Source organism: Pseudomonas gingeri (assembly GCF_013385635.1).
Taxonomy (GTDB): Bacteria; Pseudomonadota; Gammaproteobacteria; order Pseudomonadales; family Pseudomonadaceae; genus Aquipseudomonas; species Aquipseudomonas gingeri_A.
In genome coordinates, this window is sequence record NZ_JACAPR010000010.1 from 569,394 (window position 1) to 682,039 (window position 112,646).

Genomic DNA, 112,646 nt, shown 5'->3' on the forward strand with positions numbered 1-112,646 from the left:
TCACCGCGACTCAGCAGGTTTTTCGCCATGGCCATGCGCCAGGCCACCAGGTATTCCATCGGTGGCATGCCGACGGTGCGGGTGAAACGCTCAAAGAACGCGGAGCGTGACAAGGCGGCCACCTTCGCCAGTTGCACCATGGTCCAGGCGCGTGCGGGATCGCCATGCATCTGCCGCATCGCCAGGGCGATATGGCTGTCCGCGAGCCCGCGCAGCAGGCCGGGTGGCGAGTCTTTGCCCGAGGTCGAGCGCAGGGCTTCGATCAGCAGCATCTCCACCAGATGCGTCAGCACCAGGTCGCGGCCTGCGCGCCATTGACTTGCCTCTTCGGCCACCAGCCCGGTCAGCAGCGACAGGCGTTCGACACCACGCACATGGATCTGCGCCGGCAGCAGCGAGACCAGCAGGGCCGCATCAGGCGAGTCGAACAGGAAGTAGCCACCGAGCAGGCGCACATCGGCGGCGCCGTCCTGCCGGCCGTGGCGAACCTCGCCCGTGGGGGTTGCGGCCGCGTTGGGGTCCAAGCATTCGGGGGTGACCGGTTCGAAACCCGACAGGGTAAAGCCGGGTGTCGCCGGCAGGAGCACGAAGTCGCCTGGCTGGAGGGTGAGGACCGGTTGCTGGTCGACCGCGAGCAGGCAACTGCCTTCGAGGACGACACAAAACCCTGGCTGGCCGAAGGCGCAATAGCGCACGCCCCAGACCCCGGCCCCGCTGATGCCTTTGGAGAAGACGGCGCGGGGGCGGAGCAGGGTGATGATCTCGGAGAGTGGATCGTTCATTTTTGGACGATTGCAAAACAAATAAGGACTTTCGATTGTAGAGCGTCCCGTCTCTCGTCGCTATCGTTGCCACTCTTGAAACTACCCCGGATCTCTTTTCATGAAAACCGTGCTTATCACCGGCTGCTCCTCCGGCTACGGCCTTGAAACCGCGCGCTATTTCCACGCCCAGGGCTGGAACGTGATCGCGACCATGCGCACGCCGCGCGAGGACCTGCTGCCCGTTTCGGAGCGCCTGCGGGTCCTGGCGCTCGACGTCACGCAGCCCGAGAGCATTGGCGCCGTGCTTGAGGCGAGCGGGCCCCTCGATGTCCTGGTCAACAATGCCGGCATCGGCCTGTTCGGTGCTTTCGAGGTGACGCCGATGGCGACGACGCGGGAAGTGTTCGAGACCAACACCTTTGGCGTGATGGCGATGACCCAGGCGGTGCTGCCGCACATGCGTGGCCGCCGTTGCGGAGTGATCGTCAATGTGACCTCCAGCGCGACGCTGGCGCCGATGCCGCTGGTGGCCGTGTATACCGCCAGCAAGATGGCGATCGAAGGGTTCACCGCGTCGCTGGCCCATGAACTGGAGGCATTCGATGTCGCGGTGAAGCTGGTCGAGCCGGGCTATGCGCCGACCACCCGTTTCACCAGCAATGGCAGCGCGCGCATGGACGGGCTGATCCCCCCGGCTTATGCGCCGTTCGCCCAGGCCGTCTTTGCCTCCCTCGCCCAGTCGTCGGCGCGGACCACCGAGCTGGACGTGGCCGAAGCGGTATGGCGCGCCGCGACGGATTCCACCGGCCAGCTGCGTTTTGCGGCGGGAGCGGATGCCGTGGCCCTGGCGGGTTGAGAGCCGCGCTGGCGATTGCGGTGGTCCCCCTGATGTGGAATCCTGCCGGGCATTACCTTCCCGAACGTTTCCCCATGTCCCGCTCCCAACGTCTCCTGGCCTTGCTGCAGATCCTGCGTCGTCACCGTTTTCCTGTCGCCGGGGCGGCGCTGGCCAGTGAGCTGGGCATCAACCTGCGCACGCTCTACAGGGATATCGGCACCTTGAAGGAGCAGGGCGCGACCATCGAGGGCGCCGCGGGGCTGGGCTATGTGCTTCGCCCCGGATTCATGCTGCCGCCGTTGATGTTCTCCGAAGATGAGATCGAGGCCCTGGTGCTGGGCGCGCGCTGGGTGGCGGGACGTGCCGACGAGCATCTGGGTCACGCGGCACGCAATGCCCTGGACAAGATTTCAGCGGTGCTGCCGGCGGGCCTGAGGGACGAGCTCGATGCGTCCGCCCTGCTGGTGGGGCCGAGTGCTTCGCTGTTGTCGACGGACATCGTCCAGCCCCTGATTCGCAAGGCGATCCGGGCCGAGCTGAAAACCCTGGTGGTCTACAAGGACCTGAAGGGCGAGGAATCTGCCCGGACGGTCTGGCCGTTTGCCCTGGGGTACTTCGATGAAGCCCGGGTGATGGTGGCCTGGTGTGAGCTGCGGGGCGGTTTTCGGCATTTTCGCACCGACCGGATTGTCGCTTTCACGGTTGCCGAGGAGCGGTATCCCCGCCGGCGCCAGGCACTGTTGAAGGCCTGGCGGCTCCAGGAGGGGATTGCTCCGCAGTAGCTGATCACTGCTGACAGAAATTGGTAGTGGCATACGTAGGATGGAGGCACTGGCAGACATCGCGCTGACAGTTTACTTCTTACTCCACCGTTCAGAGCCACTTCAATGATCAAGCCAAACTTCATTATCCTGTATGTCGATAGCCCGGAAACCAGCGCGCGTTTTTATGCCGAGTTGCTGGGGCGTGCACCGGTGGAGCAATCGCCGACCTTCGCCTTGTTCGCACTGGACTCGGGGTTTATGTTGGGGCTCTGGTCCCGGCATACGGTGGAACCTCGGGTGGCCGAGGTGGGTGTCGCGGGGGAAGTCGCGTTCTCCGTCGAGGACAACGCTATCGTCGATTCGACCTTTCAAACCTGGGTTGCTCGTGGGCTGGGTGTTCTGCAAACACCGACAGAGATGGACTTCGGTTATACCTTTGTCGCTCTCGATCCCGATGGCCATCGCCTGCGTGTGTTTGCGCCATCCGGCAACTGATCGAGCACTCCTGGCCCACGCTTGCCTTGGACCTGATGGTGTGGCGAGGCTCAGGCCCGCCGCGCCATCAGCAGCACCGAAGCCGCCCCCGACAACAGCACCGCGCAACCGCGATTGAACAGGCGCTTGCCCTTGGGCTCGGCGAACCAGCGGCGCATATGCACGCCCATATAGGCGTAGGCGCTGATGGCGATCCATTCCAGCGCCAGGAACAAGGCGCCCAGTACCGCGAATTGCGACGAGACACTCTGGGTCGGGTCGACGAACTGCGGCAGGAAGGCGGTGAAGATCAGGATGGCTTTCGGATTTCCCGCCGCGACCAGAAATTCCTGGCGGGCGAGGGCGGGCAGGCTGGCCGGTGCGCCAGCCGCCTTGGCTTCGGCCTCAGGGTTGGCGCGCCAGAGCTGGATGGCGAGGTAGATCAGGTAGGCCGCGCCGAGGATCTTGATGCCGTAGAACAGCAGCTCGGAAGTCTGCAGCACCACCGCCAGGCCCGCCGAGGCCAGGGCGATCATTCCCCCGAAGGCCAGCAAGCGCCCGAGGCCGGCCAGGCATGAAGTGCGAAAGCCATAACGGGTCGAGTTGCTGACCGACAACAGATTGTTCGGGCCGGGGGCCATGTTCAGGGCGAAGCACGCCGGGATAAACAGGATCAGGGTCGACAGGTCCATGGCAGGCTCCAGATCGAAAGTCGGAAAAACCGACAATAACGTCAAGTCCTGGCCGGATACCAGTGCGTCGCAGGCTTTCCCCATCTGTACCTGAAACTTGCTGCTCAGGTGTACGGTTCAGTGTCGATATTCCAGGGCGGCTGCTCGTTTGGTTGCAGTGCAAGGTCACAGGGCCATCGGCGGGGCGGGTGCTCAACGGTTTACCTCTGCCCCCTCAGCTTGATCGTTTCGATCGTTCCCACGCTCTGCGTGGTAATGCAGCCCGTGACGCTCTGCGTCACATCGCAGAGACATGAGGGGTATGTTCGCCTGTCTGTGTCATCCGGTCATGGCTTGGGATCGCTGTAGAACGCGCAGATCGCATAACCATTGGTGGTGTCGTAAAGCTCGGTCAGGAAGGTATTCAGGAACTCGCGGAAATTGTCCTTGCCGATGGCACAGGCGCCTTCATTCGGGTCGTACAGAGCCATGGCGCCAGTAGGGAAACGCCATACGCCGATGGCATGTGCCGCCCCCGACGGAAAATAGATCACAAAAATACTCATGCTCTCGCGCTTGTTCAGCGGATCGAATTGCAATTTCAGGTCGGCACCGTATTTTTTTGATGTGTACTCGTGCTTTGTTGTCGAGCGATACCAGAAATGCTGGCCGACAGTCACTTTCGCCTGTGTTTCGACGGTTGCCAGACCTGCCCAGCCGGCTTCCATCTTGTTCTGTAGGTTCAAGGCCTTGGCCTTGTTGACGATGCCTTTCGCAGGATCGGTCTTGGCCGTGTTCTGGGCAAACCACATCATCACCAGCGCCGCGCACACGCCTTCATAGTTCATCATGGGACCACCGAGAAACGTGGCAATGGTGTCCTGGGAAGACGTGAACAACAGCGCTCCTGCGCTGCTTTCGACCATTTGCGTAAAGCTCTTGGGCATGGCGCACGCTCCTGATGGCGGTCAAGTCAGTCCCAAGGTGTAGCAGCTACGGCTGCCTGGCGCCATTTCCTGCTGGGTGGTATCCGACAATTGCTTGTGTGTTCCTTGAGTTGTAGCGACGCGGACTGGGGCAGTTTGATCAGTTGTGAAGGGGGCATTGGGCTTGCTTTCGGGGGGCGGTGATAGGCTTGACGACTCAACTGCTGGATGGCTGTTATCGGCCAAAGGCGGACAACGGCAAGCGACCGCTAGCGGCCAGAACCAGTCATTCGGTCTCTGAGAATCTAGGAGCGATTCAAAGGGGAGCCGGGAAAAACGAATCCACCACATGATGCAAGTGTAATTCTATTAAAAATCATGTAGTTGCAGGTTATATGGCTATGCTTTTTCCCGCTCTGCTTTTCCCAGATTGCCACTTTGACGCTTGGTAGGATGGCCAATATGGCCATTTAATGCTACGTATGCTTCTGCCGGATCCGGACACTCGGCGCGCAGATTGCTCTGGGCGCTTGCACCCAAACGCATGACAGGAGTTGCTAGGCATGAGGGATACCTTTCCAGTAGAACACGGTCTGTCCGCATCTGTGGCAGATGGGTTGGTCTACCGATCCGAGGGGGCGATTTCCCTCACTGATGTTCAGTACCTCGCATTGGAGTCTGGCGTGGCGCATGGACAAAGCATGCTGGTGGTTTCCCCTACCTCCACGGGAAAGACTCAAATTGGGCTCTGGGCTATTGCTGAAGGACTGCTCGCAGGGAATAAAACAGTTTATTTGGTGACCCATCGCGCACTGGCCAAGCAGAAATTTGAAGACTTCAAAACGTTGTTGTTGGACAGATATTTGGAGAGCGATGGTGCTTCCATGGTTATTGCCACGGGGGACTACGTCGAAGATGCCACGGGGCAGTATTCTGCGGCACCTCTTAGTGCTCCCCTGGTAATTGCTACATATGAAAAATATTTAGCGCTACTGTCGGCATCTGGGGTGCCGAAAAGCATGCAAAATACGATTGTCGTATGCGATGAAATTCAGCTGATGGGAGACGAAAACCGCGGGCAAAATGTTGAAGTCCTTTTAACACTTATGCGGAACGCGGGTTGGAAGCAGTTTGTAGGATTGTCAGCAGTGCTAAAAAGCAAGGACGCCCAGGACTTAGCGAACTGGCTGCGGGTTCAGCTTATTTTCGAGCAAAAGCGCGAGAAACATTTACGGTATGAATGTTGGATTGGCGATCAGGTTTATTCAGTAAGCAGTGCGAAGCCTGATGTGATGGAATCGGACAAGCGACTGCCTGCTGGAGTTAAAGCGGAAACGATTTCAGCTTTAACCTATTTACTTAAGCAAGATAATCCACCGCTTCCAATAATAGTTTTTTGCATGAAAAAGCAAGATACTTATGATCTTGCTGAGGCTTTTGTAGCTTCGTACCACAAGGGTAAGCAAGGACAGTTGTCGTTAGAGTTTGATACCTTGCCCGAAACTTCAGCTAACACTATGCTGGCGAAAATACTGGATCTCCGAGTAGCGAGTCATAACGCGGACTTGACTGACGAGGAGCGAGGAGTAGTGGAGCGTTACTTGTCAGAAAATAAGCTGGATGTTGTATTTGCTACAAGTACTTTAGCAGCAGGTGTGAATTTCCCTCTAGGGGCAGCAGTATTTGCTAATTGGGAGCGTTGGGACGGCCAGCAAAGGCAGTATGTCGCAATAGATAGCGCAGAGTTCCACAACATGTCCGGGCGGGTCGGGCGCATGGGGTTTGAACATGCAGAAGGGCGTGTAATATATTTTAGTACCGGGCCGCAACGCGCATTAGCTACAAGTTATCTATCAATTGAGCAGCTTCCTGAAATCAAAGCACGAATTGTGCCTGCTAGGTTTGGTCAGCTTTCACTGCAACTGATATCTTCAGGGTTGTGCAACAACAGAACCGAACTTGAAGAGCTTGTTTGTACAACGTTCAGTGCGTTAAGAGAAGAAGATAACAACTTAACTGCATTTAAGACGTGGCCGAGTAAAGTCGGTGTTGCTCTGGCCGGGTTGATTGATGCTGGCTTCGTCGTTGAAACATCTGGTGGGGACCTGAGCCCCACGCCAGTGGGGCGAGCGGTCGGGTTCAGTGGTTTGCTACCTGAAACTGGGGTGTTTTTAATCAACTTTCTGTCTAGGAAGTCACTTTATTTGGCAGAACTCATTGGGCATCTTGAATCGGCGGATCTCAAATCCAGGCTAGAGATGCTTATCTTTTCCGCATGCTTATCCAGCCCTGAGTTTCGTCCGAGAAATGGAGTTAAACCTACTCGGTTCCTGCCTTATCAGTTGAAAGATCCCATTTATGATGCGGAGCACCTCGCAGATGACCTAATGGAATCAATTTGGCAAGTTGACCCAGTACCTACTAATGCGGCATGGTTGTGCCAGAAGTGGACTAGCGGTGTTGAGATTAGGGCAATTGAGCGTGAAGTTAAATCTCTGAGTGCTGGCGCTGTCAAAGAAATGAACAGAAACCTATCCTGGGTCCTACAGGGCTTAGCTGGAATAGCTATGTCCGCCGCCGATAAGCGTGTGCCGCCAGTTCTACGTCCGCCACAGTTAAGAGTGGATGATACTTTGCTGCGCTCGATATCCAAGCTAACGCGCTACATTCGAAGATTAGCATTCAGAGTCCAAGAGGGATTGCCGGACGACATTCTCTGGATGACAGGTGTATCTGCGGCGGGTAGTGCTTTAAAGCTGTATAGGCATGAAATTTTGCTCTTGAAGCAGCATGGAGTCACAACGCCGCAATTGCTTATGCTTGGCAGCCCTGAGGCGAACTCAGCAAGAATTTTAGCTTTTGTAAAATCTAAGCCTAATGCGCAAGCTAAAGCAAATTGGGTACGAGACGCTTGTCGAGATTGGAAAGTTGACCAGCGAAAGCGAATGTCTGTTAGGCATCTAAAACGAGCTAGCAGATGCGATAGTAAGGTTCTAATTGAGAACTATTATGAGGCAAAAGGTGATGCGTTTGAAGTGGCGTTTGAACAGGTGCTTGCTCAGCTAGGCGTAGCGTTTGAAAAATTAGATGACAAGACAAAAACTGGCGCGCCCGACTATCTAGTCAGATTCTTCGATTCGCCTACGTTTGTGGTCGAGCTAAAATCGAAAGAGGGAGATAAACTTGTCGACTACAATAAAGCGGTAGAGGTTTTAGCAGCTTCCGAAATTCATGGCTTTAGAGATTGTTTTTGCGTGACTCTTTGCCATCCCGGAGTAGATCCGAGTGTGCCACAACAAATTACATCCTGTGGCCGGTTAAGCGTAGTTGAAAGCGGGGATTTGGGTGAGGCTCTATTGCGATTGTGCGAGGGAAGCCTTACACAACAACAAGTGTGGCAGTGGCTCTGCACTCCTGGGCAAGCCGTCGCCGAAGACCTGCCATTTCGTTTATATAATTGATTAGTATCTAAGAGAAACTTGTGAGACCTATAGCCCTGCTATTTCTAGTAGGGCTGAAGGCTTTATATCTAGTGCTTCGGCGATCTTGATGACGCTCAAGATTTTTATGAATCGCCCATGGTTTCGTGGACATATCCGACTGACTGCTTATGGCCGATCGCTGCCTCTCGCGAGGGCCACAAACGACCCATTGCGGACATTCGAAAACGCCAAAGATTGTATCTCCTCAACTTCGATATGCTGTATATCCTTCCAAGCCTTGAGGGAGTCGAAGTCAATGACTTCCAAAAAACTTATATTGGCGCAGTAAGAGCATAGTGATACAGTCAAACAAATCTCTTGACGCTTTTGGTTCCGAATGGCACCTCTGAATGGCGACATTGGCCGGCGACGGCATTCGCTGCGTGTAGGCAATTTGGCTAGAGACTATTTACGCTGGAAGGGCGTGACCTGTATATTTCGAATTTTATAAAAGCACGAGGGAAATGTGAAAATATTTCGTCAGTTACTGAGGGAGTTCTGGATACCATTTTTGATTTCTTCGGCGTGGACCGCCTATTCTACGTGGGGCGGAGGTGCAGATGTTAAGAAAATAGTATCTATTTTTGGACCCACCTTTTTTTGATCAGTTGGATCGTGGGGCAAGTTTTTAGAGTTAGAAAGCAGGCTGGTGTAGAGAGTAGCTTTAACAATGTTGAACACCGTCTGGAAAAACTCACAGATAGCCTGGAGCGTAATGTCAGAACGATGGTCGGCCATATAAATGGAGGCGATAGCTTCTGTTACCTAATGCCGAATGGGAAACATGAACAAAAGGGTGCAAGTTTTGTTTTAAGGCATTGTGGAGAGTTTCCATTATTTAATTTGAAAGTTCGAATTGTTGACATTGATGCTCTGAGGCAGGGTGTGACCGCGGAACACTCTTTTGTTATTGATGAGTTTTCAGTGACGGGCTTTCAGCTACTTGATACTCCCCATTTTTCGAAGTCCAGAGCGCTTAACATATTCTATCATTCAAGAAGTGGGAGGGTTGTTCAAGAGGTTAGATTTGCGCAGGTCAATGATCAGAGTTCTTACGCCTATCATATTACACGTGACGGTGAGGTGTTGGCTCAATTTTTACCCGAAGGCTTTGAGTTAGACGAGGAGGATAAAAAGTCATGGCTTGAAACCACGGGAGTTAGCGGGCCTCAGGCACATTGGACATTAGAATATGCGTTCATTGATTTAATGAACGCGAAAGCAGCTTCTCGATGAAGATTGTAGCGTTCTAGCTCAACCCTGATCGCGTAGTGATCTGATGACCGCTTCTGGCCGAAAGCTGCCGCCCGGTCAATGCGTGTCACCGATCGAGCGGCAAGCCGGGTCGGAAGTCAGCCTCGCCTATTTCAACGGAACGTAAATATCCGTTTGCCATTGATCCTGCGGCGTTTCGGGAAAGACGCTCAGGTAATGGAAGAACAACGGATGATCCCGAAGCTCTTCTTTACTGGAGGGAAGCCAGTCGCGGTAAAGCGGGTAGATGGTTTCTCCGATGTAGTCAGGTGAACCCGTATGGCGAATCACGGCACAGCGCCCTGCGGGGATGATCCGTTCATGCACACCGAGTTCATTGGGCAGTACGGCCTCCTTTATCTCGCCGCAAATCGCGAACCGAAAGTCCTCCGCGGGCGTGGTATCGGGATTGTCGTAGGGGATGCCAAAGGAGCGGCTCAGGGCCACCGGCGACTGGCCGCTCCGCATGCGCCATTGACGGAAAAGATTGACGCTTTCACTGACGAGGCCGGGAGCCCCGTGATGTTCAAGCGCTGCCACGCGGGTTTCGGCGAACTCCACGATACGTATCTGCATGGTGATACTCCTGGAAAAGTGAGGGACAACGAATACCGCACTCCAGAGCTGCCAGTTCGGTGCCTTTGCGAACGCACTCGGCGCCATGCCGAAGGCTCGCTTGAACGCCCTTGAAAAGGCCTCGGGGCTTTCGAAGCCAGCACTGAGTGCTGTCTCCAGAACGGACTGATCAGGTGAGCCAACCAATTGGTGCGCGGCGCGCCGAAGCCTCATCAACTGCACATACTGTGCAACCGGAACGCCGACATACGCCGTGAACTGTCGATGAAAATGGAACGCCGAGAAGTTGGCGATCCGGCTCAATGCATTCACCGACAGATCGCCTTCGAGGTACGTATCGATGTAGGCGAGCACGGCGTCGAATCGTTTTGCATAGGCATGGCTGCTGCTTAAGTCAGTCACCGAACGAAAACTCCTGAAGATGCGGTGAGCAATAGCATCCGCCTTTGCGCCCTCGATGTTCCTAGCCGGGTTTGCTCTGATTGGGTTTGGCCTCGCAGTGGAGAGCTGCCGCTTCGCTCACTGGGCAGGGGCCAATCTGTTGCGTCGACCGGTTGAATCCACAACCCCAAGCAGACACTCACGGACGCTGTATCTAGAGCGACAGGTCTGAACGGGGAGTGCTATTAACGAACCGCGCTGATGCCTTCCAGCGTCGAGAAAGAAGTATCTTTCGCCGTCAGTAAAAAGTCTTGCATGTATGGCGTTGCCAGCATGTCTGAACGCACCGCAGCGAACAGAGTCGGAAACAATCCGCTGTCGCCCAGGCGCCGCGCTGTGACATAACCACGAGACGTGTATTCGTATAGCGCCCAGTTCGGCAAGCAGCAAACGCCCCTACCTGATGCCACTAATTGCATCATCATCACGGTCATCTCTGACGTTCGAACGTTGAGTGGCTCGACATCGGCTGGATCGAGGAAGCGTGTGAAGATATCCAGGCGGTCCCGTTCGATGGGGTAGGTGATCAGCGTGAAGGGTTTCAAGTCGATTGGCAGAATGACGTTTTTTCCAACCAGTGGATGGTGATTATCTACTGCCAGTAATGCTTCATAGGCAAACAGCGGCACGTAGGTAATGCCGTTCAGGTTGATTGGATCGGATGTTACGACCAGATCCAGATCCCCACGAGCCAGTGCAGGTAGTGGTGCGAAAGAAAACCCTGATGCCAGATCCATCTCTACCTCGGGCCATGAGGTCCTGAAGGCGTCGATGGCTGGCATTAACCACTGAAAGCAGCTGTGGCACTCAATAGCCATGTGCAAACGTCCAGCTGAGCCCCCCGCTAGCCGGCTGAAATCGCGTTCGGCTTCCCTCAGCAATGGCAGGACTTCGTCAGCCAGTCTCAGCAATCTCAGGCCCGCGCAGGTAAAGCGCATCGGCTTTGATTTGCGCGTGAACAATGTCATTCCCATCCGCTCTTCCAACTCCTTCATCTGATGGGAAATGGCTGACTGAGTAAGATTCAGGCGCTCAGCCGTTTCAACCAGGCTGCTGGTGTCACGCATGGCTTGAACGGTTTTAAGATGACGAATATCGATCATGATTATGAATAAAATTTGAGTTGAGAGGTATTAGGATTAGTTTGTCTCACCATAGATCAATTGACGACAATGGGTCCAGCGAAAGGCATGGAGCCTGAGTGCTGCGTGCGTTGCACCCTGTGCTTTGAGATGCGTTTCGAGCGTACGGCCCTGTACGCCCTCGAACATGGCTTCAGCGTCATCAGCAGTTCGCTGGGGATTTCTCGTTGGAAAGACATGAAACAGATCACCGATAGCGGTATCCGCAGCGCACGGAAATACCCCGGCGTCACTGATTGGGATTACAACTGGCGCAAGAGTGGTGGCGTCGCTCGTGATCGAAGCGGTCAAGCAGATCCGCCATCATGAGCGCGACTAATGTTTTTTTGAAATCAATTCGTTTTTGTTCATACAGCCTCCCTGCTTAAAATGCGCGCAGCTCTTCACAGTGGTCGATCTACAGGCTGCCGAGTGAAGGAACAGAAAGTTGATCAAAGCTGAAAGAAGCAAGACGCCAGTTCAGCTTTGTCGAAATACAGGTGCGGGTCACGATGAAAAACGAATTCACATTTGCTATCAAGAGCATTTGTTTCGATGAGAACTATTGTCCGTCGGACAAGACGCGGATTACCACCAACTTTGCCAATCTGGCGCGAGGAGAGAGTCGTCAGGAGAATTTGCGTAACACCCTGAAGATGATCGACAACCGCTTCAACACTCTGGCGCATTGGGACAATCCTGAAGGTGATCGTTACACGGTCGAGCTGGAAATCATTTCCGCTGAAATGACTATCGATGCGCATCTCAGTGGTAATGCCATCCCGTTGATCGAGGTGTTGAAAACCACCATCGTTGACAGGAAAACCAACGAGCGCATCGAGGGCATTGTTGGAAACAACTTCTCCTCCTATGTGCGGGATTACGATTTCAGTGTCGTGTTGCTGGAGCACAACAAGAATCAGACCGGGTTCAGTACGCCAGACGGTTTCGGCGACCTGCACGGCAAGCTGTTCAAATGCTTCGTCAACTCGGACGCCTACAGAGAGCACTTCAAAAAGCCACCTGTCATCTGCCTGAGCGTTTCGAGCAGCAGAACTTACCAGCGCACCGAGAACCAGCATCCTGTACTGGGTGTTGAATATCAGCAGGATGAATATTCCCTGACGGATGAATATTTCAAAAAGATGGGCTTGAAGGTCCGCTATTTCATGCCGCCGAACAGTGCAGCGCCGTTGGCTTTCTATTTCTCCGGCGATTTGCTCGATGATTACAGCAATCTTGAGCTGATCGGTACGATCAGCACGATGGACACTTTCCAGAAGATCTATCGCCCCGAGATTTACAACGCGAATTCCGCGGCAGGGAAAGTCTATCAGCCCAGCTTGAAACACCAGGACTACTCGTTGACTCGAATCGTGTACGACCGAGATGAGCGCAGTCGTCTGGCTGTTGAGCAAGGGAAGTTTGCTGGAGAGCACTTCATCAAGCCTTATCAGATCATTCTTGAGCAATGGTCTGCCAGTTACGCTCTTTGAGTCATTGAAAATACAAGGTTTTAATCGGCTATGAAAAAACTGTTACCGACTTCAACTGCTGGCAGCTTGCCTAAACCTTCCTGGCTAGCACAGCCTGAAACCCTCTGGTCGCCCTGGAAATTGCAGGATGAAGGGTTGATCGAGGGCAAACAGGATGCATTGCGCCTGGCGCTGCAAGAGCAGCAGCACGCTGGCATCGATATCGTCAGTGACGGCGAACAGACGCGTCAGCACTTTGTGACCACATTTATCGAGCACCTCGAAGGGGTCGATTTCGAAAAGCGCGAAACCGTCAGGATTCGTGATCGCTACGATGCCAGCGTACCCACGGTGGTGGGGGCTGTTGCCCGCAAGAAGCCAGTTTTTGTAGAAGACGCGAAGTTCCTGCGTCAACAAACCGGGCAACCGATCAAATGGGCTCTGCCAGGCCCCATGACCATGATCGACACGCTCTTTGATGCCCACTACAAGAGTCGTGAAAAGCTGGCTTGGGAGTTCGCCAAGATCCTCAACCAGGAGGCCAGGGAACTCGAAGCTGCTGGCGTCGACATCATTCAATTCGATGAACCTGCATTCAATGTGTTCTTCGATGAGGTGAACGAGTGGGGCGTTGCCACCCTGGAACGGGCCATCGAAGGACTCAAATGCGAAACGGCGGTGCATATCTGTTACGGCTACGGCATCAAGGCCAACACCGACTGGAAAAAGACCTTGGGTTCAGAATGGCGCCAGTATGAAGAGGCGTTCCCCAAGTTGCAGAAATCAAGCATCGATATCGTCTCGCTGGAGTGCCATAACTCCCACGTTCCAATGGATCTGATCGAACTCATTCGCGGCAAGAAAGTGATGGTCGGTGCCATCGACGTGGCAAACCATACCATTGAGACGCCTGAGGAAGTGGCCAATACCCTGCGCAAGGCACTTCAGTTCGTCGATGCCGACAAGCTCTATCCATGCACCAACTGCGGCATGGCGCCATTGCCTCGCCAGGTAGCAAGGGGCAAGTTGAATGCGTTGAGCGCCGGTGCAGAGATCATCCGCAAAGAGCTGTCGAACTAGGATTTAGCATGTCACTCCCTGCCACTGAGACAGTTACTGCCATTGAGCCCGTGAGCTTTCGTGAGGCGCTCGGACACTACGCTTCCGGTATTACGGTGATTACATCGCGCACTGGTGACGAACCGATTGGCTTTACGTGTCAGTCGTTCTATAGCGTGTCGATGAACCCGCCGCTGGTGTCGTTCAGCGTCATGTGCAGTTCGGCCAGCTATCCGAAAATTCGCGAGGCGGGTCGATTCGCAGTCAATATTCTATCCGGTGAACAGGTCAGGATTTCCAACCAGTTCGCTCGCCGGGGCACGGATAAATGGCAGGGAATCGAATGGCAGCAATCACCGCTGGGCAATCCGGTTATTGCCGACAGTCTGCATTGGCTGGATTGTGAAATTCACGCTGAATATGTTGCGGGTGATCATGTGATCGTGATTGGTGAAGTGAAAGCGTTAAACCTGCATAAAGCCGACGCGGCGCAGCCGTTGCTGTATTTCAAAGGGCAGTACCGCAATTTGGCGGCACACGGTGCCGTTTGAGCAAAGAGTCTCTGGCAGTGTGTAACGGAGTGTACAGAGGTTACTCCGTTGCTTTGTATTGACGCGACCACCCGGCTAATCACAACGCTCGCACCGGAATGCACAGCTCGCAGTCGAGCTTACCGGCCACCGCATACGTGACGTCCATGGTCATCTGCTCCTGGCGCGGTTTCCCAGGGCAAGCCCCAGTGCAACGACGATCAGTCCCAGGGCCACGGCAAAGGTAATGTGCATGCCGGCTGCCACCGCCTCGGGATCCGCCGTGATGATATCGCTGCTGGTCGTGGCGAATACAAATACCGCGCCCAAGGCTGCGGCGCCGGTGATCAGGCCGAGATTGCGCGACAGGTTGAGCAGGCCGGAAATCACGCCCCGCCGGTCCGCCGGGATTTCGCTCATGACGGCGGTATTGTTGGCCGTCTGGAACACGGCGTAGCCCAGGGTGAGGATCACCATGGGCACGATGTAGCCGGCGATACCCAGGGTTCGCGGCAGCAGCGATAACGCCAGGCAGCCGAGGGCGATGGCCAGCAAACCGACGAGGGTCATCGCGGGTGCGCCGAAGCGGTCGGCGATACGTCCGGCGGGGACGCCGGTCAGTGCCGCGACGGCGGGCCCGATCGCCAGCACCAGGCCGACCTTGGCTGGTTCCAGGGCGAGTGCGCGGGCCAGGTAGAACGGTCCGACCACCAGGGTCGCCATCAGTACCGTGGTGACCAGCGTGCTCATGACCAGGCTGGCGCTCAGCAAGCGGTCACGGAACATCGCCGGTCGGATCAGTGGCGAGGCGACCTTCGTTTCAACCCATCCGAACAGTCCGACACCCACGAGCGCCGCCACCAGCAGGGCGATATTGAGCGGACCGAAATGGCCGCGGCCCAGGGTCATGGCCATCGCGTAGGCACCGAGGGTCAGTGCGAGCAGCAGCGTGCCGAGCAGATCGAAGCGCGGGCGCCGGACCTGCTCTGCAGGCGGGTCGGTGGGCAGGTGGCGATAGGCAAGCAGCCAGGTCAGCAGCCCCAGCGGCAGGCAAATCAGGAAGATCGCCTGCCAACCAAACCCGGCGATCAGGACACCGCCCAGCGACGGACCCAGCGCGGTACCTATGGCCGAGGTGGTGCCGAGCAGGCCCATGGCGCTGCCGATCCGGGCCTTGGGCACGGTCTGGCCGACAAAGGCCAGGGTCAACGCCATCATGATCGCTGCGCCAAGCCCTTGCAGCGCCCGGGCGCCGATCAGCCAGCCGAGTGTCGGTGCCAGGCCGCACAACGCCGAGGCTGCCGTGAACAGGGCAATGCCGGATAGCAGCAGGCGGCGCCGGCCCAGCAGGTCGCCCAGGCCCCCGGCACTGACGATCAGCGTGGTGATGGCCAGCAGATAGGCGAGGACGACCCACTGGACCTGCTGGAAAGACGCATCGAACACCTGGGCCAGGGTCGGCAGGCCGACATTGGCGATGCTGGTGCCGAGGGACGACAGCAGCATGGACAGGGCCAGGCTGCCCAGGGCCCAGCGCACTGATGGCGCATATCCGCTACGGTCGATGGCGGCTTGATGTCGTGCGGTGGTGGTTTTCATCCTGTCCTCTTTTCCCGGCGCTGCCGATACGCAGCTACCGGAAATCTACACCGGCCCCTACTATGGCGGAAGGCGCATGGGTTGCAGGTTATTCATGCGTCTGACGCTATCCATGAATCACCTGAAGCCGGGGCTGCCGATGTCGACACCTGACCTGAATCTGTTGCTGACCCTCGATGTGCTGCTGGCCGAGGGTAGCGTGGCGCGAGCGGCCGAGCGTTTGCGCCTGAGTCCGTCGGCGATGAGCCGGGCGTTGGCGCGCCTGCGGGAAACCACCGGTGACCCGCTGCTGGTCCGGGCCGGACGTGGCCTGGTGCCGACACCCCGGGCTCTGGAGTTACGCGAGCGGGTCGGGCGCCTGGTGGAGGAGGCGCAGGCCATGTTACGGCCTGTCGAGCAGCTTGATCTCGGGCAGTTGGTCCGGACCTTTACCCTGCGCACCAGCGAAGGCTTCGTGGAAAATTTCGGCGCGGCGTTGATCGCCCGTGTCAGCCAGCAGGCGCCGGGTGTGCGCCTGCGCTTCGTGCAGAAACCGGACAAGGACAGCACACCACTGCGCGACGGCACGGTGGATCTGGAAACCGGTGTGGTGGGCAAGGCGGCGAGCCCGGAGCTGTTTACCCAGGCGCTGTTCCGCGACCGTTTTGTTGGTGTGGTGCGCGCCGGGCATCCGTTGAGCGAAGGTGAAATGACCCCGGCTCGCTATGCGGCGGGCCGGCATATCAGCGTGTCACGTCGCGGGCTCGACAAGGGACCGATCGACGATGGGCTCAAACGGCTAGGGCTGGAAAGGGAAGTGCTGGCGATTGTCGCGGGCTTCTCCACCGCGCTGGCGTTGGCCCGTTCCAGTGATCTGATTGCCAGTGTGCCGGAACGGCATACCGCGAAGCTGCGATTGGATATGCACAGCTTCGTCCTGCCGCTCGACGCGCCGGACTTCAGTGTATCGATGCTCTGGCATCCGAGGATGGATGCCGATCTGGCCCATCGCTGGTTGCGCGGCTGTCTGCGGGAAGTCTGCGCGCTTTAATCGCGCAGCATGCTCGCGCCGTATTCACTGAAGCTGCTGCCCAGGTTGCTGTTCATCGAACCGCTTTCCTGGCTGACACGGACGCTGCTGTTGTAGTGCTGCTGGCAACTCAGTGTCTCGCAGGCGCTGTTGTTCTGGGTGGTCACGCCGGAGCAGGCGCTCAACAGCAGACTGCCGACGACCAGTGCGGCTTTGATGAGGCTCGGTTTCATATTCGCTTTCCCTGGGCTGACACATTTTGTAATAGGTGCTCAGCCCATCTTACGCCTTCGCCGGCCGCTGCTACATGAAACTTTCGGGGCTCAGGTAGCGCTCGGCACTGAGGCTGTAGAGCAGGCTGTGGGGCTGGCCTGGAACATCGTCCAGCTCACCGTCGACGATCATCCGGGCACGCTCCAGGGTGCGGCGCGAGGGCAGGTTGTCCGGTCGCACCAGGCCGATCACCTCGTTGCGCTCCAGGGTCCTGAAGGCCAGGTGCAGGGCGGCTTCGACCATTTCGCTGGCGTAGCCCTTGCCCCAGGCGTCCGGCGCAAAACGGAAATACAGGTTCAACCCGGTGCGCGAACCGAAGAGGCCGTCCTGGAGTCCGCCGAAACCCAGGACTTTCTCCGGGTGTTCCTTGTCGCAGACGGCCCAGTAGCCGAAGCCCCGGGTTTTCCAGTGCTCGATCCAGTTGAACAGGTTGCTGCTGGTGGTTTCCAGGGACGCTGTGCCCTTGGGGTTGTAGCGATTGGTCTGCGGGTCTCCGTGGATGGCCTGGGCGACCTTGAGGTCGTCCGCCTGCACCGGACGCAGCAGCAGTCGATGCGTCTGAAGAGGGTGCTGAATGATGGGCACAGATGTGGAAGCCGACATGTGGGATGTTCCTCCAGAGCAACACGATGAAGCGGATAATGCGCCGCCAGGGGAGTTTTCTTCAATACGCTGTCGGGTTGGCTGAGTACTTTGCTTCTCACATTTTACTGAGAGGGAAGTAGTCGATGAGCGTTCTGATTTCCATGGCCGCCTTTGCACTGGCGTCGTCCATCACCCCCGGCCCGGTCAATGTCGTGTCCCTGAGTTCCGGCGCACAGTTCGGCCTGCGCGCCAGCCTGCGGCATGTCACCGGTGCCACCGTGGGCTTCACCCTGCTGCTGGTCTTGATCGGCCTGGGCTTGCACGAGCTGTTGCTGGCGCTGCCCGCGCTGACGCGGCTGATCCAGCTCGGCGGCGTGGCGTTCCTGCTGTACATGGCCTGGAAGCTGGCGCTGGACGACGGCTCGCTGAATGCCGGCCAGCCCGGCAAGCGACCGACCCTGGCGGTCGGCGCGGTGATGCAATGGCTCAACCCCAAGGCCTGGCTGGCCTGTGTGGCGGGCATGGGCGCGTTTGCCGCCAACGGCGACACGCGGGTGGTGCTGGAGTTTGCCTTGATCTACTTCGTGATCTGCTATGGCTCGATTGCCTGCTGGGCCTTTGCCGGGACCTTTTTGCGCCGATATCTGGAAAATCCCCGGGGCATGCGCCTGTTCAACCGGCTGATGGCCCTGTTGCTGGCGCTCAGTGCGATCTACCTGCTGCTGCCGTGAGTCTTCAGCCGCGATATTGTCCCGGTGTCGCGGCCAGGTGTTGCTTGAAGGTCCGCTGGAAGTGCGCCTGATCGGCAAAGCCGGCTTCCAGGGCGACATCGGCAATCAGTCGGCCGCGACGCAACTGGTTGCGCGCGTACTGGATGCGCCGGTTGACCAGGAAGGCGTGGGGCGTCATGCCATAGTGCTGCTTGAAGGCGCGGGTCAGGTAGGACGCCGACAGTTGCGCGGCCTGGCAGATGTCCTCCAGTTTCAGCGCTTCGGTGCAGTGCTTGTGGATATAGGCCGCGGCCCGCTCCAGTTTCTGGTTGATCTCGCGGGCGGGGACCGGCGCCGGGTTCAGCCGGTGTTGCAGCAGGGTGAAGAACTCGACGATGGCGCACTGTTTTTCCAGGTGGGCGAGGTCGTTGTCCACCAGTTGTTCGTAGAGCAGGTTCAAGCCGCGGAAGAGCAGCGGATCGGTGCTGTGGGTGGCGGAAAACGCCCGGAAATCCAGGTCCGGACTGAACCCCAGTTCATGTTGCAGGGACGTCAGCCAGGGTGTCTCGACATAAAACATCCGATAGGCCCAGGGCTGGTCGTCGATAGGGTTGCAAGCGTGCACCTCACCAGGATTCATCAGCACCACGGTGCCGGCTTCGACCTGCCATTGCTGCTGTTCATTGATATAGGTACTGCGCCCTTGAGTGATCGCGCCGATGGAGAAATGCTCGTGGGAATGACGCGCATAACAAACCTTGCGGCCGTCCTGGATCGAACGGGCCTCGATAAACGGCAGCGTGGCATCGCGCCAGAAATACGGGGCCTTGTCGTCGAGAGGGGCAGCGGCAGGTTTGTGCATGGTCGATTCCATTGATTCAGCCGGCGAGATCGAATTCTTTCATCAGAATGGCAGGAGAGACGTTGCTTGGGAACAGCGCTGTTGCAGTCTCGGCGTAGTAGAGGAGGCGACTATTGTCTTATGATGATGGCAATTAAATATTGCCCGGCTCAGCGCTTCGCCCGGTCGTCCTGCACGCGTCAATGAGACCGTTCCGAGGGCGCGCAAGTGCTGGCCCATTACGTGTTGACTAGGGATGGTGTGCATGCACAAGGCCCATTTTGGGGAAAATCGTCGTCAGGTACTGAGCTGGCTGACGGATCACTGGCTGGAAGACGGGCCGGTGGTGTGTTTCGTCGAAGGGTTCCCCGGCGTTGGGAAGAGTGAGCTCTCGGCGGAACTGGCGATGCATGTCGAGCAGTTGGAGGGCTGGCAGGTCATCATCGAAGAGGTGGTGGAACGTGCGGGTGCACTGCAGGGGACGCTGTCCGATATCGCCGAAAGGCTGACGACGCTGGGCGTCGAAACGATGTTGAACACCTTGCTTTCCGAGCAACCCAATCCCGCTTTTGCCCTGGAGCAGGCATTGCGCAAACCGGTGCTGATCGTTCTCGATGAGGCGCAGCGCCTGTTCAAGGCGGATACGGGGGAGCCGCAAGGCGACCTGGTCGGGATTCTGGCCTTCCTGAGAGCCCGACCCACCCTCCGGGGGCGATTGCTATTGGTCAGCGACCGCCTGGTCGAGCGTGCGCGTTGGTCGGAGAGCTTCCCGATCAAAACCTTGACGGCGCTGACAGAGGAGGACGCTATCGCGCTGCTGGACGACCGGTTGTTGGGCAGCGGCAATCTTGACGCGGTACCGCCGGAGCGCAAGCCGGAACTGATCCGTTCATTGGGCTGCAATCCGAGGGCTATCGAGAGTCTGGTGGCGACCCTGGCCTATGAGTCCCTGGATGAGGTGATAGGTGCCAATCCCAGTCTCTGGGCTTATCAGGATCGAGAAGTCTCCCGTGATTTCCTGCAAAGGCTCGAACGCGATCTGCTGGAACGCACCATGAGTCATCTGGAGCCGCTCCAACAGCGTCGGCTACGCATGCTCTCTGCCCATCGCAGAAGTTTCGAACGGGTGTGTTTTGAGGTGATCTGTGGCGGTGTCAGCAAAGACGCCAATGATTTTCGCAATCTGCTGATTACCCGCTTTCTGCTCAGCCAACGTCAGGGTTGGCATTCGTTGCACCCGATCATCCGGGAAATCGGACTGGCCCATCTGCGCGATTGCGGGCCTGATTTCAGGCAGGCTCACTCCAAAGCCGCCGATTATCATATTCGCCCCTACGAAGCACGAGCGATGGTGATGGACCAAAAGCGAGTCGCCAGTACCTTCGCGGAACTTCGCTATCACCTGCACCATGCCGGTCGTCACGAAGACCTCAATCGGGTCGTGTTGAGCACCGCCGACCATCTGATGAAAACCATCAAGTCGAACTCGAAGATTCCGGCAGGGGAAGAGCTGGATGAATTGATCTCGGTGCTGACCATTCTGCTGGAGGATTGCCTGGTCAGGCCGCTTGAGTATTACCTGGCTCGTTGTCTCAACCAGCGCAACAGGGTGGGCGATATCGAGCTCGCGCTGGGGCACGCCAAATTGGCTGTCGGCGCTGACGGTCCACGGGATGCCGCGGACTTTGTAGCTCGTCTTGAAGAGCGCCTGGGCCGTATCGACGATGCATTGCTGACCCTCAATGCTGCGATCGAAGCGTATTCGGAGGGTGGAAATCCAGTCTCTCTCTACTTGCACGGCGTCAAGCTACTCAGGAGCAAAGGACGGACGGAGGAGGCTCTGGATCTGCTAAGACGGGGTATGGCCGCTATCCCGGCAGAAAAGAATGTCGTCGCGCTTTATCATGCGCACGTGCAACTTCTGGTGGAGGAAAATCGTAGTCCTGAAGCCATCGAGTTTTTGCTCGAGGGGATCAATCTCATATCCGCCGAGTTCAATAGTGTGGTGCTGTATACGCAGTGCGCCGAACTGCTGAAGAAAAATGACCAGTGTGATCGAGCTATTTCCTTGTTGCTCGATGGTATTAAAAAGGTGCCTGCGGAATTCAATCTCGTGGCGCTGTATCAGCTGTGCGCAGAGTACTTGAAAGAGGATGGGCGGCAGTCACAGGCGATTGAGCTGGTCGAAGAGGGACTTGAAAAACTGCCGGTGGAGTGCAATCGCGCCGCCCTCTATCTTATCGGTGCCGAGTTCCTCAAGGACGATGGGCGGCGACCGGAAGCCATTGCGTTATTGGTTGAGAGCATGAGGATATTGCCCCATGAATTTCACCAGATTCCGATCTATACCCAGTGCGCTTATCTGATGAGGCTGGAAAACCGAATTGATGAGGCACGTCTGCTGCTTTCCAATCCGCAAATGCCACGGCACATTGCCGAGAGTGGGACTATCAGAGAAAAATCTGTTTTCAATTCTGCTATCGGACTTGATCTTGATTATTTGTGGGGTGTTATCGAGCTTGATAAGGGCGCGTCGGCGATCGCTTTTCTCGCCAAATGTCTTTTGGCTCAGATCGAGGGGCGCTGGGCTGACGGTGCGCAAATCGCCCGTGAAGGCCGAGCACAGTGGCCATCAAGTTACTACCTTGTTATTCAGGAGGTGTTTTGCCGGTTGTGCGCTGGCGAGGTGAACGATGCGCACGTCGTGTTGGAATCGCTCGAACGCTTGGGTGATGAGTCCGGGCATGTCGGCACCTGGTTGCGCTGTTTCATTGCCTTTCGCCAGGGCAATCTATCCCTGGCATCTCATCTTTATTCGGTCTATATCGGTGCAAGGCAGCTTAGGGACTTCTCTCCGACACGGGCAGACCTGTTGGAGTTGTGGAATGAGCCGGTGTCCTACTCGGCGGCTCATCCTGCCAACTGCCTGACGTTGTTGCCTCCCTCTTTGACCGGAATGGACCACGTGGTGAGACGGCCACTGAATATGGACGCCTGTCACGAACTCACGGATTGGATAACGCATATGAAAGAACATGGCAGCCACGCGACGACACAACCCTCGACGTCCCACGTACCGGCGCAGCAAGCGCTTTCCCGCGGCCCTTCGGTTCTGGTGATGGCCACGGAGTGGAAGTCCGCCCATGGCGGGTTGTCCACGTTCAACCGCGAGTTTTGCCGGGCCCTGGCAGCGGCAGGGTGCAGGGTCGTCTGTGCGGTGCCGGATGCCACCGAAGCGGAAATCGGTCATGCCCGGGAATATGACATCCATCTTCTGCGCGCGCCTGGAGGGCCCGGCTCCCAAGTCATGAGCGGATTGCTTCGCCGTCTGGATTTGCCGGAGGGATTCAATCCACAACTGGTGGTGGGGCATGGACGGATTACCGGTCCGGCGGCGGATGTCCAGGCAACGGATTTCTTCCGTGAGGCCAAGCGGATTCATTTTGTCCATATGGCTCCGGGCGAGATCGAGTGGTTCAAGGGCAAGGACGATGCCGCGGCCCAGAGCGAGGAGCGTGAAAGGATTGAGCTCGGGCTCTCAGAAACGGCTGCATTGGTCGTTGCAGTTGGCCCGCGCTTGTCCCGTGAGGCGCGTAATCTGGTGGCGGCGCTGGAGAGTCCTCCGGATGTCCATGAAATGATTCCGGGCTTTTCCTGCTCGGCGATGAGGAGTCCACCGAGTGGGCTGCATTGTCTGATTCTGGGGCGTGCCGAGGATCTGGAACTCAAGGGACTGGATATCGGAGCTCTGGGGCTGGCCAAGCTGCTGGACCGTAACGTGCGTTTCCAGTCGGACCCCGAGCTGATTGTACGGGGTGCGCCACAAGGAACAGGCGCCGCCTTGCGCATGCAACTGTTGAATATTCCCGGTGCGGAAAATCTGTCGATTCGGGTGCGCGAGTATGCCAGCGAGGGGAATACGATCGAGGGTGACCTGAGGCGCGCGACATTGTTATTGATGCCCTCCCGGCGTGAAGGGTTCGGCCTGGTCGCCCAGGAAGCCCTGGCTCTCGGCGTCCCCATTCTGGTCAGCCGCCAGAGTGGTATCGGTGAGTTCCTTCGGCACGTCTTGGGCGATGTCGAGTCCCAGCATTACATTGTGGAGGCCAGGGACGATTTGGCGTCAGCCTCCGATGAGTGGGCCAAGCGTATCGAAGGGGTACTGCGCGATCCGCAGGCGGCCTTCCAGCGAGCTCATGAGCTCGCCCGGAAATTGGCTTCGGAGTATTCATGGAAGCATGCTGTCGGCTTACTGTTGGATACGATCAAAAAATGATGTGACAAGGCCTCGGTGATCGCTACAGCAGCGCCGGTCTATCCAGCGCTTGCCAGGCCTGCGCATCGCGGGTATCGGCGCGGGTCAGCCAGAGGTCGCCATGGCGTTCCAGGGCTTCGGCGGGCCATTCCAGCACGTGCTGCAAGGCGATCTTCACTCGACGGCCAGGGTCCGAACCGTCGCGCAGGTCCCAGTCGGCCTCGAACTGGCGCAGGTGCAGGGTATCGTCGCTGAAGTCGATGAACTGCGGGCGGTTGCCCAACCAGTCCGGCGCGGTGCGCAAGGTGTGTGCTTCAAGATCGAGCAGCAGGAGTTTCCAGGCACGTCCTCCGTGTTCGAAATCGCGATGCTCCAGATAAAGCCGGGTCAGCGCCAGGTAACGCCCTCGGGGCGACCAGATCATCGAGGGCGCGAGATCGGAAAGGGCACAACCGGAAGCGGTCAGCAGGTGGCCGCCCAGGCGTGAGACCTGTCCGCGCAGCAAGTCATTGCCGTATTCGGTGCCGCCGCCGAACAGCCAGGCGGCGTCCAGCCCGGTAGGCGCCGGCTGGATGAAGTCGCCTTCGGCGGTGGCGATCTGCGGCTGGTTGACCACGCGCCAGGCGGGCAGCGCCTCAAGCGTCTCGGCGTCGAGCTTGAACCGGCGCAGTTGGTAATACAGCCGCGAGTCTTCCCGGTACTGACAGAACGCGCCGGCCTCTGCGGCTGGCGGGGCGGCTTCGGTAAAGCGTTGCAACGGCGTGCCGGTGAGGTCACGGGGTTGGCGGCCGCTGACCACGGCGACGCTGAGGATGCTGTCGCGAAAGTCCACCAGCTCGGTGAGGCGCGCCGCCGGGCCGTCGATCAGGCAGTGGGTACGGGGATCGGCCACGACGACCCGATCCGCCATCGCCGGCGTGTCGGTAAAGGGTATCAGTGCCAGGTGACAGGCGTCCTCGCTGAGCCGGTGCTCCAGTCGCCAGAGGCCGGGCAGGCTCCATTTTTCCAACCCGGGGCCGGCCACCTCGCAACGGTAGCCGCCGACAGCGTCCTGGTTGTCCCGTTCCCAGCTGAAACGGGCACGGCTGCCGTCCTTGAAGGCGGCGGACTCGATCTGCAGGTCGCAGGCCCGTCCATCGCTGTCCAGCGGCAGCACCAGGCGGATGCGCGCGCGGTTCCAGTCGGCGTCCAGTTCCCGGCCGAGGGGATCGTGGCCGACGAGAATTTCCGAGTCGCTGTGAATACTGTGCAACTGGTAGCCGAAGCCTCCGTTGTCGGGTTGGTGCAGCGGCAGGTAGCTCTCCAGCCAGACGAATTGTGCGTCCAGTGCCACCGGATCGCTCCAGTAGCCCGAGGGGCTGCGGTCGTTGGCGCTCCAGGGCGTGCGCAAGGCACGCCAGCCCTGACCCTGTTGCCAGAGCCACAGACCGTGGGATTGCCCGGGCGGTTCTGCGGCGGGCGTGGCGATACAGACCAGACGCTGGCTGTCGTCGCTCCAGATCATGGGCGTCTGGGCCTTGACCAGCAGCGCCACGGGTTCGCCGTCCAGGCTGAGGCGGTAGTCCGGGTGCAGCAGCGGTGCCAGGGGTTGCTCCAGTTCCAGCAGGCGGGTGGGCAGGCTGAGCTGGCCTTCCAACAGGTGGCGACCGTCCGGCGAGCGCTGTTCGATCTGCTGTCGGGCCAGCGCCTGCTGCCAGTGGCCGGGTTCGAGCCAGAGATCGCCGACGGACAGCAGGTCCACGGCCTCTGCATCCTTGAGCAGCGTCTCCAGGGCGACGAGCTGGACGCTATTGTCCACCAGCGGGCTGTAGCGTCCACCGAGGCCGTGTTCGTTGAAGATGTCCAGCTCCCAGAAACGCTCGTTGTGACAACGGTAGAGGCGGCGCAGGGGCCGGTCGAGAATCACCAGGCCCCAGTTCTGCCGCGACGGTACCGGTGCGGCGAAGTAACGGCCATCGCCGGAGAAGCGGGCTGACGCGCCCAGGCCTTCGAGCAGGATGCCGTCGGGAAACAGGTAGTCGCAGATGACCGGGCCGCCCATGGCGATTTCGCTGTAGTTGTAGACCCGGATCGGTTCGCCTTCCGGCGTATGGGTCGGTTCCTGGCCGCCCCAGGCACTGGGGCCGGGTTGGCCTGCGTGGGCCCCGGTGCCCGGTTCGGGTTCCGCAACCAGGCCCAGCTTGCGTTCCCAGGTGCTTACGCAGGCCAGTCCGGGGAAAATGGCGAGAAAGGCCGCGGCGATATTCCAGTATTCGGGCAGCGCACGCCCCAGGCTGAAGCCGAGACCGAACACCGCCGCGATCATCAGCCGGGCCGCGCCTCTCGCACCGGGCAGCCAGGCGAATCGTGCACATAGCCACATCGCGCCGGCAAAACCGAGCACCACGGCGAAGGCGAACAGTGGTGGCAGGATCGTCACGAAGAAAATCGGCACCACCAGGACCAGGATCTGCCAGGTCAGTTCCAGCAACAGACGGCCAATGCTCTTGGAATCGTTGGTCTCATTACGGGCGGCGCTCACGGGTGACATCCTGTGCGGTGATGGCGGAGAACGAGTATGACGTTTGTCGCTGCCGGCGAGCAGGTTTTGGCGTCGGGTTGTGGCGCCGGTCACAGGTCGCGTCCGTAGAACCCTGGTGGATATACAAGGTCCATATCGTTGTACAGGTTCATTTCTTGTCTACGCTTGCAGGACCGCAAGCCTGGGAAGTCTGTGATGTTAGCGCCGATAAAACCTGCCAATGAAACCGCCCGCGTGGAAACCCTGCGCTCGCTGAATATTCTCGATACCTCGCCTGAGGAGCGCTTTGATCGCCTGACCCGCCTGGCCAAGCGCCTGTTCAACGTGCCTATCGCCCTGGTCAGCCTGGTGGATGAGAACCGCCAGTGGTTCAAGTCCTGCATGGGGCTGACGGCCAGCGAGACGCCGCGGGATATTTCCTTCTGCGGTCATGCCATTCTCGGCGATCAGGTGCTGATGGTGCCGGATGCGGAAAACGACGAGCGCTTCCATGACAACCCGCTGGTGACCGGCGAGCCGGGTATCCGCTTTTATGCCGGTTGCCCGCTGACGGTGGGCAATGGCAACAAGCTGGGCACCTTGTGCCTGATCGATACGCGACCGCGCACCCTGGACGACGAAGAACGTGCGTTGTTGCGGGACCTGGCGCGCATGGCCGAGCAGGAACTGGTGGCGGTGCAGATGGCGACCATGGACGAGTTGACGCTGCTGTCCAACCGTCGTGGTTTCGAGGCCCTGGCCGATCATGGCCTGAGTGTCTGCAAGCGCATGGGCAAGCCGGCGTCGTTGCTGTTTTTCGACCTCAACGACTTCAAGCAGATCAACGACGTGTTCGGCCATGCCGAAGGCGACCTGGCACTGAAGACCTTCGCCGACGTGCTGCGTATAGCCTTTCGCGAAAGCGATGTGATCGGCCGCCTGGGTGGCGACGAGTTCGTGGTGTTGCTGACCGGCTCCGACCACGTCGAAACCGGCGCGATCATGGCACGCCTGCGCGAAACCCTGGATGAGCGCAACTCAGGGCAACAGCGGGGTTATGACATTAAGTTCAGCGTGGGGCAGATCGAATATGACGCCAAGCGCCATGAGACGGTCGCAAGTCTCCTGGCGGACGCCGACAAGGCGATGTATGCGCATAAACAGGCACTCAAACGCCGCTGAGCGCGGCCCGGGGAACCGGGCCGGTTGATCCGTGGTTACTTTGCGGCCTGGGTGCTCACCTGGCGGTTCTTCAGGTTTTTGTCGGCCTTGTAGCGCAGGGCCACATCCGGCACGCCGCCACTCTTGCCGGTTTCCACCCAGTTGCGGATGCGGCTGGCATCGGCGAAGTGGGTGTACTTGCCGAACGCGTCGAGAATCACCAGGGCCACCGGGCGGTTACCCATTTCGGTGACCAGCACCAGGCAATGACCGGCCTGGTTGGTGAAGCCGGTCTTGGTGATCTTGATATTCCAGCTGTCCTTGTTGATCAGGTGGTCGGTGTTGCGAAAGCCCAGGGTGTAGTTGGGTTTGCGGAACGCCACGGTCTTTTCCTTGGTGGTGCTCAGCTCGCTCAACATCGGGTAGTGACGCGCGGCCATCAGCAGTTTGCTGAGGTCGCGGGCGGTCGATACGTTGTGGATCGACAGGCCGGTGGGCTCGACATAGTGGGTGTTGATCATGCCCAGGGACTTGGCCTTGGCGTTCATTGCGGCGATAAACGCGGCGTAGCCACCCGGGTAGTGGTGGGCGAGGCTGGCGGCGGCGCGGTTTTCCGACGACATCAGGGCGATCAGCATCATCTCCTTGCGCGGCAGCTCGCTATTGAGCTTGACCCGGGAGAACACACCTTTCATTTCCGGGGTATCGCTGATGTTCACCGAGATGTACTGGTCCATCGGCAGCTTGGCGTCCAGCACGACCATGGCGGTCATCAGCTTGGTCACCGAGGCGATCGGCACGACCACGTCCGGGTTGCTGGAATACAGGGTCTTGTTGGTTTGCAGATCGATCAGCAGGGCGCTGCCGGAAGCGACTTGCAGGTGGGTGGTATCGCGAGGGGCCTGGGTGGTTTCACGCGCCTCGACGGTGGTTGCAGCGACGGTGCCGGCCAGGACAAAAAAAAGGCCGAGGATGGAATGACGAATGTTCACGCGGATGGACTCGCTAAAAAATGGATATGCCGTTGGCAACGGGCTTTTCTTGAAAAAGCTTTCTGTCAAAAGCTTTCTGGAAAAAGCGTTACATTTTATGAATATAGTTCAGAAAGTTGCCATACCTCTGGAGATATTGGGCGTAACTGACACAAAATTTACTTTTGTACCGATTTCGTCGCCATTTCTCTCTTCGAGCTTCCGATTTTCGTCCAGTCCGTGGGGGCGTTCAGCCAGTGTGAACCGTGGGGCAGCAAGCGCCGAAATCATACTGGCCATAAGACATATGGTAGCCCAGTCATGATCGCTGTTGTATGGGGAGCGGGCCTTTATTTCGAGGGTTTCAGCGAAGGGCGAGCCGCTGCTGGCGCTCGCCCGGGCACATCAGGGTTCCATCAGAGTTGAGCGCCGGCCATGAGCACGTATTTGACGTGAACGTACTCTTCGATGCCGTAGTAGCTGCCTTCCCGGCCATACCCGGATTGCTTGACGCCACCGAACGGAACGGAGGCGGTACCCACCGAGCCGGAGTTAAGGATCACCATCCCGGCTTCCAGGCCCCGCGCCAGGCGCAATGACCGCCCGAGGGCGCTGGTGTAGGCGTAGGCGACCAGGCCGAATTCGGTCTGGTTGGCGCGCTCGATGACCTCGGCCTCGTCCTTGAAGGAATAGATCGCGAACACGGGACCGAAGATTTCGTTGCGTGCCAGCGGTGAGTCATCCGCCAAACCGGTGATGACGGTCGGTTCGTAGAACAGGCCGCCCTTGGCATGTGGCTTGCCGCCCGAGAGGATTTTCGCGCCGGCAGCCCTGGCTTCCTCGACCAGGGCCACGACCTTGTCGAAGCCCATCTGGTTGACCATTGGCCCGACGACAAAATCTTCCCGCAGGCCCTGGTCGACCTCGATCCTGGCCACGCTGGCTTTGACCCGCTTGACGAAATCTTCAAGGATGGTGTTCTGCACGAATATCCGGTTGGGCGAGATGCATACCTGGCCGGAGTTACGCAGCTTTGCCCCCACCAGGCCTTTGACGGCTTCGTCGATATCGGCGTCCTGGAACACGATAAAGGGCGCGTTGCCGCCCAGCTCCATGGTCATCTTCTTGATGGTCGATGCACATTGCGCGGCAAGGAGGCGGCCGACCCCGGTCGAGCCCGTGAACGAGATCTTGCGGATGCGTGGGTCGCCGGTCAGGATCAGGCCGATTTCCTTGGGATCGCCGACGACCACTTCGAGTACACCTTCACCGATACCGGCCTTGCGTGCATGTTCCAGCAGCTTGAAGGCGGTGAGCGGGGTGTCCTCGGCCGGCTTGATGACCATGGTGCAGCCCGCCGCGAGGGCTGTCGCCACCTTGCGGGTGATCATCATGAACGGGAAGTTCCAGGGTGTGATCGCCGCGACGGGACCGATGGCCTCCTTGGTCACGACCACGGACGCATTTTTATCGTGGGTCGGGATAGTGTCGCCATAGACCCGCTTGGCCTCTTCGGCGTACCACTCGATAAAGCCGAGGCCATAATCGATCTCGCCACGGGCCTCGGTCAGGCACTTGCCGTTTTCCCGGCACAGGAGTTCGGCGAAGGCTTCCTTGTCTGCCTTGACGCTGTCGTGCCAGCGCCTCAGGGTATCGCTACGTTCCTTCGCCAGTTGCGACGACCATTGCGGGAATGCCGCGCAAGCGCGGTCAACCGCGTCCTTCACTTCGGCCGAGGTGTTCTTGGCGACACGACCGACTTCTTCACCGGTTGCCGGGTTATAGACGATTAACATGGAGACTCTCCGGAGCAGGAATTGAAAGTGCGACTGCAGTTTTCGTGGTCTGCAACCGTCCTTTTCAAAGCTACGGAGAACGCCCGGACAAGCGAATATCCGTTCATGTGCTTTGATTGCCCATTCCTATAAGTCTGGATAGATGTCGTCAGCATACAAAGCCTTGAAATTGATGCCGAGTCCTCTTGATTGTTTGCCTGATCCTATGAGCGATGTAGTCAGGGGCGCCACCATCGGAGTACATTCCGGGTTTGTGCTGGAGGCAGGCGACATGAGCCACGACAACCCACGTACCGACCGGATCATCGAGTTGATGGGGCAATTGGCGCCTGTCGAGGGATACAACCTGACCCCGCTCGACGATGTGCGTTTTCTGCGCTCCAATCGTCCGCTCGACCGCACGCCGGTGCTTTACGATCCGGGCATCGTGATCGTCTGCCAGGGACGCAAGCGCGGGTATCTGGGCGAAGATATCTATGTCTATGATGCGCAACACTACCTGGTGGTTTCGGTCCCCGTACCCTTCAGCATGGAAACCGAGGCCAGCGCAACCGAGCCGATGCTGGCGGTGTATCTGCGTCTTGATTTCAACCTGGCCGCCGAGCTGATGCTGGAGCTTGATGAAGTCACCGGGTTGGTCGAGGCCAGACCCAGGGGCATGTACTCCTCGCCGATGGGCGACAAGCTGAGCGAGTCGCTCCTGCGCTTTCTGGAAGTGATGAGTGTCCCGGTCGAAGCGAGGATTCTCGGGCCGACGCTGATGCGGGAAATCTACTACCGCATCATCACCGGCGAGCAGGGCGGTTCGATGCGCGCGGCGCTCAATCGACAGGGCCAGTTCGGCAAGGTCGCCAGGGCCATACGCAAGATTCACGCGTGCTACAGCCAGCACCTGGACGTCGAGGAGCTGGCAAGGGAAGCGATGATGAGCGTGCCAAGCTTTCATTCGCACTTTCGCACGGTCACCGATACTTCGCCGATGCAATACCTGAAGTCCACCCGCCTGCACCAGGCGCGCCTGCTCATGTTGCGAAACGATATTACCGCGGCGACGGCCTGCGCGATGGTGGGCTACGAAAGCGCGTCCCAGTTCAGTCGTGAGTTCAAGCGCTTCTTCGGCCGTACCCCGCAGGAAGAGATTCAATGGATGAAGCGCACTTATGCCTTGCCGGCACCTGCCGGCAGTTCCATCTATGTTTCGTCCCATTGAGAATTGAGCATCGAGTTTTGTGTATCCGCCCTGACATGTGATGGTGTCGGTCACGAACAGCGATTAGCATCGCCACTTGATCGCGATCGGCGCTTTTCAAGACGTGAGGAGTCGGGCAATGGCAAAAGGTTTTATCAGCCGGGATTACCTGCCCATGGTGGTTGGGGCGGGGGTCGTGGCCGTGGTGCTGCTGGGGTTTGCCTTCTTTCCGAAATCGGTCGACTGGTATGGCTGGATCCAGGCCGTGGGCTTGATCGTCGGGCTGATGGTGGCGATTGCCGTGCCGGCGATCCAGCGCAAACGGGAGTTCCAGGCTGAACGCCGGCAACTGCGCGAGCGTGAAGTGGGGTACGCGCGGCGCCTGCATTATTTCGGCCTGGAAGTGCTGGAGTTGCTGGCGCGGATCACCGCCAGCCTCGCTCACCTGCGCGCGACCGATCGCCATCGCTATCAGCGTATCCTCGAGGATTTCCTGCTACGGCTGTTCGAATCCCACAAGCATGACCTGAACGATGACCGGATTGTCATCATTCACGAGTTGCGCAAGGTCGCCTATGCCCTGAGTGACGAACTGGAAAGCGGGCGTTCGGACCGCGTGGTGATGATCGAGCTGGAGAAGCGCCTGCAGAAGCTGGTGCATCGCACCCAGGTCAATACCGCCCAGGCCGAGCGCGGTTGATCTGCGCCCATAAAAAAGCCCGCAACCAGTGCGGGCAAGGGGTTGTGCGGAGCAACGCACGATTCGGGAACAGGTAGGCGGTCAGGCACCGAAGATGTGCGGGTCCATGCGCTCGGACAGGGCCTTGGCCGCCGGCAGGGACGTGAAGGGACCGCTGATGGGGACGCCGTCGCGGACCAGGTACCAGCAGGCGAGCAATCCCAATTCCCTGAGCGAGGCGGGAACGGCGCTGCCGATAACGGACATGATCTGGACCTTGTGCATAAGTACCTCCATCAATCTATGGAGCTACATTACGGGGATGGCGGTTCGGGGGAAAATCACCGCGCTCGATAGTGGACATCGACGAAATCAAGACTTGCGCCATAACGGGGCGTCGACCGGATGAGCTCGAGCAGAAGCTGGATCAGTCGACAACCTGATCCAGCATGTTCACCACTTCCTGTTCGCTCAACAAGCCCTTGCGGACCAGGTTCTCGGCCAGCAGCGAGAGAAACTTGGCCGTGCGATGGCCCTCCAGTTGCTTGAGTTCGGTGAGTGCGCTGTAGACCTTGCTGGAAGTGCAGAGGCCGGCGGTGCGATGCGGATTTTGCGTAGGCATGGCTCGTCCTTGTTCTTATAGGTAGAAATTTTCAGGGCGTACGACCGATCTTGCCGATCGGTAATGGCACCCATATGACAGCCGTGTGAATACCTGCTCAGGGTAACGGCTGATGCTTATCATGCGCCATTGGCTCTGCGTTGCTGTCTCGCTTGCGACCTTTACCACCGAAATTCAGACCAGGACTGTGAAGCGCTCGTACTTTCAGCCGGCCCAGAACGAGTCAGGCCCCGTCTTGCGAGCGGGGCCTGGGGTTCTTGCCTTGACGATTACCAGCGTGGGCCGTAACCGTAATGCGGGTGACCGTAGTACGCCGGGCGGTAGTAGCCGCCACCGCCGTAGACCACCACCGGAGGCGGGGCCTGGACATAGACCGGGGCCGGCTGGTAGTAGACCGGAGCCGGTTGCTGGACATAGACCGGTGCTGGCTGCGCATAGACAGGCTGCTGGACGTAGACCGGGCGGCTGTTCGATACCACCGAGCCGACAATCGCTCCACCGATCACGCCACCCAACAAGGCAGGACCAACCCAGCCGCCACCGTGGGCAGAGGCCTGACCTGCGACAGCGAGTGCACCAACGAGCAAAGCTATCTTGGGAATTGTACGAATCATGATTATTCCTCGGTTCCAACCCCAGCGCTTGTTGTCTGCAATAGACTCAAGGACTGTCGCGGGGATACTTCTATGACAGCGGTTTCCTGAAATTCTTCACAGCCGCTGAGTAAATTTTGTGTAAGGTTCCTGGCGATGCTTCCTTACAGTCCTGCGACACCCGCGCCAGAGCCCTGCACCTGCGTCCTATGATCAACGAAAACCAGGGTCGATGGCTAATCCCGTCTATCCGAAAGTACCCTTCAGGAGATGAAACATGCAGATGAACCCCAACAAAGACACCCAACTGTGCATGTCGTTGTCTGGGCGCCCCGGAAATTTCGGCCTGCGTTTCCACAATCATCTTTATGAGCAACTGGGCCTGAACTTCTACTACAAGGCCTTCAGCAGCCAGGACCTGCCCGGTGCGGTCGGCGGGATCCGTGCCCTGGGGATTCGCGGTTGTGGTGTGTCGATGCCGTTCAAGGAGGCCTGCATCGCCCTGGTGGACGAGCTGGACGCCTCGGCCGCGGCGATCCAGTCGATCAACACCATCGTCAACACCGCCGGCTATCTCAAGGCCTACAACACCGACTACATCGCGATCGCCCAGTTGCTGGAGCGCCATGCGGTGCCCCGCGACACCAGCTTTGCCCTGCGTGGCAGCGGCGGCATGGCCAAGGCCGTGGCGTCGGCCCTGCGTGACGGCGGTTATGGCAATGGCGTGATCGTGGCACGCAATGAACAGGCCGGCAGGGCGCTGGCGGCGAGCTGTGGTTACGCGTGGCAGGCAGAACTGGGCGGGTTGCGCCCGCAGATGCTGGTCAATGTGACGCCGGTGGGCATGGATGGCGGTCCGGAGGCCGGTCAACTGGCATTCGAGGCGAGCGCGGTGGACGCGGCCGAGACGTTGTTCGATGTGGTGGCGATTCCTTCGGAAACCCCACTGATCGTGCGTGGCCGGGAGCAGGGCAAGCGGGTCATCACCGGCTTGGAAGTGATTGCGATCCAGGCCCTGGAGCAGTTTGTGCTGTACACCGGTGTGCGGCCGACGCAGGAGCAGTTCCAGAAGGCCGTGGCGTTTGCCCGGGCCTAGAGGCGCAGGCCGGGCGTTTTTGTGACGCGGAGCGTCACGGGCGGCATTCCCACGCTGAGCGTGGGAACGATCATGTGTCGGCGCCGGCCTATTCCAACCGAGCAAGGCGCTCTTCCAACGCGGCAATCCGTGCTTCGAGCTCTTCGATCCGCTCCACCGACACCGCGTTGGCAGTGCCGCGCTCCGGCCCTTGCTGGCGCGCCGCGATGATCGCTTCGATATCCGCCGGATCGCCCAGGGCGTGGGTGTAGCGGTCTTCGCGCTGTCCGGCCTGGCGTGGAATCAATAGCGCGAGTCCGCGGGCGATCAGGCGCTCCAACTGGTGCACCACCTGCTCGGTATCCTCGAAGTCGTGCATCCGGCCACTGCGGGTCAGCAGTTCATTGACCGTCTGCGGCCCGCGCAGGAACAGCAGGCCGATCAGCACCACCTGCGCCGGCACCAGTTCCAGGGCCTTGTCGACCCGCTGCTCCCAGCGGTCGGCCCGGCTGCCCATCACCAGCCGGGTGAAGCCCTGGCCTTCGAGAGCGCGCAGGCTTTGCCCGACCTGGCCCTGGCTGAGGTTCGTCACCGGTTCGCGGCTGGTTTTCTGGTTGCAGGCGAGGACCAGGGCATTGAGGGTCAGCGGATAGGTTTCCGGGTTGGTGGCCTGCTTTTCGATCAAGGAGCCCAGGATGCGGATTTCCGTGCTGTTCAACCGTGGCTGGTCGACGGAAGTCTCTTGCTCGGTGCTCATTGTGCTGTTCCCTATGCTGTGAAAGGCCACTAGCGTAGGGCCGGCCGGCGTAAAAAGACAAGCCGCAACGACAGGAACCCTGGCTATAATCGCCCGGCTTCATTCCTGCCATCTTCATTGCGAGATCCCCATGACCATTTCCCTGTACGCAGCTTCCATTCCGGTCTTCAAGCAAATGCTCAATGCCCTGAGCGACGTTCTGAACAAGGCCGAAGCCCACGCGACGGCGAAGAACATCGATCCGAGCGTATTCGTGCAAGCCCGCCTGGCTCCGGACATGTTCCCCCTGGTGCGCCAGGTGCAGATCGCGGTCGATTTCGCCAAGGGCGTGTCGTCGCGCCTGGCAGAAGTTGACGTACCGTCCTACCCGGACACTGAAACCAGCTTCGCCGACCTGCAGGCGTTGCTGAGCAAGACCCTGGCGCACCTGGACACCATCACTGCCGCCCAGGTCGACGGCAAGGAAGGCATCGAGATCGTCACCCGTCCGGGCACCCCGAAAGAGAAACGCTTCAGCGGCCAGTCGTACCTGCTGAGCTATGGCCTGCCACAGTTCTTCTTCCACGTGACCACCACCTACGCGATCCTGCGTCACAACGGCGTGGAAATCGGCAAGCGCGACTACATGGGCGCGTTCTGATTCATTCCGTTTGAAGCAGCAACCCCGGAGCGCTTCGTGTCGAAGTGCTCCGGGACGATTCACCCGTTCCAACGCAATTGGTCAGCGCCTAACCTTCCGCCCCCATGAACAGTTCGCGTCGGGCGCCCTCGGTAATCGCCAGGATGCCCGGATGCTTGACCTTGCGCTCCACCGAGATCGCATAGAACGACTCGCTCACGGCATCGGTCTGCCCCATCAGCCTGACACCGTACTGCTTGCACACTTCATCGGCGATCACGCTCGGGGCGATAAAGAAGCCGCTGCCGGATTGCCCGAAAGCCTGCATCAAGGCGCTGTCGTCGAACTCGCCGACAATCTTCGGCTGGATCTTCTGTTCGGCGAACCAGCGCAACAACCGGCTGCGCACCACGGTTTCCTGGCCGGGAATCAATAGTGGCGCCCCTTGCAGGCAGTTCGGGAAGACGTCGCCGAAACGTTCCGCCAGTGCCTCGGTGGCGAAAAAGCTGACCCCGCATTCCCCCAATTTCTGGCTGTAGCCCTTGATATCCAGGTGGCTCGGCATCGGGCTGTCGGAAATCACCAGGTCCAGGCGCTGGATCGCCAGGTCAGCCAGCAGGCGTTCGAGCTTGTCCTCGCGACAGGTAATGCGGATCGGTTCGTCCAGCTCCATGGTCGGGGCGATCAGCCGGTAGACGATGGATTTGGGCACCACATCGGCCACGCCGACCCGAAACAGCACCTGCTGCTCTTTCGGTTGTGCCCGCAGCATCGCCTCCAGTTCGTTGCCCAACTGGAACATCTGCTCGGCGTAGGGCAGCGTCTGGCGCCCGGCTTCGGTCAGTTCGAGTTGCCGCCCGGCCTTGCGGAGCAGCTCAACGCCAAAGGTCTGCTCCAGCAGGCTGATCTGGCCGCTGATGGTTTGTGGGGTCAGGTTCAGCTGTTCGCAGGCGCGCACGATACTGCCGGTCTTGGCCACGACCCAGAAATAGTGCAGCTGTCGGTAATTGAGCATGGCGACCATCACTTCGTAAAAGCCGAAGTATAGCGCTTGAAAATACGAATTTTCCTGAAGTATCACGCTCCCTAGAATGCAGCGCTATCGGCGGGCCAACTCAGAGGCTCGCCCGGAAACAGAAGGAACCCTGGATGAAACGCCATTCGATCATGACCACCTCGCTGCTGATTGCCACCTTGCTGGTGCTCGGCGGTTGCGACCAGGCCGAGAAAAGCGCCCAGCAACTGATGGGCAAGGCGGCCGAAACGGCCAAGCAAGCCATCGACGACACGCACAAGGCTGCCGAGCAGGCGCTCAGCGATGCGACCAGGGGATTGCCGCTCAACAAGTCGAAACCTGCGGACGCGACTGAAAAGTCCTCCCAGGAAATCTAACCGCTTCATCGGAATCAGGATTGAACCATGGAATACCTGTTGGAACTCGCTGTCAGCCCCACCGCCTGGATTGCCCTGGCGACGTTGATCGTCATGGAAATCGTGCTGGGCATCGATAACCTGATCTTCATTTCGATCCTGACCAACAAGCTGCCTGCGCAATTTCGGACCAAGGCGCGGCGGATCGGCATCGGCATGGCGTTGATCCTGCGCCTGGCCCTGCTCGGCACCATCGCCTATATCGTCAAGCTCACGGCACCGGTGATCGAAGTGTTCGGCCAGGCGTTTTCGTGGAAAGACATGATCCTGATCGCCGGTGGCCTGTTCCTGGTCTGGAAAGCTACCACCGAGATTCACCACAGCATGGACCCGCAGACCAAGGAGGACGATGACAAGAGTTCGCGCATCGCCCTGGGTTTCGCCGCGGCCATCGGCCAGATCCTGATGCTCGACCTGGTTTTTTCCATCGACAGCATCGTGACCGCGGTGGGCATGACCGAACACCTGCCGATCATGGTGATCGCGGTGGTCGTGGCGGTAGCCGTGATGCTGCTGGCTTCCGAGCCGTTGGCGAAGTTCATCAACGACAACCCGACGGTGGTGATGCTGGCCCTGGGTTTCCTGATCATGATCGGCATGACGCTGATCGCCGAAGGTTTCGGTGCCCATGTGCCCAAGGGCTATGTGTACGCCGCCATGACTTTCTCGGCGGTGATCGAGGGGCTGAACATGCTGGCCCGTCGCGCCCGGCAGAAGCGTGAGGCGGTAGAAGCCTGATCCACGCCGTGTAACGACAAAGGCCGCCTGATTCCAGGCGGCCTTTTTTGTGGGAAATCTCTTAGTGGACGCTGACGGTACGTCCCTCCGGCTTGTCGGCTTCCTTCGATGGCGAGGGCAGGGCATGTGGATGATGGCGCCGGGAGATCCTCAGGATTCCCCATAGCATGGCCGCCGCGACCGCCAGCCAACCCAGGATCAACAATGCAACTGTCAGGATAAGGCTCATCAGTGCCTCCTTCGCCTCGAGTGGGGCCCGCTCACTTCGTCTTGCGTGAGGATCAGTCTAGTCGCTGGCATGTTTCAGGCTATTGACCAATGGTCGTGTTCAGTCAGCCATTTCGCTCTATGGCGTCAGACAAACTGTGATGAAAGGCTATACCACCGCGTGACTGCGACCTATGATCAAGGCCCAAGCCGGGGCTGACCTTGCCTGGCACCTGATCAAGAGAGTGAAGATGTTCGAGGGATCAACCCATTTGCGCTCCATCCCATCCCGTCGGTTGTTGGTGATGGGCGCCTTGTTGCTGGCCCTGGGCGGCTGTGCCGGCAGCGTCCAGCCGCAAATCCAGCGTTTGCCGGAGCGTGTGGAACTCAACGGTGTGCCGTTCTTCCGCGGCGAGGCTTACCAGAGCGGTCCTGGAGCACTGGCCAGCATGCTTTCGCAGCAGGGCATGACCGTGACGCCGGGGCTGTTGGATAAACCTCTGAAGCTGCCGGGCGCCGAGGCGGATCTGCAGCGCAATATGCAGGTCCTGGCGCGTGAGTACGGCATGGTGGTGTATCCGCTGGATGCCGAATTGTCGGCGGTGCTGACCCAGGTCGCGGCCGGATTCCCGGTGATGGTGCGCTTCAATGAAGGGCGGGTATTTTCCGAGCCCCGTTATGCCGTGGTCGCCGGATACAACCGGACCAAGCAGACGGTGTTGCTGCGGGCGGGGATGAACCGTCGGATGCTGATGGATTTCGACAAGTTCACTTCAGCCTGGAAGAGCGCCGGTGGCTGGGCGGTGCTGATCCAGTCGCCGACGCAACTGCCGGCCCAGGTCGATCAACAGCGCTGGCTGAAAGCCGCCGATGAACTGTCCCGGGCGGGACAGGAGCAGGCGGCTGCCAAGGCGACCAAGGCTATCTCAGGGCACTGATCGAATCCGTGGGAGCGTGATCGTTCCCACGCTCCTGCGTGGGAATGCCTCGTTGGACGCTCCGCGTCCGCTCTTAAACCCCGAGCTTGTCGCGCATCGTGTAATACCACGCCCCCAGCGCGGTAAACGGTGTGCGCAACAGTTGCCCGCCGGGGAACGGATAGTGCGGCAGGTCGGCAAAGGCATCGAAGCGCTCGGCCTGTCCGCGCAAGGCTTCGGCCAGCACTTTGCCCGCCAGGTGCGTGTAGGTCACGCCATGGCCGCTGCAGCCCTGGGAATAATAGATGTTGTCGCCCAGGCGACCGACCTGGGGCAGGCGCGACAGGGTCAGCAGGAAGTTGCCGGTCCAGGCGTAGTCGATCTTCACGTCCTTGAGTTGCGGGAAGGCCTTGAGCATCTTCGGCCGGATGATCGCCTCGATATTCGCCGGGTCCCGTGCGCCATAGACCACGCCACCGCCGAAGATCAGGCGCTGGTCGCCGGAAAGACGGTAGTAGTCCAGCAGGTAGTTGCAGTCTTCCACGCAGTAATCCTGCGGCAGCAACGATTTCGCCAGTGCATCGCTCAACGGCTCGGTGGTGATCACCTGGGTGCCGCAGGGCATCGACTTGGCGGCCAGTTCCGGCACCAGGTTGCCCAGGTAGGCATTGCCCGCGACGATGATGAACTTGGCCCTGACCTTGCCCCGCGGGGTATGCACCACCGGGTTGGCGCCGCGCTCGATACGTACTGCGGGCGATTGCTCGTAGATCGTGCCGCCGAGTGATTCGACCGCCGCCGCTTCGCCCAGCGCGAGGTTGAGCGGATGGATATGACCGCCGCTCATGTCGAGCATGCCGCCGAGGTACTGGTCGCAGTCGACCACTTCGCGGATACGGCGCTGGTCCATCAATTCCAGCTGGGTATGGCCGTAACGCTCCCAGAGCTTCTTCTGGGATTCGAGATGGCCCATCTGTTTCCTGGTGATGGCCGCAAAGACGCCGCCGTCCTTCAGGTCGCACTGGATATTGTACCTGGCTACCCGTTCCCGAATGATCCGGCCGCCTTCAAAGGCCATCTGCCCCAGCAGTTGCGCCTGTTTGGCGCCGACGCTGCGCTCGATCACATCGATGTCGCGGCTATAGCTGTTGACGATCTGGCCGCCATTGCGGCCCGAAGCGCCAAAGCCGACCCTGGCGGCTTCCAGCACCGTGACCCGGAAACCGTTCTCCAGCAGGAACAGCGCACTGGAGAGGCCGGTGTAGCCGGCACCGATCACGCACACGTCGGTCTCGACGTCATCCTGCAAGGCCGGGCGCTCGGGAACCGGATTGGCCGATGCGGCGTAATAGGACTGGGGGTAGGGGGTGTTCGCCATCCTGGAACCTCTGTTTTATATTTTTTACGAGTAGCCTGATCCTACCTCAGATGAAATACCCCCGCCAGCCACCCGAAACTCCGGCGTAGTCGAGGGCCAAATAAAAAATTTGCCTATTCATAGACTTAGCGGCAAAAAAGGTATTGACACACTTAGCCAAATCCGTAGAATGCCGCCTCACAGCAGGCACGTAGCTCAGTTGGTTAGAGCACCACCTTGACATGGTGGGGGTCGTTGGTTCGAGTCCAATCGCGCCTACCAAACAAAATCCGCTCTGCTGGGCGGTGTAGAAAGGCCAACCGAAAGGTTGGCCTTTTTTTCGTCTTGAATTCGGCGATGTGGGAGGGCGGACAGCCTTTGCTGCCTGCGGGCTTTTCCGGGCTCGCGACAGGAGTGTTTGCCTGATTTCATTTGCGAAAGGTGCTTTCGGTAGAAATTTTTCAAGCCTATTCATAGGCTTAGAAGAAAAAACAGGTTGCCAGCCCGCGGAAAATCCGTAGAATGCAGCCCACAGCAGGCACGTAGCTCAGTTGGTTAGAGCACCACCTTGACATGGTGGGGGTCGTTGGTTCGAGTCCAATCGCGCCTACCAGATAAAATCCGCTCTGCTGGGCGGTCTAGAAGGGTCAACCGAAAGGTTGGCCCTTTTTTGTGTCTTGATTTTGAGGTTTTCTCCCTCCTGTATCGACGCTGCGGCGCTCCTGAAATACCGACAAACATTCGATTGGTTGACCACTCTTCTCGTATTCCTCAGCATTCTTTGCTATTGCCAGGTCGTCGTATGGAAATGCTTGGCCAGGTTTTGCGCAGGGATGCAGCATGGAAAGTAAAACGATTCGCTGGTTGGCTGACGCGATGGCGGGTCTGGGGGCAGGTGCTGCTATTACCGGTTTTTCGACTTTGTACCTCTTGGCGGGCGACGCCACACCCAAGATGGTGTTGTTGAGCGTCACGCTGTTTGTCGCCAGTGTTGTTTGTTTTGTCTTCTCTTACGTGTGCGCAATTCAGGAGGTGGGCTAGTGAAAGCCATAATCGTTCTGTCCTGGCTGGCCTGTATGGTTTTATTGATAGCTTTCGCCATCTACCGGGGACGCAAGAAAGCAGCTTCCGATGTTCGCTCCCGGTTATCGGATCGCGAGTTACTCAATCAGGCGACAACCGAACTCCAGGCCCTCCGGGCGGAGGTCCGTCATCTCGGCAGGCAAATCGAGGAAAAGTCCGGAGGTTGACTGGGGAGGTGCCCTGCTGCTCGCAATGAGCTTGAGGGCGCCAGGATTCTCCCGAATATCCGGCGCCCCGCACTGACTCCGTTACTCCGCCTGACGATTCTGTCGGGCATCGATAAACGGCACCGCGCCGTCTGGCAGTACCGTCGTCGGCAACACGCCGTTCCAGCGCTCGGCCTTGGTCAATTCCACCAGGTTCTGGTTGCTCGCCAGGGCCTGGGCGCGGGCCTTGATCGCTTCGGCTTCGGCGCGGCCGCGCAGTTCTGTGGCCTGGGCATCGGCCTTGGCCTGGGCCAGTTGCGCGTCGGCTTCGGCCTGGGCCTGGGTCACGCGGATCTGCGCCTGGACCTGTTCGGTCGCCAGTTGCTGTTCGCGGGTCTTGACCTGGACTTCGGCGGCCATGCGCGCCTCGATGGCTTTTTCATAGGCGTCGCTGAAGTCGATGTTCTCGACTTGCACGCTGTCGATCATCACTGGGCCCGCCACGGCCTTCTTGATGGCGGCGGAAATGTCGTTGACCAGCTGGACACGGTTCTGCACCGCGGCGACCGCGTTGAACTGGCCGAAGACATTCTCGACCTGGGTAGGCACCTGGCGGCTGATCAGTCGGTCGCGCACGCCGTCGATGTCCTTGAACTGGGTGTATACCTTGGCGACATCGGAGGGCGCGACGTGCCAGGAAACCGAGACCTTGAGCTGGGCCGATTGCTGGTCCTTGCTGTAGGCCTGGAGGTTCTCATAAGCCGACACCTGGCTCTGGGTGCTGATCAGCTTGACCGTCTCGATAAAGGGTGTCTTGAACGACAGGCCGGGGTCCACCACGCCGACCAGCGCGCCATTTCTCAGCAGTACGCCACGCTCTGTTTCATCCACGGTGTACCAGCTGCCGAAAAACACCACGACAAGGCCCAGTGCCGCTGCACCGCCAATCACGCTACCGATCATATTACGGGTCATAGTTCGTTCCTTTGAGCGGCGGGAAAACACATCCCTGGATACGCTGCCTGAATGCTCAGGGCGCGTCCCGCCAGCATGGCCAAGAGTTCTGGAGGCCGCCTTGCCGACTGCAACGGTTCCGGGTGCCCATCGAGGTGTCCGGATCGGCGGCTCGACATGATAGCTGCGCCGCCTGTTCCGTTCTGAGAAGCGACTCCCATCCCTGAGTCTAATCGAAACGTCTTCCTGCTTTCCCTGGGGGGTAAGGGTCACTGCCTGTAACAGTGATGGACATCGCCCGTTTCTTGTCTTTGCCTGTTTTCTGTCTTGAGGGCGGGTGCGCACCACGACAGTTCGTGGTGCGCCAAAAGTGCCCGGTCTGTCTGCTTTTTTCTCCCTGTCATGATGCTCGATCTGTCTATGTCGAGGTTTCCAAATAGGAAACTAATCGTTTGAATAGGTTGTTCAATTTGCATCTAGATACCTTGAAATGGCGAGCTTTAAGGATATTCGTCTTCATTTTTTCCATATTTTATTGGGCTTGTAATTAGTTGGATCGATTTTTGCTATGTTCAATTCAAGTTGTCTAATTGGAAACTCAAGGATCGTCCAATGCCTAGCAAGAAAATCGAAATGCCGGAGGCCGAAGCTGTCACTGGCTCATCGGGCAGCACCGACCCGTTCAACGTCGGCAGTCGTTTGCGGGCGCTGCGCCAGGCCAAGGGCATGCTGATCGATGAGGTGGCGCAGAAGGTCGGCGTCAGCAAATCCTTTATCAGTCGTTTCGAGCGCGACACGGTGCAGGCTTCGGTGGCGACCTTGTTGCGTATCTGCGAAGCCATCGGCATCAAGCCGGGCGAACTGTTCGAGCCGCCGTCCACCCGCTTTGTCGCGGCCGGGCAGGGCGCGCCGATCAGCCTGGGTGGCGAGGGCATGCGCGAGTACCTGATCTGTGGAGCCGGCAACGAACACATGATGGCGCTCTATTCGGTGATCGAGCCGGGCGGCGGTTCCGGTACCGAACCCTATTCGATCAAGGCTGCCGCCGACCTGGTGCATGTCCAGAGCGGCTGCCTGGAGATGCGTGTCGCCGAGGAAACCTACCTGCTGCGAGCCGGCGACACCCTGACCTTCGCCCCCAGCGATCCGCACACCTGGGTCAACCCGTCGAAGGATGAAGTGTGCACGGCGTTGTGGGTCATCGTGCCGCCGCCGGCCTGACCCCGCTGATCTTTCTTTCCCACAGGCATGAGGAGCGAATCGATGTACAAGCTGGCAGTGACCGATCTGCATAAAAGCTACGGCGACCACCAGGTGATCAAGGGCGTCAGTCTTTCCGCCCGTTCCGGCGACGTAGTGAGCATCATCGGCTCCAGTGGTTCGGGCAAGAGCACCTTCCTGCGTTGCATCAATCTGTTGGAGCAGCCCAGCGCCGGGACCATCCAGGTCAACGGCGAGTTGCTCGATACCCGTCGCGATCGGCGCAGCGGTGCGTTGCGGGCCCGGGACCCGGTGCAGTTGCAGCGCATGCGCGGGCGCCTGGCGATGGTGTTCCAGAATTTCTGCCTGTGGTCGCACATGACCGTGCTGGAAAATGTCATGGAGGCGCCGATGTACGTGCACGGCCTGAGCAAGGCCGAAGCCCGTGAGCGCGGTGAGGCCTATCTGCACAAGGTCGGCCTGACGCCCGCTTGTCATGGCCAGTACCCCGCGCACCTTTCCGGCGGCCAGCAGCAGCGCGTGGCGATTGCCCGGGCGCTGTGCATGGAGCCCGAAGTGATGCTGTTCGACGAGCCGACTTCGGCTCTCGATCCCGAGCGGGTTGGCGAGGTGCTCAAGGTCATGCAGACCCTGGCCGAGGAGGGCCGGACCATGGTGGTGGTGACCCACGAGATGGGGTTCGCACGGCATCTGTCGACCCAGGCGTTGTTCCTGCATCAGGGGCGCATCGAGGAGCAGGGCACGCCGGCGCAGTTGTTCGAGCAGCCGCGCAGCGAACGCCTGCGGCAATTTCTTTCCGGTCGCCTGAAATAGGAGGCTGCCATGTCCCGAGTGATGAACGAAGCCCCACCGGTCCTGGACCGTATCGATACCGCGATTCTCGACATCCTGCGCGACGAAGGCCGGATCACCTACCAGGAGCTCTCCGAGCGGGTGCACCTGACGCCGCGGCCGTGCCTTGAACGGGTACGCAAGCTGGAGAGGCTCGGGGTGATCCGCGGCTATGGCGCGATGATCGACCTGCCACGGCTGTCGTCCGGTGTTTCGCTGCTGGTCATGGTGGCGCTTTCCAACCAGAACGGCCGGACCGCACAGCGCGCTTTCGAGGCGAAGATGCGCGAAAGCCGTGAGGTGATCGAGTGCCAGTTGGTCAGTGGGGCCTTCGACTATTGCCTGCGCATGCATTGCCGGGATCTGGAGCATTACCGGGTGCTGACGGAGCAATGGTTCAACGATGTCGAGTTGCATATCGACCGTCTGGTCAGTCATCCGACCCTGGCCAGCGTAAAGCAATCCGTCGTCCCCGCCAGTGCTTTTCTGCCCTGATCCGGAGGTCGTGAAGCCCCAGCCGAAGCCGCTGCGGCCCGCTCGGGAAAACAGCCGTATCCCGTGCGACAGCCGGCGTTTACGACGGATAGAACCAGGGCTCCGACGTTAGCCTTTAACCCTGAAAAGACGCTGTTTCAACAGCGCTGCCATGCCGCTGTTCAACACTGCCGAACCTACGACCCACCCATAGGACGCACTCATGAACCGTTTATCCACGCTGTTGTTCGCTTCCCTCTCGATGGCAGTCGCCGGTGGCGCCCTGGCAGAGCCGATCACCATTGCCACCGACGCGACGTTCCCGCCCTTCGAATCGGTGGACGGTTCCGGCAAACTGGTCGGTTACGACGTCGAGCTGGCCCAGGCCGTCTGCGATGCCGCCAAGCTCGATTGCAAGATCATCAACGCGGCCTGGGATGGCATGATTCCCGGCCTGATCAGCAACAAGTACGACGCGCTGATCTCGCAACTCACCGTCACCCAGGCGCGGCGCAAGATCCTTGCCTTCAGTGATATCTACGACCACCCGGTGTTCCGTTTCGTCGCGCACAAGGGCGCCAACCTGACCATCTCGCCCGAAGGTCTCAAGGGCAAGGTGATCGCGGTCCAGACGGGCACACCGATGGACGCCTACGTCACCAAGAACTACCCCCAGAGCACCATCAAGCGCTATGACAGCGGCAGCGCGCCTTATCTCGAACTGAGCAGCGGGCGGGCCGACGTGCACATGAGTTATCAGGCCCAGATCACCCACAGCTTCCTCAAGGGCGACAACGGCAAGGACTTCGAACTGGTCGGTCCGCTGTTCACCGGCAAGGATGCACCCGAGTTCGGCGAAGGCGTGGCGATTGCCATCAACAAGAACAACGAGACCTTGCTCAAGCAGATCAACGAAGGTCTTGGCGAAGTGCGTGACAGCGGCAAGCTCGACGCCCTCAATCGCAAATACTTCGACGCGCAGTAACGCCCATGTTGACCGACTACATCGGCAGTGTCCTGAGCGCGGGTTGGATCACCTTCCAGCTGGCCCTGGTTTCGCTGGTCCTGGCAGTGGTCCTGGGCCTGGCCGGGGCGCTGTGCAAGCGTTCGGAGCATCGGCTGTTAAGGGTGCTGGCGGAGATCTACACCACCCTGGTGCGGGGGATTCCCGACCTGGTGCTCATGCTGTTGATGTTCTACAGCCTGCCGGCACTGCTCAACCAATGGATCGGTGCGGCGGGCGGCAGGTACTCCGTCGATCCGAGCCCGTTCCTGTCCGGTTCGCTGACACTGGGGGTGATTTTCGGCGCCTACATGACCGAGACCTTTCGCGGCGCGTTGGAGGGGATTCCCCAGGGGCAGCTGGAAGCGGCCCAGGCCTATGGCCTGGGGCGGGTGAAGACCTTGCGCAGTATCATCCTGCCGCAGATGGTGCGCCTGGCCTTGCCCGGTTTCACCAATAACTGGCTGGTGCTGGTCAAGGCCACCGCGCTGGTGTCGCTGATCGGCCTGCAGGACATCATGTTCCGCGCCAAGGGGGCTGCCGAAGCCACCGGCAAGCCCTTCACCTTCTATCTGTTGGCGGGCGGCTTCTATCTGCTGATCGCGGTGCTGTCGTTGATCCTCGTTGGCTGGCTGGGTAAACGTTACTCGCAGGGCGTTCGGGAGTTGGCGCGATGAATTGGGATGTGATCTACGACAACCTGGACCTCTACGCCCAGGGCCTGCAACTGACCTTGCTGCTGACCGTGGTCGCGCTGGGTGTCAGCTTCTTCCTCGCCCTGGCGCTGGCGGTGGCCCGCAATACGGCCAACCCGCTGCTGCGCAACGGCGTGGCGGCCTACACCCTGGTGTTTCGCGGGACGCCGCTGCTGATCCAGCTGTTCCTCATCTACTACGGTCTGGCCCAGTTCGATCTGCTGCGTGGCAGTGTGTTGTGGACCTGGCTGTCCAACCCGCTGTTCTGTGTGTTGCTGGCCTTTATCCTCAACACCACGGCCTACACCACGGAAATCTTCGCTGGCGGGCTGCGTCATCTGCCGCCCGGCGAGGTCGAGGCGGCGCGGGCCTATGGCATGACGCCCTGGACCCTGCTGCGGCGAATCCTGTTGCCGGCGATGCTGACCCGGACTCTGTCGCTGTACGGCAACGAGACCATCATGATGTTGCACGCGACTTCCCTGGCCAGCACGGTGACCCTGATGGAGATTACCGGTGTGGCGCGCAACATCACTCTCAATCACTACATCCAGTTCGAACCCTATGTCACCGCGGGAGGGCTGTACCTGGTCCTGACGATGGTGCTGGTCCTGGCTTTCCGTTTCGCGCAGCAGCGCTGGGCGAGCTATCTGCAGCCGCGTCGGGGCTGAGCCCGTCAACCCGCGCACTTTTGTCCAAATCATCAGGAGGCATCTGCCATGACTACTCGCGACAAGCGTCAATTCGATCTTCTGGGCGTTCCCTTCGACGGCGAGTCCACACTCGGCTGGCCGGGCTCGCGCTTCGCCCCGGCACGGGTGCGGGAAAGCGCCAAGTGGATCAACATGCGGATCCAGGACGGTAAGGTCTACTGCCTGGAGACTGACAGTTTCATGGAGGTCGGCGAACATCTGCTGGTGGATCGTGGCGACGTCGCGGTGGTGCCCCATGACACCCAGAAAACCTTTCTGGCCACGAGCGAGGCGGTCCGCCAATCGATCCAGGCCGGCCGGGTGCCGGTGGTCATCGGCGGTGACGACAGCCTGCTGTTTCCCGTGGCCCAGGGTGTCTGCCAGGCCTTGGAAGGACGTATCGGCGTGATTCATTTCGACGCCCACCTGGACCTGATGGACGACAGCGTCAAGCAGGGGCGCTTCAGCCAGTCGAGCGGTATGCGTCGGGCCCTGGAACTGGAGCAGATCCAGGCGACGGACTGCATCCAGGTCTGCGAACGACATTTCAACTTCCCGGCCTCGGGTCGCTTCAAGCATGACAACGACCTGATCCACCTCAGTGCGCGCGAAGTGCTACGGCTCGGCCCACAAGCCACGGTCGAGCGTATTCTCGAACGGGTCAAGGGCGCTGACCATCTGTTCCTGTCGTTCGATATCGATGCCATCGACCCGGCCTTTGCGCCCGGAGCCGGTGCCCACGAACCGGGCGGTATCAGTTCGGCCGAAGCGCTGGAGATGGTCGAATTGCTCGCGCCACACTGTGCGGCGATGGCTATTACCGAGGTCAACCCGACCACCGATGTGGGTGATATGACATCGACCCTGGCGGCATACCTGGCGTTCTCCTTTGCGGTATACGGCAGCCAGGCACAGCGCTGACTTTCATGAAGCTCCGGGGCAGTGACGGGGACCTTGCGTTTTCACGTCGTCTTTACAAGACCGCGGGTGTCGGGTGGAACTCGTTCCGGCGAAGCGAGTCATAGCTATGTGCCATCTTGGCACTTCACAAGGACGCCCAGTGATGCTCGCTCGCTTCAAACCCTCCTTTGCGATTCCCCCGGCAGGCCTGTTCCTGCTTCTGTTCAGCGGCCTGGCGCTTGCGGCCCAGGCGGCGGTAGAGGTCGATAGCCTGAGCGCCGGGGGCTCTGATCCTATCGCTGCAACTCATCGTGGTGCGGGTGAGTACACGTTGCGCAATGCCAGTTTCACGGTGGGTGACCTGCAGAAGATGCAGGACCAGCAGCAGCGCAATACCGCTGAACTGGAGAAGCTGAAGAGGACCATCAACGATCAAGCCCGAACCATCGAAGAGCTCAAGCGCGGTTCCGGATCAAGCTCCAGTTCGAGTTCCAGCGAGCTGTCGAGCCTCAAGCGTGATGTCGGTGATCAGGGGCGCGACCTGGACAACCTGAAACGCAAGGTTGAGGACTTGAGCCGGAAGGTGAAGTGACAACGGGTCCACCTGCGCCGATCAGGAGGCTGTTGCCGGCTTCTTCGGGCGGCGGTTTCTTGTGGTCTTGGTTCCCGTTGCCTTGCGCTTCTTCTTCCACGGTGCCGCGCCTTGCCCGGCCATTGCGGCGGGCATGCTGATCTGCAATTTCAGCTCGACACAGCGCCCCACCTGCTTGCTCATCCACGCCGCCTGCTTGGCGACAAACTCTTCCAGGCTCATCTCGCCGCTCTGCACCATGTCCAGCGCCTGTTCCCAGATCGCCGTGGTACCCGGGTCGGCAATCGCCCGTGGTACCGCGTCGATCAGGCTGAAAGCCGCCGGGGTCGCAGACAGGCTTTTGCCGTGCTTGACCAGGTACTGCCGATCCAGCAGGCCCTGGATGATGCCGGCACGGGTAGCTTCGGTGCCGATGCCGGTGGTGTCCTTGAGCTTCTGCTTGAGGCGCGGGTCTTCCACATACCGGGCGACGTTTTTCATCGCCTTGATCAGGTCGCCTTCGGTAAAGGGCTTCGGTGGCTGGGTCCACAGGTCCTTGAGCTCGACCCGGTTGACCATGCATTCGCTGCCTTCACGCAATGCCGGCAGGGCCTGTGGCTCCGGGGCCTCGCGTCCCTTGGCCGGCGCCAGGGCCTCGGGCAGCGCCCGTTTCCAGCCGGGCTCGACAATCTGTTTGCCCACCGCCCGCAGTGCCTGCGCCGCGCAATCGAAATCGGCCTGGGTACGGTCGTATTCGTGGTTGGGCAGGAACTGCGCCAGGTAACGCGCACGAATCAGGGTATAGACCGCCCGTGGCTTGCCTTGCAGTCGGTCGAGGCCGGCCCCGCTGCCTGTCGGGATGATGCCGTGGTGGGCGGTGACCTTGGCATCGTTCCAGGCCCGCGAGCGTCGCGTCGGATCGAGATACGGCGCCAGTTTTTCCAGGCCCGGATCGGCCCGTTCGAGTGCCGCCAGGACCCGTCCGGCATCAGCGTGCTGGCTCAGTGGTAGAAAACCGCAATCGCTGCGCGGGTAGGTAATGACCTTGTGGGTTTCGTACAGCGCCTGCGCGATATCCAGGGTTTCCTGGGCGCCCAGCCCGAGCCTTTTCGAACACACTTCCTGCAGGGTACCGAGATCGAAGGGCAGGGGCGCCGGCTCGCGAATCCGCTCGGTCTTGAGCTTGATCACCGTGGCGCCGGAGGCCGCGCCCATGGCGCTTGCCGCCTGTTGTGCCAGGGCCTGGTTCAGGCAGCGATCCTGGTCGTCGCAGGCATCCTGGGGCGCGCGCCATTGGGCGACAAAGGGCTGGCCGTCATGCAGCAGGTGCACGTCGATGGCCCAGTAGGCCACCGGTACGAAGTCGGCGATGCTGCGGTCACGGTCCACCACCAGGCGCAAGGTCGGTGTCTGCACCCGGCCGACCGGCAGCACGCCCTGATAGCCGGACTGGCGCCCGAGCAGGGTGAACAGGCGGCTCATGTTCATCCCGATCAGCCAGTCGGCCCGCGATCGGCCCAGGGCCGAGTGATAGAGCGTGAAGGTTTCGCCACCCGGCTTGAGGGCCGCCAGCGCCTTGCGGATCGAGGCATCGTCCAGCGCCGACAGCCACAGGCGCTGGATCGGCCCGCGATAGCGGCAATGTTCCACCAGCTCGCGGGCGATCATTTCTCCTTCGCGGTCGGCGTCGGTGGCGATCACCAGTTCCCGTGCCTCGCCCAGCAGGCGCTTGACCGCCTTGTACTGGCTGGCGGTCTTGGGCTTGACCTGCATCTTCCATTTTTCCGGGACGATGGGCAGGTCGGCCAGCACCCAGCGTTTATAGCGGGCATCGTAGGCATCCGGCGGGGCGGTTTCCAGCAGATGGCCGATGCACCAGGTAACGGTGGCATTCGGGCCCACCCAGCAGCCGTCACCACGGCGCGTGGCACCGAGCACGGCGGCAATGTCTTTGGCCTGGGAGGGCTTCTCGCAGAGGAACAACCGCATAACCACCTTGTTTCATTCAGGGCCTGGCAAGGCCTACAGAATGCTCAGAGTTGGCGCGTCGGGCAACCTTTATCTGTATGAATATACAGCTAAAGGTTGCCATGCAGGCAGCGAAGCGCCGGGTTGCCCGGCAGAGACCGCGATAATCATCGATCAGGGCGATAAATAAGCTGGAAAATAAATCGCTAATATTCAGGTTGTTTGCGCTCTAGATTAGAGTCGGTACACCGGATTCGATGGGCCGGCAGGCAATGGAACACTTTTCTTCACCCGAGGCGACGCCATGATTACCTTCAAGCAACTGGAAGCCATCTACTGGATCGTCGAGCTGGGCAGTTTCGAATCGGCCTCGCTGAAGCTGAACATGTCCCAGTCGGCGATTTCCAAGCGTGTCCAGGAGTTGGAAGATGCCTTTGACGTGCCGATTTTTGACCGTTCGAAACGCAGCGCGCGCCTGACGGAGAAGGGCACCGAACTCTTCGAACACGCGGCCGAGATGCTCCGCCAGCGCGATTACCTGCTGGAGCGCATCAGTTCGCGGGAGGTGCTGGTCCGGCGTTTTCGCCTCGGTGTGACCGAACTGACGGCCCTGACCTGGTTGCCGGCCCTGGTGGAGCAGATTCGCCAAGCCTACCCCAAGGTGCTGCTGGAGCCCTCGGTCGAGCTGAGTTCCGAGTTGTTCAAGAAACTGGAGAACGATCAGCTCGATCTGATCATCGTGCCCGATGTCTTCGACGATGCGCGTTTTATTGCCACGCCGCTGAAGACCGTGGAAAACGCCTGGATGTGCGCGCCGGCCCTGTATCGCGAATCGGCGCCGATGGAGCTGCAGTCGTTGTCCGACTACACCGTGCTGACCCAGGGCGGCAGTTCGGGGACCGGGCTGGTCTACGAGCGCTGGTTGGCCCAGCACGATGTGCGCCTCAATCGCACCCTGATCAGCAACTACCTGGTGGCCCAGATCGGCCTGACCATCTCCGGCGTGGGCATCAGCTATCTGCCCCGGCTGTGCCTGGCGCCTTTGATCGCCAAGGGTCGCCTGCGGATCATCGAGACCTATCCGGAGCTGCCGCAGATCCGTTATGCCGCGGTGCACCGGGCGGACCGCCTGCAGGGCCTGAGCGTCGAAGTGGCACGCCTGGCGCACCAGTGCTGTGATTTCGGCCACCTGCTGTTGCAGGCGTGAGCCGGCTGGACCCTTCCCGTCGCGTTTTCAGGCGGCGGATCCGGCGGCGTGCTCTTTCACTGCCAGCGCCTGTACCAGGAAATCGATGAACGCCCGGGTCTTCTGCGGCACCCGGCGCGCCGAGGCGTACACCGCATTGATGCTGATCGGCGGTGCCTGCCATTCACACAGCACTGGAACCAGGCGCCCCGCGGCCAGGGCATCCTCGACGATAAAGTCGGGTAGCAGGGCGATACCCATGCCGGCCTCGGCGGCCTGGGCCAGCAGGTCGCCGTTGTTCGCGTGCAGCGGGCCGGTGACCGTGACCCGCTGGGTTTCCTTGCCATTGCTCAGTTGCAGGCTGACGCCGCTTTGCAGATAGCCATAGTTCAGGCACTGGTGAGCACTCAGCTCACGGGGCGTGGCGGGAGTGCCGGCCCGTTCCAGGTAGCTGGGGGATGCGACCATGATGCGCGGGGCCGGGGCCAGCAGTTTGGCGACCATGGACGAGTCCGGCAGGCTGGCGATACGGATGGTCACGTCGAAGCCACCCTTGACCGGATCCACCTGCTGGTCGCTGAGCACCAGTTGCAGCTCCACGTTTGGATGTTGTTGGTGAAACACCGGGATCAGGGGGCCCAGTCGGCGCAGGCCGAAGGACATCGGCGCATTGACTCGCAACACCCCGCGCAGCTCGCCGATGCCGTCGCGGGCACGCTGCTCGGCTTCGTCCAGCGAGGCCAGTAGTTCGCGGGCCGCCTCGAAGTACTCCGCGCCAGCTTCGGTCAGGTGCAGGCTGCGGGTGGTGCGCAGCAGCAATTGCACGCCAATGGCTTCTTCCAGGGCCTGGATCTGCTTGCTGACTTTCGAGCGCGGCACCTCCATCGCCCGTGCCGCCGCCGCGAAGCCGTTTGCCCCAACCGTGGCGACAAACGCCCGCATGCACTCGATGCGATCCATGATTGTCCCTTAAATAGAATCAATGATTCTCGATTTTAGGGAATTGTCCCGATTTTATCCAGACCCTAAAGTTCGTTCCAAGCCGGCAGCACATACCTCCAAGCGGAGCACGCGCCGAGCTGACAGATTACCCGGACCCTCTCAGCCAAAAGGAACTCGCCATGTCCATTCGTGAATTGCTCAACCCGACCAACTCCGCCCTGATCCTGATCGACCACCAGCCGCAGATGTCCTTCGGCGTTCAATCGATCGACCGCCAGACCCTGAAGAACAACACCGTGGGCCTGGCCAAGTCGGCGAAGATCTTCAACGTGCCGACTATCTATACCTCGGTCGAGACCGAAAGCTTCAGCGGCTACATCTGGCCGGAACTGCTGGCGGTCAATCCGGGTGTTCAACCCATCGAACGCACTTCGATGAACTCCTGGGAAGACAATAAGTTCGTCGAGGCGGTCAAGGCCACCGGGCGCAAGAAACTGATCATGGCCGCGCTGTGGACCGAGGTCTGCCTGAACTTCCCCGCCCTGGAGGCGCTGGCCGAAGGCTACGAGGTATATATCGTCACCGACGCTTCCGGCGGCACCACCCAGGAAGCCCACGACATGTCCGTGCAACGGATGATCCAGGCCGGGGCGGTGCCGGTGACCTGGCAGCAGGTGTTGCTCGAGTTCCAGCGCGATTGGGCCCACAAGGAAACCTATGACGCGGTGATGGAACTGGTGCGCGAACACAGCGGCGCCTACGGCATGGGCGTGGACTACGCCTACACCATGGTGCACAAGGCACCGCAGCGTCAGGTCAAGTAATGGAGCGGGGCGGGTGTGCCGGTCACATCCGCCCCGTCGGCTTTGCACAGGCAGGTGGAATCACTCATGAATATCGAATTGGCCGACGGCGTGGTCACCTTGCTGGTGCGGCATCGGATCAGGCAGGGCGGGGACCAGGCGTACGAAGCCTGGCTGCGCCAGATCATCGCCAGGGCGCGCAGTTATCCCGGGCATCTGGGAATCGACGTGGTACGTGGGCACAGCGGTGGACTGGCACTGTTCACCAGCGTGCTGCGGTTTGCCAGCACCGAGCAGTTGCAGGTCTGGCTGGATTCCGACGACCGTCGCGAACTGGTCGACCAGGCCCGTTCTCTACTGGCTGATGGCGATCAGACGGAAATCAACGACGACCGTGAGTTCTGGTTCACGCCGGCGCAAGCGGATACGCCTGCACCGCCACCGCGCTGGAAACAGGCCTGCGTGACCTTCCTGGTGATTTTGCCGCTGACGTTCCTGGTGCCGCAGGTGTGGAAGCCGGTGTTCGGGCTGTTGCCCTGGCTGGGCGGGTACGTGCAGGCCAATGTGCTGATTACCCTGAGCATCGTCCTGCTGGTGGTCTATGTCTTCATGCCGCGGGTGACGCGTCTGTTCAGTCGTTGGCTGCAACCGCGGCGGGCGGGCTGATCCAGGGCCCGGACCGTGGAAAAAGCATAAAAAACCCGACAGCCTGTGTCGGGTTTTTTCATGGGGGCGAGGGTGTTACTTGCGACCACCCAGTGCGCCGCCGGCCGCGCCGCCCAGGCCCGCGCCAATCGCCGCGCCGGTGCTGCCGCCAAGCTTGTTGCCCAACAGCGAACCGCCTGCCGCACCCAGGCCGCCACCGAGGGCAGCCTTGGTCTTCTTGCCTTTCTTGGCTGCCACGGCACCGCCGGCCGCGCCGCCCAGGCCTGCACCAATGGCTGCGCCGGTGCTGCCGCCCATCTGCTGACCGACCACGTTGCCCAGGACGCCACCCAAGCCACCGCCGACCGCCGCCTGGGTACCGCCAGCAGCCATGGCGCCTTGGGCAAACAGGGCGCTGAGCGCCAGGACGGTAAGTGCTTTACGCATGTTGCGAACCTCGAAATAAATGGAGCGCCAATTGTCGCCGGGCGCGGGCAGCGACGCAAACGCTGTTGAGGGGCTGCGCGGGTTTATATTTTTTCTCGCCCGCGGAACTTTCCGGTTTCGAGAAAAGCTGCAGTATCACTGAATAAAAACCGTCGCCGGGTTGTTATCTGTATATGTGCCGCTCATCGGATCCTCTATTTCCAGAATTATTGTGTGCCTTTATCTCTGAATGCTCCTTGGCCGTTTCCCGCGGCCTTTTTTATTTATTTCGACCATCAAGGCGAACTGCTTTGGTGCAAACAGGTTGTCGATTCGGTTGGTTGAACCAAAACAGTGCTCTTCTTTGCCCGGACTTGATCGATAACCAGAAAAAACCTGTGGTTATTGAAGGGGTTAGGATGAATTTTATGTGAAATGATGCTCCAAATATCTTGTTACAAGTTTCGGCGTTCAGTTAATATAGCCCTGCGTTCACCTACCACGGTTTATGCATTTTTAAGCCCCAAGCGTCCATCAGCCGCTTGGGCTTTTTTTTGTCTGGAGTTTTTCCGGATTAGAGTGGCCACCCTGTTTGGGCCGTGCAGCAAGCCGAGATGGGTGGCGCATTTTGAAGTGCTCGGCGATGAGCTGTTGATTGGTTGTGCCGAACAGCAATAGGGTAATTGCGCGATTGATGACAACGCATGCCAGACGGTTTCTTCGGATGACACACGAACGGGTCAGAGGTTGCTGATCAGCTCCCGCACGCGGTTGGCCAGGTCGTCGAGGGCAAACGGCTTGGCCATTACCTGCATGCCGGGCGCCAGGTCACCGTTGCCGATCACCGAGCTTTCGGCATAACCGGTGACGAACAGCACCTTGAGCCCGGGCCGTGTGCGCCGGGCCAGTTCCGCCAACTGGCGGCCATTCATGCCGCCCGGCAGGCCGACATCACTGACCAGCAGGTCGATGCGGATCGGTGACTGCAGGATCTTCAACCCGGCCACCCCGTCGCTGGCTTCCAGCACCTTGTAGCCACGTTCCTCCAGCAGTTCGACTTCCAGCATGCGTACCTGCGGTTCATCGTCGACCACCAGCACCGTTTCGCCGGCGGTGGCCTGCAAGGAGGGCGGTGGCGAGTGGCGGACGCCCGGCTCGTCGGCCTCGGCAAAGTGACGCGGCAGGTAGAGACGTACCTGGGTCCCGGCACCGGGTTGCGAGTTGATCCGTACCTGGCCGCCGGACTGCAGGGCAAAACCGTAGACCATCGACAGTCCCAGACCGGTTCCGGAGCCCAGGGGCTTGGTGGTGAAGAACGGATCGAAGGCCTTGCTCAAGACATCCGCCGACATCCCGCTGCCGCTGTCCGCGACGCTCAGGTGGACGTAGCCGCCGGGCGGCAGCTCAAGGGCCAGGGCCGATGCCGATGTGAGGTTGATATTCGCGGTTTCGATCACCAGGCGACCGCCGTCGGGCATGGCGTCGCGGGCGTTGATGCACAGGTTGAGCAGAGAGTTTTCCAGCTGGTTCTGGTCCACCAGGGTGGTCCACAGACGATCGGACAGCTTCGCCTCCAGTTGTATTGACGGGCCGACGGTGCGCCGTATCAGGTCCTCCATCCCGGTAATCAGTCGGTTGATGTGGGTGGCGCGGGAGTCGAGGGTCTGGCGTCGGGAAAAGGCCAGCAGCCGATGGGTCAGGGCCGTGGCCCGGCGCGCGGCGATCAGCGCGGCGTTGATATAGCGTTCGAGATTGTTCACCCGGCCCTGGTCGATCCGGGTCTGGAGCATCTCCAGGCTGCCGCTGATACCGGTCAACAGGTTGTTGAAGTCATGGGCCAGGCCGCCGGTCAGTTGTCCCACGGCTTCCATCTTCTGGCTCTGGCGCAGCTGTGCCTCGGCCTTGGCCAGGGCCAGGGCCTGTTCCTTGTCGAGGGTGCAGTCGCGACCCACGGCGTGGATGACCTGGTCGGACGGGCTGGAGGACCAGTTGATCCAGCGATAACCGCCATTCTTGCAGCGATAGCGGTTTTCGAAGCGTAACAGGCTGTGCCCCGAGGCGGACTGCCGGACACCTTCGACGGTGCGCTCCAGGTCATCCGGATGAATCAGGTCATACAGCGAACTGCCGAGCAGGTCGCTTTCGTTCCAGCCCAGGGTGTCGGTCCATGCGGGGTTGATGGCGATGATCTGGCCATCGAAGCTGCAGCGCAGCATGATGTCGGAGGAGAGCGTCCATAGCTGGTTGCGATCATCGGTACGGGAGGCGACCTCCTGTTCCAGCGAGGCGTTCAGTTGCTTGAGTGCGGTTTCCGCCTGGCGTCGTTCGGTAATGTCGTTGAAGAACACCGCGACCTTGTGCTCGCCCATGCTGCCGACACGGAACGCATGCACGGCGTACCAGCGTCCCAGTGCCTGGGCCTGGTTTTCAAAGCGCTGCGGCACACCGGTCAGGGCGACTTCGCCGTAGATATCGAACCAGTGCTGTTCATGGCCGGGGATCAGGTCGCGTACCCAGCGGCCCTGGGCGCCGACCAGCCCGGTCTCGCGTTCGAACGCCGGATTCATGTCGATAAAACGGTAATCCAACGCGTTGCCGGCGGCGTCGAACTTCATTTCGATGGTGCAGAAGCCCGTGTCGACAGCCTCGAACATGGTTCGATAATGCGCTTCTCGCTCGGCCAGTTGCTCGAACGTCCGGCTTCCGGAAACTTCCATGATGACCCCATGCAGGAAATAGCTGATCGAATGGTATCAGGACACGGCTTGCCGAGGAGTATGACCGTTTGGGTGGAGCAAGTGTTCAGCGCGTGGTGATGTCGGCGTTTACCGGCGCAGAGCGACGCGCGGTATTGGCAAAGACCTGTTCGATCAGTTGTTCGGCAAACGTCTCGTCCAGCGGCGCATAGGGAATCATCAGGCGATAGTAGACCGCGCCGAACAGCAGATCCATCAGCACCTCCAGGTTGATCCCCGGCTCAAGCTCGCCGCGTTCCCGGGCACGGATCAGCAGGGCCCGGCCCTGGACGCGACGTGGCTCGATCCAGTTTTCCCAGAACGCCCGCTGCAGTTGTTCGTCCAGTTGTGCGGCCGCCAGCAGATGGCGCAGCAGGCGGCCCCGCGAACCTTCGAGCGCCCGGATCAGTTCCGCCACGGCACGGCGAAAGGTGGCGCTGATGGTCGGCTCTTCGACGTATTCGATAAAGGGTGAGATTTCCGCCAGGAAAGCGTCCATCAGGATTGCGCCGGCGCTCGGCCAGCGTCGGTAGATCGTGGTCTTGGCCACACCGCTGCGTTGCGCGATCCGTTCGACGGTAGCCTGGGCGATCCCGCCCTCGTGGGCCAGCGCCAGCGCTGCCTTGCGTACGGCCTCCGTGGCATCGCTGCTTCTGGGGCGCCCCGCAGCGGGAGTAGCGGGTTCTTTGGCAGCAGGGCGGTCAGTCAGTCCGGATTTCATCTTCAAAGCTTCGCGGGAGAGTGCTAGGATTCGCTACGCATCGTAGCGTATATGGTGCGAGTGCGGGTATCCCTTTCACGACTGCGTTTTTCCAGAGGTAACGAGCATGCGATTGTGCATCTTTTCCGGTTCCAGCTCCGGGCGCCGGCCCGGCTATATCGAGGCCGCGCGACAGTTGGGCGACGCGCTGGCGGCTGCCGGCATCGGCCTGGTCTACGGTGGCGCCGCGGTCGGCCTGATGGGGGCGGCGGCGGATGCGGCGCTGGCCCGGGGCGGCGAGGTCATCGGCGTGATTCCCCATGCCCTGGCCGACAAGGAAATCGCCCACGAAGGCTTGAGCCAACTGCATATCGTCGGTTCGATGCACGAGCGCAAGGCACTGATGGCCGAGCTGTCCGACGGTTTTATCGCGTTGCCGGGCGGCCTCGGCACCCTGGAAGAACTGTTCGAAGTCTGGACCTGGGCGCAGCTGGGGTATCACCACAAGCCTTGTGCTCTGCTGGATATCGAAGGTTTCTACAGCGGGCTGGCGGGCTTTCTCGATCACATCGTCGAGGAGCAGTTCGTCAAGCCGGTGCACCGCGACATGCTCATTACCGCCCCGGACGTGCCGGCCTTGTTGGCTGCTATCCATGCCTACCAGCCGCCCAAGGTCACCAAGTGGATTGATGAGCAGAACACCTGAGTTTGTGTGATCACGACAGTGAAACGAACGCGGCCTCCGAAGAGGCCGCGGGTACTGCGTCAACCTGGGTATCAGTTGCTTTTCGCGTTCAGCTTGCGCAGTTCTTCATAGGTCGCCGACTGGACGAACCAGAAGCCGGAAATGATGCACCACACCAGTGTGCCGCCGATCAGGCCGCCCAGGCCGGCGAGGAAGCTGCTGCTGAACATGGCAATCAGGCCGATCAGCCAGATGAAGGCCAGGGCGATGTACAGAACGGTATTGTTGACGCCGATGACGAAGTCTTTCATGGGATTCCTTTTCGGATGATGTCCTATGGCTGCTCCCCTTGAGCGGCCCTGGCGGGAATCATATTTCCATCAGGTGCCAGCTACCAGTCCTGCTTTCCCGCAACGACCCGCCCATGCCATTACAGATGGCTTGCCGCGTTCCCTGGGGCATGACAAAACCTCATGCCACCATGACTTTTAATGGTTACAGCTCCCTCCGGAGCCAGTGATAAAAAAGTGCAAACACCAGCTCATTCATAACAACAAAGAGCGTTTGCACATGACCATGAAAGAACAAGACCTCTACATCGGTGAAGGTTTCGAAGGCCCCGGCGTGAACGCCGCTCATATCAACATCCTGATCGGCCCGCGCAACGGTCCGGCCGGCCAGGCGTTCGCCAACAGCCTCGCGTCGCCAAGCCAGGGCCATTGCCCGTTCATGGTGATCGCCCAGCCGAATATCCCGGTCAAGCCGATGACCCTCTATGTCAACAAGGCCGCCATCGGCAGTGATTTCCACGGCAATGCCACCTGGGGCGCGTCCCAGGCCGGGATCGCCAAGGCCGTGCTCGAAGCACTGCTCGACGGCACCCTGCCGGCCGAAGCCGAGGACGAGTGGGCAATCGTTACCGCCAACTGGGTCAACCCGTCCTGCGATGACCTCGATGCGGTCTACCTGAACAACTACAACGCCTGCCGCACCGCGATCCGCGCCGCCCTGACCGGCCTGCCGGTACGCGCCCAGCTCGCCGATGTGGTCGACCACGTCGCCAACCCTTTCTACACCCCGAAAGCCTGAGGTCCGCGCCATGCACTACATTCGTCTGGGCAACTCCGGCCTGCAAGTCTCCAAGCTCTGCCTCGGCACCATGAACATGGGCACGCCGGACTGGAAACCGTGGATCTTCGACGAGAAGAAAAGCGAGCCGATCGTCAAGCATGCGCTGGACAACGGGGTGAACTTCATCGACCTGGCCGACTTCTATTCCGCCGGCGTCGGAGAGGAAGTGGTGGGGCGCATTCTCAAGCGCCTGGTCCGTCGCGAAGACATCGTGGTGACCACCAAGGTCGGCTACGGCACCCGCGGCGGGATCAACGCCAGCGGCCATTCGCGCAAGCACATCATGGACAGCATCGACGCCTCGCTCAAACGCCTGGACATGGACTATGTCGACGTCTTCATGCTGCATTACTTCGACGTCAACACCCCGGTCGAAGAAACCATGAGCGCCATGAACGATATCGTGCGTTCCGGCAAGGCCCGTTATATCGGTGTCTCGACCATGCTCACCGGGCAACTGGCGAAGATCCTCATGGCCTGCGAGCGCAATGGCTGGGTCAAGCCGATCAACATGCAACTGCAACTGAACTGCGCCTACCGTGAAGAAGAGCGCGAGATGATCCCGTTCTGCCGCGACCAGGGCCTTGGAGTGTCGGTGTTCAGCCCGCTGGCCCGTGGCCTGCTGACCGGTGACGCGCAGTCGACCCGCAACCAGACCGACTTTTTCACCCAGCAGATGTACAGCGACGAAGCTTCGTTCGAGATCGCCCATTCGGTACAGCGCGTGGCGCGCCGTCGCGGCGTCTCCAATGCGCAGATCGCCCAGGCCTGGGTCGCCAATCACCCTGGCGTGGATTGCATGCTGGTGGGCGCCGACACCACCGAACAGTTCGACAGTGCCCTGGCGGCCCTGGAAACCCGGCTGGATGCCGACGAGCTGTACGAGCTGGAACGCAACTACACCCCGTGCGATGTGATCAACGATTACACCGCCGGCAAACGTATCCTGCGCTCGGCCCGTCCGGTCCGGGAAGCCTTCACCCTGACCGAGGCCGTGGCATGAGCGAGCTGATCCGTACTGGCAACTACATCGATGGCCAATGGTCCAGCGGCGGCCCGAGCTATCCGGTGCTCAACCCGGCCAATGGCGAACTGATTGCCCAGGTGCAACGCGCCGGGGCCGAGGAAACTGATCTTGCCATCGCCGCCGCCGAGCGTGCCTTGCCGGCCTGGCGCAAGCTCACCGCCAAGGAGCGCAGCGTACGCCTCAAGCGCTGGAGCGAGTTGATGCTGGGCAACCAGCGCGAGCTCGCCACCCTGCTCAGCCGCGAACAGGGCAAGCCGCTGGCCGAAGCCATGGGCGAAGTGGTCTATGCCGCGAGTTTCCTCGAGTGGTTCGGCGAGGAAGCCAAACGCGCCTACGGCGATGTGATCCCCAGTCACAAGGCCGATGCGCGGATCATCGTCACCAAGGAGGCCATTGGCGTGGTGGCGGCCATCACCCCGTGGAACTTCCCCCTGGCGATGGTCACCCGCAAGGTCGGCCCGGCCCTGGCCGCCGGTTGCACGATGATCCTCAAGCCTTCGGAAGAGACGCCGCTGTCGGCCTTCGCCCTGGCGGTACTGGCCGAGCAGGCGGGCATTCCGGCGGGCGTGTTCAACATCGTTTCCGGTGATGCGGTCGCCATCGGTGGTGCGCTGCAGGCCTCTTCGGTGGTGCGCAAGCTGTCGTTCACCGGTTCGACCCGCACCGGCAAACTGCTGATGCGCCAGGCCGCCGACACCTTGAAAAAGGTCTCGCTGGAACTGGGTGGCAACGCCCCCTTTATCGTCTTCGACGATGCCGACCTGGACGCGGCGGTGAAGGGCGCAATGGCCTCGAAGTTCCGTAACACCGGACAGACCTGTGTCTGCGTCAACCGCTTCTTCATCCAGGACGGCGTGTATGACGCGTTCACCGCCAAGCTGGCCGAAGCGGTCAAGGCCATGCGTGTCGGCAGCGCCCTGGACGGCGAGACCGAGCAGGGCCCGCTGATCAACAGCGCCGCGCTGGACAAGGTCGAGCAGCATGTCGGCGATGCGCTGGAGAAGGGCGCCAGGCTGTTGTGCGGCGGTCGTCGTCACGCGTTGGGCGCAACCTTCTTCGAGCCGACCATCCTCACCGAAGCCAGCGACCGCATGCTCATCGCCCAGGAGGAAACCTTCGGCCCGGTGGCCGCGTGCTTCCGCTTCAAGGACGAGGATGAAGTGCTGCGTCGGGCCAACGACACACCGTTCGGGCTCTCGGCGTATTTCTACAGCCGCGATATCGGCCGGGTCTGGCGCATGGCCGAAGGGCTGGAAGCCGGGATGGTGGGAATCAACGAAGGGATCATCTCCACCGAAGTCGCGCCGTTCGGCGGTATCAAGGAGTCGGGCCTGGGACGTGAAGGCTCGCACTACGGTCTGGACGACTACCTGGAGATCAAATACCTGCTGATGGGTGGTCTCTAAGGTACCCACGCCCCCTTGTGGGAGCCGGCTTGCCGGCGATAGCGGTCGTTCAAGCGATGCAAGGCTCACTGGCCCCATCGCCAGCAAGCCGGCTCCTACAGTTTTGCATTCCACCAGGACATAGCCTTGAGTCAGGGATTGCTCACCAGGCTCAACCACTCGGTAAACAACCGCACTTTCGACAGCCCCTGCTTGTCGTTCGCCACGTCCAGCCAGTAGCCATAAGGCCCGATCACCTCCACGGGGGTGATCGGCAACAGGCTGCCATTGGCCAGTTCCTTCTCGATCATCTGCCGGTCGATCACCGCCAGCCCACCGCCGGCCAGCGCGGTGTTGATGACCTGGTCCAGGGTGCTGAATTCCAGGCCCTGCCGCGCATCGACATCGTCACGGCCCATGGCCGCCAGCCAGTTCTCCCAGACCTTGAGGCGCTTGCCGTCGTGCAGGATATGCAACAGCGGATTGCGCCGCAGGTCCGGTGCCTCGCCCCCTTCGAACAACTCCGGACTGGCCACCGCCATGTGCCGTTCCATCACCAGCAGATGGCTGCTGCAATGGGACGCGGCTTCCAGGCCGAAGCGGATATGACAGTCGACCTCGGCCTGGCTATCGCGGTCGGCCTGGTTGGTCACGCTCAGGCTGATATCCGGATAACGCTGGCAGAAGGCGCGCAGATGCGCCGACAGCCAGCGCGTGGCCCAGGTCGGCGGCGCGAGGATGCGCAAGCGTTGGCGCAGGTTCGGTACCCGCACGGCTTCCAAAGCACGTTCGATATGGTCGAAGGCATCCCCCAGGTGCGGTGACAGGGCGCTGCCCGATTCGGTCAGCGACAGGCCCCGGGGCGTACGCACGAACAGCGCCACGCCGAGGTAATCCTCCAGTTGCTTGATCTGGCGGCTGACGGCGCCCTGGGTCACGTTCAGCGAAGCGGCGGCCTGGCTGAAGCTGCGATGACGGGCGACTTCCTCGAACACGCGCAGCATGTTCAGCGAGGGCAGTTGACGCATGAAAGTCATACTCCGGACCGACCCTCGTGCGCCTGTCGGAAACAGATCTGGAGTCGGCTTATTGTTGTTTTCGTGAAGCGGTTTTTCTGTAGGGGGTATCTGACTATCAGCGGCGGGCCGATGCAAGCGCTGCATGAGCGCGCGGGCGAAATAATCGCCGGGGGGAGGGAGAAAAAAACGTGGGCCGGCGGACCAGGCCGAACCCACGCAAAGACGCGCAACGAACGGGAACACGTGCAGCTCAGTAGCCATCCCCCGTAGGCAGGCTTGCCCGCCAGGAGGCCCTGGAAGCCGCCAGAAGTTTCGGGGGCAAGCCCCCTCCCACAGGTGACGGTGTCAGAAGTAGTAGCCGATGTTCATGTACAGCTGGTTTTCCAGCTGGTTGCTGCCGCCGGCGCCCAGGCTCTGGGTGTAGCTGCTGCCGCCGATGTACGGATCGTTCTTGCCGATCAGCCATTCGGTGGCGATCCACAGTTTGCTCACCGAGAACGAAGTACCGAGGATCAGCCGCTGTGAGGTCTTGAAGTCCTCGTTCGACTTGTCGAAGGCGCTGTAGTTGGCGTACAGCTTGATCCCGCTGATCTGGTCGAACAGGTATTTGCCATCGACGTCGTAGCTCAGGTCGGCGACGTAGAGGTTGCCGCGACTGGCGACGTTGAAGGTGCCGTCATAGCCGCCGAAGGTCACCACCTCGTTGGTGCCGGGGTTGCGTGGCGACATCTGCTGGCGGGCGGCCTGCAGTTGCACGCCCCACGGGCCGTTCTTGCCGATGTAGTGCACGGCCACGGCATTGCGCCGGCCGTCTTCGTTGGTGTCGCGGTTTTCCAGGGTCGAGGTCAGGCCCGAGAGGCCCACTTCGGATTTCCAGTCACCCAATTGCAGGGACTTGGCCACCCGCAGCACGACGGTGTTGTGTTCCTGGTTGTCGCTGCCATCGGCGACATAACCGTCGGCCTTGGACACCACGGTGGAATAGGTCTCGCCATTGCTGGTGCCGCGACCTTGCAGCGCCGGGCGCAGGTAGTAGCCGGCCTGGATGTTCCAGTCGCCGTATTGCTGGATGTACTTGGCACCCACCTGCTCGACGTCTTCCAGGCCGACCACGTTGCCCAGGGTCTCGTAGAAGGTGCTGCCGAAGTAGGGCTGCAGGCCGAACGGCACCTGGTTCAGGCCGACCTGGACCTGCTGGTCCGGGTTGAACTTGTAGCCGACCCAGGCCGTCTCGGCGAACTGCACCGCGCCGATCCGATCGGTGTACTTGTAGGGGTAGTACTTGCCGTAGAAACGGTACTTCGCGGCGGCGATCCAGGTATCGGAGTTGTACTTGGCGGTGAGGAACGCCGTGTCGAAGTTGAAGGTCTGGATATCGCGATCCGGGTCGTAGTCCCAGCGGGCGCGGATGGCGCCGCCGAGATCGAGGTTATCGGTGACCTGCACCGCGAACGCCGGCGCGGCGAGGGTGCCCAACAGCGGTATCAGGGTGAGCGAGCGCAAGGCCCGTTTCGAAGTGATGTGCATGTTTGCTCCGTGGATCTAGGTTTTTTTGGTTTATCGTTGGCAACAGCCATCCCGGCCGCGGCAAGGACCGCGGTCTGGATGAAAGGGTGGAAAGCCTTTGTCTAGTGGTTGACGACACTCAGACCGGGTGCCGGCCCGGCCAGCGGCGGCGGTCGCACCGACGCTCCCGGTGCCGCCGCGAGCAGGGTCTGGGTGTAGGCATGCCGAGGCTGCAACAGCACTTGTTCGGCGGTGCCGTATTCGACGACCTCGCCCTGGCGCATCACCGCGATGTGGTCGCTGATCTGCGCCGCCACGCGCAGGTCATGGGTGATGAACAGGATGCTCAGGTTCAGCCGCTGCTGCAGTTCGGCCAGCAACTCCAGGACCTGTTTCTGCACCGAGACGTCGAGGGCCGAGACGCTTTCATCGGCGATCAGCACTTGCGGGCGCATGGCCAGGGCACGGGCAATACCGATGCGCTGGCGCTGGCCGCCGGAGAACTGCCTGGGCTTGCGTTTCAGGGCGTCGCGCTTGAGCCCGACCTGCTCCAGCAGATCGCCGGCCTCGATCCAGGCATCCTTGGCCGAGAGACCGCGCAACTGGGCCGCGCGGGCAATGATGTCGCCGATCCGGTGGCGCGGGTTGAGTGAGCCGTAGGGGTCCTGGAAGATCATCTGGATCTGCCTCCGGCCCCGGGTCAGCGCCGCGCCCTTGAGGGCGAGGAAGTCGCTGTCACCGAGCCAGACATGCCCGCTGTCGCTGTCCACCAGGCGGATGGCGGCCTTGACCAGGGTGCTCTTGCCCGAGCCGGATTCGCCGACGATGGCCAGGGTCTTGCCCCGGGGCAATTGCAGCGACACATCCTTGAGGGCCTGGACCCGGCGCCCGTCGACGTTGTAGGTCTTGTTCAGGTGCTCGATACGCAGGGCCATTTCACCGTCGGCACAGGGCACGTGCAGTTCCGGATTCAGCGCCGGGACCGCGGCGATCAGCTTGCGTGTGTATGGGTGGCGGGGCGCCTGCAGGACCTGCTCACGCTCGCCGATTTCCACCAGCCGGCCGCCTTCCATCACGGCGATGCGGTCGGCGATTTCCGCCACCACGCCAAAGTCGTGGGTGATGAACAGGATGCCGTGCTGGCCGCGTCCGCGCAGCTCGCGGATCAGCTTCAGTACCTGGGCCTGGGTGGTCACGTCGAGGGCCGTGGTCGGCTCGTCGGCGATCAGCAGGTCGGGGTTCATCGCCAGCGCCATGGCGATCACCACCCGCTGGCACTGGCCGCCGGAGAGTTGATGGGGATAGCTGTCGGCGATGCGCGGCGGTTCCGGCAAGTGGGTCGATTCGAGCAGGGCGAGCATGCGCTCGCGACGCTCCTGCAGCGGCATCCGGGGGGCGTGGATCTCGAAGATCTCCTGCACCTGGTCGCCGATGCGGATCGCCGGATTGAGCGCCGCCATGGGCTCCTGGAAAATCATCGCGATGCGGTTGCCGCGCAGGGTGCGCAGGCGCGCTTCGTCCATGCGGCAGATATCGTCGCCGAGAAAATCGATACGACCCTGGCTGTGGCGCAGGCCCTTGGCGTAGTCGCCCATGATCGCGCCGGAGAGCACCGACTTGCCCGAGCCGGACTCGCCGATCACGCAGAGGATTTCGCCCTTGCGCACTTCCAGGTCGATCTGCTGCACCGCATGGCTGCGGTCGGCGCCCGGAGGCAACTCGATGGACAGGCCTTCGATGCGCAGTACGGGGGGATTGCTCATGCTCAACTCCTTGTGCCTTTCTGGGCGTGTTCGTCCAGGCCGTCCGCCAGCAGGCTCAGGCCCAGCATCAGGGTAGAGATGGCAATGCACGGGAAGATCACCAGGTGGGGAAACGCGATGGCCATGCTGCGGCCTTCGTTGATCATGCCGCCCCAGTCCGGGGTCGGCGGTGGCAGGCCGAGGCCGAGGAAGCCGAGGGCGCCGATCATGATCGCGGTGTAGCCGATGCGCAGGCAGAAATCGACGATCAGCGGGCCGCCGCAGTTGGGCAGGATTTCCACGGTCATGATCCGCAGCGCGCCTTCGCCCTGGGTGACGGCGCTGAGCACGTAGTCTCGCGAGCGCAGGTCGATGGTCAGTGCGCGCATGATCCGGAAGATCGCCGGGGCGCTGGTGAACGTCACCGCGATCAGGATATTCAGCGCCGAGGCGCCGAGGGCGATGATGATCACGATGTACAGCACCAGCACCGGGAACGACAGCACGGTATCGGCGACATAGGACAGCACCGCGTCGACCCAGCCGTTGAAGTAGCCGGCGCACAGGCCCATGGCGATACCGACGGCGAACGCGGTGAGCGTCGCCAGGGTCGACCATAGCAGTACCGTGCGGGTGCCCCAGATCAGCCGCGAGAGAATGTCCCGGCCCAGCACATCGGTGCCGAGCAGGAAGGTCTGGCCGCTGGCGTCGTCGCTGAACGGCGTCAGCAGCGGGGTAAAGCTTTCCAGCGGGTCATGGGGCGCCAGCCAGGGCGCGAAGATCGCCAGCAGCACCCAGCCGCCGACCAGGAACAGGCCGAGGGCCGCGAGCGGGTTCTTGAAAGCATGCAACAGGTTCATTGGGCACTCCCGCCAAGGCTGCGCAAGGTGATGCGCGGGTTGAGCCAGGTGTAGGCCAGGTCCGAGAAGATCTTGGTCGCGCCGACCACCAGGGCACTGATCATCGCGCAGGCTTCGATCAGGTAGACGTCGTGGTTCAGCGACGCGGTGTAGAGCAGTGAGCCGAAGCCCTTGTAGGCGAAGAACACCTCGACCACGATGACGTTCGACAGCAGCCACGGGATGTACAACATGATCACCGTGATGGGCGCGATCAGCACATTGCGCAGGGCATGGCGCAGGACGATACGCCGGGTCGACGCGCCCTTGAGGCGGGCCGTGCGGATGTACGGCGCCTGCATCACCTCGACCATCGAGGCCCGGGTGATCCGTGCCAGGTAGCCGACCCCGAACAGGCACAGCACCATCAGCGGCATCGCCAGTTGCAGGGCGCTGAAGCCGTCTTCCATGCTGCTGACACCCGGCAGCCAGTTGAGCCAGAAGACGAAGATCGCCGAGACGAACACCGCACTGGCGAAGTCCGGGATCGAGGTGGTGACGATCGACAGGAACGACACCAGCCGGTCCATCGCCGAGCCCTGGCGAATCCCCGCCAGAACACCCAGGGTCAAGGCGACCGGGACCATGATCAGCAGCGCCAGTCCGGCGAGCATCAGGGTCTGGCCGAGGTTGGGCAGCAGCAGGTCGACCACGGGCGTACGAAAGTGCACCGAGGTGCCCCAGTGACCAGTGACGAAGTCCTTCAGCCAGACCAGGTAGCGCCACAGGAACGGCTGGTCATAGCCATGTTCGGTGAGCCAGGCGGCTCGTTGGTCGGCGGCGGAGTAGGGACCGAGGACGTTGATCGCGACATCCTCGATATTCAGCTCCAGTGCGAAAAAGACAATCAGTGACACCGACAGCAGGGTTGCCGCCAGGGCCAGTAGCTTGCGCCACAGGAAATCAGCCATATTTGCGTGCTCCGGCTAATGAAGTGAGCGGCTCGCCGCACCGGGGTGGGCGAGCTCATTGTTCAAAGGTCGGATCAGGCGCTGAGCCAGGTCTCGTTCATCGGGTAGAAGTCCGATGGGTGCACCAGGAAGCCCTGGACCTTCTGCGAGGTCGCGGTGAACTTGTCGGCCCAGAACGGCTGGACGATGACGCAGGCGTCCTGGAGGATCTGCTCCACGCTCTGCATCGCCACTGCTCGCTGTTTCGGATCGACGATACCCATGGCCTGATCCAGCGCCGCGTCGAAGGCCGGGTCGGCGTAATGGCTTTCGTTCCATGCCGCGCCGCTGCGGTAGGCTAGTTCGAGGGACATCACTCCCAGCGGGCGATGGGCCCAGTAGGTGAGGCTGAAAGCGGCCTTGTCCCAGATCGGCCAGTACTGGGTGGCGGGAATCACCTTGAGGTTGATGCGGATGCCGGCTTCCAGGCAGTTCTGCTGGAGGATCTGCGCGGTGTCCTGTTCGTAGCGGCCCTGGGTGTTGCCGACGATCAGGTCGATGTCGAGGCCATTGGGGTGTCCGGCCTCGGCCAGCAATGCCTTGGCCTTGGCCACGTCACGGGCGCGCCTGGGCAGTGGGAAATATTCCGGGTGGGACGGGGCGACGTGATGGTCTTCGCCCAGGGTACCCATGCCGCGATAGGCGATCTTGAGCATCTGCGCATTGTCGGCACAGAGCGCCACGGCCTTGCGGATGCGCAGGTCGTCGAACGGCTTCTGGTCCACGGCCATGCGCATTACCACGGTCTGCGCCGATTTGCAGGTCAGCAGCTTGGCATTCGGCAGGCGCTTGGCCAGGTCCAGTTCGGCGACGGTGACGCGGTACAGCACATCGACCTGGCCGGCCTGGAGGGCGGCGAGCTGAGTGGAGACATCGGTGCCCATGTCGACGTAGCGCAGCTCGTCGAGGTAGGCCGGCTTGCCCCAGTAGTCGGCGCGCCTGGCAAAGGTCGCCTGCTTGTTCACGGCAAACGAGGCGAGCTTGAACGGGCCGGTGCCCAGCGGGTTCTTCGACCAGTCGTCACCGGGCTTGAAGCTGCGGTGGACGATGGAGCAGGTGAAGGCGTTGAGCATTTCCGGGATCGCCAGGATCGATCGCTTGAGCACCAGCTTGAACTGGTAGGGACCGAGTTTCTCGAAGGCGCTGATGTCCTGGAACGCGGTGCGGTTGACCGACTTGGAGTCGGCGGCGGTCCAGCGCTTGAAGTTGTGTTCAACGTCGTCGCTGTTGAAGTCGTCGCCGTTGCTCCACTTCACGCCCTGGCGCAGGTTGAAGGTCCATTCCTTGAGATCGTCGGAGGGTTTCCAGCTTTCAGCCAGGTACGGATGGGTGATGTTTTCGGCATCGACCCAGGTCAGGTATTCCAGGCTGTTGCGCATCAGGTTCGACGCTTCGATCCAGGTGATCAGCATCGGGTCCTGGATTTCCTGGATGGCGCAGGCAAAGCGCAGGCTGCCACCCATGCGTGGAGGTTGGGTTTCGGCGGCCTGGGCCGACTCGCCGAAGAGTACCGGACCGAGGAAACTGCCGGCGCTGGCGGCGGTGATCCCCAGCAGGGTCGCGGTGTGGAGAAATTGCCGGCGGCTGATCTGGCCGCCCTTGGCTTGGGTGCACAGGTCTTCCACGGCTGGATGCGGCGCGGAGCCGTCCAGGGTCTGCAAATCTTTCATGAGCCTCTCCGAATACTTGGGCGTTGGTGCGTGTAGGGCTGACTGCGGGAAAAGGCGGTGCGGTCAGCGCTGGCGGTCAGGATCGAAGCCGTGACCGGACAGACAAAACGACGGCAGCAGAACAAAGCGCAAAGAAATCAGGAGGCAGGACGTGAGGTAGGACATGGCGCGGCTCTCATGTTGTTTTTATTTGAGATGCCCGCAGTTTTGTCATCTGGCCCGGGATGAACAAACGATAAATTCAGCGCAGGATGATTCCTAAAACGCATATTACTGATTGCTCCCCCGACGTAGACACGCTCCCGCCTGTTGTACACGGTCCCCTGCAGGAGCCGGCTTGCCGGCTCCTGCAGGTCCTGCGGTGGTCCTACGGCATCAGGCGCGGATCGAACGGGTAGTCCGAAAGCAGCTCGATACCGTTCTCGTGGATATAAATCTGCTCTTCGAGCTTGACCCCTTCACCGCCTTCGTCGTGGCCGATATAGCTTTCCACGCAGATGGTCATGCCGGCCTCGAACACACCGTCGTAGCCCAGCGAGTCGATGTCCTCGCGATGCACCACGTAAGGGTATTCACCGGTCATGCCAACCCCGTGCACCAGGGCGAAATAACGGTTGGCCTTGTAGTTCTGCGGAATCTTCCAGGCCAGCTCGGCGTACTCCTTGAAACTGCGCCCGGCCTTGAGCATTTCCATGTTGGTCTGCACCTGTTCGTAGGCCAGCTTGTACAGTTCCTGCTGCCTGGCCGTGGCCGCCTGTTCGCCGCAGAGGAAGGTCCGCGAGAAGTCGGCGTAGTAGCCGAAGCGGCCCACCACATCGGTATCCAGGGCCACCAGGTCGCCGGCCTCGATGGGGCGGGTACTGCATTCCTGGAACCAGGGATTGGTCCGTGGGCCGGAGGACAACAGGCGGGTTTCCACATAGTCGCCGTCGGTGGCGATCACATGCTGGTGCAGGTGCGACCAGAGTTCGTTCTCGCTGATGCCGGGACGCAGCTTGCTTTCCATCAGCCGCACCCCGGCTTCGGTTGCCCGCAGGCTGGCGCGGATCATCTTCAGCTCGTTCGGAACCTTGATGCAGCGGGCGCGCTCCAGTGGTTCCTGGGCGTCGAACACCTGGTAGCCGAGGCGCTGCAACTCGAAGGCCGCTGCCGACGTGGCGCTTTCGATGGCGATGCGCTTGCCACCGCCGCATTGCTTCACCAGATCGTCGATTTCAGCGGCCCAGTCCGCGGTGACATTGCTCAGGAAACTGTCGCAGAAGTAATAGGAGATGGCCTTGGCCGGGCGTACCTCGTCGACGGTATTGAGCTGCTGCGCCAGGTGCAGGCAGCCGCCGAACTCGAACACCACCACCGGGCCTTCCGCCGGGATAAAGGCATAGCGGGCCGGGTTGCGCGCCGAGTACACCTGCATGTTGCGCGAGCCGGTGGCGTAGCGCATGTGGGTCGGGTCGAACAGCACGCAGGCGGCGTAGTCACGTTTCTTCAGTTCGTTGCGCACCCGCTGCAGGCGGTCCAGCTGGATCTGCTGGATCTCGGCGGCGCTGGGTTCGCAGTCGGCTGGGTTGCGGTTGGGGCCGGAAAGACTCATGGGTGTTCCTCGCTGATATCGGTCACTGATGGAAATAAGTTCTTATGGGCACAGCAGTGTTTTTTGGGCGCACACAACCTGTAGGAGCCTGGCTTGCCGGCGATGGCGTCCGGATGGACGGCGCAAGACTGAATGGCCTCATCGCTGGCAAGCCAGCTCCTACACAAGCCAGGCTCCTACAAGAGCCGTGCGTATCGGGTGGAGAGGTTCAGTCGAGCAACTGGTCGCTGCGCACCAGGTTGCGTTCGGCTTGCAGGTGGGCTTCGGAGAGGCGCCCGTAGAGTTGCTTGGTGCGCTGGGCGCGGCCGATGATCCCGGGCTTTTCCGAGTAGGCGAAAATCGCCGTGTTGCGCTCGATGGCGCCTTCGACGCGGGTCACGCGGTGGACCGAAAAGCGCCCCTTGAATATCTGCAGGTCGCCGGGATTGAGTTCCAGTTCCTGCACCCGGCTGCGGTCTTCACCCCGCACCACCTTGCCCACGGCCCCGAGGTTTTCCGCCGAGCGCGAGCGGATCATCGGCGCGTACTCGAACAGGCCGCCGGCCTCGGGTTTCTGGGTCATCATGCTGACGATGAATTCGTTGGTATCGAAGTGCCAGGGTTGCTCGGTACCGGTGGGCATCACATTGATCACCAGGCCGGCGAACGGGTCGGCGTATTCGAAAATCTCCGGTTCGTCGAGGCAGGCGCCGATGAACCGTTTCATCATCGGCGAGACGTAGAGGCGGTGGATGATCGCGTCCGGGGCGATCATGTCGCGGGTCACGAAGCCGCTGGTGCGCTCCATGAAGGTGCGACGCGGATCCTCTTCAGGCAGCGACGGATCGTCCTCGGTGAAGTAGGCGTTGACCTTGCGCACGGAATAAAAGGTCTTGTCCGACAGCGCCTGGCCCTCGCTGCGAGCCTGTTCCAGTACTTCGGGACGCAGGAAGTTCTTCAGCAGGCAGCAACCATCGATGGCCAGTTCGGCCCTGGCGTGCTCGATCAGGGCCTGTAGTTGAACATGGCCCGAATCATGTATGGGGTACAGTTCGGTGTTGACGATATCGCTGATATCACCGACTTCGGCATCGGCAAGTTGAAGGCTCATGTCACGCTCCCCTGATTGAAGTAATCATTTATTCGCCAGTACAAGGTCAAAGTTGTTGCGGCGTTGGATTGATAGTTACTTAAATAGGGGCGTAATAGAAATGATCACTTCCGATCGAATCCATCGGCAGGCGCGATAGTTATGTCAGGTCATCTGGATGGAAGTTTGCTCAAGGTCTTTGTCGCGATTATCGAGTGCAAGGGCTTTTCCGCGGCAGCCGAACGCCTGCACAAGACCCAGTCGACGGTCAGCCAGAGCCTGCAGCGCCTGGAGGAGGTGGTGGGCACGCCGCTGGTCTATCGCACCAGCCGTAGCGTCAGCCTGACCCCCAGCGGCGAGACCTTCCTGATCTACGCGCGGCGCATCCTCAAGCTGCACAACGAGGCGATCAATGCCGCGCATCTGCCGGGCGAGGGCGGCTGCATTCATGTCGGGATGCCCGAGGACTATGCGCAGTACTGCCTGGCCGGGGTATTGCGCGACTTTCGCGAGCACTTTCCGAAGATCCGTCCGGATATCTGCTGCGAAATGTCCGTGGCCCTGGTCGGTCGTCTGCAGCGCGGCGAACTGGACCTGGTGCTCGGTGTGCAGCACGCGCAACTGCAACCGGGCGAATTCCTTTGTGACGAGCCGCTGGCCTGGGTCACCCGCGAGGGTTGGGCGCCGGGGCGCGACGAGTCGGTGCCGCTGGCGGTTTATGCCGAGGGCTGTGCCTTCAGGGCCAATGCCATCGACGCCCTGGCCGAGGCCGGGCGGCCCTGGCATGTGGTCTATACCAGCCAGAGTCCGCGGGGGATCGGCGTTGCCATCGACGGTGGCGGCATGGTCGGGGTGACGGCGCGGCGGCTGGTGCCGCCGGGCTGGCGAATGTTGGATGAGGGGGAGGGCTTTCCGCCCATCGAACCGGCGCGGTTGATGCTCTGGCGGGCGACGGACGGCCAGGACCCGGAACTGGATGCGCTGGTGGCGATTCTCTGCCGCCGGTTGCGCGATTCAGACCGCTTCGGCGAGGGGCGTGCGGTGCCGCTGATGGCGGGCCATGGTCTGTAGCAACAGCAGGCTGGCAACGATCCAGCCGGCGATCCAGGCATGGATCACGGCAAATGAGCCGCTGGCCTGCAACAGCAGGCCATTGAGGGCGTTGGCGCTGGCGCTGCCCAGGCCGTAACCGACCATGCTCAGGCTGACCACCTGCAGGCTGTGCACCGGGCTCAGCCGGGCGCTGAGGTAGGCGGCCATCAGGCCCCAGACCGGGAAGTAGAACAGCGCGAACAGGCCGGCGGCCAGCCAGGCCAGGACCAACGCCGGATGCAGCAGCAATGCCAGCATGGCCAGGCCGAAGGCACCGATGCTGATGGCCATGACCCGCAGGACTCCCCAGCGGTCGGCAAGCGAGCCCAGCAGCAGTCCGCCCAGCGCCCCGCAGGCGCCGATCAGGGTCCAGAGCGAGCCGGTGGTCTGTGGCCCGGCGCCCAGGCGTTCGGTGACAAAGGCCGAGAGAAAGTTGAGAAACGGTCCGCTGATGCTGCCGATAAAGGCGCTGAGTAGCAGGATATGCACCGCGACCGGTTGTTCCAGGCACAGCCGCAGCCACTGCCGGAACACCTGCCTGAACGAGGGCGTGGCAATGGCGCGCGGCGTCGCGGGTTGCCCCGCAGAGGTCAGGGTCCAGCAGGTGAGGGCTGTGACCAATAGCGTCAGGCCGGCGCAGATCAGCCAGAAATGCTGCAGGGAAATGCCCTGCAGCAGGGCGATCAGCAGCCCGTTGAGGCAGATCGCAAAGGCCGCGCCGGAGGAGGCCAGGCCCAGTATCCGACTGCGGTGACTGGCGGGTACAAGCTCGCCGGCCAGGGCGGCGATCGCATTCCAGTTGGACACCGCGCAGGCCGACACCAGTGCCAGGCACAGGGCGAAGGGCAGCACCCGTGGTGTCGCCACGGCCAGTGCCAGCAACAGGGGGCTGAGCAGCATGGTCAGGCGCACCATGTTGCGCGGGCTGATCCAGGCGGCCGCCAGCCCGCTGGCAATCGAGGCTCCCATATAGAAGAGTTGCAGCAGGGCGGCGATGGCCGCGGCCTGGCTGTAGCTCAGGGCGAAGTGTTGGCGAATCTCGGGTAATAACGCCGAATAGAGAAAGATACTGAAGCCATGGGTGGTGGCATTACAGGCAGTGAATATAAAAGCGAGCAGGGCGAGGGACCTTGTCGGAGTGTTTTTATGAGTTGTCATTATCGGCTCCGAGAAAAATTAGTTGTTTGCTTATTGCAACAGGATGGGGCGAAAGTTTGAATTTCGCCCTATGCAAGTGCATGAGCTTGTTGTCTGTCGAGTTGTCGATCAGCGTACCTTTTACAAGTTGCAAACAGCCAGTGCTGAATACTCATGGGGGCTGTGCGAAATACTCTTGCTATTTATCTTCTTGCGACAATTTTCCTGCAAAAACGACCTTGAGCCAGGTAACTTGTAGGCGCCGGCTTGCTGGCGATTACGATGTTGTATTCACCGTTGCTATCGCCGGCAAGCCGGCTCCTGCGGATCGTGTTCAGCCATGTTTCGTGGTAGGGACGCTGTTGTTTTTTGTAGGACGATCAGCGAAAAAGGAATGTTACTCGCCCTGGCCCCATGCCATGCTTAGGGCAGTCCGGCCCATGGTGAGTGTCTTCCTTGAAACGCAAAATGCCCGCGCTCAACGCGCTCAAAGCCTTCGAAGTGGCCGGTAGCACCGGCAGTTTCACCCGTGCGGCCGAACTGCTGAACGTCACCCAGAGTGCGGTCAGTCGCCAGGTTCGCCAGCTTGAGGAGCAACTGGGTGAGAGCCTGCTGGAGCGGCGCCATCACCACCTCGAACTGACCAGTGCCGGCCGGGTCCTGCTGCGCGCGCTGCATCAGTCTTTCGACAAGATCGAGATGACCGTGCGCGGTATCCAGGAGAAGAACCACGCCAACCGCCTGCGCATCAATGCACCGCCGACCTTTACCAGTCGCTGGCTGCTACCGCGTCTCGGGCGTCTGCGCCAGCAACATCCGGGGCTGGAACTGAGCATCACCACCCGCCTGCAGGACAGCCTGGCCGAGACCAGTACCCTCGATTGCGCGATTCGTTTCGGTGACGGCGAATGGGACGGCCTGGACAGCTCGTTGCTGATGCACGAGCGGCATATCGCGGTGTGTTCGCCGAGCCTGTACGCGCGGGAAATGGGTGGACAGGAGATCGATCTCAATCGTCTGACCCTGCTGCATGTACTGGCCAAGGAGGACCAGCGTTACCTGACCTGGAAGCACTGGCTGGACGCGGCGCGGATCAGCGGCGTCGACACCCTCAGCGGCTATGAGTTCGACCTGCTGGACCTGGCGATCCATGCGGCGATCGATGGCCTGGGCATCACCATCGCCGATTGGCACATGGTGGCCGGCGAACTGGCCTGCGGGCAGTTGACCCAGGTGCTTAACGTGCATGTCGACGGGCACCAGTCCTACTGGCTGGTCACGCGCCCGGAGCAGACGCAGATCCCCCAGGTACAGCTGTTCAACCAATGGCTGCAGGACGAGCTGGAGCTGGCGCGGCGACAGCTGGAGCCGTCCACGGCGGCGATCATGCCCGCTATCTGAAGGCGTGACGCGGACCTTGTAGGAGCCGGCTTGCCGGCGATGCAGGCGCCGCGGTGCATCCGTTACACCGCGTGATCGTTCATCGCCGGCAAGCCAGCTCCTACACGTCTGGCGGTAACCTGCATTTTTCGAATGTTTTGCACCTGAATTAATCGTTTGTTCATCCTGTGCCGGATGACAAGACTGCTGGCATCTCCGATAAGAAAAGTACGAGAACCAGTACATGCCCATCCAGCGCAACTTTGTTAACGGCCAGTTTGTCGATCCTGCCGGCACCGCATCGATCGCGGTCTACAACCCGGCGACCGAAACCCTGGTCGGTCACGTGCCTGCCGCCACCCCCGCGGAAGCGATCCAGGCCGTCGACGCCGCCGCCATCGCCCAGAAGGCCTGGGGCAAGCTCACCAGTATCCAGCGTGCCGAGCACCTGCGGGCCTTTGCCGATGCCCTTGACGCCCGTGCCGACACCATCGGCCAGGCCCTGGCGGCCGAGTCCGGGAAAAGCCTGGCCGATGCCAGCAATGAGGCCCGCTACGCGGCGCAGATCACCCGTTACCACGCCGAATGGGCCCGCCGTATCGAAGGCGAGATCATTCCCAGCGACACCCCGGACGAAAACCTGTTCCTGCAACGCGAGCCGATTGGCGTCGTCGCCGCGCTGATTCCATTCAACTACCCGGTCTATACCCTGCTGCGCAAGATCGCCCCGGCGCTGATCGCCGGCAACACCGTGGTGGTGCGGCCGAGCAACAACACGCCGATCTCGGCGTTCGAAATCGCCCGGGCCGTGGAGCAATCGGGGATGCCGGCCGGCGTGGTGAATATCCTCACCATGGACCACGGCACCGCCGCCAGCGTCTGCACCCACAAGGCCGTGGGCCTGATCACCCTGACCGGCAGCGTCAACGCCGGGCGCATCGTGCTCGATTACTGCAAGGCCAATATCGCCAAGCCGTCCCTGGAACTGGGCGGCAAGACCCCGGCGATCATCGAGGCCGATGCCGACCTGGAACAGGCCGCCAGTGCCATTGTCGCCTCCAAGACCACCCACTGCGGGCAACTGTGCACGGCGGTGGAACGGGTCTATGTTCAGGAGAGCGTGCATGACCGTTTCCTGGCACTGCTGAAAGAGAAGATCAGTGCGGTGAAGTCCGGTGACCGGGCCACGGACGCCAGCCTGATGGGGCCGCTGGTCAACGCCGCCTCACGGCACAACATCCACGCCATGGTCGAGCGGGCCGTGGCCGATGGCGCAGTGCTGGAAACCGGCGGGGTGATTCCTCAAGGCGCGGGGCATTTCTACCCGCCGACCCTGCTCAGCGGTTGCCGCCAGGACATGGAAATCGTCCAGGAAGAAATCTTCGGCCCGGTGCTGCCGGTGCTCAAGTACCGCGATATCGACGAAGCGCTGGCCATGGCCAACGATCACCAGTTCGGCCTGTCGTCGGTGCTCTATACCGAGAACTACCGCACGGCGATGAAAGTGGCGAATGCCATCGAGTCCGGCGAGCTGTACGTCAACCGCACCCCGGCGGACCCCTACCAGGGCTTCCACGCCGGCTGGAAACGCTCGGGGCTGGGCGGTGACGACGGCAAGCACGGCATGCTCGAATTCACCCAGACCCGCCTGGTGGTCATGAAGTACTGATCGGCAACACCGCGACACGCTATTCCAATAACAACAATCGATAGAGAGGGGCGCCCGGATTGTGCCGGGTGGCCCGAGGTCTTCTTCATGTCCAAGCCTGCAGCTGTTCATGCCGGTGCCGTGTCCGCGAAAAGCGACAAGGGCAGCCGTTACTTCCAATTGATGTTGCTGGTGCTGGCCGCCGGGGCGATCTACCCGATCCTCTACCTGCGTCAGGTCTACCAGACCACCATGCTGGAAGTGTTCCATATCAACCACAGCGAGCTGGGCTACCTGTACTCGATGCTCGGCACCATTTTCCTGCTCAGCTACCTGCCCAGCGGCTGGCTGGCGGACCGCCTGCCACCGCGCTTCCTGATCTTCTTCTCACTGGTCGCCACCGGCGCCCTGGGCCTGTGGTATTCCACCGTACCGTCGCTGACCGGCCTGATGATCATCTTCGGTTGCTGGGGCCTGACCACCGGTCTGACGTTCTGGGCCTCGGTGCTCAAGCGGGTGAAGATGATCGCCCACCATACCGAGCAGGGCCGTTTCTTCGGGATCCTCGATGGCGGGCGCGGGCTGGTGGAAGCCCTGCTGGCGACCGTCGCCCTGGGACTGTTCGCCTACGCCACCGAGACACGTGGCGAGTCGACGGGCGAGGGCTTCAAGCAGGTGGTGTACCTGTATTCCTTCACCTGTATCGCCATCGGCTGTGTGCTGGTGTTGCTCAAGGACCCCAAGTCCCTCGAGGCGAAAGCCGCCGAAGTGGACAATCAACCCCACAACCTGCTCGGCGACCTGCTGACCCTGGTGAAGATCCCCGAACTGTGGCTGGTCACCGCCATCGTGTTTTGCGGCTATCACATGTTCTGGGCCACCTACAGCTTCTCCGATTACCTGCAGGGTGGCGGCATGACCGCGGTCATGGCGGGCACCATCACCACGATCAAGCTGTGGATGCGCCCCATCGGTGGTATCGGCGGCGGCTGGCTGGGGGACAAGTTCTCGAATATCTCGGTGCTGATCGTCGCGCTGGTGCTGGTGACCCTGGCGATGGTCGGCCTGATCGTGTTTCCGGCCCTGGGCAGCCTGGGCCTGTTGATTGGTACGGTGATCTTCATCGGCCTGATGACCTATGCCATTCGCGGCCTGTACTGGGCGATCCTCGACAGCTGCAACATCCCGCTGCGGATCACCGGCCTGGCCATCGGCATCGTCTCGGTAGTGGGTTACCTGCCCGACACCTTTATCCCACTGATCAACGGCTACCTCACCGAAACCTATCCCGGTGCGGTCGGTTACAACCTCTATTTCGGCTACATCGCCTTTATCGGCCTGCTCGGCACGCTCGCGGCCCTGACCCTGCGTGCCCGCATCAATCGTAAAACTCATAACCGGACAGGTGCCTGAGATGAAAATCGTCGCCCTTGAAACCCATATCGTCGCCGTACCGCCACCGCACATCGGTGGCATGTACTGGCTGTTCGTCAAACTCAAGACCGACTGCGGCATCGAAGGCGTGGGCGAGATCTACGCCGCCACCTTCGGCCCCAAGGCCATGCTACCGATCATCGAGGATGTGTTCGAACGCTACCTGCTCGACCAGGACCCGCACCATATCGAGCGCTTCTTCCGCCAGGCCTACTCCAGCGGTTTCACCCAGCGTCCGGACCTGACCATGATGGGCGTGGTCAGCGGCCTGGAAATGGCCTGCTGGGACATCATCGGCAAGGCGGCGAACAAGCCGGTCTATGAACTGCTGGGTGGCAAGGTCAACGAGCGGCTGCGTTCCTACACCTATCTCTATCCGGTCAACAGCAAGGGCGAGTACGACTACGACGACCCGGACCTGGCGGCCGAGTGTGCCATCGAGAACATGAACAAAGGCTTCACCGCGGTGAAGTTCGACCCGGCCGGCCCCTACACCGCCTACTCCGGCCACCAGATTTCCCTGGAAGTGCTGGAGCGCTGCGAGACCTTCTGCCGCAAGATCCGTGAAGCGGTGGGTGACAAGTGCGACCTGCTGTTCGGTACCCACGGGCAGATGGTGCCGTCCTCGGCGATCCGCCTGGCCAAACGCCTGGAGAAGTACGATCCGCTGTGGTTCGAAGAGCCGGTACCGCCGGGCCAGGAGGACGCCATGGCGCAAGTGGCGGCCAAGACCAGCATCCCCATCGCGACCGGCGAGCGGCTGACCACCAAGTACGAGTTCTTCAAGCTGCTGCAGGCCGGCGGTGCGTCGATCCTGCAAATGAACGTGGCGCGCTGCGGCGGGCTGCTGGAAGCCAAGAAGATCGCCAGTATGGCCGAGGCTTATTACGCGCAGATCGCCCCGCACCTCTACAACGGTCCGATCGGCGCGGCGGCGAGCTTCCAGCTGGCGACCTGCACGCCGAACTTCCTGATCCAGGAAAGCATCATGACCTGGGGCGGTTTCCATGCCGAAGTGCTGACCAGGCCGTTGCAATGGGAGGACGGCTACATTATTCCGTCCACCGAGCCGGGGCTGGGCGTCGAACTGAACATGGACGTGGTCCGCAAGCACACGCCGTACACCGGCGAGCGCCTGCACCTGCAAATGGCGCCCACGCCCGCGGATGTGAAAGACACCTCGCCCGCCAGGGGCTGAACCACCCTCCCGCCCTCGGAGAGGGCGGGGCATGGCACCCCAAGAGTGCCTTCAACGACTGACGCGGTAACCGTGCATGACATACGACTACATCATCGCTGGCGCCGGCGCCGCCGGCTGCATTCTCGCCAACCGGCTCTCGGCCTCCGGGAAGTTCACGGTGCTGCTGCTGGAAGCCGGCGGCAAGGACAGTTCACTGTGGTTCAAGATCCCGGTGGGCTTCGCCAAAATGTATTACAACCCGACCTTCAACTGGATGTACTACAGCCAGCCCCAGAAGCAGTTGGGCAATCGCCGGATCTACGCACCACGGGGCAAGGTGCAGGGCGGTTCGGGTTCGATCAATGCCATGGTCTATGTCCGTGGCCAGGCCCATGACTTCGACGACTGGGCGGCCAACGGCAATGACGGCTGGTCATTCAAGGATGTGCTGCCGTATTTCCGCAAGCTGGAAAACCATCCGCTGGGCGACACCGAGTACCACGGTGGCAGCGGTCCGATCAGCATTACGCCTATGCAGGGGTATACGCACCCGATCTGCGATGTGTTCCTCAAGGGCTGCGACGAGCTGGGCTATCAGCGCAGCGACGACTTCAACGGACCGAAGTTCGAAGGGGCGGGCGTGTATGACGTCAACACCCGCAACGGTCAGCGCAGCTCCAGCAGCTTCGAACACCTGCACCCGGCCCTGGGGCGGCCGAACCTGAGCATCGAGCACCATGCCCTGGTGGACCGGGTGCTGTTCGACGACGACCTGCGGGCCACCGGCATCTCCATCACCCAGCATGGCGTGGCACGGACGTTCAAGGCCAACAAGGAAGTGATCCTCTGCGCGGGCGCGGTGGATACGCCGAAGATCCTGCAACTGTCCGGAGTGGGCGAGCAGAAGTTCCTCGGCAGCCACCAGATACCGGTGGTCAAGCACCTGCCGGCGGTGGGGCAGAACCTACAGGATCACCTGTGTGTCAGCTACTACTACAAGGCCAATATCCCGACCCTCAACGACGAACTGAGCTCGCTGTTCGGGCAATTGAAGCTGGGCCTGCAATACCTGCTGACCCGCAAGGGCGCCCTGTCGATGAGCGTCAACCAGGCCGGCGGGTTCTTTCGCGGCAATGTGGAGCAGGCGCATCCCAACCTGCAGATGTACTTCAACCCGCTGTCGTACCAGATTCCGAAGAACAACAAGGCCAGCCTCAAGCCGGAGCCCTATTCGGGCTTCCTGCTGTGCTTCAACCCGTGCCGGCCGACCAGTCGCGGCAGCATCCGGATCGCCTCGAAGAACCCGGCGGACGCGGCGCTGATCGACCCGAACTACCTGAGCACCGAAAAGGATATCGACGAAGTGCTGCAGGGCAGCCGGCTGATCCGCAAGATCATGCAGGCGCCATCGATCCGCGCGATTACCGTGGACGAGGTGTTGCCCGGCAAGGCAGTCAATGATGACGCCGGCATGCTCGAGTACTTCCGCGAGAACAGCGGCTCGATCTACCATCTGTGCGGTTCCTGCGCCATGGGCTCGGACCCGCAGCTCTCGGTGGTCGACAAGCGCCTGAAGGTGCATGGCATGCAGGGGTTGCGGATTGTCGATGCGTCGATCTTCCCGAATGTGACCTCGGGCAATACCCATGCGGCGGTGCTGATGGTGGCGGAAAAGGGGGCCGACCTGATCCTGGAAGACGCCTGAGTCAAGGGCGTCAGTGCCGGCCCCTTCGCGGGCAAGCCCGCTCCCACAAAATCTGTGTCGCTCACTCATGTTGTGAGCGACGTCCCTCCTGTGGGAGCGGGCTTGCCCGCGAAGAGGCCATCGGCCACGCCCATCTACAGACGCCCCCGACCCCAATCCTCAAACCACAGAGTCTGCTGCCCAGCCCCTCGCGCCCCGCAACGATAACCATCACAGCCCGTGAATTGGCATGCTGGCGTGCCCCCGTGCCGGTAGGCCAGCGGCTGAAAGTGATTTAGGCACTGCCCGAGGAACGCCGTACAATGCCAAGGGTGGCGCATGAGATGGATCTGGGTCGCCGAGATCCCCGAGCCTGCGCAACCGTTTCTTTCTGGTCGTTTGAAGTGAGGCAAGCCATTCATGGCGGATATTCGTGACCTGTCGATCGTACTGGATCGCATCGACCAGGCAATTATCGAGGTGCTGCGCCACGACGGGCGCATCACCTATCAGAAACTCTCCGAGCGCGTGCACCTGACCCCCAGGCCCTGCCTGGAGCGGGTGCGCAAGCTGGAGCAACTGGGCGTGATTCGTGGCTACGGGGCGATTCTCGACGAGAAGAAACTCTCGCCGGGCTTGTCGCTGCTGGTGCTGGTGGCGCTGTCGAACCAGAGCGGGCGGGCGGCGCAAAAGGCCTTCGAAGCCAAGACCCGGGCCTGCCCGCACGTACTCGAGTGCCGCCTGCTCAGTGGAGCGTTCGACTACAGCCTGCGCATGCGCTGCCGGGACATGGAGCACTACCGGGTACTGACCGAGACCTGGCTCGAGGATCCGGAACTGCATATCGACAAGCTGGTCAGCCATCCCGAGCTGGCGACGGTCAAGGCGTCCATGGAATAACCGCTGCGCCAGGGGGGGCGGCGGGCCTGCCCGCTCGCCGCCGCCCGCGCTGCTGCCCTGGACCACAGGCTATGGCCGAACTCGCCGATTCTGCTGGTCGCGGCAAACCTTTCAGCCATTTCCAGCACCCGCCACTGGCTTACTCAACCGGGTTTTCCCCTCGACCAGACAGACAATGGGCACCTCGATCCCTCATTGATCCCGCGCCCATGCAGACCACCCACACTGTTTTGATGATTCGCCCGGCGAGCTTTTCCTTCAACCCGAACACCGCCGCCAACAATCGTTTCCAGCATCAGGCCCGGGCCGATGAAAACGTCCAGCGCCTGGCCCTCGAGGAGTTCGACGCCTATGTCACGGCACTGCGAGCGCAGGATGTCGAGGTGCTGGTGCACAACGACCGCGCCTTGCCTCATACCCCGGATTCGATTTTCCCCAACAACTGCTGGAGCAGCCATCCCGACGGCACCCTGGTGATCTATCCGATGCAGGGCGAGAACCGCCGGCTGGAACGCCACAAGGGTGTCCTCGACTGGCTGCGCGAGCATCACCAGGTCGAGCGTCTCGTGGACTTCTCCGATCTGGAGCGTCAGGGCCTGTACCTTGAAGGCACCGGCAGCATGGTCTTCGATCGCGAGCAGCGAATCTGTTACGCCGGCTACTCGACCCGGACCCATGCCCGGGCCCTGCGGCAGGTGGTCGACCAGCTCGGCTATCAGCTCTGCGGCTTCCACGCGGTGGATCGTGGCGGCGTGCCGATCTACCACACCAACGTGATGATGAGTGTCGGTCGCCGCCTGGCCCTGATCTGCCTGCGGGCACTCGCTGACGAGGCCGAGCGCGAGGGTCTGCGCCAGCGCCTGGAAACCAGTGGCAAGGAGCTCCTGACACTGGACTGGGAACAGTTGGAGTCCTTCGCCGGCAATATGCTCGAAGTGCACAACCGTCGGGGTGAGCCGCTGCTGGTGATGTCGCGTACGGCCTGGCGCTCGCTGGATGCCGGCCAGCGCCGACAGATCGAACGCCATGCCACGCCCTTGCCTGTGAATATCGACACCATCGAGCGCATCGGCGGCGGCAGCGCCCGTTGCATGTTGGCCGAGGTGTTCCTGGCCAGGCGTCAATTCGCCGTGGAGTGTGCCCGATGATCCTTTATTGTTCGAGGGGGGTGAATAAGGTCCGTAAAGTCAGTGAAATGGCACGGTAAAACGCAAAACCTGTTATTTATGACAGTTGTGTGGTGCAACCTCGATGGATTGAATAGCGGGCAGGTCGCGCGGGCACTACGGTCGCAGGCGACGCCCCTTTCATGGAGGAATCCGTCGATGCTGCTGCAAGCGTTACGAGGTTATCGGGTCAGCCCGGCGGGTGAGCTCGATCCGGGGTTCGGTTGCTCGGGCAAGGCATTGGTGCGGTTTCCCGGCAGCCTGTCGAGCCAGGCCAATGACGTGGTGTTCTGCCCCGACGGCAAGATCCTCGTGGTGGCCAAGGTGGACTTCGCCGAAGGTGCGTTCTTCGGCCTGGCGCGTCTCAACAGCGACGGCTCGATGGACGGCGCGTTCGGCGAGGACGGCAGCCTGGTCGGTCGTTTCGAAGCCGGGGGCGAGTCAGCCGGTATCAGCCTGCGCCGGCTGCACGACGGGCGCATCCTGGTCTTTGGCCTGCATTATCTGGATGCCCACCGGACCTTGCCGGCCGTGGCGCGATTTCTCGCCAACGGACGGCTCGATCCGCAGTTCGGCGACCAGGGTATCCAGGTGTTGCGCCTGCCCGGCAACCTGTCCGAGGGCCCCCGTGACGGCTGGTTGCCGCCAGGCTTGCCGGGCGTGGAGAGTTGTTCCGGCAGCATCCAGGCGGACGGCAAGATCCTGCTGACCCTCAATCACAGCTATGTCTGTGCCGATCATGTCGGCCTGCTGGTGCGACTGGAACCGGACGGTGCCCTTGACCCTGCTTTCAACGGCCATGGTTTTGTGGTGGTGCGGCACCTTCTGCTGAACACCTGGCTCAGCTGTGTGCAGGTCCAGCCCGATGGCAAGATCCTGGTGGGCGGCTCGATCGATTTTCCGTCCAGTGGTTTGGTTGTCCGCTACCTGCCCGATGGCCGGCTGGATCCGGCCTTTGGCGACGAGGGATATTTGTCCGTGCGATTTGCCGGCGCCAGTTCGATGGTCACGCAACTGGCCCGTGGCACCCAGGGCCAACTGCTCTGCGTGGGCAATCGTTTCGACCCGCTGGGCGGCGCGCTACAGGGTTTTACCACCAGTGGCGGCCTCGATCGGCGTTTCAATGGGGGCGAGGCCGTGCTGCTGGAAATCGAGGCCCCCGCCAGCCAATGGGCGGCGGTCGCGGTGCAGTCCGACGGCACCATCCTCGCCGCCGGTTCGACGGTGGCGGGATTCGGCTCGGACCTGGTGCTGGCGCGTTATCAGCCGGACGGGCAACTTGACCGCGATTTCGCCGCCGGCAAGGGCTGGGTACGCACCCACCTGGGCAAGAGCCTGGACACGGTCACGGCGCTCGCCTTGCAGGGCGACCGGCGGATCCTGGTGGCCGGCCATTCACTGTTCGGTACCTTCCAGGCAGTGGTGATGCGCTACCGGGGCTGACTCGGGTGATGTGGACAGGATAGTGGCTATTAAGTAGCATTTCGCTGCTACGGACATTCCGCACATTTCCATTTCGACCGACGTGAAAGACATCAAGGACGCTAGATGACCGGATTCACCCATGGCAAGAAAACCCTGAGTTTTGGTTATACGGTCGGGGAGGTCCTGGACAGCGAAAAATTCAGCCAGACCCAAGTCTCTTCCAGCGGCGGCGGGGGGCATATCGGCGAGCATGGTGGCAATGTCCGGCCGGTGCGCATTCAGTCCACCAGTATCATCAATCATGAGTTCTGGATCCGGGAGGATTCAGGGCAGGAAAAGGATATCAAGCTTGTCGGGTACGATATTCCCCTGCGTGCGGGGCAGCGTGTCAGCATGGTCATGGTGGCGGATCTTGACGCCAGCAAGTTGGTGTACAGTGCACTGGTCAATCATAGCGCCGGTAAAAGCTGGATACTGAAAGATGCCGATGCAATGGACAAGTTTTTCGGCCTGACCGGGTTCAACTACAAGGCGCTGCTGATTGCCGTGGCTGTCTGGATCGTGGTCGGTCTGCTGTCCTTGGGTGTGCTGGGTTTCTTTGCCGCGTGTGGCACCTACGGCTACCAGTACTGGCGTGGGCGCCAGCGGCGGAAGCGGATGCTGGCAGAGCTGGATGAGTATCAGCGTGAGGCTATCGATGAGCGGCTTTCGGAGGAAGAGGAACGCTCATCGCGAGCCGCCTGACCGATAGCTGTTCCTCGGTAGCTGCCATATGGCAGCTACCGTTGGCGATCCTGTTCACTCGCGCAATTCCGGGCGATCACGGAACTGCTCCAGCGCCTCGGGATTGGCCAGGGCGTCGGTGTTTTTCACCGGCCGTCCGTGCACCACGTTGCGTACCGCCAGTTCGACGATCTTGCCGCTGAGGGTCCGGGGAATATCCGTCACCGCGAGGATCTTGGCCGGGACATGACGCGGCGTGGTGTTGGCGCGGATCACCTGGCGGATCTGCTGTTCCAGCGCGTCATCCAGCACCACGCCCTCGTGCAGGCGTACGAACAGCACCACTCGCACGTCACCCTGCCATTGCTGACCGATGGCCAGGCTTTCCAGCACCGACTCGACCTTTTCCACCTGCCGGTAGATTTCCGCCGTGCCGATGCGCACGCCGCCAGGATTGAGCACGGCATCGGAGCGCCCGTGGATCATCAGGCTGCCGCTTTCGAGTTCCTCGGCGTAGTCGCCCTGAGCCCAGACTCCGGGAAATTGGCTGAAGTAGGAGGCCTTGAGTTTTTCCTGCCGTGGGTCGTTCCACAGGCCCACCGGCATCGCCGGAAAGTGCCGGGTGCAGACCAGTTCGCCCTTTTCACCGCGCAGCGGCCGACGGTTGTCGTCCCACACCTCGACGGCCATGCCCAGGCTCTTGCACTGCATTTCGCCACGGGTGACCGGCAGCACCGGGTTGCCACTGACAAAGCACGAGACGATATCGGTGCCGCCGGACATCGATGACAGGCACAGCTCGGCCTTGATTTCGCGATAGACGTAGTCGTAGCTGTGGGGCGACAGCGGCGAGCCGGTCGAGAGCAGGGTTTTCAGACGGGCCAGTTGGTGGCTGTGCCGCGGGCTGAGCCCGGCTTCTTCCAGGGCGGCCAGGTATTTGGGGCTGGTGCCGAAGACACTGATGCCTTCGCTGTCGATCAGGTCGAGCAGGCGCTGCGGACCGGGGTGAAATGGCGAGCCGTCATACAGCACCAGCGTGGCCCCGACCGCCAGCCCCGAGACGAGCCAGTTCCACATCATCCAGCCGCAGGTGGTGTAGTAGAACAGGCAATCGTCGCGGCCCAGGTCGACATGCAGGCCATGTTCCTTGAGGTGCTGCAGCAGTACGCCGCCGGTGCTGTGGATGATGCATTTCGGCACCCCGGTGGTGCCGCTGGAGTAGAGGATGTACAGCGGGTGGGCAAAGGGCACCGGGACGAAATACGGTTCGCCGCCGGCCCGGTAGAAGTCGTTCCACAGGCTCACCCTGGCATCGGTCGTGAATTCCTCGGCGCGCGTCTGCGCGCGGGCATAGGGCACGATCAGCAACTGCTGCAACGACGGCAGGCGCTCGAGGATTTCATTGAGCTTGGCGGTCTGGTCGAGCTCCTTGCCGGCATAGCGGTAGCCGGCGCAGGCGATCAGGACCTTGGGTTCGATCTGGCCGAAGCGGTCGATCACGCCCTGGGTGCCGAAGTCTGGCGAGGAGCAGGACCAGATTGCCCCGAGGCTGGTGGTGGCGAGCATCGCCACCAGGGTTTGCCAGGTGTTCGGCATGCACGCCGCGACCCGGTCGCCGATGCCGACACCGGCGACCCGCAGTTGCTGTTGCAAGCCGGCGACATGGGCGGCCAGCTCGGCGTGGCTGAGGGTTTCCCGGCGGCCGTCTTCGCTGACCGCGACCACTGCCAGATGATTGTCGCGGCGCCGCAGCAGGTGCTCGGCGAAGTTCAGGGTCGCGCCCGGGAACCAGCGGGCGCTGGGCATCTGCTCACCTTCGACCAGGACGGCCTCGGCCGGCGTCTGGAACTCGACATCGAAGAAGTCGACGATGGCTTGCCAGAAGGCTTCCCGGCGCTCGATGCTGAAGCGGTGCAGGGCCGGGTAATCGGCGATCCGCAGGTCGTGACGGTGATTGACGAAGCGCCGGAAGGCTTCGATCCGGGTCTTGCCGATGCGCTCTGCACTTGGGCGCCACAGGACTTCTGACATGGGGTCCCCTTTTTATTGTGTTTAAAACCGAACCTGGAGACTGATCGTTCCCACGCTCTGCGTGGGCATGCAGCCCGTGACGCTCTGCGTCACACGGGCGGACGCGGAGCGTCCAGGGAGGCGTTCCCACGCTGGAGCGTGGGAACGATCTTAAGGCCAGCAACTATTGCGCCAACCAACCGCCATCGATATTCCAGGCCGCGCCGCGTACCTGGCTACCGGCCTCGCTGCAGAGGAACAGTACCAGTTCACCCAGTTGCGGTGGTGTGACGAACTCCAGCGACGGTTGTTTCTCCGCCAGCAGATCGTGCTGCGCTTGCTGGGGATCAACGCCGCTGGCCGCGCGGTCGTCGATCTGCTTCTGCACCAGCGGCGTCAACACCCAGCCCGGACAGATGGCATTGCAGGTGACATTGCTGGTGGCGGTTTCCAGGCCGACCACCTTGGTCAGGCCGATCACGCCGTGTTTGGCCGCGACATAGGCGGCCTTGCCCACGGAGCCGACCTGGCCATGCACCGAGGCGATATTGACGATCCGCCCCCAGCCACGGGTACGCATGCCCGGCAGGGCCAGGCGGGTGCTGTGAAACACCGAGGACAGGTTGATCGCAATGATCGAATCCCAGCGTTCCACCGGAAAGTCCTCCACCGCCGCCACATGCTGGATGCCGGCGTTGTTGACGAGGATATCGACCCCACCGAACTCCCGTTCGGCATAGGCGAGCATGTCGGCGATCTGCGCCGGATCGCTGACATCGGCCGGGTGATGGCCGACCCGGCCGCCGAACTGTTGCACCTCGGCAATCACCGCGCTGGCATCGCCGAAGCCATTGAGGACCAGGTTGGCCCCCGCCTTGGCCAGGCTCAGGGCAATGCCCAGTCCTATGCCGCTGGTGGAGCCGGTGACCAGTGCGGTTTTTCCTTTGAGACTCATAGTCGATTCCTCAGACAATGCCGGTGGCGTAGAACGTGGCGATCACCACGAAGACCGCCAGGGTCTTGATCAGCGTAATGCAGAAAATATCCTTGTAGGCTTCGCGGTGGGTCAGCCCGGTCACCGCCAGCAGGGTAATCACCGCGCCGTTGTGGGGCAGGGTGTCCATGCCGCCGCTGGCCATGGCCGCGACCCGGTGCAGGACTTCCAGGGGAATATTGGCGGCATGGGCGGCGCTGATGAAGCTGTCGGCCATGGCCGCCAGGGCGATGCTCATACCGCCCGAGGCGGAGCCGGTGATCCCGGCCAGCAGGGTCACGGTAATGGCTTCGTTGACCAGCGGGTTGGGAATGCTCTTGAGCCAGTCGGCCAGCACCAGGAAGCCCGGCAACGAGGCGATGACCGCGCCGAAGCCGTATTCCGAAGCCGTGTTCATCGCCGCCAGCAGGGCGCCGCCGACCGCGCTCTTGCTGCCTTCGGCGAGCTTGCCGCGAATCGCCCGGAAACCGAACGCCAGCACCATGATGATGCCCACCAGCAAGGCCGCCTGGACCGCCCAGATGGCGGTGAGCTTGGCGATCTCGGTCTGCACCGGCGCGGCCATGCCCGGCAGGCTGAGGCTGTGGGTCTTGCCGTACCAGAGGGGAATCCAGTGGGTGAACAGCAGGTTCATGATGCCCACCAGCAGCAGCGGCGAGAGGGCGACCCAGGGATTGGGCAGGCGGATGTCCTCTGCCGTTTCCGGTTCGTTGCGCAGCTCGGTGCCATAACCTTCACCGGCGCGCTGGGCCTTGTTGCGCTGGCGTTGCAGGAACAGCATGCCGGCGCAGAACACGAATACCGTACCGATCACGCCCAGCCAGGGTGCGGCCCAGGCGGTGGTGTTGAAGAAGGTGCTGGGGATGATGTTCTGGATCTGTGGGGTGCCGGGCAGGGCGTCCATGGTGAAGGAGAACGCGCCGAGGGCGATGGTCGCCGGGATCAGGCGCTTGGGAATATTGCTCTGGCGGAACATCTCGGCGGCGAACGGATAGACCGCGAACACCACCACGAACAGCGAGACGCCGCCGTAGGTCAGCAGGGCGCAGACCAGCACGATCACCAGCATCGCCTGGCGGGTGCCGAGCAGGCGGATGGCGGCGGCGACGATGGAGCGGGAGAACCCGGACAGCTCGATCAGCTTGCCGAATACCGCGCCGAGCAGGAAGACCGGGAAGTAGAGCTTGATGAAGCCGACCATTTTTTCCATGAACACCCCGGTGAAGGCGGGGGCGACGGCGGAAGGATCGGTCAGCAGGACGGCGCCGAGGGCGGCGATGGGGGCAAACAGAATGACGCTGTAGCCACGGTAGGCGGCCAGCATCAGCAGCGCCAGCGCCGCGAGGGCGATGATCACACTCATGGTGTGTCTCCAATTGTTATTTTTGTAGGTTAGGTCTGAATCTCCAGTGGGATTAGCGAGTTTCGTGCCACAAGGCTAACATGTTGAAATCAAAGGCTATTTTTGTTTTTTACAGAAGGTTTTCTTGCGATTGTCTCTGAATGGAGACTTTTCTTCTCGGGAATTTATCCTGAAGCTACCCGATCAGGAAGCGGGCCTGTGTAGGAGTGGGCTTGCCCACGAAGCTTTTAGCGGGCTTGGGGGCGCTTTCGCGGGCAAGCCCGCTCCCACAGGGGAGGGGTGTCTCGTTTTGGGGATGTATGTCTCTTTATTGAGACTCGGAGATGCCCAGGGCCAGCATCTTCTTGTACAGGGTCGATCTGCCCAGACCCAGCCGGCGTGCCGCGTCGCCGACCTTTCCGGCACATTGCGCCAGGGTGGTTTCAATCAGTTGCCGGTCGAATCGCTCCCGGGCGGCGCTGAAGGTTTCATTGCCCACGGGGGCCGTGACCTGGACGTGCGGGCGTTGCAGCGGGCTGAAGGTGCCGATGGCGCCCCGAATGTCGGCAGCATCGAGGACCTGTGTATCGCTGAGCAATGCCGCGCGCTCCAGCACATTGCGCAGTTCGCGGATATTGCCCGGCCAGGCATGTTGCCCGAGGAGTTCGAGGGCCTCGGCGGCCAGTTCGTGGTGGCTGCGCAGTTCCTCGAGGATCGCTTCGCTCAGCGCCGGCAGGTCGTCCAGGCGCTCGCGCAGCGGCGGCACCTGGATCGGCAGGACATTCAGGCGGTAATACAGGTCGGCGCGGAACTCGCCGCGCTTGATCGCCGCTTCCAGGTCGGTCGAGGTCGCGGCGATTACCCGCACATCGCTGCGCAGTACTTCGTTGGAGCCCACCGGCTCGAACTCTTTCTCCTGCAACACCCGCAGCAGCTTGCTTTGCAGGGGCAGCGGCATATCGCCGATCTCGTCGAGGAACAGGGTGCCGCCCTGGGCAATTTGCAACTTGCCGGGACGGCCCTTGCGATCCGCGCCGGTAAAGGCGCCGGGCGCGGTGCCGAAGAACTCCGCTTCGAGCAGGGTTTCCGGAATCGCCGCGCTGTTGATGCTGACAAAGGCCTTGTGCGCCCGTGGCGAGGCGCTGTGGATGGCATGGGCCAGGAGTTCCTTGCCGGTGCCGGTTTCCCCCAGCAGCAGGATCGGCGATTCGGTGCTGGCGCTGCGGCGGGCGCGGCGCTTGACCTCCAGGCTCGCGGCGCTGGTGCCGATAAAATGAGCGAAGTTGTATTTGGTCTGTCGCGCCCGCAGCAGCGAGCGGGTCGAGGCCAGTTCGGCCTGCATGCTCTGGTAGCGCTTGAGCAGCGGCGACAGGCTGTGCAGCTCGCCGAACAGGGCGAAGCCGATGGCGCCGATCACCGTGCCGGCGTCGTCATGGATCGGCAGGCGCATCACCACCAGTGGTTCCTTGGGCATGTCCTGCAGGTCCAGCAGGATCGGCCGCCCGGTGCGCACCACTTCACGCAACAGGCTGCCGGGGATCACGCTTTCGCAGGGCTGGCCGATGGCTTGTTCGGCGCTGGCGAGGCCAAAACGCCTGGCGTAGCGCTCGTTCATCCAGACGATCCGCGCGTCGCGGTCGACGATCACCGTGCCTTCGCTGGACTGTTCGATGATCTCGAACAGCGAGCGAATCGCCAGCAGGCGAACCCGTTGGTAGTCCTTGAGACTTTCGCGGTCGTTCATGGGCGTTTCGCTCAAGGGGTGCACGATGGGGCGGAGACCGGCAGGGTCGCCGCCAGCAGTTCGCGGGTGTACGGATGCTGCGGGTCGTCGAAGACCTTGCAGGTGCTGCCGCGCTCGACCACCTGGCCGTCCTTGATCACGATCAGGTCGTGGGCCAGGGCCCGCACCACCGACAAGTCATGGCTGATGAACAGGTAGGTCAGGCCATGTTTTTCCTGGAGGTCGCGGAGCAGGGCGACCACCTGCTTCTGCACCGTGCGGTCGAGGGCCGAAGTCGGCTCGTCGAGCAGGATCAGCGCCGGCTTCAGCACCAGGGCCCGGGCAATGGCGATGCGCTGGCGCTGGCCGCCGGAGAACTCATGGGGGTAGCGATGGCGGCTTTGCGGGTCGAGGCCGACTTCCTGCAGGGCACGGATCACCTGGATATCGCACTCGGCGGCGGTACTGGCGCAGTGCACCTCGATGCCTTCGCTGATGATCTGCGCCACCGACATGCGCGGGCTGAGGCTGCCGAACGGATCCTGGAAGACCACCTGCATCTGCTTGCGCCAGGGCCGCAGCTGTTTCTGGTTCAGACCGTCGAGGGCCTGGCCCTGGAAGCGGATGCTGCCCTGGGAGTCGAGCAGCCGCAGGATCGCCTGGCCCAGGGTCGACTTGCCCGAGCCGGATTCGCCGACAATGCCCAGGGTCTTGCCCCGTTGCACCGCGAGGCTGATGCCATCCACGGCCTGCAGGTATTCCTTGCGACGAAACAGGCCGCCGCCGATCTGGAAGCGCACTCGCAGGTCGTCGACTTCCAGCACGCTTTCGTGATCGTCCAGCGGCAGCGCTTCACCGGCCGGCTCGGCATCCAGCAGCAGGCGGCTGTAGGGGTGTTGCGGTTGGTTGAACAGGGTTTCGCAGTCGGCCTGTTCGACGATTTCCCCGGCTTTCATCACGCAGACCCGCTGGGCGATGCTGCGCACCAGATTGAGGTCGTGGCTGATCAGCAGCAAGGACATGCCCAGGCGCTGTTGCAGGGACTTGAGCAGCAGCAGGATCTTGCGCTGCACGGTCACGTCGAGGGCGGTGGTCGGTTCGTCGGCGATCAGCAGTTCCGGCTCGCAGGCCAGGGCCATGGCAATCATCACCCGCTGGCGCTGGCCGCCGGACAGTTGATGGGGATAGGCCTTGAGCCGCTCGCGTGGTTTCTGGATGCCCACCAGCTCCAGCAGTTCGAGGATCCGCGCCTGGGCCGCCTTGCCGCCGAGGCCCTTGTGCAGCAGCAGGGTTTCGCCGATCTGTTTCTCGATGCTGTGCAGCGGGTTGAGGGACGTCATCGGCTCCTGGAAGATCATGGCGATGCGGTCGCCGCGGATCTTGCGCAGGGTCATGGCGTCGGCACCGAGTAGTTGCTGGCCGCGATAGGACACGCTGCCGGTGGAGCGGCAGCCGGTCTGCGGCAGCAATTGCAGGATCGAATGGGCCGTCACCGACTTACCCGACCCGGACTCGCCGACCAGCGCCAGGCATTCGCCGGCGCGGATATCCAGGCACAGGTCGCGGACCACGGGCTGGTCACCGAAGGCAACGGTCAACTGGCGGATTTCAATCAGGTTCTCGGTCATCGCGGGGGCCTGGTTCATGAACGGGGGTCGAAGGCATCACGCAACGCCTCGCCAATAAAGACCAGCAGCGAAAGAATCAGCGCCAGGGTGAAAAAGGCGGTGAATCCCAGCCACGGAGCCTGCAGGTTCTGTTTGCCCTGGCCGATCAGTTCGCCCAGCGAAGCACTGCCGGCGGGCATGCCGAAACCGAGGAAGTCCAGGGCGGTGAGGGTCGAGATGGCGCCGGTGAGAATGAACGGCAGGTAGCTCAGGGTGGCGTTCATGGCATTGGGCAGGATATGCCGCAGGATGATCTTGCGGTCGCTCAGGCCCAGGGCGCGGGCGGCCTTGACGTATTCCAGGTTGCGCCCACGGAGGAACTCGGCACGCACCACATCGACCAGGGCCAGCCAGGAAAACAGTGCCATGATCCCCAGCAGCCACCAGAAGTTCGGCTCGACGAAGCCCGACAGGATGATCAGCAGGTACAGCACCGGCAGCCCGGACCAGACCTCCAGCACGCGCTGGCCGAGCAGGTCGACCCAGCCGCCGTAGTAGCCCTGCAGCGCGCCGGCGGCGATACCGATGAGGGCACTGATGACGGTCAGGGCGAGGGCGAACAGGATCGATACCCGCGCACCGAAGATCACCCGGGCCAGCACGTCGCGGGCCTGGTCGTCGGTGCCCAACCAGTTCACCGTGGTCGGCGGGCTGGGGGCCGGCTTGTTGAGGTCATAGTTGGGGGTGTCGGCGCTGAACGGGATCGGCGGGAACAGCATCCAGCCGCCGTCCCTGGTGATCAACTGGCGCACGTAGTCGCTGCGGTAGTCGGCCTGGAACGGTAGCTGGCCGCCGAACTCCTGCTCGGTGTAGCGCTTGAAGACCGGGAAATACAGCGAGCCCTGGTAGTTGAGCACCAGGGGCTTGTCGTTGGCGATCAGTTCGCCGCCCAGGCTCAGCACGAACAGCGCGGCGAACAGCCACAGCGACCACCAGCCCCGGCGGTTGGCCTTGAACCGGTCGAAGCGGCGCCGGCTCACGGGAGAGAGTCCGGGCATCAGGCGTTCCTCGCGGCGAAGTCGATACGTGGGTCGACCAGGGTGTAGCAGAGGTCACCGATCAGTTTTATCAGCAGGCCGAACAGGGTGAAGATGAACAACGAACCGAACACCACCGGATAGTCCCGGGACACCGCCGCTTCGTAGCTCATGCGGCCGAGACCGTCGAGGGAGAAGATCACCTCGATCAGCAGGGAACCGGCGAAAAACACGCTGATAAAGGCCTGGGGAATCCCCGAGACCACCAGCAGCATGGCGTTGCGGAACACATGGCCGTAGAGCACGCGCCGTTCGCTCAGGCCCTTGGCCCGCGCGGTGACCACATACTGACGGGTGATCTCGTTGAGGAAGGAGTTCTTGGTCAGGATGGTCAGCGTGGCGAAACCACCGATCACCAGCGCGCTCACCGGCAACACCAGGTGCCAGAAGTAGTCGGCGATCTTGCCCAGGGTCGACAGTTGGTCGAAGTTGTCCGAAACCAGGCCGCGTACCGGGAACCAGTTCAGCGAAGTGCCGCCGGCGAAGGTGACGATCAGCAGCATGGCGAACAGGAAGGCCGGCATGGCGTAGCCGAGGACAATGGCCGTGCTGCTCCAGATGTCGAAGCGGCTGCCATGGCTGATGGCCTTGCGGATGCCCAGGGGGATCGACACCAGGTAGGTGATCAGCGTCGCCCAGAGGCCGAGGGAAATGGTCACCGGCATCTTTTCCAGGATCAGGTCTGTGACCTGGGCGCCGCGGAAGAAACTCTTGCCGAAGTCCAGGCTGGCGTAGCTCTTGAGCATCAGCCAGAAACGCTGCGGCGCCGGTTTGTCGAAACCGTATTGGCGTTCGATATCGGCGATCAGTTTCGGATCGAGGCCGCGGCTGGCCCGGGACGAGCCGTGTGGCGCGTCACCGCCGCCACCGATGGCGCCACCGGCACCGCCGCCCAACCCTTGCAGGCGGGCAATGGCCTGTTCCACCGGGCCGCCGGGCGCGGCCTGGACGATCACGAAGTTGACCAGCAGGATCATCAATAGCGTCGGGATGATCAGCAGCAGGCGCCGCAGGATATAGGCCGGCATCAGTGACGTCCTCCGCTGTGGCCGCGCTTGATCAGCTCGGCGGTCATCTGCTCGTTGGTCAGTGGTGTCGAACTGACTTCCCACCAGGTTTCAACGGCGGCGTCATTGCTGGCCTGCACCCGTGGTATGCCGAAGCGGTTCCACCAGACGGTCGAGATACCGGGCGGGTAGTAGTTGGGAATCCAGTAGTAGTTCCATTGCAGCACCCGGTCCAGGGCGTGGGCGTAGCTGAGCATCTGTTTTTGCGTATCGGACTTGATCAGACCGGTGATCAGGCTGTCCACGGCGGGGTTCTGCAGGGCCATGAAGTTGTTCGAGCCGGGATCGTTGGCCGCCGAGGAACCGAAGAAGTTGTACAGCTCGATGCCCGGCGAGGTGCTGACCGGGTAGCCGCTGACGATCATGTCGTAGTCGCGGGCCCTGAGGCGATTGACGTATTGCGAGGCGTCGATGCGGCGGATATCCATGCGGATGCCGATTTGTGCCAGGTTGCGCTTGTAGGGCAGGAGCAGGCGCTCCATGCCGTTCTGGGCATTGAGGAAGGTGAAACTCAAGGGTTCGCCGCGAGCGTTGACCAATTGGTCGCCGTCGGGTTTCCAGCCGGCCTGTTCCAGCAGCGCCAGGGCTTGCAGCTGCTTGTCCCGCAGGTTGCCGCTGGCATCGGTCCTGGGGGCTTCGAAGACCTGGGTGAAGACTTCGTCGGGGATCTGTCCGCGCAGCGGTTCGAGAATCGCCAGCTCGGCCTGGTCGGGCAGTTCACGGGCCGCCAGGGGCGTATTGGAGAAGAAGCTCTGCTGGCGCAGGTACATGTTGCGCATCATCTGCCGGTTGCTCCACTCGAAGTCCCAGAGCATGGCCAAGGCCTGACGTACGCGGCGATCCTGGAAGAGCGGCTTCTGCAGGTTGAACACATAGCCCTGGGCCGATTGCGGCGACTCCTGGGCCAGGTGGGCTTTTTGCAGGCGGCCGTCGGCGAGGGCCGGGCTGTCGTAGCCGATGGAGTAGGCGGTGGCGGAAAACTCGCGGTTGTAGTCATAGGCGCCGCCGCGCAGCACCTGGCGGGCCACGTCGGTGTCGCCGAAGTATTCGATGCTGAAGCGGTCGAAGTTGTACAGACCGCGATTGACCGGCAGGTCCTTGCCCCACCAGTCGGCGTTGCGGATAAAAGTGATGCTGCGGCCGGAGTCGACCTTGCCGACCCGGTACGGGCCGCTGCCCAGCGGTGCTTCGTAGCCGCCGCCATCGGCGAAGTCGCGGGTCTTCCACCAGTGCTCCGGGAGCACCGGCAGGGTCGCGATATCCAGGGGTAGGGAACGGTTCTCGGTGTTCTTGAAATCGAAGCGGACCTGGGTCGGCGATTCGACCTCGACGTCCTTGATTCCTTCGAACTGCAGGCGATAGCTCAGGCTGCCTTCGCTCATCAGCAGATTGAAGGTATAGCGCACGTCTTCGGCGGTGATCGGTGTGTTATCGGCGAAGCGCGCCTTGGGATTGAGGAAGAAACGCAGGGACAGGCCGTCATCGGAGCGCTGCATCTTTTCCGCGACCAGGCCGTAGACGGTATAGGGCTCGTCGAGGGAACGCACCGCCAGCGGCGAGTAGATCCAGCCGTCGACCTGGGAGACGCCGATGCCTTTGTCGATATACGGCAGCACATGGTCGAACTGGCCGATCTCGATGGCCGAGCGCTTCAGGCTGCCGCCCTTGGGGGCATTGGGATTGGCGTAGTCGAAGTGGCTGAAGCCGGCCGGGTACTTGGCCGGTTCGCCGTAGACCGTCAGTGCGTGTTGCGCGGGGGCGGCGTAGGCCGGCGGCCCCGCAAACAGGGCCAGGACGGTAAATGTCAGGGATAGAGCCAGTCGCATCATCAGCCTTGAAGACGGTTCGAAGTATCAGGGTTGTACGCTACACGGGCCTTTCAGGCCAGCCAAGTCTGTGCAGCGGATACGAAACGGCCCACGCAGAAGTGGGCCGTTTCATGTCAGCAACGCGCAGGCGGATCAGTCCTGGCGGCTGGTGACTTCCAGCAGGTGGTAGCCGAACTGGGTCTTGACCGGGCCTTGCACGGTGTTGACCGGAGCGCTGAAGACCACGGTATCGAATTCCTTGACCATCTGGCCAGGACCGAAGGAACCCAGGTCACCGCCTTGACGGCTGGAAGGGCAGGTCGAGTTCGCCTTGGCGATCTCTGCGAAATCGGCGCCGCCTTCGATCTGGGCCTTGAGTTCATTGCACTTGGCTTCAGTGGCAACCAGGATGTGACGGGCAGTGGCTTTGGCCATGGGGAGATACTCCTTTCAATAAAGTGCTGAGCCTACCGGATTCAGGCCGGTTTTTCCCGGCAAAAGTTCCTTGGGCGCGGCGTGTCATGTCAACTGGTGTGCCCTTTATTCGCGGGCAAGCCCGCTCCCACAGGTCAGCAGGTGTGCCTTTGTTCGCGGGAAGCCGGCGTCCCGGCAAGCCCTCACCCACAGGTCAGGCCACCACCGCCTTGGCCGCATGCGGCTGGCGCAAGCGTTCGGCGGCACCGCGCAACATCTGCTCCGTGGCCTCCCAGCCCAGGCAGCCGTCGGTGATCGACACACCGTATTGCAAGGTGCCGCTCAACGGCTGGCAGCCTTCGAACAGGTGACTCTCCAGCATCATCCCGATCAGCGAGCGATCGCCCCGCAGGCGCTGTTCCAGCACATCGGCGAACACCGCCGGCTGGCGCAGCGGGTCCTTGCCGCTGTTGGCGTGGCTGCAGTCGACCATCATCCGCACGGGAATGGCCTGCTTCTCCAGGCCTGCCCTGACCTGGGCGACGCTGTGGGCGTCGTAGTTCGGCCCGCGATGGCCGCCGCGCAGCACCAGGTGGGTGTCGCGGTTGCCGGCGGTCTGGATGATCGCCGGGTGGCCCTGGCCGTCTACGCCGAAGTGCCGGTGCGGATGCGCGGCCGAGCGCATGGCATCACCGGCGATGCCGACACCGCCATCGGTGCCGTTCTTGAAGCCCACGGGCATCGGCAAGCCGCTGGCCATTTCCCGGTGGATCTGCGATTCGGTGGTACGGGCGCCGATCGCGACCCAGCTCAGCAGGTCGTCGAAGTAGCTGGCGGCCATGGGCTGCAGCAGTTCGGTGGCAATCGGCAGGCCCATGCGCAGCATTTCACGCATCAGCTCGCGGGACAGCGCCAGGCCGCCGGCCATATCGTCGCTGCCATCCAGGTGCGGGTCGTAGGCCAGGCCTTTCCAGCCGACGGTGGTGCGCGGTTTTTCGATGTAGGCGCGCATCACCAGGAGCATCTGGTCGCTGACGTCGTTCGCCAGGTTGGCCAGGTGTCCGGCGTATTCGAGGGCCGATTGCGGGTCGTGGATCGAGCAGGGACCGACGATCACCAGCAGGCGCGGGTCTTCACCGTCGAGGATGGCGCGCACCGCCTGGCGGTGGCTGGCGACCTGGTCGCCCAGCGTTGTATTGAGCGGCAGGTGTTGCTTGAGCTGCAGGGCGCTGGGCAAGCGCTGGGTCAGCGGCTCGTTGGCGGACGACAGGGTGGACAGTGGCAGTGCAGAGAGTGACGAATTCATGTTCGGGCTTCCTGGGCAGGCGGCGGGTCTTCCCGCGCGCGGCCCTACTGGGGTGTTCGACAATCAGCGGCCGGATTGGCTACGAGTGTGTGCTTGCCACCTGTGCGTGACCGTTCGGAGGCGGCGAGCTGTCCCGAGCGGAGGTTGCTAAATCGCCAGGCGGTGGTGAGTTCGTAGCGGTAGCAGGTGGCGTAGTTCATGTCGGTGTTCCTCGATTCAAAATGTCTGGTTGAGCAGTCTGTTGAAAAAAACAGTGCGCTGAAAAAACAAAACCCCCGGTCGGGAGGCCGACCGGGGGTTGAGAATTCTCTGGTAGGCGACCCCTTGAGTAGTGGGCGCCGGTTGGGTATCAGGCGCGCCAGTGGCTAAACCAATACCCAAAATAAAAACCTGCGGATGCACGGGTGCCATTCATCCGCGCAGCCGCTGGCAAGCGCGGGGCGCTGACAGTCTGGCAAGGCGTGGAATGAACAGGATGCATGGTGTGTCTCCGATGGAATGTGACCGAGCTTACTCGACGGGTGGGAACCTGTTCAATCAGAAATTTCTATGGACCGGGTCGTGCAGTCGCTATGGGTTAAATGCCGTAAACCTTTATGACACACTTGCCGGACTTTTCTGATCCGATTATCAGGCCCGACCATGACCACCCTGACCGTTGCCGCCGCCCAGTCCTTTTCCCTCGCCGGCGACCTGCCGGGCAATATCCGCCGGCACCTGCGCTTCATGCAGCAGGCGGCGGAGCAGGGCGTGGAGTTGCTGGTCTTTCCCGAACTGTCCCTTACCGGTTATGAGCGCAGCCTGGCCGGTGCCCTGGCGATCGCGCCGGACGCGGCTGTCCTGCAACCCTTGCGGGACCTGGCGCGCGAGCTGCGCCTGGTGACCGTGGTCGGCATGCCGATTCGCCTGTCCGCCGGCGGGCCGGTGCTGATCGGCGCGCTGACCTTCAAGGCCGATGGCTCCCAGCAGATCTACAGCAAGCAGCACCTGCATGATGGCGAAGAGCAGGCCTTTGCCCCCGGAACGGGTGGCGCCACCCTGTCCATCGGCGACGACACCGTCGCTCTGTCAGTCTGTGCCGACTTTTCCCACGCCGGCCATGCCCGCCATGCCGCGCAATCTGGCGCTAACCTGTATGCAGCCGGTGTCTTGATCACCGGCAATGGCTATGCGCCGGATACCGCGTTGCTGGAAGGGTATGCCCGTGAACATGCCATGGCGGTATTGATGGCCAACCATGGCGGAGTCACTGGCGGCTGGGAGTCGGCCGGGCGCAGTGCGATCTGGGCGGAAGACGGGCAACGGGTGGTTGCCGCGGCCGGGACGGGGGACGCGCTGGTGATCGGGCGACGTGTTGCCGGTCACTGGCGTGGCGAGGTGGTGGAGGTTTCGGGATGGTGAAACGGGACTGGCGTTTTCGACCGGCGACCGATGTCGACCTGGAGTTTGCCCGGTCGCTGACCCGCCGCAACATGATGACGTATTACTGCGAGTACGATCTGCTCTGGCAGGAAGAGGCCTTTGACGTGGCATGGGCGGGGCGACAGAACGCCTTGTTGTGCGAAGGGGAGGACGTCCTGGGGTTCGTCAGTTTCAGCCGGGACCCGAGAGCCCTCTATATACGGGAGCTGCAACTGGTCGAGGCGGGGCGGGGGCAGGGTTTGGGTAGCTGGTTGATTGCCCAGGCCCGTGATATCGCCTTCAGGGAGGGGCGCCCGGAGATGCGGCTGACCGTCTTCAAGAGCAATCCCGCAAGGCAGCTCTATCAGCGTATGGGGCTGGAGATCGTGGGGGAAGATGAATGCTTCTTTCGCATGAGCGCGACAGCCTTGAAAGCGGGGTATTGATTCGACTGACAGTATTTTCGGATTAAGCCGACGTCTTGGCGCTTTGAGGCGCATACTGATCCGAGCAGGCCGGTTTATTCACCGGCCTGGCCGCCGGCTTCCAGGATGATGCCGTCTTTCATGCCCAGCAGGACCGCGACCTTATGGGCTTCCCCTCGCCGTCCCTTTTTTCGCCCAGCGAGCACTTGATAGGTGGTTGCCGGGTCGACGCCATGCTCACGCGCAAACTCCTGAACCGATTTTCCTTGGTGTTCCAGCCAAGCCTTGGCTTGTGCGGCGGTGCGAATACCGGGCATAGTTCAAAACCGTTCAATTTTGTTTAAATCGTGTTGAGTATACCACCCTTAGGGGTGCATAGACTGGGATCTTGCATCCAAATGAATGGAATTGGTTCGCGATTGCGGCAAGAGAGAGAGCGACTTGGATTGTCGCAGAAGGCTTTTGGCGAAATCGGAGGCGTTGAGGCCAACGCCCAGGGTAAATATGAAAGCGGTGACCGCGCGCCGAAGGCGGACTATTTGTCGCGCGTGGCCGAGCGAGGCGTCGATGTGCTGTATGTTCTCACCGGCAACCGGACTCCCACGCTGGTGGACAACCTCAATTCCAACGAAGAAAAAGTCCTGGGTAGCTATCGCACGCTGCGCAAGGAAGATCAGGAAGCGATCAGCCGGTTGACCACGACCCTGGCGGAAGCCATTGCCACTTATGGCACCAAGGGTCACAAGGGGCCGGGCGCCTCCTGAGTCAATTCGACATTGAACGCAAGCATTTGCGACCCCCGCAGCTGCTTATAGCGCATTGACACTCTTATGTGACGCTTGCAGCTAGGTCTGGCCCCCGGTTTTTTGCTAAGGTGGTCAATAACCTGATAAGACCATATTCGCGAGGTGTCTGCTTGATTAGGGTGCTAGTTGTCGATGACCATGATCTTGTGCGTACAGGCATTACTCGGATGCTCGCTGACATCGATGGCCTGCAGGTTGTAGGCCAGGCGGAGTCGGGAGAGGAAGCCCTGCTGAAAACGCGGGAACTCAAGCCTGATGTAGTGTTGATGGACGTCAAGATGCCGGGCATCGGCGGTCTTGAAGCCACACGTAAACTGCTGCGTAGCCACCCGGATATCAAGGTCGTGGCGGTTACCGTGTGTGAAGAAGATCCGTTTCCGACGCGCCTGCTGCAAGCCGGTGCCGCCGGCTACCTGACCAAAGGGGCCGGATTGGCGGAAATGGTCCAGGCAATTCGCCTGGTGTTCGCCGGACAACGCTATATCAGTCCGCAAATCGCCCAGCAGTTGGCGCTCAAGTCCTTCCAGCCGGCCAGTGATTCGCCGTTCGACGCCTTGTCCGAGCGGGAAATCCAGATTGCCCTGATGATCGTCGGTTGCCAGAAGGTGCAGATCATCTCGGACAAGTTGTGCCTGTCGCCGAAAACCGTGAATACCTACCGTTATCGGATTTTCGAGAAGTTGTCGGTCAGCAGTGATGTCGAGTTGACGCTCCTGGCGGTTCGCCATGGCATGGTCGATGCTGGCTGAAAATGACTGACCTGTTCGATTCAAGTGCTTTTCTTTCCACCTGCAGTGGCCGTCCCGGTGTGTATCGCATGTTCGACAGCGATGCACGCCTGCTTTACGTGGGCAAGGCCAAGAACCTGAAGAGTCGCCTCGCCAGCTATTTCCGCAAGGCCGGCCTCACGGCGAAGACCGCGGCCCTGGTGGGGCGTATCGCCCAGGTGGAAACCACCATCACCGCCAACGAAACCGAGGCGTTGCTGCTTGAGCAGACGCTGATCAAGGAATGGCGGCCGCCGTACAACATCCTGCTGCGTGACGACAAATCCTATCCGTACGTGTTTCTCTCGGACGGCGATTACCCGCGCCTGAGCATTCACCGTGGGGCGAAGAAGCTCAAGGGCAAGTACTTCGGGCCATACCCGAGTGCCGGGGCGATTCGCGAAAGCCTGGCCCTGTTGCAAAAGACCTTCCACGTGCGCCAGTGCGAGGACAGCTACTACAAGAACCGCACGCGCCCGTGCCTGCAGTACCAGATCAAGCGCTGCAAGGCGCCCTGTGTCGGGCTGGTGGAACCGCAGGAGTATGCCGATGACGTGCGCCATTCGGTGATGTTCCTGGAAGGGCGCAGCAACGCCCTGACCGACGAACTCAATGCCGGCATGGAGCAGGCGGCCAGCACCCTCGATTTCGAACGAGCGGCCGAATTGCGCGACCAGATCTCGCTGCTGCGGCGGGTGCAGGACCAGCAGAGCATGGAGGGCGGTACCGGCGACGTCGATGTCATCGCTGCGTTCGTCAACCCGGGCGGCGCTTGCGTGCACCTGATCAGCGTGCGTGGCGGGCGGGTCCTGGGCAGCAAGAACTTCTTCCCGCAGGTCGGCATCGACGAAGACGTGTCCGAGGTCATGGCGGCATTTCTCGGGCAGTACTTCGTCAGCAGCCCCGAGCGCGACCTGCCCAGCGAACTGATCGTCAACGTGGTCCATGAGGATTTCCCGACTCTGATCGCCGCCATCGAGGAACTGCGCGGCCGTGAGCTGAGCATCAGTCACCGGGTGCGCGGCACCCGTGCGCGCTGGCAGCAACTGGCGGTGACCAATGCCGAGCAGGCCCTGGGCGCGCGCCTGGCCAATCGTCAGCACGTCGCCGCGCGTTTCGAGGCACTGGCCGAGGTGCTGAACCTGGACGAGCCGCCGCAGCGCCTGGAGTGCTACGACATCAGCCACTCCAGCGGCGAAGCGACCGTGGCGTCCTGCGTGGTGTTCGGTCCGGAAGGGCCGATCAAGTCCGACTACCGGCGCTACAATATCGAGGGCGTGACCGCCGGCGACGACTATGCGGCGATGCACCAGGCGTTGACCCGGCGTTTCAGCAAGCTGAAGGACGGCGAGGGCAAGTTGCCGGATATCCTGCTGGTGGACGGTGGCAAGGGGCAGTTGTCGATGGCCCGCGATGTGCTCAACGAGCTGGCCGTGCCGGACCTGATCCTGCTGGGCGTGGCCAAGGGCGCCACTCGCAAGGCCGGTTTCGAGACCCTGTACCTCAACGATGCCGCCCACGAGTTCACCCTCAAGGGCGACTCGCCGGCACTGCACCTGATCCAGCAGATTCGCGACGAGGCCCACCGTTTCGCCATTACCGGGCACCGCGCGCGACGGGGCAAGACCCGCCGTACCTCGACCCTGGAAGGGGTGGCGGGTGTCGGGCCGAAGCGCCGCCGCGAACTGTTGAAACATTTTGGTGGATTGCAGGAGCTGTCCCGTGCAAGCATCGACGAGATCGCCAAAGCACCGGGGATCAGTAAAAAGCTCGCGGAGTTGATTTATGCAAGTCTGCACAGCGAGTAGAATGTTCCTTCACCTCGTAGCCAGTTGTGCCGATGAATATCCCTAATCTGATCACCGTTCTACGCGTTTTACTTATCCCGATCTTCATTTTGCTGTTCTACCTGCCGTACCAGTGGAGCTACATGGCGGCCAGTTCGGTGTTCGCCTTTGCCGCGGCGACGGACTGGCTGGACGGTTATCTGGCCCGACGCCTGGAGCAGAGCACGCCATTTGGCGCGTTCCTCGATCCGGTGGCGGACAAGCTGATGGTGGCGGTGGCGCTGGTCCTGCTGGTGCAGGAGCATGGCAACCTCTGGCTGACCCTGCCGGCGGCGGTGATCATCGGGCGGGAGATCGTGGTTTCGGCCCTGCGCGAGTGGATGGCCGAGTTGGGCGAGCGCGCGCAGGTCGCCGTATCGAACATGGGCAAATGGAAAACCGCGGCGCAGATGCTGGCGCTGGTGATCCTGCTGGCCAATCCGTCGGACTTCAGCTTCTGGGTCTTCGCGGGCTATAGCCTGTTGATGATTGCCGCGGGCCTGACCCTGTGGTCGATGGTGCAGTACCTGCGGGCGGCGTGGCCGCATCTGAAGATCAATGCGGAAAATCCGGAAAAGAAATAAAACTATTTTGAATCAAGGGGTTGACGTGGTGCGTGGATTCTATAGAATGCGCACCACCAAGACGCGGGAATAGCTCAGTTGGTAGAGCACGACCTTGCCAAGGTCGGGGTCGCGAGTTCGAGTCTCGTTTCCCGCTCCAAATACACAAAAACGCCACTCAATCGAGTGGCGTTTTTGTTTGTGTATTTTTTATCTCTGGCGTTGAAGCGACGGGTTTCTCGCACGGCAGCAGCCAGTCGGTCGCGGCAGTAGAACGGGTTATTGCCGTGATACTGCCTGTCTACGCTGAAAACCCTTCAAGGGTGCCCTCAGGCATCCACGAACAACACCTGGCCGGTGATAAAACCCTCCACCGAGTGTGCGAAGGCCTTGCCCTCCGGATACCGGCTGGAAGCCCGGCATCGCCGCCATAAAGGGCGGTGGGGTGCAATTCCTTCATATCCTCCCACGGCACCGGACGGCATGCGCCAAAGCCCCACGCCCATGGCGTGGTGACTGAGGATGGCAATGGGATAAACAACGGCGGGAGAGGTTGGCTGTCTCCCGCCAAGGACCGGCTCAGGCGTTGTTCCGGTTCAGTTTGTCCACCAGGACCTTCGCGGCCTCACTGGACGACGCCGGGTTCTGGCCGGTGATCAGCAGGCCGTCGCTGACCACGTAGGACGCCCAGTCGTCGCCTTTGGAGTACAGGCCGCCGTTGGCCTTCAGTACGTCCTCGACCAGGAAGGGCACTACGTGGGTGAGGCCTACGGCTTCTTCCTCGGTATTGGTGAATCCGGTGACATTCTTGCCCGCGACCAGCGGTGTGCCGTCAGGCTTCTTCACGTGGCGCAGGACGCCGGGAGCGTGGCAGACGAGGGCTGCTGGCTTGTCGGCGGCAAGGAACGACTCGATCAATCGGATCGAGATCGGATCTTCGGCCAGATCCCAGAGCGGGCCGTGGCCGCCCGGATAGAAGACCGCGTCGAAATCCGCTGGCGAGACGCTGTCCAGGCGTGCGGTGTTGGCGAGCAAGGCTGTCGCCCGGGCGTCGGCTTCGAAACGGCGGGTCAGGTCGGTCTGGAAGGATGGCTCGTTGCTCTTCGGATCCAGTGGTGGCTGGCCGCCTTTTGGCGAGGCCAGGACGATTTCGGCGTTGGCCGCGAGAAAGGTGTAGTAGGGCGCCGCCAGTTCCTCGAGCCAGAAACCGGTTTTACGGCCGGTATTGCCGAGGGTGTCGTGCGAGGTCAGGACCATGAGAACTTTCATCTTGATGATTCCTTTGCGGTGAATGTGTGGCTACGTTAATCGCTAATAGACCAGTCGTCTAGTTCTTTGCGAAATTTTTCCCCCGTGATTTTTTGCCATGGGCAGGGGGCGGAGGGGAGCAATATGAGAGCTGAGACGGGGGGGAAACTGAGCGACGGCGCGGGCGTCTGTATCCGGAGTCGCCAAGGCCAAGAGGCAACGCGATCGGCGTTGCCTTCGCCAGTCAGCGCAGATTGAGTATCTGGCGGGTGGTGGTCATGGCCATGTCGAAGGGCTGGGTGGTTCTGGCAATTTTCACCATGACACTGGCGCCGAGCCATAGCTGATAGAGGCTTTGTGCAACGATATCCGGCTCGGCGTTGATCTGTAGCGACCCTTCCGCGACGCCGGCCTCGATGGCTTTTCCGAGTCGACTGGTGATACCCGACGTGCCGCGCTTGAGCACGGCACGCATGGGCTCCGAAAGATCGGCGACTTCGACACCCAGCTTCACCGCCAGGCACTTGCCCTGACAATCCAGGAAGGACTGGGTGTCCTGCCATGCACGCCAATAGTTCACCAACCGCTGTGCCATCGTCAGGTCGGGTTGGCTGAGTGTCTGGTCGAGATCGGCCAGGTAGTCGTGGAAATAGCTCTCCAGGATCGCCTCGCCAAAAGCGTCCTTGGAACTGAAGTAATGATAGAAGGATCCTTTCGGGACTCCGGCGGTAGCCAGAATCTCGTTCAGGCCCACGGCAGAATAACCTTTGGCGGCCATGATGCGCTGGCCGACATCAAGGATTTCCTGGCGAACGCTGGAGGATTCACGGGTCTTTGAAGTGCTCATGGCCAAATGTTATCCCACTGGCAGATCGGTCTACCAGTTTTTATGGCCGGGCCGGGAGCGACCGGTGTGGGTCTTCGGTATCTGGCGTCGGGATAGAAGGAGGCGCCTCAGCCAGCCCGGATAACCCCAAGGGACCTGGCGGTTGATCAATGCCCCACCAACTCTTCCAGTAATTGCTCCTTGTACCCTTGCAGCACCGCTGATGTGCGATCCCGAGGATGCGGCAGGTCCACTTCGATCTGGTGCTTGATCCGCCCGGGATGCGCGTCCATGACGATCACGCGCTCGCCCAGGTACAGCGCTTCCTCGATGTCGTGGGTCACCATGATCACCGTGCAGCGCTGCTGTGCCCAGATGCGCTGCAACTCACGTTGCAGGTGCACGCGGGTCAGCGCATCGAGGGCGCCCAGCGGCTCGTCGAGCAACAACACCTTGGGTTTGTTGATCAGCGCCCGGGCAATGGCCGCACGTTGCGCCATGCCACCGGAAAGCTGGTGCGGGTAGGCGTTTTCAAAGCCCGAGAGGTTGACCAGGGCGATATGCTCGGCTACCTGGCGATCCTTCTCGGCCTGGGGCAGCGGGTGGTTCTTCAGGGCCAGGGCGATGTTCTGGCTGACGGTCATCCACGGAAACAGTCGATGGTCCTGAAACACGATTCCGCGTTCCAGGCTGGTGGCGGCGATGCGTTTGCCGTCCAGCAGGATATCGCCCTCGTACTCGGCTTCCAGCCCGACAATCAGCCGCAACAGGGTGGATTTACCGCAGCCGCTGGCGCCGACGATGCTGACGAACTCCCCAGGGCGCACGTCGAGGTGGATGTCCTGCAATACCGGCAGCGAGCGGCCTTCGATCCGATAGGCCTTGTTCAGGCCGCGGATCTGCAGGGCGCCTGTTTGCAGGTGGTGATGGAGGGCATGGTGGGCGATTGCATTCATGTCGGGGCCTTTCAACGGAGGTTGCGCCAGCGCAGCAGGTGGCGGCTCAGAAGGGTAAACAACAGGGTCATCAGATAGCCGAGCAAGCCGATGCACAGCACGCTGAGCACGATCACTTCCATGCGCGAGCCGGCCTCGGCGTTCATCATCAGGTTGCCCAGGCCCGCCCCTGAGGACAGGAACAGCTCACTGCCGATGGCGGTCACCCAGGCAAAGGCCAGGGCCTGCAACACCCCGGTGGCGATGCTCGGCAATGCCGCGGGCAACAGCACCCGGGTGAACTGCTGCTGCGGGGTCAACACCAGCACCTGGCCGACTTCGCGGTAGCGCCGCTCGACATGACTGAAGCCCTGGTAGGTGTTGAGCACCATCGGATAAAACGCCGCGAGGGTGACGATCAGCACTTTGGAAAACTCGCCATTGCCGAACCACATGGCAATCAGGGGAATCCAGCCGAGCATCGGTACCTGGCGAATCGAGTGGAACAGTGGCCCGATCAGGCGGTTGGCGACGGTGGAAAGCGCCATCGCCACCCCCAGCGTCACACCGAGCAGAATGCCCAGCAGCAGGCCGCTGCTGGTGCGTGCCAGGCTCGCCAGGAGGTTGACCAGCAGTTCGCCGTTACCCAGCATTTCGAGCAGCGCCGAACCGATCGCCGAGAGCGGCACAAACGCATAGGCGCCGGCGGCGTCCTGGCGCGAGGCGTATTCCCACGCCAGGATCAGCAGCAGGGGCAGCAACCCTCCACGGGCTTTTTTCAGTAGAGACAACATGAGGGCTCCTAGCGGGTCTGCCAGCGGAAGAGGTGCTGTTCAAGACGGCGAAAGGCATGGTCGAGGGCAAAACCAATCACCCCGGTGACCACCACACCCACCATCACGACATCGATGCGCAGCATCTGCCGGGCCATTTCAATCATCTGGCCCAGGCCGCTGTCGGCCGCCAGCAGCTCCGTGGCCACCAGCACCACCCAGGCACGGGTCAGGCTGATGCGAAAGCCGGTGATGATCGGCGGCGCGGCGGCGGGCAGGGCCACCAGGCGCACAAAGGTCGGCCAGCGCAGGCGGTAGACGTCGGCCACTTCGAAATAACTGCGCGGGATGCCGCGCACCCCCTCGCCGGCCGCCAGGGCCACCGGGAAAAACGCGGTCTTGGCGACGATGATGATCTTGAAGGTTTCATCGATACCGAACAGCAGTACAAACATCGGGATCAGGGCGATGCTGGGGATCTGGCGCAACGTGTGAAACAGCGGCCCGCAATACACCTCGACATTCTTCGACAAGGCCATCAGCACGCCGAAGGCCAGGCCGCATAGCGAACCGATGCCAAAACCCAGGCCGAGGCGCGACAGGCTGTTGCCCAGGTGCTCCGGCAGTTCGCCGCTGGCGAGCAATTCCCCGAAGGTCTGCAGCACCTGGGCGGGCGGTACCAGCAGGTTGCGTGGGAAGATCCCCAGGTGGGCGACCAGGGCCCAGGCAGCCAGCAGGGCCAGGGGCGAGATAAGCCAGGATAGGGCGGTCAACGATTGATGGGCGCGCATGGCAGGTCTTATTCGGCGAAGTACCCCGGGGCTATCGCAAGACATGTGCCATATGACCCCGGGACCACGCCAACCCTTGCCCATGCCCGGCTTGCCGGCGATAAGGCAGTGGCCGCTATCACCGGCAATCCGGGGTCCCATGGGGGAATTGGTGGTCAGGTGCTGCTGGAGCAGCACCCATTCAGCAGTCGCTTCAGAAGTCGTAGCTGATGCTGGTGTAGTAGAACGCGCCCTGGGCACCTTCCGGGCTGGTGATCGAGTACTTCGGTACGCCATACAGCTGCGCGCCATCGGCCTTGTCCGGATGGGTGTCGAACAGGTTGATCGCGCCCACCGAGACCTTCACGCCTTTGTGAAAGGTGTAGGACAGATCCACGTCGGTTACCCATTGCGGGCTGAAGGTCTGGTCCAGGTTGGGATTGGTGGCGTTGAGGCTTTTCCATTCGCCGTAGCGGCGCTGGGCGATATTGACGCCCCAGTTTTCATACAGCCAGTTGGCGCTCAGGGTCAGCTTGGTGTCCGGGGTGCCGTCTTCGATCAGCCCCTGGGTGTTGCGCCCGACAATCTGCGAACCCTTGATACTTCCGACATCGCGCAAGCCGGTAATGGTGGTGTTGGTCTTGGCAAAGCCGCTGCTCAGGTTCAGGCGGCCCCATTGCTGCAAGTCCCACTGGTAATTGCCGGTCAGCTCGATGCCGTCGGTGCGGGTGTCGGCGACGTTGGTGTAGAACGCCGCGCTCTGGATGTTGGCGTAGGGCGTGCCGGCGAAGATCGGCGTGACCACGCTGGCGGGCAACTGGTCGGAGAGGGTGATGCGGTTGTCGATGTTGATGCGGTAGGCGTCCACCGTCACCGAGGCATTGTCCACCGGGCGCCACACCAGGCCCAGGGAGTAGTTGGTCGACTCTTCGGGCTTGAGCGCCTTGCCACCGAGTGCCTGGGCTTCCGGGCTGTTGGCGCGCAACGTACGCTGCTGCACCTCGACGTAGTTGCCGCTGCCTGGCGGTTGTTCCACTACCTGCACACTGAACGACGACATGCCGCTCTGTACCAGCGACGGCGCGCGATAACCGGTGCTGGCCGTGGCGCGCGCGGCGATCTGCGGGGTAAAGTCATAGCGCAGCGACAGCTTGCCGTTGGTGGTGTCGCCAAAGTCCGAATAGTGTTCGGTACGCACCGCGACGCCGGCCTGGAATTTCTCGGTGATCTGGCCTTCGACGTCGATGTAGGCGCCCAGCACCTTGCGGTCCAGCGACGCTGCATCGACCTGGGTGATACCTGAGTAGTACCCGGGAATCCGCCGCCCGGTAATCGGGTCGACGGTATTGAACAGCGGCCCGTTCTGCCAGCCGGCGGCTTCGCCCGCGCTCAGTTGGTAGTTCTCCTTGCGCCAGGCCAGGCCCGCCGACAGGGTCAGCGGCTTGAACAGCAGGTCGGTGGGGAAGTCGCGTACCCAGTCCAGGGTCAGGTTGGTCTGGTCGTTTTCGCGTTCGCCGGTATAGATCTTCGACGGGCTGTCGACGCCGTAGCTGGGGTTGATCGCATTGCGGTCGGTGGATTTGAGCGTGTTGTCGCCGTGGTTCAGCGCCAGGTCGAACTTGCCCAGTCGTTCGTTCTCGAAGCGCAGGCCGCCGGTGACGGCATAGTCTTCCAGGCCGTAGCGGGTGATCGGCAGGCGGCCGTCCGGGTAGCGTTGCAACGCGGTACTGCCGTAGTTGTTGCGCAAGGCCGTGGGCGGGTCGAAGAAGCCTTCGGCGTCGGTGTTCTTGTGGGAGTAGGTGGCGAACCCGTAGGCGGTCAGGCTTTCGCCGACCCCGATCTCGCTGTTGGCCACGAAATTGTACTGGTCCGAGATATTGCCCGAACCCCAACGCCAGGTGCGGTAGCGGTTGTTCTGCTCGCGAGGCGTGTTGACGCTGGTATCGCCGGGGTAAAAGATCCGGTTGTCGGGGTTGGTGTCACTGGCGGGGTCCTGGCTGCCGGCGTCGAAACTCAAGGTGAGGAAACCGTCGTTGGGCAGCGTGAAACCTTTCCAGCCGCTGAGCTTGCGCTGGATGCCGTCGCCCTTGTCGTAGCCGCCGTAACGATAACCCAGGTTGCCGCCGTCATCGTTTTCCTTGAGCACGATGTTGATCACCCCGGCAATCGCATCGGAGCCGTATTGGGCGGCGGCACCATCGCGCAGGATCTCCACGCGCTGGATCGCGCTCAGCGGGATCAGACTCAAGTCCACCGCTGCC

Annotated in this window: 104 protein-coding genes and 3 tRNA genes (2 of these 107 cut by a window edge); 55 read left to right on the forward strand and 52 right to left on the reverse strand. The window is 61.4% G+C overall.

Annotation, left to right across the window (positions count from 1 at the left end):
- Positions 1 to 782, reverse strand: the 5' portion of a protein-coding gene (locus HX851_RS12970) for an AraC family transcriptional regulator (RefSeq protein ID WP_177065604.1). Its footprint begins 133 nt before the window's first position; 782 of the gene's 915 nt are visible here — the first part of the coding sequence; the start codon lies at positions 780 to 782; its stop codon lies beyond the left edge, outside the window.
- 100 nt (positions 783 to 882) lie between these two features.
- Between HX851_RS12970 and HX851_RS12975 the strand changes: the two genes are divergently transcribed.
- From HX851_RS12975 to HX851_RS12985, 3 genes are all read left to right on the forward strand, one after another.
- Positions 883 to 1,620 (forward strand): SDR family oxidoreductase, encoded by a 738-nt coding sequence (locus HX851_RS12975; RefSeq protein ID WP_177065606.1) that lies wholly within the window; start codon positions 883 to 885, stop codon positions 1,618 to 1,620.
- Between the two features lie 74 nt (positions 1,621 to 1,694).
- Positions 1,695 to 2,384 (forward strand): helix-turn-helix transcriptional regulator, encoded by a 690-nt coding sequence (locus HX851_RS12980; protein WP_177058852.1) that lies wholly within the window; start codon positions 1,695 to 1,697, stop codon positions 2,382 to 2,384.
- 105 nt (positions 2,385 to 2,489) lie between these two features.
- Complete coding sequence (locus HX851_RS12985) at positions 2,490 to 2,861, forward strand: VOC family protein (protein WP_177065608.1); 372 nt, start codon at positions 2,490 to 2,492, stop codon at positions 2,859 to 2,861.
- Positions 2,862 to 2,911: 50 nt separating this feature from the next.
- Here HX851_RS12985 and HX851_RS12990 read toward each other — a convergent pair whose 3' ends face one another.
- Together HX851_RS12990 and HX851_RS12995 are read right to left on the reverse strand one after the other, a co-directional pair.
- On the reverse strand, positions 2,912 to 3,532 hold the full coding sequence (locus HX851_RS12990) for a LysE family translocator (protein WP_017124693.1): 621 nt from the start codon (positions 3,530 to 3,532) through the stop codon (positions 2,912 to 2,914).
- 326 nt (positions 3,533 to 3,858) lie between these two features.
- Positions 3,859 to 4,458, reverse strand: coding sequence for a hypothetical protein (locus HX851_RS12995; RefSeq protein WP_177058848.1), 600 nt, complete (start codon positions 4,456 to 4,458; stop codon positions 3,859 to 3,861).
- A 542-nt stretch (positions 4,459 to 5,000) separates the two neighbouring features.
- On the opposite strand from HX851_RS12995, the gene HX851_RS13000 reads away from it, so the two are divergent.
- Both HX851_RS13000 and HX851_RS13005 read left to right on the forward strand, forming a co-directional pair.
- Positions 5,001 to 7,898, forward strand: a complete 2,898-nt coding sequence (locus HX851_RS13000) for a DEAD/DEAH box helicase (protein ID WP_177065610.1) — start codon at positions 5,001 to 5,003, stop codon at positions 7,896 to 7,898.
- 621 nt (positions 7,899 to 8,519) lie between these two features.
- Positions 8,520 to 9,155, forward strand: a complete 636-nt coding sequence (locus HX851_RS13005; RefSeq protein ID WP_177065611.1) for a hypothetical protein — start codon at positions 8,520 to 8,522, stop codon at positions 9,153 to 9,155.
- Positions 9,156 to 9,281: 126 nt separating this feature from the next.
- On the opposite strand, the gene HX851_RS13010 is transcribed toward HX851_RS13005, so the two are convergent.
- Positions 9,282 to 10,151, reverse strand: a complete 870-nt coding sequence (locus HX851_RS13010) for an AraC family transcriptional regulator (protein ID WP_177065612.1) — start codon at positions 10,149 to 10,151, stop codon at positions 9,282 to 9,284.
- Positions 10,152 to 10,375: 224 nt separating this feature from the next.
- Positions 10,376 to 11,293: a LysR substrate-binding domain-containing protein gene (locus tag HX851_RS13015; RefSeq protein WP_177065613.1), complete on the reverse strand. Its 918-nt coding sequence runs from the start codon at positions 11,291 to 11,293 to the stop codon at positions 10,376 to 10,378.
- Positions 11,294 to 11,380: 87 nt separating this feature from the next.
- Here HX851_RS13015 and HX851_RS13020 point away from each other — a divergent pair, with 87 nt between their 5' ends.
- From HX851_RS13020 to HX851_RS13035, 4 genes are all read left to right on the forward strand, one after another.
- Entirely contained in the window at positions 11,381 to 11,641 is a 261-nt protein-coding gene (locus HX851_RS13020; protein WP_439899220.1) for an epoxyqueuosine reductase QueH, read from the forward strand.
- A 182-nt stretch (positions 11,642 to 11,823) separates the two neighbouring features.
- Positions 11,824 to 12,807, forward strand: coding sequence for a DUF1852 domain-containing protein (locus tag HX851_RS13025; RefSeq protein WP_177060118.1), 984 nt, complete (start codon positions 11,824 to 11,826; stop codon positions 12,805 to 12,807).
- 30 nt (positions 12,808 to 12,837) lie between these two features.
- Positions 12,838 to 13,866 carry a methionine synthase gene (locus HX851_RS13030; protein ID WP_177060116.1) on the forward strand — a complete coding sequence of 343 codons (1,029 nt, stop codon included), beginning with the start codon at positions 12,838 to 12,840 and terminating at the stop codon, positions 13,864 to 13,866.
- A gap of 8 nt (positions 13,867 to 13,874) precedes the next feature.
- On the forward strand, positions 13,875 to 14,396 hold the full coding sequence (locus HX851_RS13035) for a flavin reductase family protein (RefSeq protein ID WP_177060114.1): 522 nt from the start codon (positions 13,875 to 13,877) through the stop codon (positions 14,394 to 14,396).
- A gap of 150 nt (positions 14,397 to 14,546) precedes the next feature.
- Here HX851_RS13035 and HX851_RS13040 read toward each other — a convergent pair whose 3' ends face one another.
- Positions 14,547 to 15,974: an MFS transporter gene (locus tag HX851_RS13040; protein ID WP_177065615.1), complete on the reverse strand. Its 1,428-nt coding sequence runs from the start codon at positions 15,972 to 15,974 to the stop codon at positions 14,547 to 14,549.
- A 139-nt stretch (positions 15,975 to 16,113) separates the two neighbouring features.
- Here HX851_RS13040 and HX851_RS13045 point away from each other — a divergent pair, with 139 nt between their 5' ends.
- Complete coding sequence (locus HX851_RS13045) at positions 16,114 to 17,004, forward strand: LysR family transcriptional regulator (protein WP_177065777.1); 891 nt, start codon at positions 16,114 to 16,116, stop codon at positions 17,002 to 17,004.
- Here the strand turns inward: HX851_RS13045 and HX851_RS13050 are convergent.
- Positions 17,001 to 17,216, reverse strand: a complete 216-nt coding sequence (locus tag HX851_RS13050; protein WP_177060110.1) for a hypothetical protein — start codon at positions 17,214 to 17,216, stop codon at positions 17,001 to 17,003. The genes HX851_RS13045 and HX851_RS13050 overlap by 4 nt on opposite strands.
- Before the next feature lie 70 nt (positions 17,217 to 17,286).
- Complete coding sequence (locus tag HX851_RS13055) at positions 17,287 to 17,859, reverse strand: GNAT family N-acetyltransferase (RefSeq protein ID WP_177060108.1); 573 nt, start codon at positions 17,857 to 17,859, stop codon at positions 17,287 to 17,289.
- Between the two features lie 125 nt (positions 17,860 to 17,984).
- On the opposite strand from HX851_RS13055, the gene HX851_RS13060 reads away from it, so the two are divergent.
- A complete protein-coding gene (locus tag HX851_RS13060) occupies positions 17,985 to 18,572 on the forward strand; it encodes a LysE family translocator (RefSeq protein ID WP_177065616.1) in 588 nt (195 codons plus the stop codon).
- 4 nt (positions 18,573 to 18,576) lie between these two features.
- Here HX851_RS13060 and HX851_RS13065 read toward each other — a convergent pair whose 3' ends face one another.
- Complete coding sequence (locus HX851_RS13065; RefSeq protein WP_256262481.1) at positions 18,577 to 19,413, reverse strand: AraC family transcriptional regulator; 837 nt, start codon at positions 19,411 to 19,413, stop codon at positions 18,577 to 18,579.
- A gap of 244 nt (positions 19,414 to 19,657) precedes the next feature.
- Here HX851_RS13065 and HX851_RS13070 point away from each other — a divergent pair, with 244 nt between their 5' ends.
- Positions 19,658 to 23,668: a glycosyltransferase gene (locus HX851_RS13070; protein WP_177065618.1), complete on the forward strand. Its 4,011-nt coding sequence runs from the start codon at positions 19,658 to 19,660 to the stop codon at positions 23,666 to 23,668.
- A 22-nt stretch (positions 23,669 to 23,690) separates the two neighbouring features.
- Here HX851_RS13070 and HX851_RS13075 read toward each other — a convergent pair whose 3' ends face one another.
- Positions 23,691 to 26,177, reverse strand: coding sequence for a hypothetical protein (locus HX851_RS13075; RefSeq protein ID WP_177065620.1), 2,487 nt, complete (start codon positions 26,175 to 26,177; stop codon positions 23,691 to 23,693).
- Positions 26,178 to 26,363: 186 nt separating this feature from the next.
- Between HX851_RS13075 and HX851_RS13080 the strand changes: the two genes are divergently transcribed.
- Positions 26,364 to 27,329, forward strand: coding sequence for a sensor domain-containing diguanylate cyclase (locus HX851_RS13080; protein WP_177060098.1), 966 nt, complete (start codon positions 26,364 to 26,366; stop codon positions 27,327 to 27,329).
- A 35-nt stretch (positions 27,330 to 27,364) separates the two neighbouring features.
- Here HX851_RS13080 and pbpG read toward each other — a convergent pair whose 3' ends face one another.
- A complete protein-coding gene (gene pbpG / locus HX851_RS13085) occupies positions 27,365 to 28,300 on the reverse strand; it encodes a D-alanyl-D-alanine endopeptidase (protein ID WP_177060096.1) in 936 nt (311 codons plus the stop codon).
- Positions 28,301 to 28,695: 395 nt separating this feature from the next.
- A complete protein-coding gene (locus HX851_RS13090; RefSeq protein WP_177065622.1) occupies positions 28,696 to 30,075 on the reverse strand; it encodes an NAD-dependent succinate-semialdehyde dehydrogenase in 1,380 nt (459 codons plus the stop codon).
- 271 nt (positions 30,076 to 30,346) lie between these two features.
- Between HX851_RS13090 and HX851_RS13095 the strand changes: the two genes are divergently transcribed.
- Together HX851_RS13095 and HX851_RS13100 are read left to right on the forward strand one after the other, a co-directional pair.
- A complete protein-coding gene (locus HX851_RS13095) occupies positions 30,347 to 31,285 on the forward strand; it encodes an AraC family transcriptional regulator (RefSeq protein WP_177065624.1) in 939 nt (312 codons plus the stop codon).
- A gap of 118 nt (positions 31,286 to 31,403) precedes the next feature.
- Complete coding sequence (locus HX851_RS13100; RefSeq protein WP_177060091.1) at positions 31,404 to 31,964, forward strand: hypothetical protein; 561 nt, start codon at positions 31,404 to 31,406, stop codon at positions 31,962 to 31,964.
- An 81-nt stretch (positions 31,965 to 32,045) separates the two neighbouring features.
- Here the strand turns inward: HX851_RS13100 and HX851_RS13105 are convergent, their stop codons facing one another.
- The 3 genes from HX851_RS13105 to HX851_RS13115 all read right to left on the reverse strand — a co-directional run bounded on the left by HX851_RS13105 (position 32,046) and on the right by HX851_RS13115 (position 33,179).
- On the reverse strand, positions 32,046 to 32,228 hold the full coding sequence (locus HX851_RS13105; protein ID WP_177060090.1) for a hypothetical protein: 183 nt from the start codon (positions 32,226 to 32,228) through the stop codon (positions 32,046 to 32,048).
- A gap of 142 nt (positions 32,229 to 32,370) precedes the next feature.
- Complete coding sequence (locus HX851_RS13110) at positions 32,371 to 32,565, reverse strand: hypothetical protein (RefSeq protein ID WP_017124670.1); 195 nt, start codon at positions 32,563 to 32,565, stop codon at positions 32,371 to 32,373.
- A 269-nt stretch (positions 32,566 to 32,834) separates the two neighbouring features.
- The gene (locus tag HX851_RS13115; protein ID WP_042934687.1) at positions 32,835 to 33,179 is read right to left on the reverse strand and encodes a hypothetical protein; all 345 of its coding nucleotides are present in this window, start codon (positions 33,177 to 33,179) and stop codon (positions 32,835 to 32,837) included.
- Positions 33,180 to 33,435: 256 nt separating this feature from the next.
- On the opposite strand from HX851_RS13115, the gene HX851_RS13120 reads away from it, so the two are divergent.
- A complete protein-coding gene (locus tag HX851_RS13120) occupies positions 33,436 to 34,254 on the forward strand; it encodes a shikimate 5-dehydrogenase (protein WP_177060089.1) in 819 nt (272 codons plus the stop codon).
- Between the two features lie 88 nt (positions 34,255 to 34,342).
- On the opposite strand, the gene HX851_RS13125 is transcribed toward HX851_RS13120, so the two are convergent.
- Positions 34,343 to 34,990 (reverse strand): YceH family protein, encoded by a 648-nt coding sequence (locus HX851_RS13125; RefSeq protein WP_177060084.1) that lies wholly within the window; start codon positions 34,988 to 34,990, stop codon positions 34,343 to 34,345.
- A 130-nt stretch (positions 34,991 to 35,120) separates the two neighbouring features.
- Here HX851_RS13125 and HX851_RS13130 point away from each other — a divergent pair, with 130 nt between their 5' ends.
- Positions 35,121 to 35,630, forward strand: coding sequence for a DUF1993 domain-containing protein (locus HX851_RS13130; protein ID WP_177060082.1), 510 nt, complete (start codon positions 35,121 to 35,123; stop codon positions 35,628 to 35,630).
- 88 nt (positions 35,631 to 35,718) lie between these two features.
- Here HX851_RS13130 and nhaR read toward each other — a convergent pair whose 3' ends face one another.
- Complete coding sequence (nhaR, locus tag HX851_RS13135; protein ID WP_177065626.1) at positions 35,719 to 36,624, reverse strand: transcriptional activator NhaR; 906 nt, start codon at positions 36,622 to 36,624, stop codon at positions 35,719 to 35,721.
- 134 nt (positions 36,625 to 36,758) lie between these two features.
- Here nhaR and HX851_RS13140 point away from each other — a divergent pair, with 134 nt between their 5' ends.
- Together HX851_RS13140 and HX851_RS13145 are read left to right on the forward strand one after the other, a co-directional pair.
- Positions 36,759 to 37,001: a hypothetical protein gene (locus HX851_RS13140; RefSeq protein WP_177060078.1), complete on the forward strand. Its 243-nt coding sequence runs from the start codon at positions 36,759 to 36,761 to the stop codon at positions 36,999 to 37,001.
- Between the two features lie 27 nt (positions 37,002 to 37,028).
- Positions 37,029 to 37,778 carry a TerC family protein gene (locus HX851_RS13145; protein WP_177065628.1) on the forward strand — a complete coding sequence of 250 codons (750 nt, stop codon included), beginning with the start codon at positions 37,029 to 37,031 and terminating at the stop codon, positions 37,776 to 37,778.
- Positions 37,779 to 37,839: 61 nt separating this feature from the next.
- On the opposite strand, the gene HX851_RS13150 is transcribed toward HX851_RS13145, so the two are convergent.
- Positions 37,840 to 38,007: a hypothetical protein gene (locus tag HX851_RS13150; protein WP_177060074.1), complete on the reverse strand. Its 168-nt coding sequence runs from the start codon at positions 38,005 to 38,007 to the stop codon at positions 37,840 to 37,842.
- Between the two features lie 283 nt (positions 38,008 to 38,290).
- On the opposite strand from HX851_RS13150, the gene HX851_RS13155 reads away from it, so the two are divergent.
- The gene (locus HX851_RS13155; protein ID WP_439899221.1) at positions 38,291 to 38,923 is read left to right on the forward strand and encodes a PA2778 family cysteine peptidase; all 633 of its coding nucleotides are present in this window, start codon (positions 38,291 to 38,293) and stop codon (positions 38,921 to 38,923) included.
- A gap of 73 nt (positions 38,924 to 38,996) precedes the next feature.
- Here the strand turns inward: HX851_RS13155 and HX851_RS13160 are convergent, their stop codons facing one another.
- Positions 38,997 to 40,280, reverse strand: a complete 1,284-nt coding sequence (locus HX851_RS13160) for an NAD(P)/FAD-dependent oxidoreductase (RefSeq protein WP_177065632.1) — start codon at positions 40,278 to 40,280, stop codon at positions 38,997 to 38,999.
- Positions 40,281 to 40,464: 184 nt separating this feature from the next.
- On the opposite strand from HX851_RS13160, the gene HX851_RS13165 reads away from it, so the two are divergent.
- From HX851_RS13165 to HX851_RS13175, 3 genes are all read left to right on the forward strand, one after another.
- Positions 40,465 to 40,541, forward strand: a tRNA-Val gene (locus tag HX851_RS13165).
- Between the two features lie 254 nt (positions 40,542 to 40,795).
- Positions 40,796 to 40,872 (forward strand) — tRNA-Val (locus tag HX851_RS13170).
- A 227-nt stretch (positions 40,873 to 41,099) separates the two neighbouring features.
- Positions 41,100 to 41,300, forward strand: a complete 201-nt coding sequence (locus HX851_RS13175) for a hypothetical protein (RefSeq protein WP_017124659.1) — start codon at positions 41,100 to 41,102, stop codon at positions 41,298 to 41,300.
- A gap of 290 nt (positions 41,301 to 41,590) precedes the next feature.
- On the opposite strand, the gene HX851_RS13180 is transcribed toward HX851_RS13175, so the two are convergent.
- Positions 41,591 to 42,463, reverse strand: a complete 873-nt coding sequence (locus HX851_RS13180) for an SPFH domain-containing protein (protein ID WP_177060066.1) — start codon at positions 42,461 to 42,463, stop codon at positions 41,591 to 41,593.
- A gap of 591 nt (positions 42,464 to 43,054) precedes the next feature.
- Between HX851_RS13180 and HX851_RS13185 the strand changes: the two genes are divergently transcribed.
- The 8 genes from HX851_RS13185 to HX851_RS38680 all read left to right on the forward strand — a co-directional run bounded on the left by HX851_RS13185 (position 43,055) and on the right by HX851_RS38680 (position 48,850).
- Positions 43,055 to 43,663, forward strand: a complete 609-nt coding sequence (locus HX851_RS13185) for a helix-turn-helix domain-containing protein (RefSeq protein ID WP_218170641.1) — start codon at positions 43,055 to 43,057, stop codon at positions 43,661 to 43,663.
- A gap of 42 nt (positions 43,664 to 43,705) precedes the next feature.
- Positions 43,706 to 44,476: an ABC transporter ATP-binding protein gene (locus HX851_RS13190; protein WP_177065634.1), complete on the forward strand. Its 771-nt coding sequence runs from the start codon at positions 43,706 to 43,708 to the stop codon at positions 44,474 to 44,476.
- A 9-nt stretch (positions 44,477 to 44,485) separates the two neighbouring features.
- A complete protein-coding gene (locus tag HX851_RS13195) occupies positions 44,486 to 44,989 on the forward strand; it encodes an Lrp/AsnC family transcriptional regulator (protein WP_256262480.1) in 504 nt (167 codons plus the stop codon).
- A 202-nt stretch (positions 44,990 to 45,191) separates the two neighbouring features.
- Positions 45,192 to 45,953: a transporter substrate-binding domain-containing protein gene (locus HX851_RS13200; RefSeq protein ID WP_177060056.1), complete on the forward strand. Its 762-nt coding sequence runs from the start codon at positions 45,192 to 45,194 to the stop codon at positions 45,951 to 45,953.
- 5 nt (positions 45,954 to 45,958) lie between these two features.
- Positions 45,959 to 46,648 (forward strand): ABC transporter permease, encoded by a 690-nt coding sequence (locus HX851_RS13205; RefSeq protein WP_177060054.1) that lies wholly within the window; start codon positions 45,959 to 45,961, stop codon positions 46,646 to 46,648.
- Positions 46,645 to 47,337 carry an ABC transporter permease gene (locus HX851_RS13210; RefSeq protein ID WP_177065635.1) on the forward strand — a complete coding sequence of 231 codons (693 nt, stop codon included), beginning with the start codon at positions 46,645 to 46,647 and terminating at the stop codon, positions 47,335 to 47,337. The genes HX851_RS13205 and HX851_RS13210 overlap by 4 nt, the downstream gene beginning before the upstream one ends.
- Before the next feature lie 48 nt (positions 47,338 to 47,385).
- Entirely contained in the window at positions 47,386 to 48,279 is an 894-nt protein-coding gene (locus HX851_RS13215; protein ID WP_177060050.1) for an arginase family protein, read from the forward strand.
- A 142-nt stretch (positions 48,280 to 48,421) separates the two neighbouring features.
- Positions 48,422 to 48,850, forward strand: coding sequence for a hypothetical protein (locus HX851_RS38680; protein ID WP_256262479.1), 429 nt, complete (start codon positions 48,422 to 48,424; stop codon positions 48,848 to 48,850).
- A 21-nt stretch (positions 48,851 to 48,871) separates the two neighbouring features.
- Here HX851_RS38680 and HX851_RS13225 read toward each other — a convergent pair whose 3' ends face one another.
- Complete coding sequence (locus HX851_RS13225; RefSeq protein ID WP_177065636.1) at positions 48,872 to 50,818, reverse strand: DNA topoisomerase III; 1,947 nt, start codon at positions 50,816 to 50,818, stop codon at positions 48,872 to 48,874.
- A gap of 283 nt (positions 50,819 to 51,101) precedes the next feature.
- Here HX851_RS13225 and HX851_RS13230 point away from each other — a divergent pair, with 283 nt between their 5' ends.
- A complete protein-coding gene (locus HX851_RS13230; protein WP_177060046.1) occupies positions 51,102 to 52,004 on the forward strand; it encodes a LysR family transcriptional regulator in 903 nt (300 codons plus the stop codon).
- Positions 52,005 to 52,031: 27 nt separating this feature from the next.
- On the opposite strand, the gene HX851_RS13235 is transcribed toward HX851_RS13230, so the two are convergent.
- Positions 52,032 to 52,943: a LysR family transcriptional regulator gene (locus tag HX851_RS13235; RefSeq protein WP_177065637.1), complete on the reverse strand. Its 912-nt coding sequence runs from the start codon at positions 52,941 to 52,943 to the stop codon at positions 52,032 to 52,034.
- Positions 52,944 to 53,104: 161 nt separating this feature from the next.
- On the opposite strand from HX851_RS13235, the gene HX851_RS13240 reads away from it, so the two are divergent.
- Together HX851_RS13240 and HX851_RS13245 are read left to right on the forward strand one after the other, a co-directional pair.
- The gene (locus HX851_RS13240; protein ID WP_177060042.1) at positions 53,105 to 53,749 is read left to right on the forward strand and encodes a hydrolase; all 645 of its coding nucleotides are present in this window, start codon (positions 53,105 to 53,107) and stop codon (positions 53,747 to 53,749) included.
- A 66-nt stretch (positions 53,750 to 53,815) separates the two neighbouring features.
- A complete protein-coding gene (locus HX851_RS13245) occupies positions 53,816 to 54,394 on the forward strand; it encodes an antibiotic biosynthesis monooxygenase (protein WP_017124645.1) in 579 nt (192 codons plus the stop codon).
- 75 nt (positions 54,395 to 54,469) lie between these two features.
- Here the strand turns inward: HX851_RS13245 and HX851_RS13250 are convergent, their stop codons facing one another.
- The 3 genes from HX851_RS13250 to HX851_RS13260 all read right to left on the reverse strand — a co-directional run bounded on the left by HX851_RS13250 (position 54,470) and on the right by HX851_RS13260 (position 58,255).
- Positions 54,470 to 54,820, reverse strand: a complete 351-nt coding sequence (locus HX851_RS13250) for a hypothetical protein (RefSeq protein WP_017124644.1) — start codon at positions 54,818 to 54,820, stop codon at positions 54,470 to 54,472.
- A gap of 719 nt (positions 54,821 to 55,539) precedes the next feature.
- Positions 55,540 to 57,516 carry a hybrid sensor histidine kinase/response regulator gene (locus HX851_RS13255; protein WP_042934684.1) on the reverse strand — a complete coding sequence of 659 codons (1,977 nt, stop codon included), beginning with the start codon at positions 57,514 to 57,516 and terminating at the stop codon, positions 55,540 to 55,542.
- Positions 57,517 to 57,601: 85 nt separating this feature from the next.
- Complete coding sequence (locus tag HX851_RS13260; RefSeq protein ID WP_017124642.1) at positions 57,602 to 58,255, reverse strand: TetR/AcrR family transcriptional regulator; 654 nt, start codon at positions 58,253 to 58,255, stop codon at positions 57,602 to 57,604.
- Between the two features lie 106 nt (positions 58,256 to 58,361).
- Here HX851_RS13260 and HX851_RS13265 point away from each other — a divergent pair, with 106 nt between their 5' ends.
- Positions 58,362 to 58,940 carry an LOG family protein gene (locus HX851_RS13265; protein WP_042934683.1) on the forward strand — a complete coding sequence of 193 codons (579 nt, stop codon included), beginning with the start codon at positions 58,362 to 58,364 and terminating at the stop codon, positions 58,938 to 58,940.
- 71 nt (positions 58,941 to 59,011) lie between these two features.
- On the opposite strand, the gene HX851_RS13270 is transcribed toward HX851_RS13265, so the two are convergent.
- Complete coding sequence (locus HX851_RS13270; protein WP_017124640.1) at positions 59,012 to 59,230, reverse strand: hypothetical protein; 219 nt, start codon at positions 59,228 to 59,230, stop codon at positions 59,012 to 59,014.
- A gap of 265 nt (positions 59,231 to 59,495) precedes the next feature.
- Here HX851_RS13270 and fae point away from each other — a divergent pair, with 265 nt between their 5' ends.
- From fae to HX851_RS13285, 3 genes are read left to right on the forward strand one after another with little or no spacing between them, the layout of a single operon-like run.
- A complete protein-coding gene (fae, locus tag HX851_RS13275) occupies positions 59,496 to 60,008 on the forward strand; it encodes a formaldehyde-activating enzyme (RefSeq protein WP_177060141.1) in 513 nt (170 codons plus the stop codon).
- 10 nt (positions 60,009 to 60,018) lie between these two features.
- Positions 60,019 to 61,053 (forward strand): aldo/keto reductase, encoded by a 1,035-nt coding sequence (locus HX851_RS13280; protein ID WP_017124638.1) that lies wholly within the window; start codon positions 60,019 to 60,021, stop codon positions 61,051 to 61,053.
- Entirely contained in the window at positions 61,050 to 62,483 is a 1,434-nt protein-coding gene (locus tag HX851_RS13285) for an NAD-dependent succinate-semialdehyde dehydrogenase (protein WP_177060036.1), read from the forward strand. The genes HX851_RS13280 and HX851_RS13285 overlap by 4 nt, the downstream gene beginning before the upstream one ends.
- A gap of 131 nt (positions 62,484 to 62,614) precedes the next feature.
- On the opposite strand, the gene HX851_RS13290 is transcribed toward HX851_RS13285, so the two are convergent.
- The 8 genes from HX851_RS13290 to HX851_RS13325 form a co-directional block, all read right to left on the reverse strand.
- Complete coding sequence (locus tag HX851_RS13290) at positions 62,615 to 63,490, reverse strand: LysR substrate-binding domain-containing protein (protein WP_177060034.1); 876 nt, start codon at positions 63,488 to 63,490, stop codon at positions 62,615 to 62,617.
- 336 nt (positions 63,491 to 63,826) lie between these two features.
- A complete protein-coding gene (locus HX851_RS13295; RefSeq protein ID WP_017124635.1) occupies positions 63,827 to 65,008 on the reverse strand; it encodes a porin family protein in 1,182 nt (393 codons plus the stop codon).
- 101 nt (positions 65,009 to 65,109) lie between these two features.
- Positions 65,110 to 66,750 carry a dipeptide ABC transporter ATP-binding protein gene (locus tag HX851_RS13300; RefSeq protein WP_177060032.1) on the reverse strand — a complete coding sequence of 547 codons (1,641 nt, stop codon included), beginning with the start codon at positions 66,748 to 66,750 and terminating at the stop codon, positions 65,110 to 65,112.
- 2 nt (positions 66,751 to 66,752) lie between these two features.
- The gene (locus tag HX851_RS13305; RefSeq protein ID WP_177065638.1) at positions 66,753 to 67,589 is read right to left on the reverse strand and encodes an ABC transporter permease; all 837 of its coding nucleotides are present in this window, start codon (positions 67,587 to 67,589) and stop codon (positions 66,753 to 66,755) included.
- Entirely contained in the window at positions 67,586 to 68,539 is a 954-nt protein-coding gene (locus HX851_RS13310; protein ID WP_177065639.1) for an ABC transporter permease, read from the reverse strand. Before HX851_RS13310 ends, HX851_RS13305 begins: the two co-directional genes overlap by 4 nt.
- A 74-nt stretch (positions 68,540 to 68,613) precedes the next feature.
- Positions 68,614 to 70,248 (reverse strand): ABC transporter substrate-binding protein, encoded by a 1,635-nt coding sequence (locus HX851_RS13315; protein WP_177065640.1) that lies wholly within the window; start codon positions 70,246 to 70,248, stop codon positions 68,614 to 68,616.
- A gap of 367 nt (positions 70,249 to 70,615) precedes the next feature.
- Entirely contained in the window at positions 70,616 to 71,839 is a 1,224-nt protein-coding gene (locus HX851_RS13320; protein ID WP_177060026.1) for a M24 family metallopeptidase, read from the reverse strand.
- 208 nt (positions 71,840 to 72,047) lie between these two features.
- A complete protein-coding gene (locus tag HX851_RS13325) occupies positions 72,048 to 72,929 on the reverse strand; it encodes a HalD/BesD family halogenase (RefSeq protein ID WP_177060024.1) in 882 nt (293 codons plus the stop codon).
- A gap of 141 nt (positions 72,930 to 73,070) precedes the next feature.
- Between HX851_RS13325 and HX851_RS13330 the strand changes: the two genes are divergently transcribed.
- A complete protein-coding gene (locus HX851_RS13330; RefSeq protein ID WP_177060022.1) occupies positions 73,071 to 73,979 on the forward strand; it encodes a LysR family transcriptional regulator in 909 nt (302 codons plus the stop codon).
- Here the strand turns inward: HX851_RS13330 and HX851_RS13335 are convergent.
- On the reverse strand, positions 73,923 to 75,158 hold the full coding sequence (locus tag HX851_RS13335; protein WP_177065641.1) for an MFS transporter: 1,236 nt from the start codon (positions 75,156 to 75,158) through the stop codon (positions 73,923 to 73,925). The genes HX851_RS13330 and HX851_RS13335 overlap by 57 nt on opposite strands.
- A gap of 435 nt (positions 75,159 to 75,593) precedes the next feature.
- Here HX851_RS13335 and HX851_RS13340 point away from each other — a divergent pair, with 435 nt between their 5' ends.
- The 9 genes from HX851_RS13340 (at position 75,594) to HX851_RS13380 (ending at position 86,698) form a co-directional block, all read left to right on the forward strand.
- A complete protein-coding gene (locus tag HX851_RS13340; protein WP_177060018.1) occupies positions 75,594 to 76,538 on the forward strand; it encodes a LysR substrate-binding domain-containing protein in 945 nt (314 codons plus the stop codon).
- A gap of 223 nt (positions 76,539 to 76,761) precedes the next feature.
- Complete coding sequence (aldA, locus tag HX851_RS13345; RefSeq protein ID WP_177060016.1) at positions 76,762 to 78,186, forward strand: aldehyde dehydrogenase; 1,425 nt, start codon at positions 76,762 to 76,764, stop codon at positions 78,184 to 78,186.
- 87 nt (positions 78,187 to 78,273) lie between these two features.
- Positions 78,274 to 79,578 (forward strand): MFS transporter, encoded by a 1,305-nt coding sequence (locus tag HX851_RS13350; protein WP_177060014.1) that lies wholly within the window; start codon positions 78,274 to 78,276, stop codon positions 79,576 to 79,578.
- A 1-nt stretch (position 79,579) separates the two neighbouring features.
- Complete coding sequence (locus tag HX851_RS13355; RefSeq protein ID WP_177060012.1) at positions 79,580 to 80,797, forward strand: mandelate racemase/muconate lactonizing enzyme family protein; 1,218 nt, start codon at positions 79,580 to 79,582, stop codon at positions 80,795 to 80,797.
- 76 nt (positions 80,798 to 80,873) lie between these two features.
- Positions 80,874 to 82,484 (forward strand): GMC family oxidoreductase, encoded by a 1,611-nt coding sequence (locus HX851_RS13360; protein WP_177060010.1) that lies wholly within the window; start codon positions 80,874 to 80,876, stop codon positions 82,482 to 82,484.
- Between the two features lie 399 nt (positions 82,485 to 82,883).
- Complete coding sequence (locus tag HX851_RS13365; protein WP_177060008.1) at positions 82,884 to 83,363, forward strand: Lrp/AsnC family transcriptional regulator; 480 nt, start codon at positions 82,884 to 82,886, stop codon at positions 83,361 to 83,363.
- A gap of 209 nt (positions 83,364 to 83,572) precedes the next feature.
- Positions 83,573 to 84,511, forward strand: a complete 939-nt coding sequence (ctlX, locus tag HX851_RS13370) for a citrulline utilization hydrolase CtlX (protein ID WP_177065643.1) — start codon at positions 83,573 to 83,575, stop codon at positions 84,509 to 84,511.
- A gap of 177 nt (positions 84,512 to 84,688) precedes the next feature.
- On the forward strand, positions 84,689 to 85,972 hold the full coding sequence (locus HX851_RS13375) for an NHL repeat-containing protein (protein ID WP_177060004.1): 1,284 nt from the start codon (positions 84,689 to 84,691) through the stop codon (positions 85,970 to 85,972).
- A 105-nt stretch (positions 85,973 to 86,077) separates the two neighbouring features.
- Positions 86,078 to 86,698: a hypothetical protein gene (locus HX851_RS13380; RefSeq protein ID WP_177065645.1), complete on the forward strand. Its 621-nt coding sequence runs from the start codon at positions 86,078 to 86,080 to the stop codon at positions 86,696 to 86,698.
- A 54-nt stretch (positions 86,699 to 86,752) separates the two neighbouring features.
- Here the strand turns inward: HX851_RS13380 and HX851_RS13385 are convergent, their stop codons facing one another.
- The 10 genes from HX851_RS13385 to HX851_RS13430 form a co-directional block, all read right to left on the reverse strand.
- Positions 86,753 to 88,708, reverse strand: coding sequence for an acetoacetate--CoA ligase (locus HX851_RS13385; protein WP_177065647.1), 1,956 nt, complete (start codon positions 88,706 to 88,708; stop codon positions 86,753 to 86,755).
- Positions 88,709 to 88,871: 163 nt separating this feature from the next.
- The gene (gene hbdH / locus HX851_RS13390) at positions 88,872 to 89,642 is read right to left on the reverse strand and encodes a 3-hydroxybutyrate dehydrogenase (RefSeq protein WP_177059998.1); all 771 of its coding nucleotides are present in this window, start codon (positions 89,640 to 89,642) and stop codon (positions 88,872 to 88,874) included.
- A gap of 10 nt (positions 89,643 to 89,652) precedes the next feature.
- Complete coding sequence (locus HX851_RS13395; RefSeq protein ID WP_177059996.1) at positions 89,653 to 91,044, reverse strand: GntP family permease; 1,392 nt, start codon at positions 91,042 to 91,044, stop codon at positions 89,653 to 89,655.
- Positions 91,045 to 91,351: 307 nt separating this feature from the next.
- Positions 91,352 to 92,767, reverse strand: a complete 1,416-nt coding sequence (locus tag HX851_RS13400) for a sigma-54 interaction domain-containing protein (RefSeq protein WP_177059994.1) — start codon at positions 92,765 to 92,767, stop codon at positions 91,352 to 91,354.
- 11 nt (positions 92,768 to 92,778) lie between these two features.
- Positions 92,779 to 94,374: an ABC transporter ATP-binding protein gene (locus tag HX851_RS13405; RefSeq protein ID WP_177065778.1), complete on the reverse strand. Its 1,596-nt coding sequence runs from the start codon at positions 94,372 to 94,374 to the stop codon at positions 92,779 to 92,781.
- Between the two features lie 14 nt (positions 94,375 to 94,388).
- Positions 94,389 to 95,411 (reverse strand): ABC transporter permease, encoded by a 1,023-nt coding sequence (locus tag HX851_RS13410; protein ID WP_177065648.1) that lies wholly within the window; start codon positions 95,409 to 95,411, stop codon positions 94,389 to 94,391.
- A complete protein-coding gene (locus HX851_RS13415) occupies positions 95,411 to 96,478 on the reverse strand; it encodes a microcin C ABC transporter permease YejB (RefSeq protein ID WP_177059990.1) in 1,068 nt (355 codons plus the stop codon). Before HX851_RS13415 ends, HX851_RS13410 begins: the two co-directional genes overlap by 1 nt.
- Positions 96,478 to 98,343, reverse strand: a complete 1,866-nt coding sequence (locus HX851_RS13420; RefSeq protein ID WP_177060137.1) for an extracellular solute-binding protein — start codon at positions 98,341 to 98,343, stop codon at positions 96,478 to 96,480. Before HX851_RS13420 ends, HX851_RS13415 begins: the two co-directional genes overlap by 1 nt.
- A gap of 135 nt (positions 98,344 to 98,478) precedes the next feature.
- Positions 98,479 to 98,760, reverse strand: coding sequence for a peptidylprolyl isomerase (locus tag HX851_RS13425; protein ID WP_024075096.1), 282 nt, complete (start codon positions 98,758 to 98,760; stop codon positions 98,479 to 98,481).
- A gap of 193 nt (positions 98,761 to 98,953) precedes the next feature.
- Positions 98,954 to 100,045: a 3-deoxy-7-phosphoheptulonate synthase gene (locus tag HX851_RS13430; RefSeq protein ID WP_177065650.1), complete on the reverse strand. Its 1,092-nt coding sequence runs from the start codon at positions 100,043 to 100,045 to the stop codon at positions 98,954 to 98,956.
- A 642-nt stretch (positions 100,046 to 100,687) separates the two neighbouring features.
- Here HX851_RS13430 and HX851_RS13435 point away from each other — a divergent pair.
- Positions 100,688 to 101,446 carry a carbon-nitrogen hydrolase family protein gene (locus HX851_RS13435; RefSeq protein ID WP_177065652.1) on the forward strand — a complete coding sequence of 253 codons (759 nt, stop codon included), beginning with the start codon at positions 100,688 to 100,690 and terminating at the stop codon, positions 101,444 to 101,446.
- A complete protein-coding gene (locus tag HX851_RS13440; RefSeq protein ID WP_177065779.1) occupies positions 101,443 to 101,892 on the forward strand; it encodes a GNAT family N-acetyltransferase in 450 nt (149 codons plus the stop codon). Before HX851_RS13435 ends, HX851_RS13440 begins: the two co-directional genes overlap by 4 nt.
- Before the next feature lie 74 nt (positions 101,893 to 101,966).
- Here the strand turns inward: HX851_RS13440 and HX851_RS13445 are convergent, their stop codons facing one another.
- Complete coding sequence (locus tag HX851_RS13445; RefSeq protein ID WP_177065654.1) at positions 101,967 to 102,188, reverse strand: DNA-binding protein; 222 nt, start codon at positions 102,186 to 102,188, stop codon at positions 101,967 to 101,969.
- A gap of 81 nt (positions 102,189 to 102,269) precedes the next feature.
- Between HX851_RS13445 and HX851_RS13450 the strand changes: the two genes are divergently transcribed.
- From HX851_RS13450 to HX851_RS13470, 5 genes are all read left to right on the forward strand, one after another.
- Positions 102,270 to 102,635, forward strand: coding sequence for a helix-turn-helix domain-containing protein (locus HX851_RS13450; protein ID WP_177065656.1), 366 nt, complete (start codon positions 102,270 to 102,272; stop codon positions 102,633 to 102,635).
- Between the two features lie 152 nt (positions 102,636 to 102,787).
- Positions 102,788 to 103,426, forward strand: a complete 639-nt coding sequence (gacA, locus tag HX851_RS13455) for a response regulator transcription factor GacA (RefSeq protein ID WP_083875282.1) — start codon at positions 102,788 to 102,790, stop codon at positions 103,424 to 103,426.
- Positions 103,427 to 103,428: 2 nt separating this feature from the next.
- On the forward strand, positions 103,429 to 105,252 hold the full coding sequence (gene uvrC / locus HX851_RS13460) for an excinuclease ABC subunit UvrC (RefSeq protein WP_177065658.1): 1,824 nt from the start codon (positions 103,429 to 103,431) through the stop codon (positions 105,250 to 105,252).
- A gap of 32 nt (positions 105,253 to 105,284) precedes the next feature.
- Positions 105,285 to 105,854: a CDP-diacylglycerol--glycerol-3-phosphate 3-phosphatidyltransferase gene (gene pgsA, locus HX851_RS13465; RefSeq protein WP_177059976.1), complete on the forward strand. Its 570-nt coding sequence runs from the start codon at positions 105,285 to 105,287 to the stop codon at positions 105,852 to 105,854.
- A 63-nt stretch (positions 105,855 to 105,917) separates the two neighbouring features.
- Positions 105,918 to 105,993, forward strand: a tRNA-Gly gene (locus HX851_RS13470).
- 419 nt (positions 105,994 to 106,412) lie between these two features.
- Here the strand turns inward: HX851_RS13470 and HX851_RS13475 are convergent.
- The 6 genes from HX851_RS13475 to HX851_RS13500 all read right to left on the reverse strand — a co-directional run.
- Positions 106,413 to 107,102, reverse strand: coding sequence for a type 1 glutamine amidotransferase domain-containing protein (locus tag HX851_RS13475; RefSeq protein WP_177065660.1), 690 nt, complete (start codon positions 107,100 to 107,102; stop codon positions 106,413 to 106,415).
- Positions 107,103 to 107,325: 223 nt separating this feature from the next.
- Positions 107,326 to 107,928: a TetR/AcrR family transcriptional regulator gene (locus HX851_RS13480; RefSeq protein WP_177065662.1), complete on the reverse strand. Its 603-nt coding sequence runs from the start codon at positions 107,926 to 107,928 to the stop codon at positions 107,326 to 107,328.
- A 146-nt stretch (positions 107,929 to 108,074) separates the two neighbouring features.
- Positions 108,075 to 108,863 (reverse strand): ABC transporter ATP-binding protein, encoded by a 789-nt coding sequence (locus HX851_RS13485; RefSeq protein ID WP_017128099.1) that lies wholly within the window; start codon positions 108,861 to 108,863, stop codon positions 108,075 to 108,077.
- Positions 108,864 to 108,874: 11 nt separating this feature from the next.
- Entirely contained in the window at positions 108,875 to 109,636 is a 762-nt protein-coding gene (locus HX851_RS13490; RefSeq protein ID WP_177065664.1) for an ABC transporter permease, read from the reverse strand.
- A gap of 8 nt (positions 109,637 to 109,644) precedes the next feature.
- Positions 109,645 to 110,406, reverse strand: a complete 762-nt coding sequence (locus HX851_RS13495) for an ABC transporter permease (protein ID WP_177059968.1) — start codon at positions 110,404 to 110,406, stop codon at positions 109,645 to 109,647.
- A 193-nt stretch (positions 110,407 to 110,599) separates the two neighbouring features.
- On the reverse strand, positions 110,600 to 112,646 hold the 3' portion of the coding sequence (locus HX851_RS13500) for a TonB-dependent receptor plug domain-containing protein (RefSeq protein WP_177065666.1). Its footprint extends 419 nt past the window's final position; only the last 2,047 of its 2,466 coding nucleotides appear in the window; its start codon lies beyond the right edge, outside the window; it ends in the stop codon at positions 110,600 to 110,602.

Excerpts from the sequence above, each read along its gene's own strand:
- HX851_RS13195 (WP_256262480.1), top strand. The coding sequence starts at position 44,486 with ATGTCCCGAGTGATGAACGAAGCCCCACCGGTCCTGGACCGTATCGAT.
- HX851_RS13090 (WP_177065622.1), bottom strand. The coding sequence starts at position 30,075 with ATGTTAATCGTCTATAACCCGGCAACCGGTGAAGAAGTCGGTCGTGTC.
- HX851_RS13375 (WP_177060004.1), top strand. The coding sequence starts at position 84,689 with ATGCTGCTGCAAGCGTTACGAGGTTATCGGGTCAGCCCGGCGGGTGAG.
- HX851_RS13410 (WP_177065648.1), bottom strand. The coding sequence starts at position 95,411 with ATGCCCGGACTCTCTCCCGTGAGCCGGCGCCGCTTCGACCGGTTCAAG.
- HX851_RS13280 (WP_017124638.1), top strand. The coding sequence starts at position 60,019 with ATGCACTACATTCGTCTGGGCAACTCCGGCCTGCAAGTCTCCAAGCTC.
- HX851_RS13250 (WP_017124644.1), bottom strand. The coding sequence starts at position 54,820 with ATGCGTAAAGCACTTACCGTCCTGGCGCTCAGCGCCCTGTTTGCCCAA.
- uvrC (WP_177065658.1), top strand. The coding sequence starts at position 103,429 with ATGACTGACCTGTTCGATTCAAGTGCTTTTCTTTCCACCTGCAGTGGC.
- HX851_RS13435 (WP_177065652.1), top strand. The coding sequence starts at position 100,688 with ATGACCACCCTGACCGTTGCCGCCGCCCAGTCCTTTTCCCTCGCCGGC.
- nhaR (WP_177065626.1), bottom strand. The coding sequence starts at position 36,624 with ATGCTCAATTACCGACAGCTGCACTATTTCTGGGTCGTGGCCAAGACC.
- HX851_RS13050 (WP_177060110.1), bottom strand. The coding sequence starts at position 17,216 with ATGAAACCGAGCCTCATCAAAGCCGCACTGGTCGTCGGCAGTCTGCTG.
- HX851_RS13385 (WP_177065647.1), bottom strand. The coding sequence starts at position 88,708 with ATGTCAGAAGTCCTGTGGCGCCCAAGTGCAGAGCGCATCGGCAAGACC.
- HX851_RS13060 (WP_177065616.1), top strand. The coding sequence starts at position 17,985 with ATGAGCGTTCTGATTTCCATGGCCGCCTTTGCACTGGCGTCGTCCATC.
- HX851_RS13140 (WP_177060078.1), top strand. The coding sequence starts at position 36,759 with ATGAAACGCCATTCGATCATGACCACCTCGCTGCTGATTGCCACCTTG.
- HX851_RS13155 (WP_439899221.1), top strand. The coding sequence starts at position 38,291 with ATGGGCGCCTTGTTGCTGGCCCTGGGCGGCTGTGCCGGCAGCGTCCAG.
- HX851_RS13095 (WP_177065624.1), top strand. The coding sequence starts at position 30,347 with ATGAGCCACGACAACCCACGTACCGACCGGATCATCGAGTTGATGGGG.
- HX851_RS13150 (WP_177060074.1), bottom strand. The coding sequence starts at position 38,007 with ATGAGCCTTATCCTGACAGTTGCATTGTTGATCCTGGGTTGGCTGGCG.
- HX851_RS13315 (WP_177065640.1), bottom strand. The coding sequence starts at position 70,248 with ATGAAAGATTTGCAGACCCTGGACGGCTCCGCGCCGCATCCAGCCGTG.
- HX851_RS13040 (WP_177065615.1), bottom strand. The coding sequence starts at position 15,974 with ATGAAAACCACCACCGCACGACATCAAGCCGCCATCGACCGTAGCGGA.
- HX851_RS13430 (WP_177065650.1), bottom strand. The coding sequence starts at position 100,045 with ATGAATTCGTCACTCTCTGCACTGCCACTGTCCACCCTGTCGTCCGCC.
- HX851_RS13105 (WP_177060090.1), bottom strand. The coding sequence starts at position 32,228 with ATGCACAAGGTCCAGATCATGTCCGTTATCGGCAGCGCCGTTCCCGCC.
- HX851_RS13290 (WP_177060034.1), bottom strand. The coding sequence starts at position 63,490 with ATGCGTCAACTGCCCTCGCTGAACATGCTGCGCGTGTTCGAGGAAGTC.
- HX851_RS13480 (WP_177065662.1), bottom strand. The coding sequence starts at position 107,928 with ATGAGCACTTCAAAGACCCGTGAATCCTCCAGCGTTCGCCAGGAAATC.
- HX851_RS13125 (WP_177060084.1), bottom strand. The coding sequence starts at position 34,990 with ATGAGCACCGAGCAAGAGACTTCCGTCGACCAGCCACGGTTGAACAGC.
- HX851_RS13270 (WP_017124640.1), bottom strand. The coding sequence starts at position 59,230 with ATGAAAGACTTCGTCATCGGCGTCAACAATACCGTTCTGTACATCGCC.
- HX851_RS13330 (WP_177060022.1), top strand. The coding sequence starts at position 73,071 with ATGTCAGGTCATCTGGATGGAAGTTTGCTCAAGGTCTTTGTCGCGATT.
- aldA (WP_177060016.1), top strand. The coding sequence starts at position 76,762 with ATGCCCATCCAGCGCAACTTTGTTAACGGCCAGTTTGTCGATCCTGCC.
- HX851_RS12995 (WP_177058848.1), bottom strand. The coding sequence starts at position 4,458 with ATGCCCAAGAGCTTTACGCAAATGGTCGAAAGCAGCGCAGGAGCGCTG.
- HX851_RS13030 (WP_177060116.1), top strand. The coding sequence starts at position 12,838 with ATGAAAAAACTGTTACCGACTTCAACTGCTGGCAGCTTGCCTAAACCT.
- HX851_RS13200 (WP_177060056.1), top strand. The coding sequence starts at position 45,192 with ATGAACCGTTTATCCACGCTGTTGTTCGCTTCCCTCTCGATGGCAGTC.
- HX851_RS13065 (WP_256262481.1), bottom strand. The coding sequence starts at position 19,413 with ATGCACAAACCTGCCGCTGCCCCTCTCGACGACAAGGCCCCGTATTTC.
- hbdH (WP_177059998.1), bottom strand. The coding sequence starts at position 89,642 with ATGAGTCTCAAAGGAAAAACCGCACTGGTCACCGGCTCCACCAGCGGC.
- HX851_RS13035 (WP_177060114.1), top strand. The coding sequence starts at position 13,875 with ATGTCACTCCCTGCCACTGAGACAGTTACTGCCATTGAGCCCGTGAGC.
- HX851_RS13355 (WP_177060012.1), top strand. The coding sequence starts at position 79,580 with ATGAAAATCGTCGCCCTTGAAACCCATATCGTCGCCGTACCGCCACCG.
- HX851_RS13020 (WP_439899220.1), top strand. The coding sequence starts at position 11,381 with ATGGAGCCTGAGTGCTGCGTGCGTTGCACCCTGTGCTTTGAGATGCGT.
- HX851_RS13490 (WP_177065664.1), bottom strand. The coding sequence starts at position 109,636 with ATGTTGTCTCTACTGAAAAAAGCCCGTGGAGGGTTGCTGCCCCTGCTG.
- HX851_RS12985 (WP_177065608.1), top strand. The coding sequence starts at position 2,490 with ATGATCAAGCCAAACTTCATTATCCTGTATGTCGATAGCCCGGAAACC.
- HX851_RS12990 (WP_017124693.1), bottom strand. The coding sequence starts at position 3,532 with ATGGACCTGTCGACCCTGATCCTGTTTATCCCGGCGTGCTTCGCCCTG.
- HX851_RS13230 (WP_177060046.1), top strand. The coding sequence starts at position 51,102 with ATGATTACCTTCAAGCAACTGGAAGCCATCTACTGGATCGTCGAGCTG.
- HX851_RS13145 (WP_177065628.1), top strand. The coding sequence starts at position 37,029 with ATGGAATACCTGTTGGAACTCGCTGTCAGCCCCACCGCCTGGATTGCC.
- HX851_RS13395 (WP_177059996.1), bottom strand. The coding sequence starts at position 91,044 with ATGAGTGTGATCATCGCCCTCGCGGCGCTGGCGCTGCTGATGCTGGCC.
- HX851_RS13180 (WP_177060066.1), bottom strand. The coding sequence starts at position 42,463 with ATGACCCGTAATATGATCGGTAGCGTGATTGGCGGTGCAGCGGCACTG.
- HX851_RS13295 (WP_017124635.1), bottom strand. The coding sequence starts at position 65,008 with ATGCACATCACTTCGAAACGGGCCTTGCGCTCGCTCACCCTGATACCG.
- HX851_RS13110 (WP_017124670.1), bottom strand. The coding sequence starts at position 32,565 with ATGCCTACGCAAAATCCGCATCGCACCGCCGGCCTCTGCACTTCCAGC.
- HX851_RS13420 (WP_177060137.1), bottom strand. The coding sequence starts at position 98,343 with ATGCGACTGGCTCTATCCCTGACATTTACCGTCCTGGCCCTGTTTGCG.
- HX851_RS13365 (WP_177060008.1), top strand. The coding sequence starts at position 82,884 with ATGGCGGATATTCGTGACCTGTCGATCGTACTGGATCGCATCGACCAG.
- HX851_RS13235 (WP_177065637.1), bottom strand. The coding sequence starts at position 52,943 with ATGGATCGCATCGAGTGCATGCGGGCGTTTGTCGCCACGGTTGGGGCA.
- HX851_RS13190 (WP_177065634.1), top strand. The coding sequence starts at position 43,706 with ATGTACAAGCTGGCAGTGACCGATCTGCATAAAAGCTACGGCGACCAC.
- HX851_RS13495 (WP_177059968.1), bottom strand. The coding sequence starts at position 110,406 with ATGCGCGCCCATCAATCGTTGACCGCCCTATCCTGGCTTATCTCGCCC.
- HX851_RS13225 (WP_177065636.1), bottom strand. The coding sequence starts at position 50,818 with ATGCGGTTGTTCCTCTGCGAGAAGCCCTCCCAGGCCAAAGACATTGCC.
- HX851_RS13080 (WP_177060098.1), top strand. The coding sequence starts at position 26,364 with ATGTTAGCGCCGATAAAACCTGCCAATGAAACCGCCCGCGTGGAAACC.
- HX851_RS13205 (WP_177060054.1), top strand. The coding sequence starts at position 45,959 with ATGTTGACCGACTACATCGGCAGTGTCCTGAGCGCGGGTTGGATCACC.
- HX851_RS38680 (WP_256262479.1), top strand. The coding sequence starts at position 48,422 with ATGCTCGCTCGCTTCAAACCCTCCTTTGCGATTCCCCCGGCAGGCCTG.
- HX851_RS13285 (WP_177060036.1), top strand. The coding sequence starts at position 61,050 with ATGAGCGAGCTGATCCGTACTGGCAACTACATCGATGGCCAATGGTCC.
- HX851_RS13300 (WP_177060032.1), bottom strand. The coding sequence starts at position 66,750 with ATGAGCAATCCCCCCGTACTGCGCATCGAAGGCCTGTCCATCGAGTTG.
- HX851_RS13335 (WP_177065641.1), bottom strand. The coding sequence starts at position 75,158 with ATGACAACTCATAAAAACACTCCGACAAGGTCCCTCGCCCTGCTCGCT.
- HX851_RS13245 (WP_017124645.1), top strand. The coding sequence starts at position 53,816 with ATGAATATCGAATTGGCCGACGGCGTGGTCACCTTGCTGGTGCGGCAT.
- HX851_RS12975 (WP_177065606.1), top strand. The coding sequence starts at position 883 with ATGAAAACCGTGCTTATCACCGGCTGCTCCTCCGGCTACGGCCTTGAA.
- HX851_RS13240 (WP_177060042.1), top strand. The coding sequence starts at position 53,105 with ATGTCCATTCGTGAATTGCTCAACCCGACCAACTCCGCCCTGATCCTG.
- HX851_RS13070 (WP_177065618.1), top strand. The coding sequence starts at position 19,658 with ATGCACAAGGCCCATTTTGGGGAAAATCGTCGTCAGGTACTGAGCTGG.
- HX851_RS13100 (WP_177060091.1), top strand. The coding sequence starts at position 31,404 with ATGGCAAAAGGTTTTATCAGCCGGGATTACCTGCCCATGGTGGTTGGG.
- HX851_RS13255 (WP_042934684.1), bottom strand. The coding sequence starts at position 57,516 with ATGGAAGTTTCCGGAAGCCGGACGTTCGAGCAACTGGCCGAGCGAGAA.
- HX851_RS13160 (WP_177065632.1), bottom strand. The coding sequence starts at position 40,280 with ATGGCGAACACCCCCTACCCCCAGTCCTATTACGCCGCATCGGCCAAT.
- HX851_RS13055 (WP_177060108.1), bottom strand. The coding sequence starts at position 17,859 with ATGTCGGCTTCCACATCTGTGCCCATCATTCAGCACCCTCTTCAGACG.
- HX851_RS13405 (WP_177065778.1), bottom strand. The coding sequence starts at position 94,374 with ATGACCGAGAACCTGATTGAAATCCGCCAGTTGACCGTTGCCTTCGGT.
- HX851_RS13025 (WP_177060118.1), top strand. The coding sequence starts at position 11,824 with ATGAAAAACGAATTCACATTTGCTATCAAGAGCATTTGTTTCGATGAG.
- HX851_RS13325 (WP_177060024.1), bottom strand. The coding sequence starts at position 72,929 with ATGAGCCTTCAACTTGCCGATGCCGAAGTCGGTGATATCAGCGATATC.
- HX851_RS13310 (WP_177065639.1), bottom strand. The coding sequence starts at position 68,539 with ATGGCTGATTTCCTGTGGCGCAAGCTACTGGCCCTGGCGGCAACCCTG.
- ctlX (WP_177065643.1), top strand. The coding sequence starts at position 83,573 with ATGCAGACCACCCACACTGTTTTGATGATTCGCCCGGCGAGCTTTTCC.
- HX851_RS13380 (WP_177065645.1), top strand. The coding sequence starts at position 86,078 with ATGACCGGATTCACCCATGGCAAGAAAACCCTGAGTTTTGGTTATACG.
- HX851_RS13000 (WP_177065610.1), top strand. The coding sequence starts at position 5,001 with ATGAGGGATACCTTTCCAGTAGAACACGGTCTGTCCGCATCTGTGGCA.
- HX851_RS13120 (WP_177060089.1), top strand. The coding sequence starts at position 33,436 with ATGCAGATGAACCCCAACAAAGACACCCAACTGTGCATGTCGTTGTCT.
- HX851_RS13075 (WP_177065620.1), bottom strand. The coding sequence starts at position 26,177 with ATGTCACCCGTGAGCGCCGCCCGTAATGAGACCAACGATTCCAAGAGC.
- HX851_RS13415 (WP_177059990.1), bottom strand. The coding sequence starts at position 96,478 with ATGCCGGCCTATATCCTGCGGCGCCTGCTGCTGATCATCCCGACGCTA.
- pgsA (WP_177059976.1), top strand. The coding sequence starts at position 105,285 with ATGAATATCCCTAATCTGATCACCGTTCTACGCGTTTTACTTATCCCG.
- HX851_RS13115 (WP_042934687.1), bottom strand. The coding sequence starts at position 33,179 with ATGATTCGTACAATTCCCAAGATAGCTTTGCTCGTTGGTGCACTCGCT.
- HX851_RS13445 (WP_177065654.1), bottom strand. The coding sequence starts at position 102,188 with ATGCCCGGTATTCGCACCGCCGCACAAGCCAAGGCTTGGCTGGAACAC.
- HX851_RS13175 (WP_017124659.1), top strand. The coding sequence starts at position 41,100 with ATGGAAAGTAAAACGATTCGCTGGTTGGCTGACGCGATGGCGGGTCTG.
- HX851_RS13425 (WP_024075096.1), bottom strand. The coding sequence starts at position 98,760 with ATGGCCAAAGCCACTGCCCGTCACATCCTGGTTGCCACTGAAGCCAAG.
- HX851_RS13265 (WP_042934683.1), top strand. The coding sequence starts at position 58,362 with ATGCGATTGTGCATCTTTTCCGGTTCCAGCTCCGGGCGCCGGCCCGGC.
- HX851_RS13015 (WP_177065613.1), bottom strand. The coding sequence starts at position 11,293 with ATGATCGATATTCGTCATCTTAAAACCGTTCAAGCCATGCGTGACACC.
- HX851_RS13400 (WP_177059994.1), bottom strand. The coding sequence starts at position 92,767 with ATGAACGACCGCGAAAGTCTCAAGGACTACCAACGGGTTCGCCTGCTG.
- HX851_RS13210 (WP_177065635.1), top strand. The coding sequence starts at position 46,645 with ATGAATTGGGATGTGATCTACGACAACCTGGACCTCTACGCCCAGGGC.
- HX851_RS13360 (WP_177060010.1), top strand. The coding sequence starts at position 80,874 with ATGACATACGACTACATCATCGCTGGCGCCGGCGCCGCCGGCTGCATT.
- HX851_RS13320 (WP_177060026.1), bottom strand. The coding sequence starts at position 71,839 with ATGAGTCTTTCCGGCCCCAACCGCAACCCAGCCGACTGCGAACCCAGC.
- fae (WP_177060141.1), top strand. The coding sequence starts at position 59,496 with ATGAAAGAACAAGACCTCTACATCGGTGAAGGTTTCGAAGGCCCCGGC.
- HX851_RS13215 (WP_177060050.1), top strand. The coding sequence starts at position 47,386 with ATGACTACTCGCGACAAGCGTCAATTCGATCTTCTGGGCGTTCCCTTC.
- HX851_RS13130 (WP_177060082.1), top strand. The coding sequence starts at position 35,121 with ATGACCATTTCCCTGTACGCAGCTTCCATTCCGGTCTTCAAGCAAATG.
- HX851_RS13045 (WP_177065777.1), top strand. The coding sequence starts at position 16,114 with ATGTCGACACCTGACCTGAATCTGTTGCTGACCCTCGATGTGCTGCTG.
- HX851_RS13485 (WP_017128099.1), bottom strand. The coding sequence starts at position 108,863 with ATGAATGCAATCGCCCACCATGCCCTCCATCACCACCTGCAAACAGGC.
- HX851_RS13260 (WP_017124642.1), bottom strand. The coding sequence starts at position 58,255 with ATGAAATCCGGACTGACTGACCGCCCTGCTGCCAAAGAACCCGCTACT.
- HX851_RS13305 (WP_177065638.1), bottom strand. The coding sequence starts at position 67,589 with ATGAACCTGTTGCATGCTTTCAAGAACCCGCTCGCGGCCCTCGGCCTG.
- HX851_RS13450 (WP_177065656.1), top strand. The coding sequence starts at position 102,270 with ATGAATGGAATTGGTTCGCGATTGCGGCAAGAGAGAGAGCGACTTGGA.
- HX851_RS13185 (WP_218170641.1), top strand. The coding sequence starts at position 43,055 with ATGCCTAGCAAGAAAATCGAAATGCCGGAGGCCGAAGCTGTCACTGGC.
- HX851_RS12980 (WP_177058852.1), top strand. The coding sequence starts at position 1,695 with ATGTCCCGCTCCCAACGTCTCCTGGCCTTGCTGCAGATCCTGCGTCGT.
- HX851_RS13475 (WP_177065660.1), bottom strand. The coding sequence starts at position 107,102 with ATGAAAGTTCTCATGGTCCTGACCTCGCACGACACCCTCGGCAATACC.
- HX851_RS13350 (WP_177060014.1), top strand. The coding sequence starts at position 78,274 with ATGTCCAAGCCTGCAGCTGTTCATGCCGGTGCCGTGTCCGCGAAAAGC.